Source organism: Micromonospora marincola (genome assembly GCF_056150385.1).
Map to the genome: position 1 here is coordinate 168,483 of NZ_JAXCFT010000007.1, position 90,162 is coordinate 258,644.

At 73.9% G+C, this 90,162-nt stretch carries 60 protein-coding genes and 1 riboswitch (1 of these 61 cut by a window edge); of the genes, 31 read left to right on the top strand and 29 right to left on the bottom strand.

Features of this window, described 5'->3' with window-relative positions:
- Together SM450_RS18135 and SM450_RS18140 are read left to right on the top strand one after the other, a co-directional pair.
- Positions 1-671, top strand: partial view of a D-ribitol-5-phosphate cytidylyltransferase gene (locus tag SM450_RS18135; protein ID WP_474620917.1) — the 3' portion only. 832 nt of this gene lie to the left of the window's left edge; only the last 671 of its 1,503 coding nucleotides appear in the window; its start codon lies off the left edge, out of view; the stop codon is at positions 669-671.
- 19 nt (positions 672-690) lie between these two features.
- Positions 691-2,364 carry a CDP-glycerol glycerophosphotransferase family protein gene (locus tag SM450_RS18140; protein ID WP_474620918.1) on the top strand — a complete coding sequence of 558 codons (1,674 nt, stop codon included), beginning with the start codon at positions 691-693 and terminating at the stop codon, positions 2,362-2,364.
- 58 nt (positions 2,365-2,422) lie between these two features.
- Here SM450_RS18140 and SM450_RS18145 read toward each other — a convergent pair whose 3' ends face one another.
- Positions 2,423-3,325: an alpha/beta fold hydrolase gene (locus tag SM450_RS18145; RefSeq protein ID WP_474620919.1), complete on the bottom strand. Its 903-nt coding sequence runs from the start codon at positions 3,323-3,325 to the stop codon at positions 2,423-2,425.
- A 700-nt stretch (positions 3,326-4,025) separates the two neighbouring features.
- Here SM450_RS18145 and SM450_RS18150 point away from each other — a divergent pair.
- The gene (locus SM450_RS18150) at positions 4,026-4,574 is read left to right on the top strand and encodes a hypothetical protein (RefSeq protein WP_474620920.1); all 549 of its coding nucleotides are present in this window, start codon (positions 4,026-4,028) and stop codon (positions 4,572-4,574) included.
- A 67-nt stretch (positions 4,575-4,641) separates the two neighbouring features.
- On the opposite strand, the gene SM450_RS18155 is transcribed toward SM450_RS18150, so the two are convergent.
- The 4 genes from SM450_RS18155 to SM450_RS18170 form a co-directional block, all read right to left on the bottom strand.
- Entirely contained in the window at positions 4,642-5,538 is an 897-nt protein-coding gene (locus SM450_RS18155; RefSeq protein WP_474620921.1) for a C39 family peptidase, read from the bottom strand.
- Positions 5,539-5,729: 191 nt separating this feature from the next.
- A riboswitch (cyclic di-AMP (ydaO/yuaA leader) is annotated at positions 5,730-5,873 on the bottom strand.
- Between the two features lie 296 nt (positions 5,874-6,169).
- Complete coding sequence (locus SM450_RS18160; RefSeq protein ID WP_474620922.1) at positions 6,170-6,934, bottom strand: hypothetical protein; 765 nt, start codon at positions 6,932-6,934, stop codon at positions 6,170-6,172.
- 147 nt (positions 6,935-7,081) lie between these two features.
- Positions 7,082-7,456, bottom strand: coding sequence for a hypothetical protein (locus SM450_RS18165; RefSeq protein ID WP_474620923.1), 375 nt, complete (start codon positions 7,454-7,456; stop codon positions 7,082-7,084).
- Between the two features lie 78 nt (positions 7,457-7,534).
- Positions 7,535-8,704, bottom strand: coding sequence for an acyltransferase family protein (locus tag SM450_RS18170; RefSeq protein WP_474620924.1), 1,170 nt, complete (start codon positions 8,702-8,704; stop codon positions 7,535-7,537).
- A 146-nt stretch (positions 8,705-8,850) separates the two neighbouring features.
- Here SM450_RS18170 and SM450_RS18175 point away from each other — a divergent pair, with 146 nt between their 5' ends.
- The 3 genes from SM450_RS18175 to SM450_RS18185 all read left to right on the top strand — a co-directional run bounded on the left by SM450_RS18175 (position 8,851) and on the right by SM450_RS18185 (position 12,237).
- Positions 8,851-10,176: a polysaccharide pyruvyl transferase family protein gene (locus SM450_RS18175; protein ID WP_474620925.1), complete on the top strand. Its 1,326-nt coding sequence runs from the start codon at positions 8,851-8,853 to the stop codon at positions 10,174-10,176.
- A gap of 40 nt (positions 10,177-10,216) precedes the next feature.
- The gene (locus tag SM450_RS18180) at positions 10,217-10,855 is read left to right on the top strand and encodes an alpha-ketoglutarate-dependent dioxygenase AlkB (RefSeq protein ID WP_474620926.1); all 639 of its coding nucleotides are present in this window, start codon (positions 10,217-10,219) and stop codon (positions 10,853-10,855) included.
- A 62-nt stretch (positions 10,856-10,917) separates the two neighbouring features.
- A complete protein-coding gene (locus SM450_RS18185) occupies positions 10,918-12,237 on the top strand; it encodes a uracil-xanthine permease family protein (protein ID WP_474620927.1) in 1,320 nt (439 codons plus the stop codon).
- 85 nt (positions 12,238-12,322) lie between these two features.
- On the opposite strand, the gene SM450_RS18190 is transcribed toward SM450_RS18185, so the two are convergent.
- Both SM450_RS18190 and SM450_RS18195 read right to left on the bottom strand, forming a co-directional pair.
- Positions 12,323-14,812, bottom strand: a complete 2,490-nt coding sequence (locus SM450_RS18190; protein WP_474620928.1) for a DNA gyrase/topoisomerase IV subunit A — start codon at positions 14,810-14,812, stop codon at positions 12,323-12,325.
- A gap of 32 nt (positions 14,813-14,844) precedes the next feature.
- Positions 14,845-16,902: a DNA gyrase/topoisomerase IV subunit B gene (locus SM450_RS18195; RefSeq protein WP_474620929.1), complete on the bottom strand. Its 2,058-nt coding sequence runs from the start codon at positions 16,900-16,902 to the stop codon at positions 14,845-14,847.
- A gap of 331 nt (positions 16,903-17,233) precedes the next feature.
- Here SM450_RS18195 and SM450_RS18200 point away from each other — a divergent pair, with 331 nt between their 5' ends.
- Positions 17,234-18,490, top strand: coding sequence for an SGNH/GDSL hydrolase family protein (locus tag SM450_RS18200; RefSeq protein WP_474620930.1), 1,257 nt, complete (start codon positions 17,234-17,236; stop codon positions 18,488-18,490).
- A gap of 51 nt (positions 18,491-18,541) precedes the next feature.
- Here the strand turns inward: SM450_RS18200 and SM450_RS18205 are convergent, their stop codons facing one another.
- Both SM450_RS18205 and SM450_RS18210 read right to left on the bottom strand, forming a co-directional pair.
- Positions 18,542-19,177, bottom strand: a complete 636-nt coding sequence (locus tag SM450_RS18205; RefSeq protein WP_474620931.1) for a class I SAM-dependent methyltransferase — start codon at positions 19,175-19,177, stop codon at positions 18,542-18,544.
- Positions 19,177-19,614, bottom strand: a complete 438-nt coding sequence (locus SM450_RS18210; protein ID WP_474620932.1) for an RrF2 family transcriptional regulator — start codon at positions 19,612-19,614, stop codon at positions 19,177-19,179. Before SM450_RS18210 ends, SM450_RS18205 begins: the two co-directional genes overlap by 1 nt.
- A 102-nt stretch (positions 19,615-19,716) precedes the next feature.
- Between SM450_RS18210 and SM450_RS18215 the strand changes: the two genes are divergently transcribed.
- Together SM450_RS18215 and SM450_RS18220 are read left to right on the top strand one after the other, a co-directional pair.
- Positions 19,717-20,586: an alpha/beta hydrolase family protein gene (locus SM450_RS18215; RefSeq protein WP_474620933.1), complete on the top strand. Its 870-nt coding sequence runs from the start codon at positions 19,717-19,719 to the stop codon at positions 20,584-20,586.
- Between the two features lie 53 nt (positions 20,587-20,639).
- Positions 20,640-21,269 (top strand): hypothetical protein, encoded by a 630-nt coding sequence (locus tag SM450_RS18220; RefSeq protein WP_474620934.1) that lies wholly within the window; start codon positions 20,640-20,642, stop codon positions 21,267-21,269.
- Positions 21,270-21,348: 79 nt separating this feature from the next.
- On the opposite strand, the gene SM450_RS18225 is transcribed toward SM450_RS18220, so the two are convergent.
- On the bottom strand, positions 21,349-22,239 hold the full coding sequence (locus SM450_RS18225; protein WP_474620935.1) for a DUF72 domain-containing protein: 891 nt from the start codon (positions 22,237-22,239) through the stop codon (positions 21,349-21,351).
- Positions 22,240-22,359: 120 nt separating this feature from the next.
- On the opposite strand from SM450_RS18225, the gene SM450_RS18230 reads away from it, so the two are divergent.
- Together SM450_RS18230 and SM450_RS18235 are read left to right on the top strand one after the other, a co-directional pair.
- On the top strand, positions 22,360-23,223 hold the full coding sequence (locus SM450_RS18230) for a hypothetical protein (protein WP_474620936.1): 864 nt from the start codon (positions 22,360-22,362) through the stop codon (positions 23,221-23,223).
- Complete coding sequence (locus SM450_RS18235) at positions 23,220-23,915, top strand: Pr6Pr family membrane protein (RefSeq protein ID WP_474620937.1); 696 nt, start codon at positions 23,220-23,222, stop codon at positions 23,913-23,915. Before SM450_RS18230 ends, SM450_RS18235 begins: the two co-directional genes overlap by 4 nt.
- Before the next feature lie 10 nt (positions 23,916-23,925).
- Here SM450_RS18235 and SM450_RS18240 read toward each other — a convergent pair whose 3' ends face one another.
- From SM450_RS18240 to SM450_RS18250, 3 genes are all read right to left on the bottom strand, one after another.
- Complete coding sequence (locus tag SM450_RS18240; protein WP_474620938.1) at positions 23,926-26,007, bottom strand: amylo-alpha-1,6-glucosidase; 2,082 nt, start codon at positions 26,005-26,007, stop codon at positions 23,926-23,928.
- A complete protein-coding gene (locus SM450_RS18245) occupies positions 26,004-26,387 on the bottom strand; it encodes an SCP2 sterol-binding domain-containing protein (RefSeq protein WP_474620939.1) in 384 nt (127 codons plus the stop codon). Before SM450_RS18245 ends, SM450_RS18240 begins: the two co-directional genes overlap by 4 nt.
- A 106-nt stretch (positions 26,388-26,493) precedes the next feature.
- Positions 26,494-27,003: a mycothiol transferase gene (locus SM450_RS18250; RefSeq protein WP_474620940.1), complete on the bottom strand. Its 510-nt coding sequence runs from the start codon at positions 27,001-27,003 to the stop codon at positions 26,494-26,496.
- A gap of 189 nt (positions 27,004-27,192) precedes the next feature.
- On the opposite strand from SM450_RS18250, the gene SM450_RS18255 reads away from it, so the two are divergent.
- The 3 genes from SM450_RS18255 to SM450_RS18265 are packed head-to-tail and all read left to right on the top strand — an operon-like array spanning position 27,193 to position 29,791.
- Positions 27,193-27,993, top strand: coding sequence for a hypothetical protein (locus SM450_RS18255; protein WP_474620941.1), 801 nt, complete (start codon positions 27,193-27,195; stop codon positions 27,991-27,993).
- Positions 27,994-28,025: 32 nt separating this feature from the next.
- Positions 28,026-28,832: an MEDS domain-containing protein gene (locus tag SM450_RS18260; protein ID WP_474620942.1), complete on the top strand. Its 807-nt coding sequence runs from the start codon at positions 28,026-28,028 to the stop codon at positions 28,830-28,832.
- A complete protein-coding gene (locus SM450_RS18265; RefSeq protein ID WP_474620943.1) occupies positions 28,829-29,791 on the top strand; it encodes an anti-sigma factor RsbA family regulatory protein in 963 nt (320 codons plus the stop codon). The genes SM450_RS18260 and SM450_RS18265 overlap by 4 nt, the downstream gene beginning before the upstream one ends.
- A 71-nt stretch (positions 29,792-29,862) precedes the next feature.
- Here the strand turns inward: SM450_RS18265 and SM450_RS18270 are convergent, their stop codons facing one another.
- Complete coding sequence (locus SM450_RS18270) at positions 29,863-31,029, bottom strand: hypothetical protein (RefSeq protein ID WP_474620944.1); 1,167 nt, start codon at positions 31,027-31,029, stop codon at positions 29,863-29,865.
- 481 nt (positions 31,030-31,510) lie between these two features.
- Here SM450_RS18270 and SM450_RS18275 point away from each other — a divergent pair, with 481 nt between their 5' ends.
- The 6 genes from SM450_RS18275 to SM450_RS18300 all read left to right on the top strand — a co-directional run bounded on the left by SM450_RS18275 (position 31,511) and on the right by SM450_RS18300 (position 38,291).
- A complete protein-coding gene (locus SM450_RS18275; RefSeq protein WP_474620945.1) occupies positions 31,511-31,885 on the top strand; it encodes a hypothetical protein in 375 nt (124 codons plus the stop codon).
- A gap of 42 nt (positions 31,886-31,927) precedes the next feature.
- Complete coding sequence (gene pip / locus SM450_RS18280) at positions 31,928-32,884, top strand: prolyl aminopeptidase (RefSeq protein ID WP_474620946.1); 957 nt, start codon at positions 31,928-31,930, stop codon at positions 32,882-32,884.
- 50 nt (positions 32,885-32,934) lie between these two features.
- Positions 32,935-33,768 (top strand): metallophosphoesterase family protein, encoded by an 834-nt coding sequence (locus SM450_RS18285; protein WP_474620947.1) that lies wholly within the window; start codon positions 32,935-32,937, stop codon positions 33,766-33,768.
- Positions 33,765-34,439 (top strand): 4'-phosphopantetheinyl transferase family protein, encoded by a 675-nt coding sequence (locus SM450_RS18290; RefSeq protein ID WP_474620948.1) that lies wholly within the window; start codon positions 33,765-33,767, stop codon positions 34,437-34,439. Before SM450_RS18285 ends, SM450_RS18290 begins: the two co-directional genes overlap by 4 nt.
- A 75-nt stretch (positions 34,440-34,514) precedes the next feature.
- Entirely contained in the window at positions 34,515-36,776 is a 2,262-nt protein-coding gene (locus SM450_RS18295) for a catalase (RefSeq protein WP_474620949.1), read from the top strand.
- 147 nt (positions 36,777-36,923) lie between these two features.
- Positions 36,924-38,291 carry a glycosyl hydrolase family 18 protein gene (locus SM450_RS18300; RefSeq protein WP_474620950.1) on the top strand — a complete coding sequence of 456 codons (1,368 nt, stop codon included), beginning with the start codon at positions 36,924-36,926 and terminating at the stop codon, positions 38,289-38,291.
- A gap of 56 nt (positions 38,292-38,347) precedes the next feature.
- Here the strand turns inward: SM450_RS18300 and SM450_RS18305 are convergent, their stop codons facing one another.
- Entirely contained in the window at positions 38,348-39,106 is a 759-nt protein-coding gene (locus tag SM450_RS18305; protein ID WP_474620951.1) for a peptidylprolyl isomerase, read from the bottom strand.
- A 176-nt stretch (positions 39,107-39,282) separates the two neighbouring features.
- Here SM450_RS18305 and SM450_RS18310 point away from each other — a divergent pair, with 176 nt between their 5' ends.
- The 3 genes from SM450_RS18310 (at position 39,283) to SM450_RS18320 (ending at position 42,262) form a co-directional block, all read left to right on the top strand.
- Complete coding sequence (locus SM450_RS18310; protein WP_474620952.1) at positions 39,283-40,401, top strand: RNA ligase RtcB family protein; 1,119 nt, start codon at positions 39,283-39,285, stop codon at positions 40,399-40,401.
- Positions 40,398-41,003, top strand: a complete 606-nt coding sequence (prfH, locus tag SM450_RS18315) for a peptide chain release factor H (RefSeq protein WP_474620953.1) — start codon at positions 40,398-40,400, stop codon at positions 41,001-41,003. Before SM450_RS18310 ends, prfH begins: the two co-directional genes overlap by 4 nt.
- A gap of 443 nt (positions 41,004-41,446) precedes the next feature.
- Complete coding sequence (locus SM450_RS18320; protein ID WP_474620976.1) at positions 41,447-42,262, top strand: DUF72 domain-containing protein; 816 nt, start codon at positions 41,447-41,449, stop codon at positions 42,260-42,262.
- Positions 42,263-42,318: 56 nt separating this feature from the next.
- Here SM450_RS18320 and SM450_RS18325 read toward each other — a convergent pair whose 3' ends face one another.
- Positions 42,319-43,737, bottom strand: a complete 1,419-nt coding sequence (locus SM450_RS18325) for an ATP-binding protein (protein ID WP_474620954.1) — start codon at positions 43,735-43,737, stop codon at positions 42,319-42,321.
- A complete protein-coding gene (locus SM450_RS18330; protein WP_474620955.1) occupies positions 43,734-45,392 on the bottom strand; it encodes an NAD(P)/FAD-dependent oxidoreductase in 1,659 nt (552 codons plus the stop codon). The genes SM450_RS18325 and SM450_RS18330 overlap by 4 nt, the downstream gene beginning before the upstream one ends.
- Positions 45,393-45,491: 99 nt before the next feature.
- On the opposite strand from SM450_RS18330, the gene SM450_RS18335 reads away from it, so the two are divergent.
- A complete protein-coding gene (locus tag SM450_RS18335) occupies positions 45,492-45,968 on the top strand; it encodes a DUF5709 domain-containing protein (protein ID WP_474620956.1) in 477 nt (158 codons plus the stop codon).
- A 19-nt stretch (positions 45,969-45,987) separates the two neighbouring features.
- Here SM450_RS18335 and SM450_RS18340 read toward each other — a convergent pair whose 3' ends face one another.
- From SM450_RS18340 to SM450_RS18390, 11 genes are all read right to left on the bottom strand, one after another.
- Positions 45,988-46,803, bottom strand: coding sequence for a class I SAM-dependent methyltransferase (locus tag SM450_RS18340; RefSeq protein WP_474620957.1), 816 nt, complete (start codon positions 46,801-46,803; stop codon positions 45,988-45,990).
- Positions 46,804-46,809: 6 nt separating this feature from the next.
- A complete protein-coding gene (locus SM450_RS18345) occupies positions 46,810-47,607 on the bottom strand; it encodes an ABC transporter ATP-binding protein (protein ID WP_474620958.1) in 798 nt (265 codons plus the stop codon).
- Positions 47,607-48,350, bottom strand: coding sequence for an ABC transporter ATP-binding protein (locus tag SM450_RS18350; RefSeq protein WP_474620959.1), 744 nt, complete (start codon positions 48,348-48,350; stop codon positions 47,607-47,609). Before SM450_RS18350 ends, SM450_RS18345 begins: the two co-directional genes overlap by 1 nt.
- Entirely contained in the window at positions 48,347-49,393 is a 1,047-nt protein-coding gene (locus tag SM450_RS18355) for a branched-chain amino acid ABC transporter permease (RefSeq protein ID WP_474620960.1), read from the bottom strand. The genes SM450_RS18350 and SM450_RS18355 overlap by 4 nt, the downstream gene beginning before the upstream one ends.
- Entirely contained in the window at positions 49,390-50,262 is an 873-nt protein-coding gene (locus tag SM450_RS18360) for a branched-chain amino acid ABC transporter permease (protein ID WP_474620961.1), read from the bottom strand. The genes SM450_RS18355 and SM450_RS18360 overlap by 4 nt, the downstream gene beginning before the upstream one ends.
- A 5-nt stretch (positions 50,263-50,267) precedes the next feature.
- Positions 50,268-51,461 (bottom strand): ABC transporter substrate-binding protein, encoded by a 1,194-nt coding sequence (locus SM450_RS18365; protein WP_474620962.1) that lies wholly within the window; start codon positions 51,459-51,461, stop codon positions 50,268-50,270.
- Between the two features lie 48 nt (positions 51,462-51,509).
- Complete coding sequence (locus SM450_RS18370) at positions 51,510-51,914, bottom strand: roadblock/LC7 domain-containing protein (RefSeq protein WP_181567524.1); 405 nt, start codon at positions 51,912-51,914, stop codon at positions 51,510-51,512.
- 18 nt (positions 51,915-51,932) lie between these two features.
- A complete protein-coding gene (locus SM450_RS18375) occupies positions 51,933-54,401 on the bottom strand; it encodes a sensor histidine kinase (protein WP_474620963.1) in 2,469 nt (822 codons plus the stop codon).
- Positions 54,402-54,579: 178 nt separating this feature from the next.
- Positions 54,580-55,017 carry a helix-turn-helix transcriptional regulator gene (locus SM450_RS18380; protein ID WP_474620964.1) on the bottom strand — a complete coding sequence of 146 codons (438 nt, stop codon included), beginning with the start codon at positions 55,015-55,017 and terminating at the stop codon, positions 54,580-54,582.
- Between the two features lie 167 nt (positions 55,018-55,184).
- Entirely contained in the window at positions 55,185-56,453 is a 1,269-nt protein-coding gene (locus tag SM450_RS18385) for a cytochrome P450 (protein ID WP_474620965.1), read from the bottom strand.
- 227 nt (positions 56,454-56,680) lie between these two features.
- Complete coding sequence (locus SM450_RS18390; RefSeq protein ID WP_474620966.1) at positions 56,681-59,896, bottom strand: phage tail protein; 3,216 nt, start codon at positions 59,894-59,896, stop codon at positions 56,681-56,683.
- Between the two features lie 746 nt (positions 59,897-60,642).
- Here SM450_RS18390 and SM450_RS18395 point away from each other — a divergent pair.
- The 6 genes from SM450_RS18395 to SM450_RS18420 are packed head-to-tail and all read left to right on the top strand — an operon-like array spanning position 60,643 to position 84,295.
- Complete coding sequence (locus SM450_RS18395) at positions 60,643-72,438, top strand: amino acid adenylation domain-containing protein (RefSeq protein WP_474620967.1); 11,796 nt, start codon at positions 60,643-60,645, stop codon at positions 72,436-72,438.
- Complete coding sequence (locus tag SM450_RS18400; protein ID WP_474620968.1) at positions 72,435-75,740, top strand: amino acid adenylation domain-containing protein; 3,306 nt, start codon at positions 72,435-72,437, stop codon at positions 75,738-75,740. Before SM450_RS18395 ends, SM450_RS18400 begins: the two co-directional genes overlap by 4 nt.
- Complete coding sequence (locus tag SM450_RS18405; RefSeq protein ID WP_474620969.1) at positions 75,737-76,780, top strand: TauD/TfdA family dioxygenase; 1,044 nt, start codon at positions 75,737-75,739, stop codon at positions 76,778-76,780. The genes SM450_RS18400 and SM450_RS18405 overlap by 4 nt, the downstream gene beginning before the upstream one ends.
- Positions 76,777-77,796, top strand: coding sequence for a TauD/TfdA family dioxygenase (locus SM450_RS18410; RefSeq protein ID WP_474620970.1), 1,020 nt, complete (start codon positions 76,777-76,779; stop codon positions 77,794-77,796). The genes SM450_RS18405 and SM450_RS18410 overlap by 4 nt, the downstream gene beginning before the upstream one ends.
- Positions 77,793-83,126: an amino acid adenylation domain-containing protein gene (locus SM450_RS18415; RefSeq protein WP_474620971.1), complete on the top strand. Its 5,334-nt coding sequence runs from the start codon at positions 77,793-77,795 to the stop codon at positions 83,124-83,126. Before SM450_RS18410 ends, SM450_RS18415 begins: the two co-directional genes overlap by 4 nt.
- Entirely contained in the window at positions 83,123-84,295 is a 1,173-nt protein-coding gene (locus SM450_RS18420; RefSeq protein ID WP_474620972.1) for a trans-sulfuration enzyme family protein, read from the top strand. Before SM450_RS18415 ends, SM450_RS18420 begins: the two co-directional genes overlap by 4 nt.
- A gap of 31 nt (positions 84,296-84,326) precedes the next feature.
- Here SM450_RS18420 and SM450_RS18425 read toward each other — a convergent pair whose 3' ends face one another.
- The gene (locus SM450_RS18425; RefSeq protein WP_474620973.1) at positions 84,327-84,902 is read right to left on the bottom strand and encodes a winged helix-turn-helix domain-containing protein; all 576 of its coding nucleotides are present in this window, start codon (positions 84,900-84,902) and stop codon (positions 84,327-84,329) included.
- 256 nt (positions 84,903-85,158) lie between these two features.
- On the opposite strand from SM450_RS18425, the gene SM450_RS18430 reads away from it, so the two are divergent.
- Positions 85,159-89,559 (top strand): S8 family serine peptidase, encoded by a 4,401-nt coding sequence (locus tag SM450_RS18430; protein ID WP_474620974.1) that lies wholly within the window; start codon positions 85,159-85,161, stop codon positions 89,557-89,559.
- The last annotated feature ends 603 nt before the right edge of the window (positions 89,560-90,162 follow it).

Consider the following 90,162-nt stretch of genomic DNA (forward strand, 5'->3'; position numbering starts at 1 on the left):
GCAGCTACGGCATCGGCCACGACCTCACCGAACTGGCCCGCCGCTACGGCGCCCAGGTCTTCCCGTTCAGCCGCTCCACCACCGGCACCCACGTCGAACGCGCCGAGGACGTGGCCGCCGCGCTGACGACCGCGTTCGAGGCCACCGGCCGGATCGACCACGTGGTCGTCACCGCCGGGATCCTGGAGAAGGGCGCGCTCGCCGAGATGGACGACGAGACGATGGACCGTCTCCTGCACGTCAACTTCGTCGGGCCGGTCACCATCGCCCGGCAGTCGCTGCCCTACCTTCAGCAGACCAAGGGGCAGCTGCTGCTCTACACGTCCAGCTCCTACACCCGGGGCCGGGCACGCTACGCGCTCTACTCGGCCACCAAGGCCGCGCTCGTCAACCTGACCCAGGCGCTCGCCGACGAGTGGGCGGAGTTCGGCGTACGGGTCAACTGCGTCAACCCGGAACGCACGGCCACCCCGATGCGCAGCAGGGCGTTCGGCGAGGAGCCGGAGCACACGCTGCTCGCCTCCGAGGCGGTCGCCCAGGCGTCCCTGGACGTGCTGATCTCCGAGCTGACCGGCCAGGTGGTCGACGTGCGGCGGGCCCCCGGCGAGCCGGTGGCCGCGGTGCCCACCCAACCCGGCCCGCACCGGTCCGAGCTGACCACCGGCGCCTGAGACCGACGGGACGAACCAGATGCGTGGGGACCTGGTCCGGAAACTGCTCGCCCGGGTGCTTACCAGCGGGCTGGCGGTGCTGGCGTTCCTCCTGCTGGCGCTCACCGGTGCCACCGCCGCCGGGCTGGCCGTGGCGGTCGCCGCGCTGGCCGCCACCGCCTGGGAACGGCGGGTCCGGCCCAGCGCCGACGGCCTCGTCGAGACGGTGCTGGTGGCCGCCGGCATCCTGGTCGGCTATGCCCGCCGGGCCGACGACGGATTCGACCCGGCGCTTGCCGTGACCGCGCTGGTCCTGCTCGGCCTGGTGCTGCTCGTCGGCCCGCTGCGCCAGGCCGCCGCGCTGGAGATCCGGGCGGCCAACCTGCCGGTCCGCTCCTGGGCACCACCTGTCGCCGCCCGGCTCGGCGACGCCCTGCTGGTGCTGCTCGCGCTTGTGGCGCTCGCCGCCGCGCTCGCCCTGCCGGCCTGGCTCCCGCTCGTCGCCACGCTGCTCGTCGGCGCCGGCTGCGCCGTGGTCGCGCTCGACCTGGCCCGGCGCCGGTTCCGGCCGCCGGCCGGCGGTGGCCCGATCGGCCGGGCGCTGCGCCGGCACCAGCCGGAGTTCCTGCTGCACTTCTCCGCCCCGCCCGGCTCCGAATACCAGGTGACCATGTGGCTGCCGTACCTGGAACGGATCGGCCGGCCGTTCCTGGTGGTACTGCGCGAGCCGGAGTTCCTGCCGACCGTGGCCGCCGCGACCCGCGCCCCGGTGGTCCTCTGCCCCACGCTGAAGGCGCTGGACGAGGCCCTGGTGCCCAGCCTGCGGGCGGCGTTCTACGTCAACCACGGCGCGAAGAACGCCCACTGCATCCGGTTCCACCAGCTCACCCACGTGCAACTGCACCACGGCGACAGCGACAAGGCACCGAGTGCCAACCCGGTCTCCGCGATCTTCGACAGGATCTTCGTGGCCGGGCAGGCGGCCATCGACAGGTACGCCCGGGCCGGCGTGGAGATCCCCGCCGAGAAGTTCGTCGTGGTCGGCCGCCCCCAAGTCGAGGACATCGAGGTACGCCGGGAGCACGCGCCCGCGTCGGCACACCCGACCGTCCTCTACACCCCGACCTGGACCGGCCACCACGCCGACGCCAACTACTGCTCGCTTCCGGTCGCCGAAACGCTTATCCGCCGGCTGCTGGACCGCGGGGCGGCGGTGATCCTGCGCGCCCACCCGTACACCGACCGGAACCCGGCCTCGGCCCGGCAGCTCGCCCGACTCACCGAACTGCTCGCCGCCGACCGGGCGAAGACCGGCCGGCCACACCTGTGGGGTGCCGCAGCGGCCCGGGAGCTGACGCTCACCGAGTGCGTCAACCGCGCCGACGCGCTTGTCTCCGACGTCTCCGGGGTCATCTCCGACTGGCTCTACTCCGGCAAGCCGTACGCGGTCACCGACACCGGCGCGGACGGCGCACACTTCGTCGAGCGGTTTCCCCTGGCCGGCACCGGCTACGTGCTGCGCCGCGACATGTCCAACGTCGACGACGTACTCACCGCGCTGCTTGACACCGACCCGAAGGCGGCCGACCGATGGGCCGCCCGGACCCGCTACCTGGGCGACTTCCCCACCGACGGCTACGCCGAGGCGTTCCTCGGCGCCGCCCGCCGCGAGTTGGAGCCGGACTTCGCCGTTCCGGCGCCGCGCACGCCGTAGGGCCGGTTCCCCAAGGGCGGTCGAGCCGAGGCGGCCGGCCAGCCCTGCGAAACCGGCCCTAGAGGTACGGGTCGAGCAGCGCGAGCACCGCCGCGGGATCCTCGACGTGCGCGTTGTGGCCCAGCCCCGGCAGCGTGGCCACCGGAACACCCAGTTCCTTGAGCTGCGCGTCGGTCACCATCGGGTCCAACTCGCCACAGGCCAGCAGCACCGGCACGTCGACGGCGGCGAGCAGGGCCGGCAGCCGGGGCGCCCCCACCGCGAACGCGGCCGGATCCATGGCCAACCGCCAGCGGCCGTCGCCCCGGCGTAGTCCCGCGTCGACCACCGGATGGTCCGGCGCGAACAGCCCGGCGAGTCCGGACACCCGCAGGTAACGACGGGCCGCCTCGTCACGGGTGGCGAACCAGGTCACCGGCCGGGCGGCCAACTCCTCCGCCTTCGCCAGCTCGGCCGGCGACCAGGCCACCTTGATGCCGAGCCCGACCACCGCGTCCACCGGCAGGCCCCACTGCCGCGCGGCAAGCGCCAGCGCCACCACGCCACCGAGCGAGTGCCCGAGCAGCACCAGCCGGTCGTCCGGGCCGAGCCGGACCGCGCCGAGCCCGTCCACGACGCGCTGAGCCAGGGCCGCGAAGGAGTACCCGGTCGCGGTAGCACCCTCGCCGGCGTCTCCCGGCACGGCGTCGGCCTCTGACGCAATGGCAGCCTCTGACGCGGTGGCAGCCTCTGGCGCGGCGTCGGCACCAGGCGCAGTGACAGCCCCTGGCGCGGCGGCGGCTCCGTCTGCGGCGGCCCTCGGGGGCAGTGGCGGCGACCAGCCGTGGCCAGCCAGGTCGGGGGCGAGCCAGCGTCCTGGCCAGCGGCGTTCCAGCAGCGGCGCCCACGGCAACCACACCTCGCCGGTGGCCCCCATGCCGTGTAGGAGCACCAGGTGACGGGTCCCCCTCGCATCGCCCATACGGCGCAGTCTGCCACCGGACGGACACGCTGCGCGAGAGCGGACACCTCTCCGACGCCCCTGACACACCCATACCGTTCCAGTCGTCGCCCGTGCCTAGCACGAGTGGAACGTCATGGGTGTCTTCGGCGCGTTGATGCACCCATACCGTTCCAGTCACGGCCCGGGCGGAGCACGAGTGGAACGCCACGGGTGTCTCCGACGACCTGACACACCCATACCGTTCCAGCCATGGCCGGCCGAAGCACGAGTGGAACGTCATGGGTGTCTGGGGCGCGTTGATGCACCCATGGTGTTCCAGTCGTGAGCTTCAGGGGAGCGCGGGTGGAATGTGAGGGGTGTCTGACCGGCGTGCGGAATCCCGGTCGCCGTGTGCCGCCGTGTGTTCCGGGTGGGTGGGGTGTCCGGTTCGATGGTGGTGGGCGGCACTCTGACGGTGGAATCGGCCCGGGGGTGGGGGCGTTGTAACCGGGTGAACGACCGAGGAAGGCCAGCGCCGTTCACTGCGCGGCCGAGCACGTGCCCCCGGGAATGGCGGTGGGCAGCCGGTCGTTACACAGTCTCCCGGCCCCGTGGTGTGGCCCTGCCCCGCGGAGCAGCCGGCATCCCCCGCAAATCCTGAGTGCCTGACGGTGCTTGCGCGCGTGCCGAACATCCCCCGTGCGGTGCGCGTCGTCGACCCCCGAATGGAGCCCCCACCATGAACACGATCCTGCGTAAGAGCGTTCTGGGTGTTGCTGGTCTCGCGTTTACCGGTGGTGTGTTCGCCGGTCCGATCGCCGCCCACGCCGACACCCCCACCCACACCACCAAGCCGGTCGCGGCCGTGCAGGCCGAGGGCAAGCAGTCCACCATCACCCTCAACGACGAGCAGACCGCCAACGCCAAGGCGATCATCGCGGCGACGAAGAAGGCCGGCCTGCCCGAACGGGCCGCGGTCATCTCCATCGCCACCAGCCTCCAGGAGTCGAAACTGGAGAACCTGGGCCACCTCGGCGACACCAACGACCACGACTCGCTGGGCCTGTTCCAGCAGCGCCCCTCCTCCGGCTGGGGCAGCCCGGAACAGATCACCGACCCCGAGTACTCGACCCTGGCGTTCCTGAAGGGTTTGAAGCAGGTCGACGGCTGGCAGGACATGCCGCTGACCAAGGCCGCCCAGACCGTCCAGGTGTCGGCCTACCCGGACGCCTACGCCCAGTGGGAGAACCAGGCCACCGACCTCGTCACCACGCACTGGACCAAGTAACAGACACGCAGAAGGCCGGCACCCCGCAACAACGGGATGCCGGCCTTCACGCGTGTACCCGCAATGGTCAGGCGGAGTAACCGCGCGTGGCCATCCAGTTCGCCAGGTCTACCGTGGCGACCCAGTACGACGGCAGCGACGGGTCGGCCGAGTCGGCGATCCGTACCGTCCGGCCGTCGTTTTTGTAGCCGATCACGGCGACGTAGTGGCCGCCCGGGAACGAGTGCCAGCCGCCGTTGGTGTCGGTGGCGTCGCCGACGATGTTCGAGACTACGGCCCGGCCGTTGCTGACCGCGTTGACGACGTCGGCCTGGAGCCGGTCGACCTGACCCGGGGTGGCCGCGCCGGGGATCATGCGGGTCCGGTACGGGGTGCCCTTGACCTGCTGGTTGAGCACCCGGGTGGTGTCCTCGGCCGAGTTGGTGCCCATCTCGGTGGTGCCGAGGGCGGCGGCCAGCGTGTCCTGGCTGCGCTCGATGCCGGTGGCGCTGAGCGCGTTCCGCACGGCGGCCGGACCGCAGTAGTAGTAGGTGGTCTGCGCCTGGTAGTCGTAGTCGAGCACCTTGCTCGACGGTGGCTTCGGCTTGGCCTTCGGCGTGGTGTCCGGGTCGGCGGCCTTGGCCGCGACCTTCGCCGCGACCTTCGCCGCGACCTTCGCCGCGGGCGAGGCCGTGGGAGAGGCACTGGGCGACGCGCTCGGCGAGGCGCTGGGTGAGGCGCTCGGCGACGGGACGGCGCCCCGCGCCTCGCTCCGGCTGGCGGTGTCGCCGAGGCGGGAGCCGAGTTCCGCCACGGCGGTGGTGTTGTTCCGCTGAGCCGGGGCCTCGGCGGTGGTGGTCAGGGCGGCGCCGGCACCGCCGGCCAGCACGAGGGCCGCCGCCGAACCGGCGATGATCTGGTACGGGCGCTCGGTCGCGAGCCGCCGCAGCTGACGCTTCAGGTGGTGCTTCACGGATTCCTCCACGGGGGTGGGCGGCACACGCCGGCCCGGCACGCGGAGGTGGTCAAGCGCGCTGGCGGGCTGGGCGTCCGCGGGTGGTGGCCCGATATGACGGGCGGATCGGGGGGTCGGCTACGCGTCGCCTCAGGCGCGCGCCGGCCCCCGTAGGCCGTGGAGGCGGGGGGACGATCGGGGGGTGGTTGGCACGAGGAGGTAACTCCTTCCGTGGCCGCCGACCGGGTTAGCTGACGGATTCGGGCGGGAAGTACGCCCTACCGCGGGCCGTGGGCTCCGCGGATTCACCCCGGTGTTGCTGTGGGTCCCCGGTTCGTGTGTGCACGATTAGGCGGGTCGGCGCGGCGACGCCATCGGCGATCGACAACCGCACCGGACGCGCCGACACTACCGATGGGTACGGCGCATGCCAAGCGCTCCTACCTGCGGAAACGTGCCCGGCGACTACGGATTCGGCACAGTCGGTCACCGACGTGACTCAATGGGACACGGGTCCTCGACGGCGCCGGCTGGCGGAAACAGGACGTCCGGCGGGTGGAGAACCGGACGCCCGGAGCGGCAGGGGACACCGGCCTCGACGGCGAACCGGGCCGGTGACCCGGCTCACCGCGTTCGGTAACGATTCGGCCGAGGCCGCCGCTCAGCCGACGCGGGCCGGCCGCCAGAGGGCGTTGCGCACAGGAGCCGGCACCGGTACGCGAGTCGCGGCCGGGGCCCGGAACGCCGGCGCGGGCCACAGCGCCGTCGCGGCGGCGTACGCCTCGGCGGCGAGCGTCCGGGCGGACTCGGCGGCCAGTTCGGCGTCCCGCCACGCCAGCCGCTCCCGCTCGTCGACCGCCTCCCAGACGGCTCGGCGTCCGTCCCGAACCGTCCGGGCCAGCACGATCTCCTGCGCCGCCGGGTGACGGCAGGGGTCCCACCCGTTCCGGCCGGCCAGCACGTCGGCGAGCTGGCGGGCGGTCAGGTCGCCCCGCCAGTGCGCCGTCATCGCGGCGTGACGCAGCCAGCGCTCGCGCGCCGCGTACTCGGCCGGGGTGCGGGGTGTGTGCGGTTCGGGCAGTGCGGCGGCGCCGGTCAGGCGGCGGGCGGCCGAGTCCGCCTCGTCGTACGCCGCCCAGGCGCGCTCCGCCTCGCCCTGGGCGGCCAGCCACCGCTCGCGGCGACGCCGGGCGGTCTGGGCGGCTCCGGCGGCGGCCACCGCCACCTCGTCGGCGTACCGGGTCAGGTCGGCCCGGTGCAGCGCCTCGACGTCGGCCGGGTCGGGTTCGGCCTCGGTCACGCCGTCGCGTTCGGGGCGGGCGACAAGCACGGTGAGCAGGACGAGGGCGAGCACGGTGAGGGCCGACCAGATGGCGGCGGCCTCGGGGACCGCGGTGAGGAAGTTGAGGAGAACGGTCTGCGACATGGGCGGGCACCTCACGGGAGACGGTGACGGGTAGTTCCGCACGGCCGGTCGGGGGCGGGGCGCTACCGGGATCCGGGCGCCGCCGGGCCGCCGAGGGGGCGGGTGCGGGTGAGGTTCGGATGGGCGACGGGACGGACCCGTGGCGGGTCAGCGGCCGGGCGGGGCCCGCGGGCCGGCCGGCGCCGTCGGTTGACCGGCCGGGACCGGGTGCCGGCCGGTTGGGCGTACGACGGCGCCCTCCGGCTCGGGCTCCGGGACGCCGGTGGAGGCGGTCCGCCGCTCGGTGGCGGCGTCGTGCTCCGCCCGCGAGCCGGCATCGGCGCGGAACGTCGATCCGGCATCGGCGCGGAACGTCGACCCGGCGACCGGGCCGACCAAGCCGACCGGCGCCGGCGACGAGGCGGCAGCCGGCAACGAGGCGGCGCCGAACGAGAAGGCGACGACCACGGCCAGGCTGGCGAGCATGCGTGCGGCCCAGCGCGCCACCCACCACACGGGACAGGTGAGCGCGATCGGAAGCACGGGTACAAACTACCCGCGATCCCACCGCGACGCACCGTCACCCGGCGTGTCGCAACGCCACCGACCAGGGTGGACGGGTCAGTCCGGCCGGCGCGACTCGGCGTACTCGATCGGGCGGTCGGCGTCGTCGGCGGCCGGCCGGGGTGCGGGCACGGCCGGCGCGGTGGCGGCGCGGGCCCGGCGCGGCGGGCCGAGGAGGCGCATCATCGGCACCTCCACCCAGCGGTGCAGGGCGGCGGCGAGCGCCAGGGTGAGCAGCAGGAAGCCGAGCACCGCGAGCGGGCCCCGCCAGCCGGGCAGCCCGGTGCCCCAGTCGCCGGTGAGCCGCAGGACGGTCACCATGACCAGCACGTGGACGAGGTAGAACGCGAACGAGACCTCGCCGAGCCAGATCATCGGGCGGGACCGCCACGGGGTCCGCCGGCCCCGCACGTCGGCGTCCGCCGCGGCGGTGATGACAAGCAGGTACGCCACGGCGAGCAGCGCCGCCCAGAACTCGGCCCGGATCCACAGCGCGGCGACCACCCAGGTGGCCACGAAGAGCGCGCTCGCCACGGTCAGATTGGGGCCGCGCCAGCGGTGGCGGCGCATCAGCTCGGCGGCGGCGGCTCCCATCCAGAACTCGAAGGAGCGGGTGACCGGGAAGATCTGGGTGAACCACCACCGCTGCTCCTCGGGCACCAGGTGCTGGCCCGGCCAGAGCGCCAGGATGAGCAGCGGCGCGGCGACGAGCACGGCCGCCAGCACACCGGTACGCGCCCGGCGCAGCCACGGCACCACAAGCGGCAGGCACAGGTAGAAGGCCAGTTCGCAGGAGAGCGACCAGCTCACGTTGTTGACGCTGTAGAAGTAGCCGTTGAGCGGGATCCACGCCTGGACCAGGAAGAGGTTGCCGATCGCGGCCCACGGCAGGACCGGGTCGGCGAACCAGGCCGCCACGGCCAGCGCCGCCACGAACGTCACCACGTGGTTCGGATAGATCTTGGCGAACCGGCGCCGCAGGAACGTCCGGCCGCGCTCGCCGTCGCGATACGACCAGACAAGCACGAATCCACTGAGGATGAAGAAGAACTCGACGCCGGAGAGTCCGAGGCTGAAGGCGCGGTCCACCACCGCCTTCAGGTCCGGCTCGGCGATGATCCGCATGGTGCCGGCGTGGAAGCCGAACACCAGCAGGGCGGCGATCCACCGGAGCCCGGTCAGCGACGGCAGCCGCGGAGCGCGGGTGGTGGTCGGCGCACTTGTCATCCCGGGCACCCTACCCGGGGCGGCCGGCCGGCCTCGCGCGGCGGCGTCCCGGCCGGAACCCGGCGAACGCCGGATAGGCTTTCCGTTCCCGCACGTGCGGGGCCGGTCCTGGCCTCGCCGGGCCCGTACGGAAGGTGAGCGACCGGATGCACCAGCGGATCCTGCTCCGCGCCCGCAAGGGCCCGTTCGACGTCCTGACACCGGAGGAGACCTTCGCCGGCAACTGGATCGGCGACAACAGCGGCAACCTGGTGTTCAGCCACGCCGCGCACAAGCTGCTTGCCACCTCCACGGCGCAGATCACCCCGAACCGGGCACCGGCCGACCCGCGCGACGCCGACGAGATCAACGAGCGGTACGACGTCTTCGTGGTCCCGCTCGCCAACGCCTTCCGCCGCAGCTTCGTGCACCGCCTCAACCCGCTCACCCGGCTGATCGAGCGCCTGAAGATCCCGGTGGTGGTCCTCGGCGTCGGCGTGCAGACGGACGTCGACGGGGACCGGGAATACCTGCGCCAGATCGACGAACCGGTAAGCGCGTTCTGCCGGGCCGTGCTCGACCGCTCGCACCGTATCGGGGTGCGCGGCGAGATCACCGAGAGCTACCTGCGTACCCTCGGTTTCTCCGCGGTGGAGCAGATCGGCTGTCCGTCGATGTTCCTGCACGGCGACGAGTTCCCGCTGGAGAAGAAGCGCCCGGAGCTGACCACCGACGACCGGATCGCGTTGACCATCTCCCCGTACGTCGCCTCCATGGCCAAGGTCGTCCGCCACCACCGGGAGCGCTACCCGAACCTGTGCTACGTCCCGCAGGATCTGCGGACCCTCGGCACCCTGCTCTACGGCGACGCGCCCGAGCACCGGGGCAAACGCAGCGAGATGCCGCTGCACACCTCGCATCCGCTCTTCGTCGAGGACAAGGTGCGGATGTTCGTCGACCCGTGGACCTGGATGTCGCACCTGTCCGACTTCGACTTCAACTTCGGCACGCGGATCCACGGCACCATCACGGCGCTGCTCGCCGGCACCCCCGGCTACCTCTTCGCCCACGACTCGCGCACCCTGGAACTGGTCCGCTACTTCGACATCCCGCACCGGATCATGCGGGACGTGCCGGCCGACGTCGACGCCGCGGACCTCTACGCCGAGGCCGACTACACCGCGCTGACCGCCGGTCACAAGGCCCGCTTCGACACGATCACCGCGTTCCTGGCCAGGCACGACCTCGGCACCTCGTTCGCCGACGGCGACAGCGCCGCCCGGTTCGACAAGCAGGTCCGCGAGACGGAGTTCCCGCCCGCCGTCGGGCCGGTCGCCGCCGCCCCGCCGACCGAGCTGCTGGCCCGCATCCAGCGGCTCCGCGACGAGAACCGCACGCTCGCCGACACGATCGACGGGCTCCGCGCGCAGGGGTTGCGCCAGCGGATCAAGCAGGCCGTCCCGGACCCGGTCCGCCGCATGCTGGGGCGCTGACGCTCGTACGCCTGTTCGATCGCGGGGTACGATCGCGGGCGTGTCAGACGTCGCGTACCAGCCCTCGATGCTCGACCTCGCCGCCGACGGCCCGACCCTGGGTCCGCTCGCCGGCCGGTTGCGCCGCCACGAGTTGAGCCGGGGCGCCTGGGTCGACCATCTGCCCGGCTGGGTGCGCGGGTCCGACGCGGTGCTCGACACGCTGCGCCGCGACGTGCCGTGGCGGGCCGAACGCCGCACCATGTACGACACCGAGGTCGACGTGCCCCGCCTGCTCTGCTGGTATGCCGCCGGCCGCCCGCTGCCGCACCCGGTGCTCACCACCGCCCGCGACACGCTCACCCGGCACTACGCGCCCGAACTGGGCGAGCCGTTCGTCACCGCCGGCCTGTGCCTCTACCGCGACGGGCGGGACAGCGTGGCCTGGCACGGCGACACCCAGGGCCGTTCCGCGCACACCGACACCATGGTCGCCATCGTCTCGTTCGGCTCGCCCCGCCCACTGCTGCTGCGCCCGCGCGGCGGTGGCGGCCCCGGCCTGCGCTTCCCGCTCGGTCACGGCGACCTGGTGGTGATGGGCGGCTCCTGCCAGCGCACCTGGGAACACGCGGTGCCGAAGACCGCCCGACCGGTGGGTCCCCGGGTCAGCGTCCAGTTCCGCCCCGCCGGGGTGGCCTGACCCCGACCCGGAGCCCGTGCTAGAAACAACCACCCCGCACCGGAGATGTGAAGGGCGAGGCGATGACCCAGTTCCCCACGTGGACGGTGCACGGCGACGGCCGTTCGGTACGCCCCGGCGACGTGGTCCACCCCGGTGAACGGCTCTCCTGGCCGCGTACCGTCGGGGTGGGCGTGCAGCACGTGGTCGCCATGTTCGGCGCCACCTTCACCGTCCCGCTGATCACCGGCTTCCCGCCGGCCACCACGCTCTTCTTCTCCGGCCTGGGCACGTTGCTGTTCCTGCTGATCACCGGCAACCGGCTGCCGTCGTACCTCGGGTCGTCGTTCGCGTTCATCGCCCCGGTGATCGCCGCGAAGACCGACGGCGGCATCGGGGCGGCCCTCGGCGGCATCGTGGTCGCCGGCGCCGCGCTGGCGCTTGTCGGCGTCGTGGTGCACCTCGCCGGCGCGCGTTGGATCGACGCCCTGATGCCCCCGGTGGTCACCGGCGCGATCGTGACGCTGATCGGGCTCAATCTCGCGCCGGTGGCGTGGGACGGTGCCGGCGCCGGCACCGGCGTCAAGGCGCAGCCGCTCATCGCCGTGATCACCCTGGTCGCGATCCTGGTCACCACGGTGCTCTTCCGTGGCTTCCTGGCCCGGCTGTCGATCCTGGTCGGCGTGGCGGTCGGCTGGCTGGTCGCCGCGCTGGCCGGCCAACTCGACCAGCAGGCGGTCACCGGGCTGCGGCGGGCCGCCTGGGTCGGGCTGCCGGAGTTCCACACGCCAAGCTTCAGCCTGCGCGCGGTCGTGCTCGTCATCCCGGTGATCCTGGTGCTGATCGCGGAGAACGCCGGGCACGTCAAGGCGGTCGCCGCGATGACCGGCCGGAACCTCGACCGGCAGATGGGTCGGGCGTTCCTCGGCGACGGCCTCGCCACCGTGCTGGCCGGCTCCGGCGGCGGCTCCGGCACCACCACGTACGCGGAGAACATCGGCGTGATGGCGGCGACCCGCGTCTATTCCACTGCCGCGTACTGGGTGGCCGGCGGCGCGGCGATCCTGCTCGGGCTCTGCCCGAAGTTCGGCGCGCTGATCCTCACCGTGCCGGCAGGCGTGCTCGGCGGCGCCACCACCGCGCTCTACGGGCTGATCGCCGTCCTGGGCGCCCGGATCTGGATCGAGAACCGGGTCGACTTCCACGACCCGGTCAACCTGTTCACCGCCGCGGTCGCGGTGATCGTGGGCGCCGCCAACTACACGCTGACGGCCGGCGACCTGTCCTTCAACGGCATCGCCCTGGGCACCGCCGCCGCCCTGGTGATCTACCACGGCATGCGCCTGACAGCCCGCCTCCGAAACACCACCCCACCCCCGCCCCCACCCAGCCCGGGGGCCTGATTCACGGAAAGCGTGGCTGTCCGGGGCGGGACAGCCGCGCTTTCCGTGAATCAGCGCGCGGGGGTTTGAGGGTTGAGGGGCTGGGTCAGTCGCGGTCGATGTGGTGGCCCACCACGGTGGGGCCGAGCATCACGGCGAAACCGGAGCCGTCGCGGCGCGGATCCGCCGGCGGCAGGTCCACCGGGTCGCCGTTCGCCGTCGCGGCCACCGGCCGAGGGCCGATCCAGGCCACCGACAGGTCCAGCTCACCCTTGAGGAGCCGCTGCGCGCGCACGCCGCCGGTCGCCCGCCCCTTCGCCGGGTACGCCTTGAGCGGCGTCACCTTGACCGTGGCGCCCGTCGACGTGACCACCATCGGCTCGCCGTGCCGCGGATCGTCGGTGCGAACCGCGCCGAAGAAGACCACCCGCGCACCGGCCGGCAGGTTGATGCCGGCCATCCCGCCGCCCTTCGGACCCTGTGGGCGGACCAGGGACGCCGCGAAGCGCAGCAGCGACGCCTCCGAGGAGACGAACGCCAGCGCCTCGGCGCCGTCGGCCAACCAGGCTGCGCCCACCACCTCGTCCCCGTCCCGCAACGAGATCACCTCGAACTCGTCCGAACGGACCGGCCAGTCGGGCGCGCACACCTTCACCACGCCGTGCCGGGTGCCGAGCGCCAGGCCGGGCGACCCCTCGGCGGACGGCCCCAGCGGCGCCAGCCCGACCACCGTCTCCCCCGGCGCCAACGGCGCCAACTCCGCGGCCGACATGCCGCCCCGCAGCGACACCGTGCCGGACTGCTCCGGCAGCACCGGCAACGGCAACACGTCGATCTTGAACGCCCGGCCGGCGCTCGTCACGAGCAGCACCCGGCCCCGGGCGGTGGAGTGCACCACCGCGCGTACCGCGTCGTGCTTGACCCGGCCGCTGCGCCGGCGCGCCTCGGCGGCCTCCTCCGACTCGGCCGCGGTCCGCGCGACCAGCCCGGTGGCGGACAGGATCACCTGGCACGGGTCGTCGGCGACCTCCAGCGGACCGGCCGGCACGGAGGCCGCCAGCACCTCCTTCAGGTCGCCGTCGACGAGCGTGGTGCGCCGCTCGGCGCCGAACTGCTTCACCACCGAGGCCAGCTCGTCGGAGACCAGCTTCCGCAGCACCTTCGGATCGTCGAGGATGTTCGACAACTCGGCGATCTCGCCGCGCAGCTTCTCCTGCTCGGCCTCCAGCTCCAGCCGGTCGTACTTCGTCAGCCGGCGCAGCGGAGTGTCCAGGATGTAGGTGGCCTGGATCTCGGAGAGCTTGAACCTCTGCATCAGGCCGTCCTTGGCCGCCTGGGCGTCCTCGCTGGCCCGGATCAGCTTGACCACCCGGTCGATGTCGAGCAGGGCGATCAGCAGGCCGTCGACCAGGTGCAGCCGCTCCTCCCGCTTGCGCCTGCGGTAGGAGCTGCGCCGGGTCACCACCTCGTAGCGGTGCGACAGGAACACCTCGAGCAGTTCCTTGAGCCCGAGCGTACGCGGCTGGCCGTTCACGAGCACCAGGTTGTTCACGCCGAAGGACTGCTCCAGCGGGGTGAGCCGGTAGAGGTCGGCGAGCAACGCCTGCGGGTTGACCCCGACCTTGCACTCGACCACCAGGCGGGTGCCGTTCTCCCGGTCGGTGAGGTCCTTCACGTCGGCGATGCCGGTCAGCCGCTTGGTCTTGTTGACCTCGTTGGTGATCGCCGCGATGACCTTCTCGGCGCCGACGCCGTACGGCAGCTCGACGACCGTGATGGCCTGCCGGCCGCGGCTGCCCTCAAGCGGCCCGATCTCCACCCGGCCGCGCATCCGCACCACGCCGCGCCCGGTCTCGTAGGCCCGGCGCACCTCGTCCAGGCCGAGCAGCAGCCCACCGGTGGGCAGGTCGGGTCCGGGCACGAACTCCATCAGCCGGTCGAGGGTGGCGTCCGGGTGGTTGATCAGCCAGCGGGCGGCCTGGACCACCTCGCCGAGGTTGTGCGGGATCATGTTCGTCGCCATCCCGACCGCGATCCCGGACGCGCCGTTGACAAGCAGGTTGGGGAAGGCGGCCGGGAGCACGGTGGGCTGGGTCAGCGAGCCGTCGTAGTTGGGCTCGACGTCGACGGTGTCCTCGCCCAACTCCCCGACGAGCAGCATCGCGGGCCGGGAAATCCGACACTCGGTGTATCTCGCCGCCGCCGGTCCATCGTCTGGACTACCAAAGTTTCCATGTCCGTCGATGAGTGGCGTGTTGAGCGAGAAGTCCTGGGCGAGCCGGACCAGTGCGTCGTAGATCGCGGTGTCGCCGTGTGGGTGGTAGCGACCCATCACGTCACCGACCACGCGGGCCGACTTGACGTGTGACCGGTCCGGCCGGAATCCCGACTCGTGCATCGACCAGAGGATGCGCCGGTGCACGGGCTTGAGCCCGTCCCGGGCGTCCGGCAGAGCGCGGGAGTGGATGACCGAGAACGCGTACTCCAGGTAGGAGTCGGAAACCTCGGTGACAAGCGGGTTGTCGAAGACCCGGGCGCCTGCCTGGTCGAAGGCGGAGAGGTCCGCCTTGGCGCGGTCGTCCTTGCGGCGTGCCATGGTGCAGCTTCCTTCCGAAACGAACGCGATGGTCAGGCGTCGATGGCGTCGCGGTCGACGCGGTCGGCGGAGTCGATGAGCCAGTTGCGGCGGGGCTCGACCTTCTCCCCCATGAGCAGTTCGAGGATCCGCTCGGCGGCCTCGACGTCGTCGAGCGTGATCCGGCGGACCGCCCGGGTGGCCGGGTTCATTGTGGTCTCCCACAGTTCGTCGGCGTCCATCTCGCCCAGGCCCTTGAACCGCGGGATCGGGGTGACGATCTGCTTGCCGGCCTTCTCGAACCTGCGGACCGTCGCCTCCATCTCGGCCTGGGTGTAGGTGTAGACGGTCTGCGCGTTGCGCCCCTTAGTAGTGATCTTGTGCAGGGGCGGCATGGCCGCGTAGAGCCGGCCGGCCTCGATCAGCGGGCGCATGTAGCGGGCGAAGAGCGTGATCAGCAGCGTGCGGATGTGCGCGCCGTCGACGTCCGCGTCGGCCATGATGAGCACCCGGCCGTAGCGCATGGTGGACAGGTCGAAGGTGCGACCGGAGCCGGCGCCCAGCACCTGCACGATCGCGGCGCACTCGGCATTGTCGAGCACCTGCTGGAGGTTGGCCTTCTGCACGTTGAGGATCTTGCCGCGAATCGGAAGAAGCGCCTGATATTCGGCGGATCGGGCAAGTCGCCCTGTCCCGAGGGCGCTGTCCCCCTCCACGATGAACAGCTCACTTCTGTCGATGCCGCCCGCGCGGCAGTCGACAAGCTTGGCCGGCATGGCCGCGCCCTCCAGCGCGGTCTTACGGCGGGCGGCGTCCTTCTGCTGCTTCTGGGTGAGCCGGACCCGGGCCGCGTCGACGATCTTCTGGAGCACGGTGCGGGCCTCGGCCTTGGTGCGGCGGTCGTCCAGCCAGCTCTTCAGGTGCGCCTCGACCAGGCCCTGGAGGACCTTGGTGATGCCGGCGGTGGAGAGCTCGTCCTTGGTCTGCGAGGTGAACTGCGGCTCCGGGATACGGACGTGCACGACCGCGGTCATGCCCTCCAGGACGTCGTCCAGGGTGGGCGCGTCCTCCTTGGGCTTGAGCAGGCCACGCGCGCTGCGGGCGGCCTCGGCGAGGGTGCGGGCCAGGGCCCGCTCGAAGCCCTTGCGGTGGGTGCCGCCGTGGGCGTTGCGGATGGTGTTGGTGAAGCACTCGACGGTGCGGTCGTAGCCGGTGCCCCAGCGGAACGCGATCTCCACCTCGGCGCGGCGCTGCACGTTCGACTGCATGACGCCGTTGGCGTCGGCGGCGTTCTCGCGGTAGGTGCCCTCGCCGGTGACCAGCAGCGTGCCGGAGACCGGGCGGTCGCCGGCCGGGGCGAGGAACTCCACCATGTCGGTCAGGCCGTCGGGGAAGTGGAAGCGTTCCTCGGCGGCCTCCTCGCCGGTCTCGTCGCGCAGCCGGTAGGCCACGCCGGGGACGAGGAAGGCGGTGTTACGCAGCTTGAGCCGGACCGCGTCGACGTCGAGCGCGGCGCCGGTCTCGAAGTAGCGGGGGTCGTGCCACCAGCGGATCGAGGTGCCGGTGCGCTGGCCGCGCTTCATCGCGCCGACGATCTGGAGGCCGGGGCCGGGGGTGAACGGCGCGTCGGGGCCGTCGCCGTCGAAGATCCCGGGCACGCCGTGGCGGAACGACATGGCGTGGACCTTGCCGGCGCGGCGGACCGTGACGTCGAAGCGGCGGGACAGGGCGTTGACCGCGGAGGCGCCGACGCCGTGCAGGCCGCCGGAGGTCTTGTAGCCCGAGCCGCCGAACTTGCCGCCGGCGTGCAGGCGGGTCAGCACCAGCTCGACCCCGGAGATGCCGGACTTGGCGTGCACGTCGGTGGGGATGCCCCGGCCGTCGTCGTCGACCTGCACCGAGCCGTCGGCGCGCAGGATCACGTCGACCTTGGTGGCGTGGCCCGCGACACCCTCGTCGGTGGAGTTGTCGAGGATCTCGTTGACGAGGTGACCCACGCCACGGCTGTCGGTCGAGCCGATGTACATGCCGGGGCGCTTGCGGACGGCGTCGAGGCCCTCCAGGTGGGTCAGGTCGTCGGCTCCGTAGAGCGTCTCAGGCTGTGCGGTCAACTGGTCGTACTCCCAGGTCTCGGCGGTGTGGTGCCGTTCACCGTGCGATGTCCCCACGGCGATCGCCGGGCGCGGCGCGCCGCAGCGAGCCTAGCCCGGCGCTCTGACAGGTCCGATGCACCCGGTGGGGTGCGTGTCCGGTTACCCGCGGACCGGCCGCGACGCCCACGGAGCGGGGAGGCGTCCGTGCGGGACAACGACGTGACCCGCCGGTTGTCTTCCCGGGCCGGGTCGGGCCCGTGTCCGGCCATTGACGCTCGTCACACGCGCGTGATCTGATCGCCCCTTCGAAGAATCTTTCATGTTTCGATAAGTGAGGGTGAGGTCGGGCATGACCGTGTTCCGTCGTTCCGTGCTCGCGGCGGCGCTGGCGCTCGCCACGGTGGGGCTGCCGGCCGCCGTGGCGCCCGCCGCGCCCGCCGCCGCGGCGCTGCCCACCGCCGCGGTGGCGTTGGGTGACAGCTTCATCAGCGGCGAGGGCACCGGCGCGTACGCCCCGGTGGTCGACGTCAACGGCGTGGCGCAGGGCTTCCCCGGCTGGTCGGCGGCGAACGCCAACGCCTACTTCTGCCACCGCTCGCCGAACGCCTCCCTGTTCCAGGCCGACCTGCCGGGGATTACCGCGCGCTTCAACCTGGCCTGCTCCGGCGGGCAGCCGTACGACATCGCCAACGCCTCGGCCACCCGGGCCAAGGGGCGACAGGTGGCCGCCCAGCTCGACCAGCTCCGGTCGGTGGCGCGCACCCACGACATCGACCTGGTGCTTGTCGGCCTGGGCTCGAACAACAGCTCGTTCACCTTCGGCAGCGTGGCGGAGAAGTGCGCCAACCGGTTCATCGCCGACGCCTGGACCGGCTGGTGGGAGTTCTGGGCCTACCTGGGCGGGCCGGTGGAGCAGAAGCCGTGCACCGACGCCGACCTGGGCACCGCCGCGCAGTTCTCCGCCGCCACCGCGGAGACCACGGCGGCGCTGCGCCGGCTGCTCACCACACTCGACGAGGTCGACGCGGACGGCCAGCACCGGATCGTGTTCCAGGACTACACCAACCCGCTGCCGGCCGAGCTGGAGCAGAGTTACTGGAGTGAGGACAGCCGGGACGACACCCGGGACAAGTTCCGCGCGCTCGGCGCCGAGCGGTACGCGGCCGGCTGTCCGATCCACCGGGCCAGCCTGGCGCCCGGGCAGCGCTTCTCCCAGGGGCTCGGTTCGCTTGTCAGCTCCGTGCGCGGCACGCTTGCCGCCGAGTTCCCGGCCGACGACCTGGTCTACCTGAACGTGCAGCGGGCGTTCGACGGCGCCCGGCTCTGCGAGTCGGCGGGCAGCCCGGCCAACGCGCTTGCTACCCCGATCCGGCTGATGGACGGCCCGAGCGGGGTCTTCGTGACAAGCCTCTCCGGCAAGGACAAGCTCGACATCCAGCGGATCGCGAACGCCTGCGGGACCTACTTCCAGACCTGCCAGGAGTCGTGGCACCCGAGCGCCGCCGGCCACCAGGTGCTCGGCTGGTGCCTGGCCGGGGCGGCGGCGACGGGCGCCCGCGCCGTGGCGTGCGTCCGCGCCGCGGACGGCACGATCACGGTGCGCTGAGGCCGTGGGCCGGCGTGCCCGCACCGGGTACGCCGGCCCGCGCCGGGGCGGTCAGCTTCGGAGCGCGGTGCCGAGCACGTGCGGTGAGCCGGGCGTCGGGATCCCCCGCTCGGGGAAGCGGAACCGGTCCAGCTCGGTCACGGTGAAGCCGGCGGCCCCGATCGCGGCCACCGTGTCGCGGGCGGTGTGGCAGCCGGCGCAGAGCAGCGGCCAGAGCGTCCCGTCGGCGAGGCGCTGGGCCCGGCGCAGCCCCCGCGTCGGCGCGACCACGTGCTCGTAGAAGCGCAGCTCACCGCCGGGCCGGAGGACCCGGTGCGCCTCCCGTAGCGCGACCGCCTGGTCGGGCACGGAGCAGAGCACGAGCGAGAACACCACCGCGTCGGCGGCGCCGTCGGCGACCGGCAGCGACTGGGCCAGGCCGGCGGCGACGGTCACCGGCGCCGTGGCGGCGGCTGCGGCGGCGCGGGCGAGCGCACGCAGCAGGGGTTCCGGCTCGACGGCGAGCACCCGGGTCACGGCGGCCGGCGAGTAGTGCGACAGGTTGCGCCCGTTGCCGGCGCCGACCTCGACCACCCGGCCCCGCAGCCCGGCCACCAGGCGGCGCCGGTGCGCGGCGACGCCGGCGGCGTCCATGGCGACGCTGGCGCGCGCGAACTGCCGGGCGAAGATCGGGTGGGAGAAGCCCATCAGCGGGCCGCCGGTGGGGCGCCGAGGCTGAGCAGGAGCGGGCCGGACGCGCCGTCGACCAGGTCGCCGAGGCGGGTCCCGTCGAGCACGGCGAGGAAGGCGGCCTGGGCGCGGCGCAGCTCGCCGCGCAGCCGGCAGCCGGTGACCAGCGGGCAGGCGGGTTCGTTGCAGTTGACCACCTCGTCGTCGCCCTCGAACGCCCGGACCACCTGCCCGACGGTCAGCTCGCCGGCGTGCTCGGCGAACGCCACCCCGCCGGACCGGCCGCGGATGGTCACCAGCACGCCGAGCCGCTGGAGCCGCTGCACCACCTTGGCGACGTGGCTGCGGGGCAGCGCGAGTCGGGTGGCGAGCTCGTCGACCGTGGCGCGGACCGGGGACGCGGCGGTCAGCATGGCGATCCGCAACGCCATGTCGGTCGATCTGTTGAGCCTCACGCACCGACCCTAGCCACTCGACGCCGAATGCGACACGGGCCGATTCCGGTGACCCACGCCATGCCCGCGCCGGCGCTACCCGCCGGTAGCTACGCTGGACCGGTGAGTGTCGAGTACGCGCAGGAGCACGTGGACGTCGACGGCGCCCGGATCGGGGTGCAGGTCTACCCGGAGCCGGACGGTCCGCCCGGCGCGCCGGTGGTGGTGATCTGGCCGGCCATGGGCGTCCGGGCCCGCTACTACCGGCCCTTCGCCGCCGCGCTACGCGAGGCCGGGCTCGCGGTGATCGTGGCGGACCTGCGCGGCACCGGCGAGAGCACCCCCACGCCGGCCCGCACCTGCCGGTACGGCTACGCCGAGCTGGCCGGCGACGTCGGCGCGGTGCTCGACGCGCTCAAGCCCCGGCTGGACGGCCGGGTCCGGGTGCTGCTCGGGCACTCCCTCGGCGGGCAGGTCGCCGTGCTGCACCAGGCGCTGCACGACGCCGGCCGGGTGGACGGTCTGTCGCTCGTGGCGGTGGGCCTGCCGTGGTGGCGGCGGTATCCCGGGCGGCGCGGCTGGGGTGTGCTGCCGTACACCCAGGGCATCGCGGCGGCGGCCCGGCTGCTCGGCGTTTGGCCCGGCTGGGGCTTCGGCGGCCGGCAGGCGCGCGGCGTGATCCGCGACTGGGCGTACACCGCCCGCACCGGGCGCTTCCCGGCGCTCGACGGCGTCGACGCGGAGGCCGCCGTGCGGCGGATCCGCACGCCTGTGCTCGCGGTCAGCGTCGACGACGACCAGTACACGCCGCACGAGACGCTCGACCACCTCTGCGACAAGCTGGCCGGCGCGCCCGTCACCCGGCACCGCTACACCGTCGCCGAGGCGGGCGCCCCGCTTGACCACTTCACCTGGGTCCGGGCGGCGGCGCCGCTCGCCGCCCGGGTGGCCGCGTTCGCCGGCGCGCTGCCGACCCGCGTCCCGGGGGCGTGAGCCGGACCAGGACGGGTATGCCGCACCGCCACAACACGGCGGAGGGGGATCAGATGTCCGAACGGCACACCACGCTGCGCTCGATGCACGACCTGGGCCTGGCAGCCTGGTTCGGCGGCTCGCTCATGGGAGCGCTCGGCGTCAACGGCGCAGCGGCACGAATCGACGACACGACCCAGCGACTGCCGGTCGCCTCGGCCGGCTGGTCACGCTGGACCCCGGTGAACGCGGCGGCCATCGGCGCGCACCTGGCCGGCGCGGTCGGCGAGCTGGTCACCGAGAGCCCGCGGATGGCCCGGCAGGCCGGCGTGGGCAAGGCGAGCACGGTGAAGACGGCGCTCACCGTCGGCGCGCTTGCGGTGACCGGGTACAGCAAGTTGGTCGGCATGCGCCTGGAGCGGGCGGGCGGGCCACCCGTCAACGGGACCACCGAGCCGAACCACCACACCCCGGCGACCGTCGCCGCCAGCCAGCGGCAGATGAAGCTGCTCCAGTGGGCGATCCCGGCGCTCACCGGCGCGCTTGTCGTGGTGACGGCGTACATGAGCGAGCAGCAGAAGCCGACCCAGGTGCTCCGCGGCATGCTCGATCGCGCCGGCGGGCTGATGTCCGCGCCGAAGACGGTCGGCAAGGTGGCCGCGATGGGCGCGGCCAAGCGTCACCTGGCCGGGGCCGGCCGCTGACCACCGCGTGGCCGGCGGCCCACATCGGGGTGGGTCGCCGGCCACGCGGTGCCCGTGCCGCGCTCGGTGCCCGGGAACCTCAGGCGCGGGCGGTGGCGGGTACGACGCCCAGCAGGTCGGCGAGGCGGGCGGCGTCCCGCTGGGCCTGGTCGCCGCAACAGTTGTTCATCAGCACGTGCAGTTCGGCGCACTTCTCGGCCAGCTCGCGCAGGAGCACCGACCAGTGCCGCAGCTCCCGCTCGCCGTAGGCGTAACGGAACCGCTCCTGCTTGTCCCCGCTCTCCCACGCCTCGCTGTGCCCGTGGAACCGGACCACCGCGAGGTCGGTGGTGGCGACCAGGATCGGCGGCACCGAGGAGGCATGCCCCTGCGGCATGTCCACACAGCCGTAGCCGAGCCCGTTCTCGCGCAGGAACGTCACGGTGTCCACCATGGCGTCCTCGGTGAACCAGGAGGAGTGTCGAAGCTCGACGGTGACCGGGAAGGGCCGGCACCGCCGCGCGGCGGCCAGGATCCGCCGCCGGGCCGCGTCGCCGCGGGCCAGCCAGGGCGGGAACTGCAGCAGCACCGCGCCGAGCCGGTCGGCCGCCGCGAGCGGCGCCAGCGCCGCGTGGAACCGGTCCCACAACTCGTCGTACGCCCCGGCGGACAGGTCCCGCCAGCGGATCCTGCTCGGGCCACCCGCCGGTCGCAGGTCCTTCGGCAGCGCCTCGACCGGGGTGTGGTGGCCGGTGAAGAGCCGGAACGCCTTGACGTCGAAGGTGAAGCCCGGCGGGGTCGCGTCCGCCCAGCCCGCGGTGGTCTCCGGCGCCGGCACGGCATAGTACGAGGTGTCCACCTCGACCAGTCCGAAGTGCTCGGCATACCAGCCGAGCCGGCCGGCCGGGGTGTTGGTCCCGCGCGGATACCAGCCGGAGCGGACCAGCATCTGGTCGGCCCATGAGGACGTGCCCACCTTGATGACACCCATGTCATTCAGTTCACCCCGAACCGGACGTACCGGCAACCGGAGCGCGGTGACCGGGTTCACGCCGGTTGCTGAGCGCCTGCGTGTGACGCCCGGGCAGGTGGCGGCGCTGAGGGTCACGAGATGGACGCACCCCGCCTGGATCAGGAAACCGTCGAGCGGTTGCTCGCCGGCGCCTCCATCGACTCCCGGTCGGCGACGCCCCGGGCGCTCGTCCGGCTCCTCGACACCGTGCGGGCCGCACCCGCGTCCGGCGAACTCGACGGCGAGGCGACCGCTCTCGCGGCCTACCGGGCGGCGCGGGCGACGATCCCGACCGCCGGGCCGGCCTCCGTCGCCGGGCCGGTGGGCGGCTCCGCCATCCGGACGCAGGTGGGCGGCTCCGCCGGGCGGGCGCACGTGGCGCGACGGCGTAAACCGGACGGGCATCCGGTCCGACGGTTCGCCGCCGGACTGCTCGGTGTCAAACTCGCCGTCGCCGTCCTGGCCGCGACGCTCACCGGCGGCGTCGCGCTGGCCGCCGTGACCGGGAACCTGCCCGGGGACATCGGGGTCGACGGGCCACCGGCGCCGCCCAGCACAGGCGCCGCGCCCACCGCGCCCACCGCGGGCACCGCGTCCACGGCCGGCGCCACGCCCACCGCGGGCGCCGGACCCACCGCCGGCATCATGCCCACCGGGTATCCGAGTCACCCCGCCGGCACCAGCCCCTCCGCCGGAGCGACCGGCACGTCCTCACCGGCCGGCCTCTGCGTCGCGTACCGGGCCGTCGCCGAGGATGCGCGGGGTCGGGCCCTGGACACTCCGGCCTTCGCCGGTCTGGTCACCGCCGCCGGCGGCCCGGACCGGGTGCCGGGCTACTGCGCCGGTCTGCTCGACGGCCCCGGTTCGTCCGGCCCGGCCGGCCCGCCGTCGGGTGCGGGTCCGACCGGCCGGTCCACCGGCCGCGGGCCGGTGGACGAACCGGCTGGTAACTTGCCCCGGTGACCCCCCGGCGTCGCCGACCGGCGATCCTCCTCCGCCTGGCCGTGGTGCTCGCGGTGCTGGCCGGCATCGTGCTCACCGCACTCGGCCCGGCCACCGTGACCGGCCTGCTGCCGTACTTCACCATCCAGAGCAATGTGGCGGTCGGTGTCCTCGCCGGCTACGCCGCCTGGTGCGCGGCGCGCGACCGGCCGGAGCCGCCGAGCGCGCTGAAGGGCGCGGTGACGCTCTACATCACCATCACCGGCACGGTCTACCACCTGCTGCTGGCCAACCCGGCCAGCCCGTTCGCCATGGTCCAGCCGCAGCGTGCGCCGGGCGAGTGGTGGGGCAACCAGCTCCTGCACACCGTGGTTCCGCTGCTCGCGATCGCCGACTGGGCGCTGTTCGACAGACGCGGCCGGCTGCGCCCCCGGTACGCCGCCTGGTGGCTGGCGTTCCCGCTTGCCTACCTCGGGTTCGCGCTGGTACGCGGACTCGTCGTGCACCGCTACCCGTATCCGTTCCTGGACGCCGGGCAGCTCGGCTACCACGGTGTCGGGCTCAGCGCGCTCGGGTTCGCCGCCGTGTTCTGGCTGCTGGGCCTGCTCTTCGTGGGCGTCGACAGGCTGCTCGCCCGGGCGTCCCGGCCCGCCCCGGCGCCGGAACCCGAGCCGACCGGACCGGCGGCCCGGGAGCCCAGCGGCTCCGGCTGAGCGGGGCCGGTCAGGCGGCGCGCCGGGTGCCCACCTCGCCGGCGCGGAGTCGCCGGCCACTTTCACGTTCCCGGCCGTACGAGTCGGCCCGGCCCCACCGGCCCGGCACGTCGAGCAGCTCGATCCGTCCGTAGCCACTGGGGATCGCCGGGTTCACCAGCAGGTTGTCCCCGCACGGGCGCAGTCCCAGCATGGTGGCGAGCAACATCAACAGGCCGCCGGAGGCCCACGACTGCGGTCGCCCGGCCGCCGGAAGCTGGACCGGGTACCTGGTGAGCCGACGCTGGTAACCGGCGATCACCTCCGGCACCGACCCGCCGAGCGTCTCCGCCACGGCGAGCACGCCGGCGGCGACCTGGGCGGCCTCGTCGTGGTAGCCGTAGCGGCGCAGGCCGGCCGCGACGAGCGCGTTGTCCGAGGGCCACACCGCGCCGAGGTGCGCGCCGACCGGGTTGTACGGTCGTTGCCCCTCCGCGTAGGTGCGCACTCCCCAGCCGGAGAAGAGGTCCGGCCCGCACAGGTGGGCGGCGAGCGAGTCGGCCCGCTCGGGTTCGACGATGCCGCTCCAGAGCAGGTGCCCGAGCGCGGAGGTAAGCGCGTCGACCGGCTCCCCGTCGGGGGTGATGGCAAGCGCGTAGTAGCCGCGTTGCGGCAGCCAGAAGTCGCGGTCGAACCGCTCGCGCAGCCGCGCCGCGTCGGCCTCCAACCGCTGCGCGTACTCCGGGTCGCCCCAGAACTCCCGGGCCAGCCGGGCGCCCCGGATCCGCGCGTCGTACGCGTACCCCTGGAGTTCGCAGGTGGCCCGTGGGAACGGCGGTACGACGCCGTGCCGATCGACGATCGCCTCCGGCGAGTTGCGCCAGGTCTGGTTGGCCACCCCGTTCGTCGTGTTGCGCGGCTGGTAGCGCAGGTAGCCGTCGCCGTACGGGTCGCCGTACTCGGTCAGCCAGTCCAGTGCCATCCGGGCCGGGTGGCGCAGTTGCCGGACCAGGTCGGCGTCGCCGGTCCAGCGTTCGTACTCGTCGAGCAGGACGACGAAGAGCGGGGTGGTGTCCGCCGCGCCGTAGTAGAGGGCTGTGGGTTTCTCGTCGAACGCGGCCGTCTCGCCGTACCGCAGCTCGCCGAGGATCTTGCCGGGTTCCTCGTCGTGGTAGTCGTCGAGCTGGCCGCCCTGCGCCAGCGCGAGCATGCGCAGCGTCGCCGGCGTCAGCTCGGGCGTGAACGGCAGCGTCTCCAGGCAGGTGACAAGCGCGTCCCGGCCGTACAGGGTCATCGCCCAGGGCAGCCCGCCGACCGGCACCCGCTCGGCGTACGCCAAGGGGGTGTAGCGCAGCGCGGCCAGGTCGGCCAGTGCCTGCCGGTAGGCGGCGACCAGGGGCGCGCGGTCGGCGACCAGCTTCGGCGCCTGGTCGAACCAGTGGGCCAGCTCGTCGGCCATGCTCTGCCGGACCTGTCGGCGGTGGGCCTCGATGTCGGTGCGCAGGTCCCGTTCGCCGGCGCCCTGAATGACCATGGTGACGTGCAGGTCGGTGTGCCAGGCGCCGTTCGGCTCGATCCGGAGCCGGAAGGTCATCCCCCGGGAGTCGACCTCGACCGGGGCGGAGCTGGAGACCATCGTCTCCCGGGTGAACCGCCCGCGCTGGTGGCGGATCCGCAGCTCCCGGTGCTCCGGGTCGGCGGTGGCGGCGGGACGATGCGGGCCGGGGTGATGGATCTCGGCGGTGTCGGCGAAGTCGCTGCCGATCTCCATCCGCACCGTGAACTCGGCGGGCTCGGCCGAGTGGTTCAGCACCGTGAGCTCCTCGTGGAACGCCTCACCTATGGAACGGTGCCGGATCACCGAGACATCGGCGTCCACGTAGTGACTGGCGGCGCCGGGCACCAGCACGAAGCGGGTCTCGAAGTAGCTCAGGTCGTCCCGGGACAACGCCTGCAACCGCTCGCCGTCGATCGTGAGGACCCAGCGGGACAGAAACCGGGTGTCGAAGGAGAACAGGCCGATCGGCGCGCACGGCTCGGCCTCCATGTCGCCCTGCGCGTCGCCCATGGCGAAGGCGTTGCCGGCGAGGACGGAGACGAGTTCCTGTTTCATCGCGCCGCCAACCGGTGCGGGGAACCGGCGACGTCCCGGGGGTGCCGGGCACCCGGCGGGCCGGGGAAGATACGACGCAACATCGTCAGCAGTCGCAGGTTGCCCTGACCGCTGATGTCGTTGCGCAGGATCGCCGCGGCCAGGTGCAGGCGGCCCGCGGCGATCCGGTCGAACACCTCCCGGTCGGCCCGAACCACCAGGTCCGCCTCCTCGGCCGAACGGGCCACCGCGACCTCCTGGTGGTCGATGGTCAGATACCAGTGTTCGGTCCGGCCGCCCTCTGCCAGGTCCAGGCGGATCGTGCCGGATGTGGTTTCCGGCAGCTCGGGGTGATGGCCGGCCGCTCCCCGGGCCAGGTGCTCCGCGGCGGAGGCGCTCATCGGTCCCTCCCTCGTCCGTCGTGGCGGCGGCCGACGCGCGGCTCCGCCCGTGGCCTGGGTTCCCGCCGCCCGGGTGGGTCCAACTCACCCGCTCCGGGTGAGACGGTCAGTCCCGCCGGATGAGCCCCCGCACGTACGCCGCCTGTCCGGCGTGCTGAAGGTCGTCGTCGAGCACGCTGACCAGCCGTACGCCGAGCGTGACCGGCGGGTCCCAGTTCTCGTCCACCACCCGGTCCAGATCAGCCGGACTCAGCCCGCGCAGGTACGCCAAGCTCCGCTCCACCACCGCCCGGTGGTAGTCGAGCAGCACGCCGCCGTCGTCCGGCCGCACCGCGGCGATCTGTTCGGGGCCGTGTCCGTAGCCGGTGTCGTCCGGGTCGGGGCGCAGGCCGCACCGCGCCGCCCAGTCGCCGGTGGCCCAGAGCTGCTTCTCGCCGAGCAGGTCCGCCACATGATGGTCCTGGATCCGGGTCAGGTGCCACACCAGCCAGCCCACCGGGTTCGCCCCGTCGGCCGGGGCCTGCCGCAACTGCTCCGGGTCGAGCCCGTCGAGCGCCCCGGCGACCAGGTCCGGCAGCCGCCCGTACGCCTCGGTCAGCAGGTCGTTCACGTCCACGTGAGCCTCACTTCCCCACCGTCTCGTACCGTCCCGGACGCGGTACGCCTCGGGTTTCGCGCCATCTGCGACCCCCCGTGGCGGTCCGCACCAAATCGGTGCAAGCTAGTAAAAACGCAGGTCAGAGCCTATCTGGTCACCCGAAGGCGTGCGGCTGGAGCGCATAGGCGCACGCCGAAGGAGATCGCCATGGCCACACCCGTGACCCGTTCCGACACCGCCGACCAGACCGTGCCGCTGCTCGTCGGCATGTCCGCCGAGAAGGGGGCGCGGACGAGGCGGATCGTCGCCGACTACCCGGGCATCCGCTACATGCGTGACTACGGCACCGACGGTCCGGATGCGGACGCCCTGCCGGAGCTGCCCGCGCTGAACGCCGGGAAGTTCGTCGACGCCCCGTCGGCGATCATGCACGTGTCCTGGAAGGACGACGTCGAGCAACTGGCGGGCTGGCTCGACGACGTGCGCCGGCCGATCTACCTGACCTGGTACCACGAGCCGATGGGCGACGTGACGCCGGCGAGATACCGGGCCACGGCCGGCCGGGTGACCCGGATCGTGGCCGCGCACCCCAACCGGCGGTGGGTGCTCGGGCACGGCCCGATCGTCACCCGTTACTGGCTGGACGAGGGGCGCGGCAACCCGGCCGACTGGGTCTACCCGGGCATGACGCACTACGGGGTGGACTGCTACTCGCCGGACACCGCCGCGTACTGGCCCGCCGCCCGGATGTTCGGGGTGGCGTTCGGCAAGGTGCGCGCCGCCGTCCCGGGCATCCGGCTGCTGGTGCCCGAGTACGGGCTGGGCCGGACCACGGCCGACACCACAGGCGCGGGCCGGGCCCAGACGCTCCGGGACCACCTCACCTGGCTGCGCCAGCAGAACGACGTCGACGCGATCGCGTACTGGAACAATTCGACTGGTGTGCCGTTGGGCGACCCGCCGTTGGAGTCGACCGCCTGGCGCGATCTCCAGCTCGGCTGGGCTTAGGATGGCCCGATGGGGCGGAGCCGGTGACGAGCGTGGCCGCGACGGGCCACGGTCACGCCTGCCTCGCCTATGACGACCCGGCCACGTTGCACGCCCGCACGGCCGAGCAGGTCGCCATCGGGCTCGCCGCCGACGAACAGGTCTGGTTGGTCGGCCCGGAGGAGCCCGGCGCCGTGGCCCGACGGCTGGGCTCCGTCCCCGGGTTCGACGCCGCGCTGCGTCGCGGCACGGTGCGGCTGTTCGCGACCGGCGAGGCATACCGGCACGACCGGGCCGTCGACCCGCAGCGGCAGGTCCGGGCGTACGCGCGGGCCACCGCCGAGGCGCTTGCCGCCGGCCACACCGGCCTGCGGGTGGTGGCCGACGCGACCGCACTGGTCCGCGACGCCGCCCAGCGCGACGCGTTCGCCCGCTACGAGCACCGCATCGACCGCTGGATGCGGCACCGGCCGATGTCGGCGGTGTGCGCGTACGACCGCCGGGCACTCGGCGACGCGGCGATCGCCGAGCTGGCCTGCCTGCATCCGGAGAGCAACGCCGACGTGCCGTTCCGCCTGCGGGCCGGCGACGGTGACGCGGCGGTGACGCTCAGCGGCGAGTTGGACCACGACGCGCTCTTCGCCGCCGCGCTGGAGCGGGCCGACCCGCGACCGGTCGCCGGGCGGCTCGTGGTCGACGCTGGCGACCTGCGCTTCGTCGACCACCGCGCCCTTCTGCGCCTGCGCGACCACGCCCGCCGGCACCGCGCCGTCGTGGTGCTGCGCACCCGCCGCCCGGCCCCGGCCCGGCTGGTCGAGCTGCTGGGCCTGACCGAGATGCGGGTGGAGGTGCTCCAATGAGGACCGGTGCGGCGGCCGGGCAGGTGGGCTACTTCCACGAGGCGATCCTCTACGACTCCGACGAGCACCTGCTGGCTGTGGTGCTGCCGTTCCTGACCGGCGGCGTCGAGGCCGGCGAGCCCACGGTGGTGGGTTTCGGCGCGCGAAACGCCGACCTGGTGCGTCGCGCGTTGCCGGCCGGCGCCGGGGTCACCTTCCTGCCCGGTGGGGATGTCTACGCCCGACCCACCGCGGCGATCCGCGCCTACCGGGAACTGCTCGCCGCGCACGTGGCGGCGGGCGCGACCCAGATCCGGATCGTCGGCGAGCTGCCGTCTGTGGTGTTCGGCGCGACCTGGGACTGGTGGGCCCGCTACGAGTCGGCGATAAACCACGCCTACGACGACTTCCCGCTCTGGAGCATGTGCGCGTACGACAGGCGGGTAACGCCGCCGCACGTGCTTGCCGACGTGGCTCGCACCCATCCCCGGATCGCCGGGCCGGACGGCGCCCACGAGCCGACAGGCGTCTACACCGAACCGGTGAGCTACCTGGCCGAGCACCGGCCGGCACCGCTCGACCCGCTCCAGCACACCACGCCTGTGGTCGACCTGACCGATCCGACGCCGTCCCGCGCCCGGGAGGCGGTACGCGCCGCCGACCACGGCCTGCTCCCGCCCGACGGCGTCGACGACCTGGTGATGGCCGTCAGCGAGGTGGTGTGCAACGCGCTGCGGCACGGGACCACACCGGTGCGCCTGCGGGTGTGGTGCGCGGCGGACCGGATGGTGGTGGCCGTGCACGACCGGGGTCCCGGCCCCAAGGACCCGTACGTCGGCCTGCTGCCGGCGGGCGACGGCAGCGAGGGCGGCCTGGGGCTCTGGATCACCCACCAGAGTTGCGACCACGTGACCTCGCACCGCGACGCCGACGGTTTCACCATCCGACTGACGGCGGGGAATGCCCACTTCCCGGTCTGACCGACCGACCAACCGGCGGTCCTGGGGCGGGGCGGGGCCAACGGCGCGCGCGGACACGGTACCGTTGCGCCTCATCGTGCCCCGCGGCCTGGCGCTGGCGAACCGACGGAGGATGGCGCATGTCCAACGGTGAGGAACCGTTCGCACCCCACGACGACGTATCCGCGCGGCCACGGTTCGACCCGGCCCTGCGCGGCTACGACAAACGTCAGGTCGACAGGTACGTCGAGCAGATGGACGGCGAGGTCAGCTCGTTGACCGCCGCCCGGGACCGGGCGTACGCGCAGGTCCGCGAGCTGACCGGGCAGATGCAGCGGGTGCAGGCCGAGGCGGTCGAGCTGCGCGACCGCCCGACTGCGGTCGACCGGGCGTCCTTCCGGGACCTCGGCCCGATGGTCGACCAGATCCTCGACCTGGCCGAGAAGCAGGCCGGCCAGATCACCGAGATGGCGGCCAAGCGCGCCGACGACGTCCAGGCGCAGGCGGAGAAGGTGCTGGCCGCGGCCCAGGAGCAGGCCGCCCGGGACCGGCGCGCGCTGGACGAGGAGTTGTCCACCCGCCGGGCCGAGCAGGAGCGGGTGGACGAGGAGCAGCGGGCCGTCGCGCAGGCGGAGCTGACCGCCGCGCGGGAGCTGGCGGAGAAGCTGCGCACCGAGGGTCAGGCCGTACACGACCGGGCCCAGCAGGAGGCCAAGCGGATCTCCGAGCAGACCACCCAGCAGGTCGAGCAGGCCCGGTCGGCGTCGGAGGCGCTGGTGAAGGCCGCGCGCACCCAGATCCAGCAGGAGGTGCAGGCCAACCGGAGCAAGGCGCAGCAGGAGCTGGCCCAGTGGCAGGCCACCATGGCCCGCGAGCTGGACGAGCGACGGGCCGCGGCCGAGCAGGAACTGGCCGACCGGGCCACCGCCGCCGAGCGGGACATAGCCGCGCTTGTCGCCGAGGCCCAGCAGTACGCGACCGAGGTGCGTGAGCGGGCCGACGAGGAGAACGCCGCGCACCAGGAGCAACTCGGGGTCGTGCAGCGGGAGGTCCAGCAGCGGCAGGAGACGCTTGCCCAGCTCAAGGCCGAACTGGAGACCGTCGGCCAGCAGCTGGAGGAGACCCGCGGGGAGATCACCGAGATCGAGCAGGCCGGCGCCGAGCTGGAGGAGCGGCTGGTCGGCGTACGCCGCGATCTGGTCGCCGAGACCAGGCGGTTGGACGAGGCGCGGCGGGCGGCGGACCTGGCGGAGCAGCACGCCAAGGAGACCCGGGCCCGGGTGCAGCGGGAGGCCAAGCGGGTGGCCGACCTGGCCGCGGCGGCGGTGATGGCAGCCGCCGCGGGCGGCGGCGAGACCGCCGAGTACCCGCAGGTGTTCGCGCGCCAGGCCGCCGCCGCGCCGGCAACCGGCGAACGGGCCGACGCCGAGCGGACCGACACCGGACGGACCGACACCGACCGGGCCGAATCCGAGCGGGCTGACGCCGATCGGCGCGAAGTCGACCGGAGCGAATCCGAACGGCCGACCGCCGAGCCGTTCATCGAGCGGCTGGACGGGCCGAGCTTCGACGCGTTCGCGGTGCGCACACCCGCCCCGCGCCCCGTGCCCGACGCGGAGACCACAGGCGAGGACACGGACGTCCGCACCCCCTCCTTACCGATCCGGCGCGCTTGCCACCTGCCTTTGCCATATGCAAATATGTGGATCAATGACGGCACGAACTCGGGGGTTGATGAGCATGCGCAAAGCGTCCTCGATCGGCGCGGCGGTCGTCCTGACCGTCGCCGCGGCGGGTGTCGCGGTGGTGGGCGCGGGCGCACCGGCGAGCGCGAGCTGCAGCCACTCCCACTCCAACGTGGACAACAAGTTCGGCCAGCTCTTCAACGCCTCGAACGTCAACATCCGCACCGGTCCGCACACCACGTGCGGGTCAGTGGGCCAGGGCCAGCTCTCGCACAGCGTCGACTTCCACTGCTTCGCCAGCGGCGACCGGGTCAGCGCCAACGGGCACACCACCTACACCTGGACCTACCTGAAGGACACCACGACCGGCGTGTCCGGTTGGGTCGCCGACGCGCTGCTCGACAACCTCGGCGGAAACATCGCCTGCTGACCGGGCCACCCGGCGGACGCCGGGCGGGCAGAATCACCTGGCATGACCGGAGCCGTCCTCCACCCGCCCGTCGAGCCGTACGCCACCCACCGCATCCCGGTCGGCGACGGTCACGTCCTGCACGTGGAGGAGGTGGGGCGGCCGGACGGCGTACCCGTGGTGTTCCTGCACGGCGGGCCCGGCGGCGGCCTGGTGCCGGCGGCGCGGCGGTTCTTCGATCCCCGGCGCTACCGGGCGGTGCTGTTCGACCAGCGCGGCGCGGGCCGCAGCACCCCGTTCGGCGAGCTACGGGCCAACACCACCTGGCACCTGGTGGCCGACCTGGAGACGATCCGGCAGCGCCTGGGCATCGAGTCGTGGCTGGTCTTCGGCGGGTCGTGGGGGGTCACCCTCGGCCTGGCGTACGCGCAGACCCACCCGGACCGGGTGACCGGCCTGGTCCTGCGCGGCGTGCTGCTGCTGCGGCGCAGCGAGCGGGACTGGTTCTACCAGGGCGGCCTGCGTCACCTCCAGCCCGACGAGTGGGAGCGGTTCGTCGCCCCGATCCCGCCGGCCGAGCGCGGTGACGTGCTGGCCGCCTACCACAGGCGGTTGCACGGCGCGGACGTCGACGAGGCCCGGGCGTGCGCCCGCGCCTGGGGGCGGTGGGAGGCGGTGAACTCGTCGCTGCGGCCCGACCCGGACGTGCTCGCCCACTTCACCGGCGACGAGCAGGCGCTGCCGATCGCCCGGATCCTGTCGCACTACGCGGTGCACGGCGGTTTCCTCACCGAGGGCCAACTGCTCGACGGGGTAAACCGGATCCGGCACCTGCCCGCCGTGATCGTCAACGGCCGGTACGACCTGTGCTGCCCGCCGGTGTCCGCGTACGACCTGGCCCGCCGGTGGCCGGAGGCGGAGCTGCGGATCGTGCCGGACGCCGGCCACTCGGCGGCCGAGCCGGGCATCGCCGGGGAGTTGCTGCGCGCCGTCGACCGGGTCGCCGATCTGACCGGTTGACCGCGCTCCACGCCTGGCCTTCCGGGAGCGCCACTGGCAAGATCGGCCGGGTGACGGCTGGGCTGTACGCGGTGAGCGACCTCCACGTGTCGTACGCGGAGAACCGCGCGGTGGTGGACGGGCTGCGGCCGGAGACGGCCGACGACTGGCTGATCGTGGCGGGTGACGTCGGCGAGGCCTTCGCCGACATCGAACGCACGCTGCGCGACCTGCGCGACAGGTTCGCCCGGGTGATCTGGGCGCCCGGCAACCACGAGTTGTGGACGCACCCGGCCGACCCGGTGACGCTGCGGGGGGTGGCGCGCTACGAGGCGCTTGTCGCCATGTGCCGAGACCTGGACGTGCTCACCCCGGAGGACGACTACCAGGTGTGGCGGGGCGCGGGCGGGCCGGTCACCGTGGCGCCGCTGTTCCTGCTCTACGACTACTCCTTCCGGGCGCCCGGCACGGCGACGAAGGAGGAGTCGCTGCGCGTGGCGTACGCCTCCGGGGTGGTGTGCACCGACGAGATGCTGCTGCACCCCGACCCGTACCAGGATCGGGAGTCGTGGTGCTGGGCGCGGCTGGCCGCGACCGAGCAGCGGCTGGCCGCCGCGGACCCGGCGTTGCCCACGGTGCTTGTCAGTCACTGGCCGCTGGTCCGCCAGCCCACCGACGTGCTCTGGTATCCGGAGTTCGCCCAGTGGTGCGGCACCGACCGCACCGCCGACTGGCACGTGCGGCACCGGGCCGCCGTCGCGGTCTACGGGCACCTGCACATCCCGCGCACCACCCACTACGACGGGGTGCGGTTCGAGGAGGTGTCGCTCGGCTACCCGCGCGAGTGGGGTCGCCGGGGCGGCTCCCCCCGGCCGATGCGGCGGATCCTCGGCGGTGCCGGGTGATCGAGGCGCTGCTGCCGGCGGCGGCGGTGGCCGTCGAGGCGTTCACCGACGTGCCCGGCGAGACGCCGTACCCCGGGGAGGAGGACCTGGTCGCCCGCGCCGTCGACGGTCGCCGCCGGGAGTTCGTCACCGCCCGCCGCTGCGCCCGGGAGGCGCTGGGCCGGCTCGGGTACGCGCCGGCGCCGATCCGCCCGGGCCCGCGCCGCGAGCCGATCTGGCCGTCCGGGGTGGTGGGCAGCATCACCCACTGCGCCGGCTACCGGGCGGCGGTGGTGGCGCCGGCCGCCGCGCTGGCCGGGTTGGGCGTCGACGCCGAGCCGCACGGGCCGCTGCCCGACGGCGTGGCCGAGGCGGTCACCACCGCCGGGGAGCCGGCGTACCTGGCCGGGCTGCGCGCCGCCGCCCCCGCGACGCACTGGGACCGGCTGCTGTTCAGCGCCAAGGAGTCCGTCTACAAGGCGTGGTACCCGTTGACCGGCCGCTGGCTCGGATTCGAGGACGCGGAGTTGACCATCGCCCCGGCCGGCCGGTTCACCGCCCGGATCCTTGTCGACGGCGCCCGGACCGACGGCGGGCCGCCGCTGCGCGTGCTCGACGGTCGATGGCTGGTAGCCGGCGGGCTTGTGGTGACCGCCGTGGTCGTGCCGCACCCCGGCAACCCGTCCGGGTGATCCGCGTTTGTCCTCCCCCGCCCCGGGTAGGGCCCTGAGGGCTTGGTAAATCCCCGCAGGGAGGACAAAAGCCTGATGGAATCCAGCAAGCCCGCCCAGGTCGTGAAGGATGTCGTCGAGGCCGCCGTGGAGAAGGTCGGCGACGCGCTGACGCCGGATGTGCCGGGCGCGCCGGGCAGCGCGCCACCCTCGCGGGAGGAGCCGACCGCGCCGCACGGCCCGCTGCCGCCCTCCGACGAGCAGGGCGCGCCTGACACCCGTACCCCGACCGGCGCGGAGACCGGCGTGCCGAAGATCGCCAAGGGGCAGCAGGGGGCGTACCTCACCACCGCCAACGGCGCGCGGCTGCGCGACACCGACCACTCGCTCAAGGCCGGCCCGCGCGGCCCGGTGCTGCTCCAGGACCACCACCTGCGCGAGAAGATCATGCACTTCGACCACGAGCGGATCCCGGAGCGCGTGGTGCACGCCCGGGGCGCCGGCGCGCACGGCGTCTTCGTCGCCAACGGCGCCGCCGAGAAGGTCACCCGCGCCGGTTTCCTGAAGAAGGGACGCGAGACGCCGGTCTTCGTCCGCTTCTCCACCGTGCTCGGTTCGCGCGGGTCGGCGGACACGGTCCGCGACACCCGGGGCTTCGCCACCAAGTTCTACACCGACGAGGGCACGTTCGACCTGGTCGGCAACAACATGCCGGTCTTCTTCATCCAGGACGCGATCAAGTTCCCGGACATCATCCACGCCGCGAAGCCGCACCCGGACCGGGAGATCCCGCAGGCGCAGAGCGCGCACGACACGTTCTGGGACTTCGTCTCCCTGCACACCGAGGCGCAGCACCACACCATCTGGAACATGTCCGACCGGGGCATCCCGCGGTCCTACCGGACCATGGAGGGCTTCGGCGTGCACACCTTCCGCCTGGTCGACGAGGCCGGGGCGACGGTGCTCGTCAAGTTCCACTGGAAGCCGAAGCTCGGGGTGCACTCGCTGGAGTGGGAGGAGGCACAGCTGATCAACGGCATCGACCCGGACTTCCACCGCCGCGACCTCTACGACGCCATCGAGGCCGGCGCGTTCCCGGAGTGGGAGCTGGGCATCCAGGTCTTCCCGGACACGCCGGAGGAGACGTTCGCCGGGATCGACCTGCTCGACCCGACGAAGATCGTGCCGGAGGAGCTGGCGCCGGTGCAGCCGATCGGCACGCTGACGCTCAACCGGACGCCGCGCAACTTCTTCGCCGAGACCGAGCAGGTGGCGTTCCACCTCGGGCACCTTCCGCCGGGCATCGACGTCACGAACGACCCGCTGTTCCAGGGCCGCCTCTTCTCCTACCTCGACACGCAGCTCACCCGGTTGGGCGGGCCGAACTTCGCCCAGATCCCGATCAACCGGCCGCACGCCGACGTCAACGACATGTTGCGGGACGGCTTCCACCAGCACGCGGTGCACGCCGGGGTGGCCCCCTACCGGCCGAACTCGCTCGACGGCGGCAACCCGTTCCCGGCCGGTGACCGGGAGCACGCGTTCGTCGACGTGCCGGTGACGGTGGCGGAGGCGCCTAAGGTCCGGGCCGCCCCGGCCTCCTTCGACGACCACTACAGCCAGGTCCGGCTCTTCTGGGCGAGCATGTCGCCGGTGGAGAAGGAGCACATCATCCGGGCGTACACGTTCGAGCTGGGCAAGTGCTACCACCAGGCGATCAAGGAGCGGCAGCTCCAGTGCCTGGCCAACATCGACCCGGTGCTCTGCGAGCAGGTCGCCACCGGCCTGGGCCTGCCCGCGCCGCAGCCCACCGTCCCGCTGGCCGAGGTGCAGCCCAGCCCGGCGCTGTCCCAGGTCGGCCGGGAGTGGCCGGCCGACGGCCGGACGGTCGGCATTGTCGTCGACGCGGACAGCGACCTGGACGACGTCGGGCAGGTCCAGCGGGCGGTGTTCGCCGCCGGCATGGTGCCGCTGCTGATCGCCGCGCACGGCGGCACGGTCGGCGGGCTGCCCGTGCAGCGCACGTTCGCCACCGCGCGCTCGGTCGAGTTCGACGCGGTCCTGCTGGCCGGGGCCCCGGCGCCGGCGCCGGACGCGCTGCCGGCCCGGGACGCCAAGGCCGGCGCGACCGGCTCCGCCACGGTCGACCCCCGGGTTCTGCTGCTGGTCGAGGAGGCGTGGCGGCACGCCAAGGCGATCGGCGCATGGGGCGCCGGCGCCGAGGTGCTGCGGCAGGCCGGGGTGGCCGGCTCGCCGGGCGTGGTCACCGGCGGCTCCGGCGCGGAGGCGCTCGACGCCGTGCAGGGGCTGATGGCGGCACACCGGGTCTGGGAGCGGTTCCCGGCCTCGGTCGCCTGACCGACGCACCATCGAGGGGCGGTCCGCCACGGCGGGCCGCCCCCCTTTATCGACCGACATGCATTGACGGCTTAGTTAATACTCTTTAATATTCTGGCCACCTCGAGGAACACCCCATCCAACCCCCGTCCCCCGGGAAGGCCCTCGATGCCCAGACCCCACCTCCGGCGTCGCCTCGCCGCCGGTGCGCTCGCGCTCGCCGCCACGCTCACCTTCGCCCCGTCCGCCGCCGAGGCGGTGGTGCTGCCCGACAACTTCAAGAGCGTCGGCTACATGCCGTCCTGGAGCGGCAGCGTCAACAGCATCCAGTACGGCAAGCTCACCCACATCAACTACGCGTTCGTGCTGCCCAACGGCGACGGCAGCCTGCGCGCGGTGGAGAACCCGAGCAAGCTCTCCTCGCTTGTGTCGCTCGGCCACGCCAACAACGTCAAGGTCGCCATCGCCATCGGCGGCTGGAACGACGGCGACGACTCCGCGTTCGAGGCGCTCGCCGCCAACTCCGGCGCCCGCGGCGCGTTCGTCAACAGCGTGGTCAACTTCGTCAACCAGTACAACCTCGACGGCGTCGACATCGACTGGGAATATCCCGACCCGGGCGCATCGGCGAACAACTACACGCTCCTGATGCAGCAGCTCGGCAGCGCCCTGCACAGCCGGGGCAAACTGCTCACCGCCGCCGTGGTCGCCGAGGGCTACTACGTCAACGGGGTGCCCACAGCGGTCTTCGGCTCCGTCGACTGGCTCAACATCATGGCGTACGACGGCGGCAGCCCGCACGCCAACTACGACTGGGCGATCGCCAGCGTCAACGGATGGAAGGCGCGTGGCCTGCCCGCCGCCAAGGCGGTGCTCGGCGTGCCCTTCTACAGCCGGCCCGGCTACTACACGTACGCCGCGCTCGTCGGCATGGACCCGGCGAACGCCAACCGGGACTGCACCACGGCCGGCGGCGTCCAGCAGTGCTACAACGGCCTGCCCACGGTCAAGCGCAAGACGCAGTGGGCCAAGGCGAACGCCGGCGGGATGATGAACTGGGAGCTGTCCCAGGACACCACCGGGGCGACGTCGCTTGTCACCGCGATCTATGACGCGGCCACCGGTGGCGGCACCACCCCGCCGCCGTCCGGGCGCACCGGGCCGGTCACCGGCATCGGCGGCAAGTGCGTCGACGTCGCCGCCGCCAGCAGCGCCAACGGCACCGCGGTCCAGCTCTACGCGTGCAACGGCACCGCCGCGCAGAGTTGGACCGTCGGCAGCGACGGCGCCCTGCGGGCGCTGGGCAAGTGCCTCGACGTGACGAGCGCCGGCACCGCGAACGGCACCAAGATCCAGATCTGGGACTGCAACGGCACCGGCGCCCAGGTGTGGCAGGCCCAGAGCAACGGCACCCTGCGCAACCCGGTGTCGAACCGGTGCCTGGACGCCACCGACAACAGCTCCGCCGACGGCACCCGGCTCCAGATCTGGGACTGCTTCGCCGGCGCCAACCAGGTATGGCGGCTGCCCGCCTGACCCGCACCACCGGCCCGGCGGGGCGGCCACGAGGCCGTCCCGCCGGGCCGCCGGTGTCAGCGGCCCTGCCTGGCCCGGCAGATCTGCACCGGGTGGGCCGGCGCGCCGTCGACAGGCGCCGGGTCCTCCGGCGTGGCCGCAATGCCGCCGGCCGCGATCCGGTCCAGGGTGGCCAGCCCGGCCGCGTCGACCCGGCCGAAGACGGTGTAGTTGGGCCGCAGCGCCGAATCGGCCTGGACCAGGAAGAACTGACTGCCGTTGGTGTCCGGCCCGGCGTTCGCCATGGCAAGCGTGCCGCGGGCGTAGAGGCGGCGCACGCCGGTCGGGTCGGTAGGCGCGGGCGGCAGGTCGGTGGGAAGCTCGTCGCGGTACCGGTAACCCGGGCCGCCCTCACCGGTGCCGGACGGGTCGCCGCACTGGAGCACCGTCAGCGTCGGGTACGCGGTGAGCCGGTGGCACGGCGTCCGGTCGTAGAACCGGTGCCGGGTCAGGTGCAGGAAGCTCTGCACGGTGCAGGGCGCCTGCTCGCGGTCGAGGACCAGCCCGATCGGCCCCTGGTTGGTGCGCAGCGTGACCCGCACCGTCCCCCGGTCCGGCGTGCGACGCGGGTCCGGCGGCAGCGGCACCGGCCGGGTCGCCGGCTCGTCCGGCGTCGGCGTGTACGCACACGGCCCCTTCGTGGGCGCGGGCTCGGCGGCCGGCGCCGCGCTCGCGGCGACACCGCCGGCGGCCACAAGCGCGGCGGCGGCCACCGTCACCCCGGCGAGGCGGGCCAGCAGCGGAAAGGCGGCGTACGGTCGGGTTTCGATCGACACGTGGGTCCTCCCTGGACTCGTGGTACCAGAACGACCGGAGTCTATGGAGCCGGTGATCCGATGTCGACGAAAGTCGGTTGCCGGGCGCGGCGACGTCCGGGAAGGTGTCGGTCATGACGTTCTGACGGACCGCACCCCGCCGCTTCCCGCACCCCTCTCGAAAGAAACGAGCGTCCGTGCCCGCCACCGTCTCCGTCTTCTCCTCGCCAGGCAGTTGGATCGAGTCCGCCGCGCTCGACCAGTGCCACCAGGTCGCCGCGCTCGACGGCATGGCGCACGTCGCCGCCATGCCGGACCTGCACCCCGGCAAGGGCGCGCCGATCGGCGCCGCCATGGCGTCCACCGTGCTCTACCCGTTCCTCGTCGGCTCCGACATCGGCTGCGGCATCGCGGTGTTCCCGATCGCGCTGCGCCGGGCCGTACCGGAACGGCTCGCGGCCCGCTTCCCCGACCTGGACCGCGCCCTGCACCCGGAGCGGGACGCCGACGACCCGGCCTGGTCGGTGCACACCGGCGACGTGCCGGCCGGGCATTTCGACGGCCTCGGCACGGTCGGGCGCGGCAACCACTTCGTCGAGCTGGCCCGCGTCGGCGCGATCGAGGCGCCGCAGCACACCGACCGGCTCGGGCTGGCCACGGGCGACCTGGTGCTGGTGGTGCACTCCGGGTCACGAGGGCTGGGCGAGCGGATCCTGCGCGAGCACACCGAGACGCACGGCGCCGGCCCCGCACCCGACCCGGACGCCTACCTCGCCCGGCACGACGCGGCCGTGCGGTGGGGCTCGCTCAACCGGCGGCTGCTGGCCGCCCGGGTCGCGTACGCGCTGGGCGCCGAGCCCACCGAACCGGTCGTCGACCAGTGCCACAACCTGGTGGAGGTCCGCGACGGGCACTACCTGCACCGCAAGGGCGCGGCCCCGGGCGACGGGCGGGACGTGCTTGTCGCCGGCACCCGGGGCACCCCGTCCTATCTGGTGGCGGCGCACGCCGGCGCGGACGCCAACCACTCGGTGGCGCACGGCGCCGGCCGGAAGATGTCCCGCGCCGACGCGCTGCGCCGTGGCCGGGCCAAGCACACCGTCGACGAGCTGCGCCGTACGCCGGTCGGCTCGCTCGTGGTGTGCGGCGACCGCCAGTTGCTGTTCGAGGAGGCACCGACCGCCTACAAACGCATCGAGCAGGTGATCGGCGACCTGGTGGCGCACGAGCTGGCCACCCCGGTCACCACGACGGTGCCGCTTGTCACCTACAAGACGCCTGATGTCGCGCCGGATCGCCGCCGGGGACGGAGGTGACCGACCTCCTCCTGTCCGCCGGGCGCGGCCCGGCGGAGTGCGCCTGGGCGCTGGCCCGGCTGCTGGCCCGCCTGGAGGCGGACGCCGCGCGGCATCGCCTGGACACGGCCCGGGTCGAGAGCGTGCCCGGTGACCGGCCGGGCACCTGGCGGTCGGTGCTGCTCCGGATCACCGGCGTCGGGGCGGAGGCGTTCGCCGCCGGCTGGACCGGCACGCTCTGCTGGCAGGCGCCCAGCCCCTACCGGCCGGGCCACGGCCGGAAGAACTGGTACGTCAGCGCCCGGCCGCACCGGGCCGACCCGGTGGCCACGCCGTTCCACGAGGCCGACGTGGAGTTCGTGCCGTGCCGCACCGGCGGGCCGGGCGGCCAGCACCGGAACAAGGCCAGCACCGCCGTCCGAGCGACCCACCGCCCGTCCGGCCGGACCGTGGTGGTGGACACCGAGCGGCAGTTGCACCTCAACCGGCGGATCGCGGTCGAGCTGCTGCGCCGGCGGGCCGCCGAGGACGACGAGGCGACCCGCCGCGCCGACGCGGTAACCCGTTGGCGGATCCACGACGAGCTGATCCGCGGCACCCCCACCCGCGTGGAACACCCCTAACACCCTCCCACCCCCGCACCCACCCCGCCCCAAGGCCATGATCATGAGGTTGACGGCGATGTTGATCTCGGCTGATGCCGCCAACCTCATGATCACCCGCTTGGCTGCCGGACGGGCTGGCGGGGTTGGGTTGGTCGCTTCGTCGATCTTGGACTTGCGGTGCCACAATATGTCGGTTTCGGGCGGGTATCGAAGGTGCCACATGTCCAAGATCGACATTATTTGCGCGAGATCTCGGAGGGCGATGGCCTCGGGACGGGGTGCATTCCTTCAAGAACCGGCTCACGGTGTGCGAGAGGGATGTCCGGCAGGTCGGAGGAGTGTGGTGGATGGCCGGTCGTTGTGCCTAAGCGGCGGGTGGGGCACGAACGGCGGTGGGAGGGGGTCCGATACGGTGGGCGCGGCCAGGAGGGAGCCGGATGCGACTGCACGTCGGGTGTGCCATGTGGACACATCGAGCCTGGCCGGGGCGGCTCCTGCCGGCCCACGAGCGGCTTCGGGTGTACGCCGGCTGGTGCGACGCGGTGGAGGGCAACACCACGTTCTACGCCACGCCGGCCCGGGAGACGGTGGCGTCCTGGGCCGAGCAGACCGACCCGGACTTCGTCTTCCTGCCGAAGCTGCCGAAGGCTGTCACCCACGAACGCCGGCTCACCGGCGGCGAGGCGGAGCTGCGGGCGTTCCTGGACGCGATGGAACCGCTCGGGCCGAGGGCACACACGCTGTGGGTGCAACTGCCCGGCTCGTTCGGCCCCGGCGACATGCCCGACCTGGACCGGTTCCTGCGTGCCCTGCCCGCCACCCACCGGTACGCGGTCGAGGTCCGCCACCCCGCCTTCTTCACCGATGCCGGCGCGGCAGGCGCGCTGACGGAGACGCTGCGTCGGGCCGGCGCGGAGTGGATCCCGTTCGACACCACCGCGTTCTTCCGGACGCCGCCGACGAGCGACGCGGAACGGGAGGCGTGGACGCGCAAGCCCCGCCTGCCGTCGCGTACCGAGGCGCTCACCGACCGGCCGGTGGTGCGCTACCTGGGCCGGGACGACCCGGCCGCGACGGTCGAGGGCTGGCAGCCGTGGCTGGACGTGGTCACCGGCTGGCTGCGCGAGGGCCGCTCGCCGACCGTGTTCGTGCACACGCCCGACAACGCGGACGCCCCCGACCTGGCCCGCCGGTTCCACGACCAGGTCCGCGCCCGCCTGCCCGAGCTGGCGCCGCTGCCCGAGCCGACGCCGGTCGGCCCGGCCACACTCTTCTGACGCCGGCCGCGCGGGACCCAGACACGCAGCGCCGGACCCAGACACGCAGCGCCGGTTCAAGCCGAGGCGAGCGGCAGCAGCACCATGAACCGGGTGTCGCCGGGCTCGGACTGCACCCGGATGTCACCGTGGTGCTTGTTGACCACGATCCGGTACGAGATGTCCAGCCCGAGACCGGTGCCCTCGCCGACCGCCTTGGTGGTGAAGAACGGCTCGAAGATGCGCGGCCGGACCTCCGGCGGGATGCCCGGGCCGGTGTCGCGGATCTCGACGGTCAACCGGTCGTCGGTCCGCCCGGTCCGCACCGTCAGCGTGCCGTCGCCGGCCATCGCGGCGAGCGCGTTGTCGATCAGGTTGGTCCAGACCTGGTTGAGTTCGGCCGCGTACGCCGCGATGGTGGGCAGGTTCCGGTCGTACTCCCGAACCACCCGGACGCCGGCCGGGATCTTCGCCTGGAGCATGACGAGCGTGGCGTCGAGCAGGTCGTGCACGTCCACCGTCTGGTAGGGCGCCCGGTCGAGCTGGGAATACTGTTTCGCGGCGCCGACCAGCCCGGAGACCCGGGTGACCGCGTCGTCGATCTCGCCCATCAGCAGCTCGGTGTCGATGGTGTAGGTGATCCAGTGCACGGCCGACTCCAGGTCGTCGCCGCCGACCGCGGCGTCGACCTGGGCGAGCCAGCCGGTGTCGAGGCCGCCGGCCACGAGCGTCGGCGCCAGTTCCCACGCCCCGCGTACGCCGTGGTCGTCGAGCCAGTCGGCCAGTTCGTCCTCGGCGTCGCTCGCGGCCAGCGGCGACAGCGCGGGCGCGGCGGCGGCCCGCTTCACCGCTTCCTCCTGCAACGATACGAGGTCGTGCAGGCGCCGCCCGTCCAGCCGGCCGTCGGCGATCATGGCGAGTTTGTGCCGCATCTTCGCCACCCGGCCGCGCAGCGCCGAGGTGGCCCGGACGGCCGCCGCCGCCGGGTTGTTCAGCTCGTGGGTGAGCCCGGCCGACAGGGCACCCAGGGCCAGCAGCCGTTCCCGCTCCCCCACGATGGTCTGCGTGTTGCGCATCCCGACGAACAGCCCTTCCAGCAGATGGGTGGCCATCGGGAACCAGCCGCGCATGGCGTCCGCGATGATCACGGCGGGCAGGGCGAACACCGCGCAGTCGGTGACCGCGCGCAGGCTGTTGCGGTAGCGCTGCTCGGCCGGGTCGCCCACGTACGCCTGCATGGCGCCGCCGTAGACGCCGCGGTCGCTGGTGCGGCTCACCTCCACCTCGTCGCCCTGCACCCGCTGGTGCATCGCCACGGTGCCGTCGAGTAGCACGTAGAAGCAGCTCGCCGGCTCGCCCTCGACGTAGACGGCCTCACCGGCGCGACGCCGCTCCACCCGGCCGTGCTCGGCCAGGTGGGCGAGCTGGTCCGGGGTGAGCGACTCGAACAGGAAGAGCTGCCGCAGCTCTTCCGGGGTGAGCCGGTCGGTGGTCATTGCGCCTCCAGGTATCGGTGCACGAGGGAGACCGCCATCGCGCCCTCACCCACGGCGGAGGCGACGCGCTTGACCGATTCGGCCCGCACGTCACCGGCGGCGAACACGCCAGGCATGCTGGACTCCAGGTGGTAGGGGTCGCGCGGCAGCGACCAGCCGGCCGGCCGGTGGCCGCCGCGGGTCAGGTCCGGCCCGGTCAGCACGAAGCCCCGGCCGTCCCGGACCACCGCGCCGTCGAGCCAGTCGGTGTGCGGCTCCGCGCCGATGAACACGAACAGCCACGACGTGTCCACCTCCCGGGTCTCGCCGGTGCGCATGTCCCGCAGCGTCACCCGCTCCAGGTGCTCCTCACCGGCGCCGCCGACCACCTCGGTGCACGGGTGGACCTCGATGGTGTCGATTCGGGCGATCTGGTCGATCAGGTAACTGGACATGGACCGGGTCAGGTCGTCGCCGCGGATGAGCAGGTGCACCCGGCGGGCGTACCGGGAGAAGTGGACGGCGGCCTGACCGGCGGAGTTCGCCCCGCCGACGATGTAGACGTCCGCCCCGGAGCAGCTCGGCGCCTCGCTCGCCACCGAGCCGTAGAAGCAGCCACGACCGGTCAGCTCGGCCAGCCCCGGCGCCGGCAGCATCCGGTAAGAGACGCCTGTGGCGAGCACCACGGTGTGCGCGGCGACGCTGCTGCCGTCGTTGAACCGCAGCACCCGCGCCCCGCCGGCGTCCTCAAGCGACACCACCTCGCGGGCGCTGAGCAGTTCCGCGCCGAAGCGCAGCGCCTGCCGGCGGGCGCGGTCGGTGAGCTGGGCGCCGGACACGCCGTCCGGGAAGCCGAGGTAGTTCTCGATCCGGCTGCTCTGCCCGGCCTGCCCGCCGGTGGCCCGCCGCTCGATCAGCACCGTCCGCAGCCCCTCGGAGGCGCCGTAGACGGCCGCGCCGAGCCCGGCCGGGCCGGCGCCGACCACCACCAGGTCGTAGAAGTCGGCGGCCGGCGTGGTGGCGAGGCCGACCTGCGCGGCCAGGTCGGCCGGCGACGGCTGCACGAGCGACTTGCCGTCCGCGGTCACCACAAGTGGTACGTCGTTCGCGGTCACGCCCGCGGCGGTGAGCAGCTCGGCGCCCTCCGGCTCGTCGGCGAGCACCCAGCGGAACGGCACCAGGTTGCGGGCCAGGAAGTCGCGCGCCGTGAACGACGGCGCGGACCAGCGGTGCCCGACCACCCGCAGCTCCGGCGCGGCAGTGGTCCCGCCCGCGGCCCACGCCTCCAGGAGCTGGTCCAGCACCGGGTAGAGCTTCTCCTCCGGCGGGTGCCACGGCTTGAGCAGGTAGTGGTCGAGGTCGACCACGTTTATCGCGTTGATCGCGGCGTCGGTGTCGGCGTAGGCGGTGAGCAGGACCCGGCGGGCGGCGGGGAACAGGTCCATCGCCGCTTCGAGGAACTCGATGCCGTTCATCTGCGGCATCCGGTAGTCGGCGATCAGCACCGCCACCTGCTCGCCGCGCAGCTTCAGCTCGCGCAGCGCATCGAGGGCCGCCTCGGCGGAGTCGGCCCGCACCACCCGGTAGCGGTCGCCGTAGCGGCGCCGGATGTCGCGGGCGACCGCCCGGGAGACGGCCGGGTCGTCGTCGACGGTGAGGATCGCGGGGTTGGGCATGGCGTCCAGTGAAGCACCCCCGGTTGCCCATCCGCACCACCGGCGGCCACGGGGCCCTTCCGCCGACGGGATTTCTGCGCTGAGATGGCGGAGCGGGACATGACCGGGAAGGGGTCCACGATGAGCCAGGCCGAGCAGATCGGTGACGAATGGAACGTCGCCGAGGACGACGGCGTGCTTGACGCCTCGGACACCCTCGACGACGACCGGGTCGGTGATCCCCTGGACACCGGGATCGCCGCCGCCGACCACTGGACGGCGGCGAACCGGTTCGGCACCACGGCCGCCGAGGAGCGGGCCGGCGACTCGCTCGCGCACCTGCTCGCCCAGGAGGAGCCGGACGTCGACCCGTACGCCGAGCCGGCCGACGACGAGGACGAGCTGACTCGTCGGGGCTACGAGCGGGAGGCGCGGACGGGCCGCCTGGTCGCCGACGACGAGGGTTTCGGCGAGGACGAGCAGGCCGACTCGGTGGCCTGGGACGTCGGCATCGACGGCGGCGGGGCCAGCGCCGAGGAGGCCGCGGTGCACGTCGTCGACGATCCGTTCGGCCCGGGCGACGGCCCGCTGCGCTGATCGCCGGCCCGCCGGGTCGTCACCGCCGTTGCGGGCCCGGCCGCCGGCCCCGGGTCGACACGAACTGGTACGACATCGCCGCGAACGCCGGATCGCGCAGCAGCCGGCGGAAGGCGTCCAACTGGCCTGGTGACAGCCCGGCGTCGAGCAGCTCCGGTTCGAGCTGCCGGGAGTTCGTGCCGTAGAGCGAGATGCCGAGCGAGCCGCCCGGCCAGCTCCGCGCGTGGCTGACGCTGTCCACCTCGACCAGGCCGGCCGCGGTCAGCTCAGCGTGCACGTCCTGCGCCCAGGCCAGGTCCGCGCCGTGGCTCTGGAGGATGCCGAGCATCGCGTCCGTCACCTGGGCGAAGAGCTTCGCCGCGTCGTCGCTCGGCGCGGTCAGCACCCGCAGTGGCGCGGTGCAGTCGAACTCCTCCACGACCAGCCACCCGCCCGGGGCCAGCGCGCCGGCCAGGGTACGCAGGACCCGGCGCCGCTCCGGCAGGTGCAGCAGCACCAGCCGGGCGTGGATCAGGTCGAAGTCGCCCCCGGGCGGCGGCTCGTGGCGCACGTCGTGCCGCCGTACGTCGAGGTTGCCCGCCGGACGCAGGTGCGTCAGGTCGAGGTCGGTGGCGAGCACCCGGCCGGCCGGGCCGACCGCGGCGGCCATCGTCCGGGCGACCGAGCCACCGCCGGCGCCGACCTCCCAGCACCGGGCGCCCGGGGCGAGCAGCGGCCCGGCGATCCGGCCGGTGGTGATCGGGTCCAGGAACGATTCGAGCGCGTGCAGTTGGGGCACCGCGTCGGCGGCGCCGGTGTCGAAGGCGTAGTCGGTCTGGGGGGCATCGGTGGGCATCGCTCCTCATTCCTGTCGCGGTCGGTCGGTTCGCGCGCCCGGAGCTGTCGCCAGCCCGGGCCGGGGCCGGGGAGCCGGTGGCTCCGCGACCGCGGCGACGCTCAGGAGCGCCGCCACCGCGCCGGGGTCGGCCCGGGCGTCGTCGGCCGGACGGTCGTAGACCACCCGGCCGTACTCCAGCACGGCGATCCGGTCGGCGACCTCGATCGCGTACCGGATCTGCTGCTCGACCAGGAGCACGGTCATGCCGGCCCGGGCCAGCGAGCCGACCAGGTCGCGTACCCGGACGGCCAGGTCGGGCGCGAGCCCCTCGCACGGCTCGTCGAGCAGCAGGACGCGGGGCTGGCCGAGCAGGGCGCGGGCGATCGCCAGCATCTGCTGCTCGCCGCCGGAGAGCTGGTCGCCGCGGTGCCGCAGCCGTGCGGAGAGCCGGGGCAGCAGCTCCAGCACCCGGGCGACGGTCCAGCCCTCGCCGCCCGGGGTGGCCGCCCGCCACGGCGCGGCGGCCAGGACGAGGTGCTCGGCCACCGTCAGCCGGGAGAAGACGCGCCGGCCCTGCGGCACCAGCCCGACCCCGGCGCGGGCGATCCGGTGCGGCTGCCGGCCGGCGACCGGCACGCCGCCGATCTCGATCCGCCCGGCCTGCGGCCGGACCAGGCCAGCCACGCAGTGCACGAGCGTGCTCTTGCCGGCGCCGTTGCGGCCCACCACCGCCTGCACGGCGCCGGGCCGCACGTCGAGATCCACCTCGTGCAGCACCGTGCCACCGGCGTAGCCGGCGCGGAGCGCTTCGATGCGCAGCATTACGTCACCCCCTCCGCGTACGCCTGAAGCACCGGGCCGGACGCGCGGATCTCGGCGGGCGACCCGGTGGCGAGCGTCCGGCCGTCACGCAGCACGGTGACCGTGTCGCAGAGCGCGTAGACCAGGTCCAGCCGGTGCTCGACAAGCAGGACCGCGACCGCGCGGGGCAGCCCGCGCAGGAACTCCACCAACCGTCCGGCCTCCACCGTGGACAGCCCGGCGGCCGGCTCGTCGAGCAGCAGCAGCCGCGGTCGGCCGGCGAGCGCCACGGCGATCTCCAGTTGCCGACGCTGCCCGTGGGCGAGCTGGCCGGCGGGCGTCGCGGCGAGGTCGCCGAGGCCCACCCGGTCCAGCAGCGCGTCCGCGGTGCGCCCGGCCGCCCGCCGCCGGGCCGTCGGGTGCCACCGTCCGGGCCGCTCGGCCCGGGGCAGCGCGGCGACAAGCACGTTCTCCCGGGCGGTAAGCGAACCCCAGACGGCGGGACGCTGGTGGATCCGGCCGACGCCGCGCCGGGCTCGGGCGGCCGGGCCGAGCTTTGTGACGTCCCGCCCGCCCAGCCGGATCCGACCGGCGGTCGGCCTGGTGGCGCCGGCCACCACGTCGAGCAGCGTGGTCTTGCCCGCGCCGTTCGGCCCGATGAGCGCGTGTCGCTGGCCGGGCGGGATCCGCAGGTCGACCGCGTCCAGCGCGACGAGCGACCCGTAGCGCACGGTGACCGCCTCGGCGGTGAGCAGGGGCGTCATGCGCGTACCCCGGTCGTGGCGGGCTGCCGACGCGCCTCGGCGGGGTGCGCCTGCGGGGTGGCCGGCCGGCCGCGCCGGGCCGCCGGCCGGGCGGACCGGGCGGTGGGCAACAGGTGCGCGGCCACGACGAAGGCCAGCCCGAGCACCAGCGGCCCCTGGCCGGGCAGCGCGCCGAACAGCCAGTCCCGGGCGGCGACGACGAGCACCGCGCCGACGAGCGCGCCGCCGACCGAGCTGGTGCCGCCGACGACCACGCCGAGCAGCAGCAGCGCGGAGGTGTCGAAGCCGAAGTCGGCAGGCGAGACGTACTGCTGGGCGGTGACCAGCAGGGAGCCGGCCGCCCCGGCGATCGCGCCGGCGGCGACGTGGACGCCCGCCACGTGCGCCGGCACGCGGTGCCCGCTGGCCCGCAGCCGCGCCTCGTCGTCGCGGCCGGCGCGCAGCAGCAACCCGACCCGGGTCCGCAGCACCAGCAGCACCAGGCCGGCGAGCGCCGCGACTGCCACGAGCGTGTAGAGGTAGCGGGCCCGGTCGGTGGCCAGCACCGGCAGCCCCCACCACGGGCGCGTCGGGGCGATGCCGGCCAGCCCGTCGGTGCCGCCGGTCACCGAGGTCCACCGCCCGGCGAGGACCACCGCCAGCTCACCGATCGCCAGCGTGATCATCAGGAGCACCACCCCCCGGGCCGGGAGCACGAGCGGCAACGCGACCACGGCCAGCGCCGCGCCCGCCGCCGCCGCGACGAGCAGGTGCGCCGGCCCGACGTCGGAGAACTGGCCGCCGGCCACCACGCCGGCGTACGCGCCGGCCGCGTACGGCGCGGTCTGCCCGAGCGTGGGCAGCCCGGCGACGCCGGTAAGCAGCGCGACGCTCACCGCGACCAGGCCCAACGCCAGCGTGCGGGCCAGCAGCGCCACGGTGTAGTCGTCCACCGCCCAGGGAGCGGCGACCAGCCCGGCAAGCACCGCCGCGGTGACGACCAGCCGCAGCGCCCGCACCGCCCGCTCCCCGCCGGCGACAAGCCGCAGCGCCCACTCCCTCATGTCGCCCTCCGCGCGGCGACCAGACCGCGGGCCCGGACCGCGAGGACGACCGCCATGGCGGCGAAGAGCAGGAACGGGGCGGCCGACGGGACGAGCGCCACGCCGAGCGTCTGGATCTGGCCGACCGCAAGCGCCGCAAGCAGCGTGCCGGTCATCGAGCCGAGGCCGCCGAGAACCACCACGACCAGGGAGAGGAGCAGCACCGCGTCGGCGGTGCCGGGCCCCGGGCGGATGATCGGCGCGCCGAGCACGCCGGCGGCCCCGGCCAGCGCGCCGGCCGCGGCCAGCACGCCGACCCGGACCACCGCCGGGCTCACCCCGAGCGTGGCGACCATCTCGGCGTCGTCGACCGCCGCGCGCACCAGCATGCCGGCCCGGGTGCGGCGCACCGCCAGGTGCAGCAGGCTGGCGAGCAACCCGGCCACCACGATGAAGACCAGCCGGTACGCCGCGTAGCGGTGACCCGCGAGCGCCACCGACCCGTCGAGCGCCGCCGGTACCCGTACCGGCGGGTCGTCCGGGCCGAACGCGGCCACGAGCAGGCTGCCGCCGGCCAGCGCGACGCCGAAGGTGAGCAGCGCCTGGGTGAGGTGCCCGGCCGTCGCGACCCGGGTGAGCAGCACCGCGACGAGCGCGCCGGCGGCGGTGGCGGCGGCCACGCCGACCGCCAGCGCCAGCGCCAGGCTGGGCCAACCGCCGTCCAGCAGCGCGGCGGCGGTGTAGCCGCCGATCGCGAAGAGCGTGCCGTGGGCGAGGTTGAGGATGCCGGCCACACCGAAGCAGAGCACCAGCCCGGCCGCGGCGACGAACACCAGCAGCCCGTAGGCGACCCCGTCCAGGGCCGGGACGACGTACGGGTCGATCGGCACGCCGGTCAGCCCCCCACGGTGGCCAGGTCGCCGACCACCGTGTTCGACAGCGCCCGCCCGTCCTGGCGGACCTGGCGCAGATACCACTTCTGCACCGGCGCGTGGGTGGTCGGCGAGAACTGCCAGGTGCCGCGCGGGCTGGCGATCTGCCCGAGCTGCCCGATGGCGGCGTTGATCTTCTCCGGGGTGGCGTCGTCGCCGGCCGCCGCGACCGCCCGGTCCAACACCGCCGCCGCGTCGTAGGAGGCCATCGCGTAGGTCGTCGGGGAGCCGTCGTGCTCGGCCTTCCAGGCGGCCACGAACGCCCGGTTCTCCGCGTTGTCGAGGTCGGGCGAGTAGTTCAACACCGAGTAGATGTCCCGCGCGGCGTCGCCCTGCGCGTCGAGCACCCCGCCCTCGGTCAGGAAGCCGGCGGCGTAGAGCGGCACGTCCTTGATCTCCGACTGGGCGTACTGCTTGACGAAGTCGATCGCCGCGCTGCCGGCGTAGAACGTGTAGACCGCGTCCGCGCCGGACGCCTTGATCCGGGCGAAGTACGGGGTGAAGTTGGTGGTCGCCGGGAACGGCGTGAACGTGGTCTTGCCGTCGGGGTTGGCGAGCTTGCCGCCGGCGGCGGCGAACGCCTCGGTGAAGCCGCGCAGCTCGTCCCAGCCGCCCTGGTAGTCCGGGCCGATGGCGTAGACGCTGCCCGTGACGTCCTCGCGCACGTGCCCCGCGATCGCCTGGCCGGGCTCGTCGGAGAGGTAGGAGGTGTGCCACACCCGGGACACGTCCTTGATCTCCGGCCGTCCGTTGGAACCGACGAACGGCACCTTCGTCTCGTTGAGCAGCGGATAGACCGCGGCCACCGAGCCGCCGCCGACGATGCCGGTCAGCGCCACCACCCGGTCCTGTTTGAGCAGCTTGGTGGCGGCGGGCACGGCGGTCGCCGCGCCGTTGCCCTCGTCCGCGACGACAAGCTCGACCTTCCGGCCGCCGAGCTTGCCGTCGTGGCCGGACAGGTAGAGCTGGAAGCCGTCGCGGATGTCCTTGCCGACCGACTGGTAGGTGCCGGAGAGCGACGCGAGCAGGCCGATCTTGACGGGGCCGCCGGAGCCGGCGGCCGGCCCGTCGTCGGCGCAGGCGGACGCCGCGAGCAGGACGAGGGCGAGCAGCGCCGCGGTGCGGGCACGGCTGCGCCGGGGCAGGGTCAGGGACATGGTGTCTCTCCTGTGTTCAGGGGTGCGGATCCGGCGGGTCGCCGGCGGTCAGCGGCTGCGGCTCAGGGCCGCCCGGGCCGCGGGGGTGAGCGCGTCACCGATGCGGTTCGCCAGCTCGGTCATCTCGTAGGAGACCTTGCCGACGTCGCACCGCGGGTCGGCCAGCACGAGCAGTGAGGCGCCGTCGTTGAAGGCCATGGAGAACATGAAGCCGCCCTCCAACTGGGTCACGTTGGAGATCACCGCGCCGGCGTCGAAGAACGCAGCCGCGCCGCGCAGCAGGCTGACCAACCCGCTGCCGGTCGCCGCGAGCTGGTCGGCCCGGTCGGGCGGGAGGCCACGGGTGGCGGCCACCATCAGCCCGTCGCTGGAGATGGCGATCGCGTGGGTGACCTCGGTGGCGCGCTCGGCGAAGGCGTCCAGCAGCCAGCCGAGATCCTGGTGATCGGTCACGTGCGCTCCCTTGTCGGGTCAGTGGGTGATCAGGTTGGGCCGGCGGCCGGCGACACCGCGGGCGTACGCGGCCATCGCGGTGGCCACCCGGGCCGGGTCGCGGTGCTCGTTGGCCGGCCGGGGCGCCGGGACGCCGCCCGGCACCAGGTGCTCCTGCGGCTGCCGCCGGGGCAGCCCGGACGTGGTGGTGCCGACGGCCCGGGGCTCGTCGGCGCGGGCCGCCGTGTGCCAGGCGTCGTCGGCGGGGCCGGCCCAGGACGTGCCGTCGCCGTCCGGCCGGTCCGCCTGGAACCAGTGGTTGACCTGGTGGAAGATGACCAGCTCCTCGGTGGGCGCGTCGCCGGCGGCGGCCGTCACCGGCTGGAAGACCGGGGCGACCGGGAGCGGCCGGTCGGCGGCCGGTCCGCCGGCCCACGGCTGCGGGGCGGGCCGTGGGCCGGCGGACACGACGGGGGCCCGCCCGGCCGGGGAGGCGACCGTGCTGCGGGCCGCCCGGCGGGATGGCCGTTCGGGGGTGAGCAGGAACTCCTCGGGGGGCAACGACCGGATCAACCCGGCCGGGAGCGCCACCTCGGCGATGGTGCCGCGACGCGGCCCGGACCGGAGCTGGACGGCGGCGCCCAGCCGCGTGGCGAGCTGCCCCACCACGACCAGGCCCATCGCCCGGACGGTGGCCACGTCGATGGCGGGCGGCTGGGCGAGCAGGTCGTTGAGCTGTTGCCGCCGGTGCGGGGGCAGCCCGACGCCCTCGTCGCTGATCTGCACGATCACCCGGTCGCCGAGGCTGCGGCCGGTCACCCACGCCTCGGTCGCCGGCGGCGAGTAGCCGGTGGCGTTCTCCATCAGCTCGGCGAGCAGGTGCACCACCTCGTCGACCGACTCGGCGGCCACCGCCACGTCGCCGTCCACCAGGCCGAGGCGGATGCGGGCGTAGTGCTCGATCTGGCTCTGCGCGGCCTGGAGCACCTGCGGCAGCGGCACGTCGTGGTGGCGGACCCGCCCGACGCCCACCCCGCCGAGCACGAGCAGGCTGGCGTTGATCCGGCCCATCCGGGTGGCGAGGTTGTCGAGCGCGTAGAGCCGGTGCAGCCGGTCCGGATCGGTCTCGTCCCGCTCGACCAGGTCCACCTGGGCCAGTACGGCGTCGACCAGCCGCTGCTCCCGCCGGCTCAGGTGGATGAAGATCTCCTGGGTGTTGGCCCGCATCACGGCCTGCTCCGCCGCGGTCCGCACAGCGGCCCGGTGCACCGCGTCGAACGCCTGCCCGACCTCGCCGATCTCGTCGTCGCCGGAGACCTCGAGCGTGTCGACGGCCTGCCTGCGGGCCAGCTCGTCCGGGTCCACCGAGGCGCTGTCCCGCTCCTGCAACCGGGCCACCACCTGGGGCAGCCGCTCGTACGCGACCGCGTTCGCCGCGTCCCGCAGTCGCCGCAGCCGGCGGGTGATCTGGCGGGCCACCGCCCAGGTGACGAGCGCGGTCAGCAGCAGGGCCAGCACGGCCGCCGCCGCCTCCACGACGGTGCGCCGGCGTTGGTCGGCGTGGGCGGCGCGGATGTCGTCGAGCACCGCGCCGTCGACCCGCAGGCGCAGCTCGGCCAGGCGTACCGCCCACTGCTGGGTGGCGGTGAGCCAGGTGTCCAGGTCCAGTTCGAGGCGGCCACCGGCGGCCGTCCGGGCCACCTGGTCGAGGATTCGTTGCAGCCGCAGGGCGCTCTCGCCGCTGCCGGCCTGCTCCCACCAGCCCTGCCAGGCGGGCCGGGCGAGGGACAGGAAGGCGAGCGACGCCTCGGTGAAGCCGGTCCGGGCGGCGGTGATGTCCTGCTGCAACGCGGGCGTGACCTGGCCGGCGGTGACCGCGCGCAGCACTGCCACCTGTTGCTGGCCGACCGTCTCGGACACCTTGGACAGCGCGGCGGAGGCCCGGATGCCGTCCGCGATCCGCGGGTTGACCACGCCGAGGGTGGCGCTTTCCCGCAGGGCGAGCAGGTCGGCGATGACGATCCGGTAGCTGAAGGTCATCGCCGAGACCGAGGCGCGCTCGGCGGTGCGTACCTGCGCGCGCAGCGGGGCGAGGCCGGCCAGCGCCGCGTCGATGCGCGGCAGGACGGCCCGTTCGGCGGCGGCCCCCGCGGGCACCCGGGCGCGCTGTCGGCGGTATCCGGCGACCGCGGTGTCGGTGGCGGCGGTGGCGGCGGCGAACGCGTCCTGTTGCTCCGGAGCGCCCCGGGTCAGCAGGTCGGCGGCGACGATCCGCTCGTGCTGGAGGCGGTGGGCCAGGCCGCCCGCCTCGGCGCCGAGCTGGGCGAGTTGGCCGAGAGCGCTGGCGCGGGCGGTCTGCCTGGCGCTCTCGGTGAGCGCCAGGCCGGCGAAGCCCATCACGGCGACGAGCGGGGCGGCCACGATGAGGCGCATCCGGCCGCCGATGCGCCACCGGCGGCGGCGGGTCGGGTACGCTCGGGCCGCGTGGGACCTCGTGCTCGACGCCACTGCTGACTCCCCGCACTGATCGGCAAAGTTCTATCTGCATTTGCGGATTGCACGTCTCATTGCGCCGGAAGCCATGCGTCGAGACCAGACCCGGCCGTGGTACAAACAGGCCGTACCAGCATCTGTACCCAGAGTTGACGACACCGACGGCACCCCGAGGCGTTGGGCGCCGGGCCGGTCAGCCCCGGCCGACCGCCGACGGCGGCGGGCCCTCGGGTTCGGGCTGGGCGAGCACCTGGCCGATCAGCTCCCGCAGCTCGTCGATCGCCGCGACCACCGCCTGCGGATCGTGCGGATCGCGTCGTACGGCCGGAAGTCCGACCGGTTCCGGCTCGCCGGACCGGGGCCCGCGCCGCCCGTCCGCCGCCAACTGTGCCGCCGCCACAAGCGGCCACAGCTCCGCCAGCCGGCCGCCGGTGGCGAGCACCTCGTCGCAGCGGACGGCGAACTCCTGGCTGCCGAACCGCCGGCCGGACTCGACCGCGGCGACCGTCTCCCGGCTGAACCGCACCCGCTCGGCGAGCGCCCGCTGGGTCAGGCCGCGCCGGGTCCGCCAGCGGCGCAGCTCGGCACGGAACTGGTGGCTGGCGGCGGAGGGAGCGGGCGTGCGATCCATGTGCTCACCTTCGCGACGCCGGGCCGGCATCGGCAGCAGATCGAGGGTGGGTGGTGACTGGACAGTCGCAGGGGGTCATTCTTAACCCACCGGCACGTGGGTGTGAAGACGTGAACGCCCTGCGTGTCCGCTCCCGCCGGTCGGTCGACACCCGCATCGGGACGCGGTCACGCCGCCGGTCGGGCGGCCGGTCGCCGACCCGCCGGCGCCGCCGCGTCGACAGTCACCGGCAGCGCGCGGTGCGCGCGGAACGCCAGATTGGGCCGGAAGACCCGGTGGTGCCCGGGCGCCGGGCGCAGATCCGGCAGGGCCGCGGCGAGACGGGTGAGCGCGGTGCCCGCCTCCAGCCGGGCCAGCGCCGCGCCGATGCAGAAGTGCGGCCCGTGCCCGAAGGAGAGATGGTCGTGCGCGTCCGTCCGGTCCGGATCGAACCGGTGCGGGTGGCCGAACACCGCCGGATCCCGGTTGGCCGCGCCGATCAGCAGCAGGCAGCGTGCCCCGGCGGGAATGGCGACGCCGCCGAGCGTGACCGGCCGGTTGGTCACCCGCAGCCAGCCGTCGATCGCGGGCGCGTACCGCAGCGTCTCGGTGAGGAACGCCGGCACCCGCTCCGGCCGGTTCGCGAGCGACCGCCACCGGCCCGGCTCGGACAGCGCCCGGTCCACCGCGTGGGCGAGCAGCCCGGCGGTGGTCTCGTGGCCGGCGACAAGCAGGTTGAACACGATGCTGGCGGCCTCGGCGGTGGTCAGGACCTCGTCGTCGCCGCCCCGGTACGCCAGCAGCTCGGTCACGTAGTCGTCACCGCCGCCGTCCAGCCGACGCCGGACGAGGTCCTGGCAGTAGCGCCAGAACTCCAACAGCCCGCCGGCCAGCCGGACCTGCTCGGCCGGGTCCGGGCTCCCCCAGACCAGGGCGATCTGGCCGTCGGCCCAGGCCCGGATCCGCGGCACGTCGCGCGCCGGCACGCCGAGGATGTCCAGCAGGACCAGCAGCGGCAGCTCGGCGGTGAACTCCGGCACGAGGTCGACCTCGGCCCCGGCCCGGGCGACCAGGCGTGCCACCAGCTCGTCCACCCGGCGACGGACGATCCGGCCGTAGCGCTGCTCGACCCGTTCCGGGGTGTTGGCGAACGTCACCCGCAGCGCCCGCCGGGTCCGTGGATGCACGGGCGGGTCGGCGGCGGCGGTGGTGGGTGGCGCGTCGATCTGGGCGACCAGGGCCAGCGCCTCCGGGCAGATGTCGTACACCGGGGCGAGGGTGAGCGCGTTGCCGAACGACTGAGCGTCGGCAAGCGCCCGCCGCACGTCGGCATGCCGGGTGACGAGCCACAACCCGAGTTCCTCGTCGTGGTGCACCCCGCCGTCGCGGTCCAGCAGCCGGGCCCAGACGCCGGCCGGATCGGTGAGATACGCTCCCGCGAACGGATTCAACCGCATGACCGCCTCCTGCGCTACCGGCCGCTCTCCTTACCGTGCGCTGCCGGCAGAACACGAGTCAAGATGTGCCGGCATCAATCTGTTTCTGCCGCTTTCCCGCACCTTGCGCCCTGCGCCTTGCCATCCGGATGACCGTGCTCACGGGATTGCCGTCCGCCCCTGACGGCCGCGGGCCGGCCCGGCACCGAGAGATTCGACGCCGGACCGGCCCACGGAGCGACGACGGCTCAGTCGGTGACGGTCACCGAGACGGTACGGGGCGGCTGCTGGTACTGCCCGTAGTTGTCAAGCCCGCGGATCGTCACCGTGTACGTGCCGGCCGGGACGACCGGAGACGTGTAGGCAAAGTTCGACCCCGGGGAACCCGGGCTGGTGAGGAACGCCGCGATCCACGTGCCCGCCCGGCCGAACGTGCCGGCCGCGTTCATCCCCTGCCCGGCGCTGTTGGTGATCTGGAGCTCCACCTTCTGCATGCCGACGTCGTCGACGGCCCGGCCGGTCACCACGATCCGGCCACCGGAGTAGACCTCGCCCTCAACCGGCGTGATGCTCGGCTCCAGCCTCGGGTCGAGGTCGCCGGGGTAGACCAGGTACTTCGCGGTGGCGCCGGAGGTGTTCCCGTCCTGTTGGCCGACCGTGTCCACGGCCCACGCCTCGACGCTGTAGGTGCCCTTCGTGGGCAGGTCGATCGAGAGCGTGAACGCGGTGCTCGTCGCGTCCGGGTCGACGAGTGTCGCGTCGACCGTGGCGAACGCGGCGGCCATCGTGCCGTTGGGCTGCACGTACCGGCCGGTGTCCAGGTCGCGCAGCGCCACCCGGACCGCCCGGACGCCCTTGTCGTCGGTGGCCGTGCCGCTCAGGTCGAGGTGTAGCTGGTCGATGTTCTGGTCGGTGCCGGTGAAGTTGAGCCGCCCGTTCGGGAAGGCGTCGCCTGGCGTCTGCGCGGTGACGGTGAGCCGGCCCAGGTTGGAGTTGGACGTGGTCAGGCCGAGATTGTCGGTCGCGCGTACCCGGAAGTCGTACACCCCGGGGGTCAGCGGCACGGTGGTGAAGGACCAGTCGAACGTCGGGGCGTTCAGGTTGGTCGGTGAGATCCGGTGGTACGCGGCGACCGAGTCGGCGCCCCAGGTGCCGTCGGCGGCGAGCGCCTCACGTGTGGTGTTGTTGCGCAGGTAGATCTCGACCGACTTCAGCGCGTCCTCGTCGGCGGCGGTGCCGGCGAACGTGACAGTCGCCCCGGGCGCCACGGTCAGCGGCGCGGCGGAGGTCGGCGGCGTCATCGCCACCGGCGCGGTGATCGCCACCGTCGGCGGGACGCCGGTGGCCGAGACGGTCCAGTCCCGGGTGTCGCCGCGCAGGTCGCTCTGCCCGACCGTGTCGACGGCCGTGGCGGTCATCCGCCACTGCCCCTCGATCGGCAACGTCACCTCGTACTGCCAGGTGGCGGACTTCGCGCCGATCACGTCCGGCTCGCCGCGGAACGTGTTGTAGACCGCCGCGACGCTGCCGTCGTCCTGGAGGTAGCGGTTGTCCGGGGTGCGGAACGAATAGATCATCGAGCTGACGCCCTGGTCGTCGGTGGCGGTGCCGCTGGCCACGAAGCTCTTCGTGGCGAGCAGTCCGGCGGCCGGCGCGCTGATCCGGGTCGACGGCGGGAGATCGTCGAAGCGGAACGCCTCGATCTTCTTGATCGCCTTCGTGGTGTCGCCGGTCCCGTCGCGGGCGAACGTCTTGGCCTGGATCTGGTAGGTGCCGGCGGGCAGCGACACCGGCAGCGTCCACGTGGTGGACGTGGCGTTCGGCGCGGCGACCGTGGCGTTGATGCCCTTGAACGCGCCCCAGGTGGTCATGTCGGCCTGGAGGTACTTACCGCTGGTGCGGTCCATGATCTCGACCTGGACCTTCGACACGCCGGCCGGGGCGAGCGCCTGCCCGCCGAGGTCGAACGACTCGCCGGCCTGCTTCACCGCGCCCTCGATCGGGGTGGTGATCGTGGTGTCCAGCGGCGACGGCGCGGGCTCGGCGGACAGGTCGAAGAAGGCCACCCGGCCGGTCGTCTTGCCGCCCTTGACGTTGCCGTCGCCGCCGACGAGCAGGCCACGCGACGTGGCGAGCATCGCCTTCTCCCCCTCGTACGAGTTGGAGCCGGGGTTCCACTCCAGCGCGGTGCCGGTGACCGGGTCCAGCGCGCCGAGGTGGTCGCGGCGGACCACCTGGTCGCCGAGGCCGTAGCCGCTCAGGCCCTGGCCGGTGCCGTAGCCGACGTTGTCCAGGCCGGGCCAGGGCACGTTCGAGGTGGGCGACTCCTGCCAGCTGAAGTGGCCGCCGACGTAGACGGCGGTGTCGGTGATCGCGACCGAGTAGATGCTGTCGAAGTGCCGGGAGACCCAGAGCGGCTCGACGTGGTCGTTTCCGGTCAGCGAGTACGCGATGGCGGTGTCGTTGATCGGCGGGCGGTCGCCGCCGGAGCCGCTTGTGACGACGAAGTACGAGTCGTCCGGCGCGATGTCGCCGGCGAAGACGCGCTGGATGCCGCCGACGAAGGAGAGGTTGTCCTCCCACAGTCGGGTCCGCCACGGCAGCAACGACTTGCTTGCCGTGGCGATCAGCGCCACCCCGTAGCGGTCCTGGCCGGCGATCTGCCGGCCGGTGTGCACGACGAGAAGCTTGCTGCGGTCGTGGGTGAGCTTGAGTTGCTGCACGGTGAGCATGCCGCCGACACCGATCCCGCCGGTGAGCGGCAGGTTGAACGCGGTGTCGACCGCGCCGGTGGTGGGGTTGACGGCGGCGAGGCCGCTGCGGGCGACCCCGTTCACGGTGGCGAACTGGCCGCCGACGTAGACCGCGGTGGGGCTCACCGCCAGCGCGGTGGCCCGCGCGTTCGCGGTCGCGGTGAACGCGGCGACCGGCGCGCCGGTGGTCGGGTTGAGCCGGGCGACCTTGCGCTTGGTGACCCCGTTGATCGTGTTGAACGAGCCCGCGATGTAGAGCGACGCCCCGTCCGGCGACGCCTCGACGGCCGCCACCGCGCCGTCGATGGTCGGCTTGAAGCCGGTGTCCACCTTGCCGGTGTCGAGGTTGTACGACGCGAGCGACTTCTGCGCGATCGCCGTGCCGCCGACGTTGGTGATCGAGGTGAAGGTGCCGGCGATGAAGACCCGGTTGCCGATCACCTCGATGTCGGTGATCTCACCGTTGTTGATCCGCGGCGTGTCGGCGCGGGGCGTGGTCGGCATCAGCCGGGTGTCCCCCGGCGTGACCTGTGCCCTGGTGGCGACCGTACGGGCGGCGCCGAGCGCGGCCCGGCCACCCATCGCCTGGGCGCCGGTCTGCCCGGCGGCGCCCGCGTCGGTGACGGTGACGGCGGCGGCGAGCGCCGGCACTCCCGCCACCACGACCGCGCCCGCGGCGAGCACCGCGACGGCGCGACTCCAAACTCGCATCGAGTCAACTCTCCCTGTCCGCGCGGACGGCGCCCTCGGGTGGCTCCCGACTCCCTCCGTCCGCGTGCCGGAGGTCACCGTAGGGAGGCAAGGAGTTCTCGCGATACGCCGCCGCGCCGGTTATCGACCGCTCGGCATCAATTTCGGCCACACCGGCGGGTCGCGTCCACCGATCGGGTGGCCCCCACCCACCACCTCGGCGAAGGGTGTCGACCAAGCCCGGTCTGACAACTGGGCGACTGCCCCCACGGGAAATGTCGACAGAATGCGGGAAGTGTGCCGAGGATCGATTCCGACACGGCGGGCAGCATGCCGACGCAATTGTCGAATCAATGACGAGGCAGGCGCGATCCAGCCCGGACGAACACGTCGACGGTCACTCCCGGTGGCCCACGCGATGATTGATCGTGACGGTAATCGATCAAGATCGCTCTGTCAACGACGCCCCGGAAAAATGCCGTGAGCTGGGAATACTCCCGCCTGGACGACGACACCGGGACCGGGATGCCGCAATCGCATTTCTTGCCGGCGCTCGGGAATTGGCCGAACGTGTTGCCTCAGGCACCGAACGCATCAGCCGCCGACACGATCCGGGGATCGGCGGCCGAAGATCGCCGGTGCCATGATGGGCGAGGTTCCCCATCGAGGAATTCTGATCTTTTCCATCACCCCGGTCGATCCGGGCGCGGCTGTCCGCGCCCGGACGGCGCCCACCCGGCGGCCGGGAAATGACGAAGGCGGAGGCGATGACCGACGTCCTGCGGACCCGGCGACCGGCCCTACCGGAGCGGCCCGAGTCCGACCGCTCCGCGCCGGCCACCGCCGCTCAGCGCCAGATGTGGCAACTGGACCGGCTCGACCCGGGATCGGCCGGCTACCTGGTGCCGTTGGCCTACCGGCTGCACGGCCCGCTCGACGTGCCGGCGCTGTCCGCGACGCTCGACGATCTGGTGGCCCGGCACGCCGCGCTGCGCACCACGCTCGCGCCCGAACCGGGCGGCGACGGGGCCGGCCTGGTCCAGGTGGTTCACGAGCCGAGCCCGGGGCTGCTGCGGGTGCACGACCTCAGTGGCCTGCCGAGCTGGCAGCGCGACCGGGAGGTGCGGGCACGGCTGCGCGCCGCCGCCCGCGACCCGCTCGACCTGCGACACGGGCCGGTGCTCCGGGCCGACCTGCTGCGGTGCTCGCCGGAGGAGCACATGCTCCTGCTGACGATCCACCACGTCGCGATCGACGAGTGGTCGCTGGGCATCCTCACCGGGGAGTGGGAACGGCTCTACGCGGCCCACCGCGCGGGGCGGCCGGCCACGCTCGATCCGGTGGCCGGTGACTGCCGCGACCACGCGATCCGGCAACGGCACTGGCTCGCCGGTGCCGAGGCCGCAGCCCAGCTCGACTACTGGCGGGAACAGCTCGCGGGCGCGCCGGCAGCGCTCGACCTGCCCACCCGGGGGCCACGCCCGGCGGTGCCGTCCGCCGCAGGCGCCACCCTCGCGGTGCCGCTGGAGGTGCCCGCCGAGGAGCTGGCCGCGTTCTGCCGGCGGGCGCGGGTGTCGCCGTACATGGTGCTGCTGGCGGCGTTGCACGTGCTGCTGGCCCGGTGGACCGGCGGGCGTGACGTCGTGGTGGGCACGCCGGTGGCCGGCCGGCGCGGTCCGGAGACTCGGCACCTCGTCGGCCTGCTGCTCAACACCGTCGCGATCCGGGCCCGACTTGACGACGACCCGTCCTTCGACATGCTGCTGGACCGGGTGCGCGGCGCCGTGCTCGATGCCCTGAGCCGGGAGGAGCTTCCCTTCTCGACCGTGCTGGAGACGGTGCGCCCGGCCCGGCGCGCCGGCTTCAGCCCGCTGTTCCAGGTGATGTTCGTGTACGGCCGCGAGGCCGCCCCGCCCCGCCTGGACGGCCTCCAGGTCAGCGTCGTGGAGGCGCCGCTCGACACCGCCAAGTTCGACCTCACGGTCGCCGTGCGGGAGAACGACAGTGGGCTCCGAGCCGTGTTGGAATACCGCACCGACCTGTTCGACGCCGACACGATGACCCGCCTCGCCGGGCACTTCCAACGGCTGCTGGCGTCGCTGCTGACCGATCCGGGCGCGCCGGTGGGCTCGGCCGCGATGCTCACCGCCGCCGAGCACCGGCGGCTGGTCGTCGAGTGGAACCGGACCGCCACGCCGGCCGAGCCGGACGACCTGGTCCACGTGCTGATCGAGGAGCAGGCCCGGCGTACCCCCGACGGGGTGGCGGTGACCGACGACGTGGCCGCGCTGAGCTACCGGGAGCTGCACGCCCGGGCCGAGGCGCTGGCGGGGACGCTGCGCGCGCAGGGCGTCAGCGTCGGCGCCCTGGTCGGGGTGCTGCTGCCCCGCACGGTCGAATTCACCGTGGCGGTGCTGGCGGTGCTGCGGGCCGGCGCGGCCTACGTCCCGATGGACCCGGCGAACCCGCCGGCCCGGCTGCGGCACCTGATCGACGACACCGCCGCCCGGGTCGTGCTCACCCGCGCCGAGCTGGCGCACCTGGTGCCCGGGGACGCGGCGCTGCTGGTGCCGGACAGTCCGGCGACGGCGGTGGAGCCGGCGCGCGGCGGCGGGCCACGACGACGGCCGCGCCGCCGGCCCGCGCCCACCGCTGACGACCTGGCATACGTCATCCACACGTCCGGGTCGACCGGCCGCCCGAAGGGCGTGATGGTCACCCACCGGGGGGTGGCCAACTACGTGCGGTGGGCCACCCAGTCCTACCGCCTGCACGCCGGTGACGTGGTCCCGCTGCACTCGTCGGTCGGGTTCGACCTGACCGTGACGAGTCTGCTGGTGCCGCTGGCCGCCGGCGCGACCGTCCGGATGCTCGGCGAGCACCTCGGCCCGGCCGCGCTTGGCGAGGCGCTACGCGACACCGCCACCCCGTTCGGCCTCGTCAAGATCACCCCGGCACAGTTGGAGCTGGTCACACACCAGCTCCGCCCGGACGAGCTGGCCGGGCGGACCCGGTGCTTCGTCATCGGCGGCGAGAATCTGCGCGCCGACCAGGTCGCGCCGTGGCGGGCCCACGCGCCGGAGACCGCGCTCGTCAACGAGTACGGCCCGACCGAGACCGTGGTCGGCTGCGCCGCGTACGAGGTGGATTCGGACACCCCGGCCGACGGTTCGGTGCCGATCGGCCGGCCGATCGCCAACACCGCGCTGTACCTGCTCGACACGTGGGGCAACCCGGTGCCGGTGGGCGTGGTCGGCGAGCTGCACGTCGGCGGCGCCGGGGTGGCGCGGGGCTACCTGGGGCAGCCGGACCGCACCGCCGAGCGGTTCCGGCCCGACCCGTTCGCCGGCGCGCCAGGCGCGCGCCTGTACCGGACCGGCGACCTGGCGCGTCGCCGCCCGGACGGGGTCCTGGAATATCTGGGCCGCACCGACCGGCAGGTCAAGGTGCGCGGCTACCGGATCGAGTGCGGCGAGATCGAGGCGGCGATCCGACGGCACCGGCCGAGGGCCGACGTGACCGTCCACCTGCGCCACGACGACCCGGCCGACCCGCGCCTGGTGGCCTACCTGGCCGGCGATGGGGCGGACCCGGCGGAGCTGTCCGCCGCGCTCGCCGCCGAACTGCCGTCCTGGCTGGTGCCGGCCGCGTTCGTGCGGCTCGACGCGCTGCCGCTGACCGGCAACGGCAAGCTCGACCCGGACGCGCTGCCCGCGCCGGGGCCGGCGGACGTCCGCCACGTCGCCACCCCGGACGTGCCGGCGACCACCGCCCGGACCGGGCCCGGGACCGCCGGGACAGGGCCGGACCGGTGGGACGCCGACCGGGTACGCCTCCAGCGGCTCGTCGCCGACGTGTGGCGCGAGGTGCTCGGCGTCGACCAGGTCGGCCCCCGGGACAGCTTCTTCGACCTCGGCGGGCACTCGATGCGGCTGCTGGCCGTGCTCGACCGGCTGCGCGCCCGCCTCGGTGACGTGCTGACCGCCACCGACCTGTTCCGCCACCCCACGCCCGAGTCGCTCGCCGCGTACCTCGTCGGAGTCACGACGACAGGCGCGGACCCGCAGCCGGCGGTGGCCGCGCCGCCCGTCACGCCGCCGACCGCGACCGCCGGCCCGGCCGACGGCCTGGTCGCCGTGGTGGGCCTGGCCTGCCGGTTCCCGGGCGCCCGCACGGTGGACGAGTTCTGGGCGAACATCCGCGACGGGGTGGAGTCGGTGGGTGAGTTCACCGTCGAGGAGATGCTCGCCGACGGCGCCGACCCGGCCCGCGTCGACGACCCGGCGTACGTGCGCGCCGGCACGTACCTGCCCGGCATCGACGAGTTCGACGCCGCCTTCTTCGGCTTCACCCCGCGCGAGGCGGAGACGCTTGACCCGCAGCACCGGCTGCTGCTGGAGTGCGCCTGGCACGCGCTTGAGCACGCCGGTCACGACCCGTCCCGCCATCGGGGCCGGGTCGGCCTGTTCGCCGGCTCGGGCCGCAGCTCCTACCTGCTCGACCACCTCAACGGCCACCCGGAGCTGACCGGCGGGCTCAGCGAGCATCAGATCTCGCTCGGCAACGACAAGGACTTCCTGCTCAGCCGCGTCGCCTACCAGCTCGACCTGACCGGGCCCGCGGTCACCGTGGCCACCGCCTGTTCGACCTCGCTCGTGGCCGTGCACCTCGGCCGGCAGAGCCTGCTCAGCGGCGAGTCCGACGTGGTGTTGGCCGGCGGCGTCAGCGTCTTCCCCGCCCAGCGGCGCGGATACCTCTGGCACGACGGCGGCATCTACTCCCCCGACGGGCACTGCCGGCCGTTCAGCGCCGACGCGCGCGGCAGCATCGAGTCCAGCGGCGTGGGCGTGGTCGTGCTCAAGCGGCTTGCCGACGCGCTCGCCGACGGCGACACGGTCTACGCGGTGATCCGCGGCTCGGCGATCAACAACGACGGGGCGCGTCGCACCGGCTACACCGCGCCTGGTGTCGCCGGGCAGGTCGAGGTGATCAGTCGGGCGCTGGCCGCGGCGGGGGTGAGCCCCCGCTCACTGGGCTACGTGGAGGCGCACGGCACCGGCACCAGCCTCGGCGACCCGATCGAGGTGGCCGCGCTGACCGAGGCGTTCCGGCGCGGCACCGACGCGCGGGGCTTCTGCGCGCTCGGCTCGGTCAAGGCCAACATCGGGCACACCGACGCGGCGGCAGGCGTGGCCGGTCTGATCAAGACCGTGATGGCGTTGTGGACGCGCACCCTGCCGCCGACCATCAACGTGGACCGGCCGCACCCGGCGATCGACGTCACGACCGGCCCGTTCCGGCTCGACCGCGCCGGTGGCCCGTGGGTGGCCGACGGTCCACGCCGGGCCGGGGTCAGCTCCTTCGGTATGGGCGGCACGAACGCCCACGTCGTGCTGGAGGAGCCGCCGGCGACGCCGGCACCGCAGCCGACCGCGCCGGGGCCACGGCTGCTCGTGGTGTCGGCGCGTACCCCGGACGCGCTGGAGCGCGCCACCGGGCAGCTCCGCGACCACCTCGACGCCCACCCGGAGGTGGCGCTCGCGGACGTCGCGACGGCGCTGGGCCGCCGGCAGCCGATGACCCACAGGCGGTACGTGGTGGCGGCCGACCGCGCCGACGCGGTGTCCGCCCTGGACACCCCGGCGCGCCGGTTCACCGGCAGCCACCCGGGCGGCCGGCGGACGCTCGTGTTCGCCTTCCCCGGGCACGGCGCCCAGCACGTGGCGATGGGCGCCGGGCTCCACCGCTCCGAGCCGACCTACCGGGCCGTGGTGGACGAGTGCGCCGATCTGCTCGGCGCCGACCTGGGCCGGGACCTGCGCGCCGTGCTCGACCCGCCGCCGGGCGGGCACCCGGCGGCGGAACGGCTGCTCGACCGACCCGCCCTGGTGCAGCCCGCGCTCTTCGTCACCGAGTACGCGCTGGCCCGCACGCTGCTGGCCCGGGGCGTCACCCCGGACCTGATGGTCGGCCACAGCCTCGGCGAGTACGTGGCCGCCTGCCTGGCCGGCGTCTTCTCCCTCGCCGACGCGCTGCGCCTGGTCCGGGTGCGCGGCGAGCTGGTGGAGCGGACGCCGGCCGGGGCGATGCTCGCGGTGGCGCTGCCCGAGACGGCGGTGACCGGGCTGCTCGACGACGGGCTGTCACTGGCCGCGGTGAACGCCCCGGAGCTGTGCGTGGTTTCCGGCGACCCGGCGGCGGTCGGGCGGTTGCGGGACCGGCTGGCCACCGACGGCGTCGACTGCCGGCCACTGCGGGTGGCCCGTGGCTACCACTCCGCGCTGCTCGACGAGATCCTGGACGAGTTCGCGGCGCACGCCGCCGAGGTCGACTACGCCGAACCCGAGCGCCCCTACCTGAGCAACCTGACCGGCGGCCCGGTCACCCCGGGCCTGGTCACCGATCCGGCGTACTGGGTACGGCACCTGCGGGAGCCGGTCCGGTTCGCCGAGTCCACAGCGCTCCTCGCCGAGCAGGAGACGGCCCTGGTCGAGCTGGGTCCCGGGCACGCGCTCGGCGGCCTGGCCCGGCTCGCCGGGATGCGCCCGGCCCACGCGGTGGCGGCGATGCGGCATCCCCGCGCCGACGCCGACGACCTGACGACGCTGCTCGACGCCGTGGGCCGGCTCTGGCTGGCCGGCGTCCCGGTCGACGTGGACCGCTTCCACAGCGACGGCACCCACCGCCTGCCGCTCCCCGGCTACCCCTTCGCCCGACACCGCCACTGGATCACCCCCGCCCCGCGCACCGGGGCCTCTTTCCCGGAAAGCGTGGCTGTTCCGGGCGAGATGGCCACGCTTTCCGTGAATCAGCGCCCGGAGGGTGGGGGGAATCGGCCGGCGTTGGGGAGCGGTTTTGTGGCGCCGGCGGGGGCGGCGGAGGAGGTCGTGGCGGAGGTCTGGGGGGAACTGCTCGGGATCCGGCCGATCGGGGCGCACGACGACTTCTTCGAACTGGGCGGGCACTCGCTGCTCGCCACCCAGGTGGTGGTGCGGCTGCGCGCCCGCCTCGGCGTGGCGGTGCCGATGGAGACCGTCTTCGCCCGGCCCACCGTCGCGGCGCTTGCGGCGGCGCTGCCCGCACCCGTCGACGTCGAGCCGGCCACGCCGCTCGCGGCGGACCCGTCCGCCGGGGAGCGCATCCGCCGCGCCGCGCCGGACGCCGGCCCGGCGCCGCTCTCCTCCGGCCAGCACCGCCTGTGGTTCCTCGACCAGGCGTACGCGCAGAACGCCTACACCGTCGGCACCACGCTGCTGCTCGACGGCGCCCTCGACCTGGACGCGCTGCGCGCCGCACTGGCCGGGCTGGTCCGGCGGCACGAGACGCTGCGTACCGTGTTCGCGGTCGGCCCGGACGGCGACCCGGTCCAACTGGTGCTCCCGGACGGGCCGGTGGAGCTGCCGGTCCGGACCGCCCCGGCGGAGCCCGACCCGGACGCGCCCCCGAGCATCGTCGAGCCGGCGGTGGCCGGTGCGCTCCCCGGATGGGTACACGCCGCCCTCGCCGCCGACGTGCGACGCCCGTTCGACCTGGCCGCCGGGCCGCTGTTCCGGGCCGTGCTGCTGCGCGTCGCCGACGACCGGCACGTGCTGTCGCTGACCATGCACCACGCCGTCTCCGACGGCTGGTCGCTCGGCGTGGTGGCCCGCGAGGTGGCCACGCTCTACGCCGCCGCGCGGGAGGGGCGCGCCGACCCGCTGCCCGAACTGGCCGTCCAGTACGGCGACTACGCGCGCTGGCAGCGCGGCCGGCTGGCCGACCCGGACCACCCGGACCTGGCGTACTGGCGGGCGCAGCTCGCCGGGGTGCCGGCCGCCCTGGAGCTGCCCACCGACCGGCCGCGCCCGCCGGTGCAGACGTTCGACGGGGCGGTCCGCACGCTGGTCCTGCCCCGACCGGCCGCCGACGCGGTACGCCGGTTCGGTCAGGAGCACGGCGCCACGCTGGCGATGACGTTGCTGGCCGCGTGGCAGACGGTGCTCTTCCGCTGGACCGGCCAGCGGGACTTCTGCGTCGGCACCCCGGTCGCCGGCCGGGTCCGCGCCGAACTGGAGCCGATGGTCGGCTTCTTCGTCACCATGCTGCCGATACGGACCGTCCTGGACGGGGACTTGACGTTCACCGAGCTGCTCGGTCGGGTCCGGCGCACCGCGCTTGATGCGTACGAGCATCAGGAGGTGCCGTTCGAGCGGCTGGTGGACCTGGTCGACGCGCCCCGCGACCTGAGCCGCAACCCGCTGTTCCAAGTGATGTTCAACCTGCTCAACGTGCCCGAGCAGCAGGACGTGGACGCGGCCGGGGTGCGGATGACCCCGTTCGCGGTCGAGCCGGGCATCGCCCAGCAGGACCTGGCGCTGTACGCGTACGAGGTGGCCGAGGGGCTGCGGTTCCGGCTGGAGTACAACACCGCGCTGTTCGACGCGGCGACCGCCGAGCGGATGGTCGGTCACCTGGAGACCCTGCTCGCCGCCGCGATCACCGACCCGGATGTCCGGCTGGCGGCGCTGCCGCTGCTCACCGCCGCCGAGCGCGCCCGGCTCGCCGAGTGGAACGACACCGGCACGCCGGCCGGCTGGGACACCCCGCCCGGCCGGACGCCGACGCTCGTCGACCTCTTCGCCCACCAGGTGGCGGCGAACCCCGACCGGCCCGCCGTCACGTTCGGCCCGACCACTCTCGACTACGCCACGTTGGACGCCCAGGCCAACCGGCTCGCGCACCGGCTGCGCCGGGCCGGCGTCGGGCCGGACGTGCCGGTCGCGGTCTGCCTGCCCCGCTCGCCCGAGCTGCCGGTCGCGCTGCTCGGCGTGCTGAAGGCCGGTGGCGCGTACGTGCCGGTGGACCCGGAGTACCCGATGGAGCGGCAGCGCTACGTGCTTGCGCACAGCGGCGCCCCGGTGCTGGTCACCGATCCGGGCCTGGCCGGGAGGTTCACCGGCTTCGACGGCACGGTGCTGGCGCCGGACGCGGCCGGGGAGCCGGACACCGCGCCCCCGCCGCCGGTCGGGCCGGAGCACCTGGCGTACCTGATCTACACCTCCGGCTCGACCGGCCGCCCCAAGGGCGTCCGGGTCACCCACGGCGCGGTGGTCAACACGCTCGCCGCGATGCGGGAACGCCCCGGCCTGACCCGCGACGGCACCATGCTGGCGATGGCCAGCTTCGCGTTCGACATGTCCGTGCCGGAGCTGTTCCTACCGCTCGTGGTCGGCGCCCGGATGCTGCTTGTGGACCGCGACGTCGCCTACGACGCGCCCCGGCTGGCCGCGCTGCTCGCCGCCGAGCGGGTCACGCTGGCCCAGGGCACGCCGACGACCTGGCGGCTGCTGATCGAGTCCGGCTGGACCGGCACGCCCGGGCTGACCGCGGTCTGCGGCGGCGAGGCGGTGCCCGCGCCGCTGGCCCGGCAACTGGCCGACCGGGTCGACGCGCTGTGGAACCTCTACGGCCCGACCGAGGCCGCGGTCTGGGCCACCATGGACCGGATCCTCCCGGCGGAGACCCGGCCCACGATCGGCCGGCCGATCGGCAACATGCGGGCGCACGTGCTCGACGCGACCTCGCACCCGGTCCCGGTCGGCGTGCCAGGTGAGATCCACCTGGGCGGGCCGGGGCTGGCCCGGGACTACCACGGCGACCCGGCGCTGACCGCCGCGCGTTTCGTGCCCGACCCGGACGGCGGCGGTCGGCTCTACCGCACCGGCGACCTCGGCCGTCGCCTCGCCGACGGCCGGATCGAGTTCCTCGGGCGAGGCGACTCGCAGGTGAAGGTACGCGGGTTCCGGATCGAGCTGGGCGAGATCGAGTCGGTGCTGCGCCGGCACGACGCGGTCCGCGACGCCGCCGTGGTGGTCCGCGAGGACGCGGGCGAGAAGACCGTGGTGGCCTACCTGACCCTGGCCGGCAGGCCCGAGCCCGACGCCGGGAGCGAGCTGACCGCCGACTTCGCCGCCGATCCGGGGCCGTGGCGGGCGTACGTCCGCACCTGGTTGCCGGACTACATGGTGCCGTCGGCGTTCGTGCCGCTTTCCCGGATGCCGCTCAACGCCAACGGCAAGGTCGACCGGGCGGCCCTGCCCGCGCCCCGCCGTGACCGCGCCGCGGCCGGAGCCGGCGAGCCGGACACCCCGCTGCGGGCGGAGCTGGCCCGACGCTGGGCGGAGGTGCTCGGCTACGACCGGGTCGGCATCGACGACGACTTCTTCGACCTGGGCGGCGACTCGTTCCGGGCGATCAAGGCGCTGGCCGGCAGCGACCCGGCGATCAGCGTGCTCGACCTGTTCCGCCACCCGACCATCCGGGCGCTGACCGAGCACGTGGACGCCACCGGCGGCGCCGCCGGCCGGCTGCTGCACGAGCTGACCCCGGCCCGGCCGGGCACACCGACCACGCTGACGCTGCTCTGCGTACCGTTCGGCGGCGGCTCCGCGATCACCTTCCAGCCGCTCGCGGACGCCCTGCCGGCCGGGGTGTCGCTCTACGCCCTGGAACGACCTGGGCACGACCTGAACCGTCCGGACGAGCCGATGCTCGACCTGGACGAGCTGGTGGACCGGTGCGTGGCCGAGGTGGTCGGGCAGATCACCGGCCCGGTGGCCGTGTACGGGCACTGCGTGGGCGGCGCCGAGGCGGTGGAGCTGGCCCGCCGGCTGGAGGTGGCCGGCGTCGACGTCACCGGCGTGGTGATCGGCGCGCACTTCCCCGCGCCCCGGCTGCCCGGCCGGGTGTTCGGCTGGCTGCGCCGGTGGTTCCCGGTGGAGCGCTGGGCGTCGAAGCGGCGGACGCTGGAGTCGCTGCGCGCGATGGGCTTCTTCACCGAGGTCTTCGACGCGGCCGAGAAGGACTTCGTGATGCGCGTGGTCCTGGCCGACGCGGCCCGGGGCGAGGACTACTACACCGACGTCTACGCGCAGGGGCTGCCCCGGAAGCTGTCCGCGCCGCTTGTGTGCGTGGTCGGGAGCGGCGACCGGGCCACCGAGCTGTACCAGGAGCGCTACCTGGAGTGGGAGTTCTTCGCCGACCGGGTGTCGCTTGAGGTCATCGACGGCGCCGGCCACTACTTCGCCAAGCACCAGCCGGCCGAGCTGGCCGGAATCATCCTGGCGCGCTGCGCCGCCGCGCCCGCCGACGTAGCCGGGACGGCGCGGCCGGCCGGGGCGGCCCGGACCGCCCAGTCCGCAGCGACCGCCGCGGACGTCGCGGCGCGGCGCCCGGCGGCACCGAGCCTGGCGGTGTTCTACCTGGTCGCGATCGGTCAACTGGTCTCGCTGATCGGCAGCGGGCTGACCGCGTTCGGCATGGGGCTGTGGGTCTACCAGCGCACCGGATCGGTGTCGCTGTTCGCCACCGCCACCGTGCTGGCGCTGCTGCCGGCCGTGGTGCTGTCGCCGATCGCCGGCGCGCTCGCCGACAGGTGGGACCGCCGCCGGATCATGGTGCTCGCCGACTGCCTGGCCGCCACCGGCACGGTGAGCCTGGCGTTGCTGCTCTGGCTCGGTCAACTCCACCTGTGGCACATCCTCACCGCGATCACCGTCACGGCCGTGGCCACCGCGTTCCAGCAACCCGCCTACCAGGCGGCGGTCACCCAGCTCGTGCCGAAGCGCTACTACGGGCGGGCCAACGGCATCGTCTCGCTCGGCACCGCCACCAGCACCGTGCTGGCCCCGCTTGTCGGCGGCGCGCTGGTGCTCGCGGTCGGGCTGCGCGGGATCGTGGTGATCGACCTGGTCACGTTCGCGGTCGCGGTCACCGTGACGCTGTCGGTCCGCTTCCCGGACACGCTGTTCGTACGCCGGGAGGAGCCGTTCCGGCGCGAGGTGCTTGGCGGCTGGCGGTTCATCGTCCGTCGGCACGGGCTGGTCGCCCTCGTCGTCCTGGTCGCGTCGCTCAACTACTTCTTCGCCATGGTCGAGGTGCTCGTCACCCCGCTCACGCTCTCCTTCGGCGACCCGGCGGTGCTCGGCCGGGTGCTCGCCGCCAGCGGCGTCGGCATGGTCGTCGGGTCGGTGCTGATGGGCGTCTGGGGCGGCACCGCCCGGCGGACCACAGGCATCCTGGTCGGCGTCGTGCTGCTCGGCGTCTCGCTGCTCACCGTCGGGCTGCGGCCGGACCCGCTGTTCCCGGCGCTCGGCCTGTTCGGCATGGGCCTGGCCACCGCGCTCGTGAACACGCACTGGCTGGCCATCGTGCAGGCCAAGGTGGGGCTGGAACTCCAGGGCCGGGTCCTCGCCATGGCGCAGATGCTGTCCTGGCTGATGGTGCCGGCCGGTTTCCTCAGCGCCGGCCCGCTCGCCGAGCACGTGCTCGCCCCGCTGGCCCGGCCCGACGGCCCGCTCGCCCGACTGGTCGGCACCGGGCCGGGGCGCGGGATGGCGCTCGCCGCGATCCTGGCCGGGCTCTGCGCGCTGGCGCTCGCCGCCGTCGGCATCGCGTACCGGCGGATCCGGCGGCTGGAGGACGAGCTGCCGGACAACGACCCGGGCCGCGTCGTCCTGACCGACAAGGACCGCATCCAGGAAGAGGCGGACCGCCGCCTCGCGGCCGTGGCCGGTCCCCGGTGAGCACGCCCGCCGGCCCGACCCGCCGCGCCACCGCCCGCCGGGTCGACGCGCCTCCGGCCACCGTGGACTGCCTGCACCGGATGGTCGCCGCACAGGCCGCCCGGACCCCGGACGCGGAGGCGGTCCGGCACGGCGACACCGCGCTCTCCTACCGGGACCTCGACGCGGCGGCGAACCGGCTCGCCCGGGTGCTGCTGGCGCGCGGCGTCACGCGCGCCGACCGGGTCGGCGTCTGCCTGCCGCGTACGCCCGACCTGGTGGTCGCGCTGCTCGCCGTGCTCAAGGCCGGCGCCGCGTACGTGCCGCTCGACCCCGCGTACCCGGCGGCCCGGGTCGCGTTCATGACCGCCGACTCGGGGGCCCGGCTGGTGCTGACCACCGCCGGCCTCGCCGACCGGTTCACCTGCCCGACCGTGCTCGTGGACCGGCTCGACCCGGGCGGGGACGACACCGACCCGGCCGCGCCGGCCACCCCGGACGACCTGGCGTACGTCATCTACACCTCCGGCTCCACCGGGCGTCCCAAGGGCGTGGCCATCGAGCACCGCTCGACGTCGGTGCTGCTGCGCTGGGTCCGGCAGACGTTCGACGACACCGAGTTGGGCGGGATGCTCGCGGCCACCTCGGTCTGCTTCGACCTGTCCGTCTTCGAGATCTTCGGTCCGCTCGCCTGGGGCGGGCGGGTGCTGCTCGTCGACGACGTGCTGGCGTTGGCCGCGCCGGGCGCGGAGTGGCTGCCGGTCACGCTCGTCAACACCGTGCCGGCCGCGATGGGCGAGTTGCTCACCGCCGGGGCGCTGCCACCGGGCGTCCGCACCGTCTGCCTGGCCGGTGAGCCGCTCACCGCCGCGCTGGCCGCCCGGGTGTGGTCGCGTCCGCACGTGCGCCGGCTGTGCAACCTGTACGGGCCGTCCGAGGACACCACGTACTCGACCTGGGCCGAGGTGCCGCCGGACGGCGATGACCCGCCGATCGGCCGGCCGCTGCCGGGCACCCGGGCGTACGTGCTCGACCCGGACGGCCACCCGTTGCCGCCGGGCGAATCAGGCGAGCTGTACCTGGCCGGCGCCGGGCTGGCCCGCGGCTACCTGGACCGGCCGGCGGAGACGCGGGCCCGCTTCCGGCCGGACCCGTTCCGTCCCGGCGAGCGCATGTACCGCACCGGCGACCGGGTCCGGCTACGCCCGGACGGGCAACTGGCCTACCTGGGCCGGCTGGACGACCAGGTGAAGCTGCGCGGCTACCGGATCGAGCTGGGCGAGGTGGCCGCCCGGCTCGCCGCCCTGCCCGGCGTACGGGAGGCGACCGCCGCCGTCCGGCCCGGCCCGAGCGGGGATCCGCTGCTTGTCGGCTACCTGGTCGGGGAACGACGCCACGACGTCCGGGCCCGGCTGGCCGAGGTGCTGCCGGCGCCACTGGTCCCGGCGGCCGTGGTGTGGCTGGACCGGCTGCCCACGCTTCCGAACGGCAAGGTGGACCGCGCGGCCCTGCCGGCGGCGGCGTTCGGCGGCAGCCCGCGCGACGGTTCCGGCACCGGCCCGAACGGCACCAGCCCGAACGGCGACGGTCCGGACGGCGGCACCAGCCTGGACGGCGACGGTCCGGACGGCACATCGCTCGGCGCGACCGGCGCCCTGGTGGCGGCGGTGTGGCGGGAGCTGCTCGGTGTGCCGGTCACCGGGCCGGACGACGACTTCCTCACGCTCGGCGGCGACTCGCTGCTCGCCGTGCGCTGCGCCACCCGGCTGACCGCCGCCACCGGCCGCCGGGTCCACCCCGGCGACCTGTTCACCCACCCGACGGTCGCCGCGCTCGCCGCCCACCTCGACGCGCCGTCCACACCGGTCGGCCCGGGCAGCACCGGGCCATCACCTGTCGACACCGGACCGGAAACGGCCGACACCGAACCATCACCGGTCGACACCGGGCCGAAGGCGGCCGACACCGGACCGGAAGCGACAGGCGACCGGCCGGCGCCGCTCTCCGCGGCGCAGCGGCGGTTCTGGTTCCTGCACCGGCTCGACCCGGCCGACACGTCCTACCTGCTGGCGTTCGCGGTCCGCTTCGCCGCGCCGGTGGAGGCGGCCCGGCTGACCCGGGCACTGCACCTGGTGGTGGGCAGACATCCCGCGCTACGCACCGTCTTCCCCACCGGCCCGGAGGGGCCGGTGCAGGTGGTCCGGCCCGACGCCCGGCCGCGCCTCGTCGTCGCGCCGGGCGAGCCGGGCATCCCGCTCGACACCCGGCTCACCCGGCTGACCGCCGAGGCCACCGCTACCCCGATGGACCTGGCGACCGGGCCGCTGCTGCGCGCGTACCTGCTGCCCGACGACGCCGGCCGGGCGGAGGCGCTGCTGCTGGTGGTGCACCACGCCGTCGCCGACGACTGGTCGTTCGGGGTGCTGGTGCGGGACCTCGCGGAAGCCTACGACGCGCCGGACGCGCCACCCGGCGCTCCAGCGCCCGGCCCGGCCGTCTTCGCCGCCGCCCAGCGCGCCTGGCTCGCCGGCGCCGCCGGCCAGCGCGCGGCAGCCGAGCTGCTGCGCGAGCTGCACGGCGCCCCCCACCTCCTGGAGGTAAGGAGGGGCCCCCGCTTAACGCATTTGGTAGAGGAAGGGGCCCCTCCTAACACCGGGGCCGCGCTGCGGACCACCGTGGACCCGGAGACCGCGAGGGCGGTACGGGAACTCGCCCGCGCCCGCCGGGTCAGCCTGCACATGGTCGGACTGGCCGCGTTCGCCGTGCTGCTCGGCGCCGCCGCCGGCCGGGACGACCTGCTCGTCGGCGTCGCCTTCGCCGGGCGCACAAGCGTGGCGGCCGAACGCAGCGTCGGCTGCCACGTCAACACGCTGCCGCTGCGGCTGCGCCCGGCCCCGGACCGGACGTTCGCCGACCTGCTCGACGAGGCGCGGCGGGTCACCCTGTTCGCCGCCGCCCGCCAGGACGTCCCGTTCGACCTGCTCGTGGAGCGGCTACGCCCGGTCCGCAGGCCGGACCGCAACCCGCTCGTCCAGGTCGCGTTCGGGGTGCAGAACGCCCCACCGGCCCGGCATCTCAGCGTCGCCGGTGGCGAGTTCACAGGCGTCGAGCTGACCCCGGACGCGGCCCGCCTCGACCTGACGCTCTGGCTGGACGACAGGCGGCACGCGCTCGACGCGCTCTGGACCTACCGCACCGACCTGTTCGACCACCACACGGTGGTGGAGTGGCACCGCCGCCTCACCGCGCTGCTGCGCACCACCGCCGCCGATCCCCGGCGCAGTCTCGCCGACTGCGTCGACACCGCTGGGAGTGAGAGATGACCGATCAGATCCGGGTCGCGCGGCCCGTCCCCCGCCGCGGCCGGGAACGGAACCTGGTGGACGTACGACCGGACTGGCCTGGCGGCCCGCTGCCGGCCCTTGTGCGCGCCACCGTGCCCGACGTGGACCTGGCCGGCTGGCTCGCCGGGCACCGCGACGAGATGGACGAGCTGGCCCGCCGCGCCGGCGCGGTGCTGTTCCGCGGCTTCGCGGTGGCCGGCGCGGACGACTTCCGCACCGTGATGGCGGCGCTCTCCGGCGACGTGCTGTCCTACGGCGAGCGGTCCTCGCCGCGCAGCCGGGTCGCCGAGGGCGTGTACACCTCCACCGAGCACCCGGCCGACCAGCCGATCGTGCTGCACAACGAGCAGTCGTACACGGTCAACTGGCCGCTGCGCATCGTGTTCCACTGCGAGGTCGCGCCGGCCGCCGGTGGCCGTACGCCGCTCGCGGACAGCCGTCGGGTGCTGGCCCGGCTGCGCCCGGAGACGGTCGACGGGTTCGAGCGGCGGGGCGTGCTCTACCGGCGCAACTACCTGCCCGGCATCAGCCTGTCCTGGCAGACCGCGTTCCAGACCGACTCCCGCGCCGAGGTGGAGGCGTACTGCGAGCGCGCGATGATCGACGTGGAGTGGGTGGGCGAGACTCAGCTACGCACCCGGCAGGTCCGCCCGGCGGTGCGGCGGCACCCGGTAACCGGGGAACGCACCTGGTTCAACCACGCGTTGTTCTTCCACGTAACCTCCCTGCCGGCGGACGTCAGCGCGGGGCTGCGGGCCGCGCTGGCCGAGGACGACCTGCCCTACCAGACCGCGTACGGCGACGGCACGCCCATCCCGGACGAGGTGCTGGCCGAGCTGCGCGCCGCGTACGCCGCGGAGACCCGCTCGTTCGACTGGCGCGAGGGGGACGTGCTGCTCGTGGAGAACATGCTCGCCGCGCACGCCCGCGAGCCGTTCACCCCGCCCCGGCGGATCCTCACCGCGATGGCCGACCCGGTCGCCGCCCCCGAGCTGCACACCCAGGACGGTGCGTCATGAGCGCCCCCGGACCGCGTCGCCGTGCCGCTGGCGGCGCCGCCACCGAGCCGGTGACCCGCCGCACGCTCGGCCCAGACGGCTTCGTGCTGCTTGTCGAGGCCGCCGTGCCCGACCTCGACCTGGCCGGCTGGCTCACCGGGCGGCGGCCGGAGCTGCTGGCCGACCTGGACCGGCACGCCGCGGTCTTCTTCCGCGGCTTCGACGTGCGCAGCGCCGACGACTTCGGCCGGGCGGCCCGGACGGTCGGTCCGGAGCTGCTCGGCTACCTGGAGCGGGCCGCGCCCCGGCACGAGGTGGCCGACCGGGTCTTCACCTCCACCGAGTTCAACGCCGCCCAGTGGATCCCGCTGCACCACGAGATGTCGTACTCGCACAACTGGCCGACCCACCTCTTCTTCCACTGCGCGCGGCCGGCCACCGGCAGCGGCGGCGCGACACCGCTCGCCGCCGAGCGGGTGATCACCCCGCTGATCCCGGCGGAGGTGCGGGAACGGTTCGGTCGCGACGGGGTGCGCTACGTGCGCAACTACGGCCCGCACCTGGACCTGCCCTGGCAGGAGGCGTTCCAGACCACCGACCGGGCGGAGGTGGAGGCATACTGCGCCGCCTCGGCGACCGAGTTCACCTGGTTGGGGGACGACGGGCTGCGGACCGTGGCCCGGCGGCAGGCGACGGCCACCCATCCGCGTACCGGGGAGACGGTGTGGTTCAACCACGCCCACCTGTTCCACGTGTCGAACATGCCGCCCGAGGTGGCCGCCGCGCTGCTGCGCGAGTACGGCCCGGAGGGGCTGCCCCGCAACGCGTACCACGGCGACGGTGAGCCGATCCCCGACGAGGTGGTCGGCGGCATCCGTGAGCTGTACCGGCAGCACGCCCTCTCCGTGCCCTGGCGGCGCGGCGACGTGCTGGTGGTGGACAACTTCCTGGCGACCCACGGCCGGGAACCCTTCACCGGCGACCGGCAGATCCTGGTCGCCATGTCCGACCTCTACGTCAACCGGAGTGTGTGGTGAACGGATACCGTCTGTCCCCGGTCCAGCGGCTGGCCTGGGCCGGCAAGCAGGACCTGGTCCGGGCCCGGGTGCGGCTGGACCGGCCGCTCGACCGGGCCCGGTTGCAGGCCGCCGTCGACGCGGTGGTCACCCGGCACGAGGCGCTGCGGCTGACCCTTGTGCACCATCCCGGCCTGCGGGTGCCGTTGCAGGACGTGGACGACGACCGTGCCGTCACCGTCGGCGCGCAGGGCGAGCTGTCGGTGACGCTCACCGACGACGCGCTGGAGCTGGCCGCCACCCCGCTGATCGCCGACCCGGCCAGCCTGCGCCTGGTCCTGGCCGACCTGGCCCGGGCGTACGCGGACGACCTGCCGCCGGCCGACGAGGAGGCGTTGCAGTTCCTCGACGTCACCGAGTGGCAGGTGGAGGAGCGGGAGCAGGCCCCGGCGCCCACGCCTGTCACGCCGGCCGCCCGGCTGGTCGAGCCGCACGGCGACGACCCGGGCGCGGTGGTCACCGCCGCGCTGCCCGCCGCCGACCTGGCCGCGATCGCCGAGGCCGCCGGCTGCGACACCGGAACCGTGCTGCTGGCCGCCTGGGCGCTCGCGGTCGCCCGCCGGGCCGAGGCGCCCGACGGGGTCGAGGACGCGGATCTGGTGCTGGCCCGCTGGCACGACGGCAGGCGGGCCGAGGGCACCGCCGCCGTGGTCGGCCCGCTCGGCGGCTACGGCCCGCTCCGGCTGGCCCTGCCGCTGCCGGCCGGACCGGCCGAGCTGCTGGCCGCGGTACGCGCCGCCGAGGCCACCGCCGACGAGACGTTCCACCTGGTCGACCCGGTCGACGAGGCGACCGGCGCGGTTGCTGGCTTCGCGGTGCAGCCGGCGGTCGCCCCGGCCACCGTTTCCAGCCTTGGCGGTACGGCCGCGGAGGTGCCCGTTCCGCCGCCGCCGACCGGCCCCCGGCTCACCGTGCTGACCGGCACCGGCACCGGCACCGGCACCGGCGACGGCGACGGCGACGGCGAGGTCACGCTCCGGGTCAGCGGCGGGCGGTGGCTGCTCGACTCGCTTCTGGCGGTGCTGCGCAGCCTGCCGGCCGCGCTCGCCGGGGGCGCTCCGCTGGCGGTGCTCGGCGCAGGGGAGGCCGGCTGGCTGTCCGAGGCCGGCGGATCGGCGTCCAGCGCGCCGACGCGTACCCTCGTCGACCTGCTGGACGCGGGCCTGGCCGGGATGGGTCGGGACGTGGCCGCCGTGGTGGCGGCCGACGGCGCGTACTCCGTCGAGGAACTGGACCGACGGGCCGCGCGGGTGGCCGCGGCGCTTGCCGCGCGCGGCCTGGCCGGCGCGCCGGTAGGCGTGCTCGCGGCCCGTTCCCGGGACACCGTGGTGGCGTTCCTCGGCGTGCTGCGGGCCGGCGCGGTGTTCGTGCCGCTCGACCCGGACGCCCCGGCGCCGCGCGTGGCCGCGCAGCTCCGCGTGATCGGCGCGGACTGCGTGGTAGGCGTCGGCGGGCCGGCCACCGTGTCCGTCGATGATCTGGTCGCGGCCGGCGGCCCGCCGCCGGCGTCGCCGACCCCGACCGACCCGGCGTACGTCATCTTCACCTCGGGCTCCACCGGCGCGCCCCGGCCGGTGCGGGTGTCGCACGCCGCCGCCGCGCACCTGGCCGGTGCGCTGGAGGCAACCGTGTACGTGGGCCGCCCGGCCGGCCTGCGGGTGGCCGTGAACGCGCCGCTGACGTTCGACGCCTCGGTGAAGCAACTCGTGCAGCTCGCCCACGGGCGCAGCCTCTTCCTGGTGCCGGAGGACGCCCGCCGGGACGGTGCCGCGCTCACCGCCACGCTCGCCGCGCATCGGGTGGACGTGCTCGACCTGACCCCGTCGCAGGCGCGCATCCTGCTCGCCGGGGCGGGCGACGCCCGGCTGCCCGGGTTGCTGCTGCTCGGCGGCGAGGCCGTCGGCGACGACCTGTGGACCGAGGTGGCGGCGCTGCCGGGCGTGCGCGCGGTGAACCTGTACGGCCCGACCGAGTGCACGGTGGACACCACCGTCGCGGAGATCCGCGCCGGGGACCCGCCGACGATCGGCCGGCCGCTGCCGGGCGTCGCGGTGCGGGTGCTCGACGAGCGGCTGCGCCAGGTGCCGCCGGGTGTGGCCGGGGAGCTGTGCGTGGCCGGCCCGCAGCTCGCCGACGGCTACCCGGGCGACCCGGAGGCGACCGCCCGCCGGTTCGTGGAACTGCCGCTGCCCGACGGCGGCGTCGAGCGGGTCTACCGCACCGGTGACCGGGTCCGCTTCGACGCCGGGCGGCGGTTGCGCTACCTGGGCCGCCTCGACGACCAGGTGAAGATCCACGGGTTCCGGGTGGAGCCGGGCGAGGTCGCCGCCGTGCTGCGCGGCCACCCGGAGGTGGCCGACGCCGCCGTGGTCGCCCGCGACGACGACGGGTACGGCGACCGGCTGGTGGCCTACGTCCGACCCCGCGCCGGCGCGTCGCTGGACCTGACCCGGGTGTCCGGGATCAACCCGCACGAGACCCGCTACCTCTACGACGAGATCTTCGGGCAGCGGGTCTACCTGCGCGACGGGATCGTGCTGCGCCCCGGCGCGACAGTGTTTGACGTGGGCGCGAACATCGGCATGTTCTCGCTCTTCGTGCACCAGGTCTGCCCGGACGCCACGATCCACGCGTTCGAGCCGGTGCCGGCCGTGGTGGAGGCGCTGCGCCGCAACGTCGCCGAGTTCGGCGTGCCGGCCACGGTGCACGCGCACGGGCTGTCCCGGGAGCCCGGCGAGGTCTCCTTCACCTACTACCCGGGCTACTCGATGATGTCCGGCCACGCCGCGTACGCCGACCCGGATGCCGAGATCGGGGTGATCAAGCGGTATCTGGCGAACGAGCGGGACGCCGCCGACGCCGCCGACGCTGATGCCGATGCCCGGGACGTGCTGCTCGACCGGGCCGACGAGCTGCTCGCCGAGCGGTTCGCCGGCCGGGAGCTGACCGTGCCGGTCCGGCCGCTGTCGGCCGTGCTGGACGAGCTGGCGCCGGCCCGGATCGACCTGCTCAAGATCGACGTGCAGCGGGCCGAGGCGGACGTGCTGGCCGGGCTGGACGACCGGCACTGGCCACTTGTCGCGCAGGTCGCCATGGAGGTGCACGACGCCCCCGGCACCGCCACCGCCGGCCGCCTGGCCGAGCTGGCGGCGTTGCTGACGGCACGCGGCTTCACCGTGGTCACCCGCCAGGACGACCTGCTTGCCGGCACCGACAGGCACACCCTGCACGCGGTCCGCCCCGAGTACGCCGCCCCGCCCGGTGAGGTGATTGGCGGGGGCCCCGCCACAGCAGAATCCGATAACGCGGGCCCCCGCCTAACACTTCGGGAGTGGCTCGCCGAGCGGCTGCCGGCGCACCTGGTGCCGGCCGCGGTGGTGGTCCTCGACGAGCTGCCGCTGACCCGCAACGGCAAGCTCGACCGGGCGGCGCTGCCCGCGCCACGTCCGGAGCGACCGGCCGGCGACCCGGCGGTGACGCCCGCCAACCGGGCCGAGGAGATCCTGGTCGAGGCGTGGCGCGAGGTGCTCGGCGTGGCCGCGTTCGGTGTGACGGACAGCTTCTTCGCGCTCGGCGGCGACTCCATCCGCAGCATCCAGATGCAGGTCGCGGCGCAGAAGCGGGGCCTGTCGTTCCAGCTCAACGACATCTTCACCCACCAGACCATCCGCGACCTGGTGGCACACGGCCGGATCACACTTGACGGCGTCACGCCCGAGCCGGCCGCGCACGACGGACGGTTCGGCCTGGTCGACGCCGCCGACCGGGAGCTGCTTCCGGACGGGCTCGTCGACGCGTACCCGATGACCGCGCTCCAGCTCGGCATGGTCTACCACGGCGAGCTGACCGGCGACCCGGCCGTCTACCACAACGTCACCGCGCACGAGGTGGCCGCGCCGCTCGACGCGGCGGCGCTGCGCCGTGCGCTTGCCGCCCTGGTGGACGCACACCCGGTGCTGCGGACCGGCTTCGCGCTCGGCGCGTACGCCGAACCGATGCAGCTCGTCCACGCCCGGGTGCCGGTGGACCTGCCGGTGACGGACCTGACCGGCCTCGACGCCCCGGCCCGCCGGGCCCGGATCGACGCGCTTGTCGCCGAGGAGCGCCACCGCCCGTTCGACTGGGCCCGGCCGCCGCTGCTGCGCCTGCACGCGGCCCGCACCGGCGGGGACGGGTTCACGCTGCTGGTCGCCGAGCACCACGCCGTCCTCGACGGCTGGAGCCTGCACCTGTTCCTCGCCGACCTGCTGGCCGGGTACGACCGGGAGCGGGCCGGCACGTCCGCGGACGCCGACGCCGGGCTGCCGTTCCGGGAGTACGTGGCGGCCGAGCGGGCGGCGCTCGCCGACCCGGCCACCCGGCGGTTCTGGCTGGACGGCCCCGGCGGCGCGCCACCGCTGCTTGTCGGCGGCGCGCAGCCGAGGACCACCACCACCCAGCGGGTACCGCTACGGGCCGGCACCACCGAACGGGTGTCCGAGGTCGCCCGCGACGCCGGCGTGCCGGTCAAGTCCTGGCTGTTCGCCGTGCACCTGCGGCTGATCGGCGAGCTGGCCGGGCGGGACGACGTGGTCAGCGGTCTGGTGGTCGGCGGCCGGCCGGAGGGCGAGGGCAGCGCCGCCACCCTCGGGCTGTTCCTCAACACGCTGCCGGTGCGGGTCGCGCTGGGCAGCCGGTCGGTGGCCGAGCTGGCCGCCGAGGCGTGGCGGGCCGAGCGGGAGCTGATGGGACGCCACCGCTTCCCGCTCGCCGAGATCGTCCGGGCGGGCGGCGCGGGTCCGCGCTTCGACCACTTCTTCAACTGGACCCACTTCCCGCCGCGCCCGGCCGGCGACGGCACCCGAATCGTGGACAGCCGGGGCGTCACCGTGGACGTGGCGTTCAGCCTCGCCGTCGACGCCGAGCTGGACGCCGGGCGGCTCGGGCTGATGGTCCAGTACGACCACCGGCACGTCCCGGCCGACCGGGTGGACGCGCTTACCGACGGCTTCCGCCGGTTGCTGGCGGCCGACCCGGACGCGCCACTGCCGCCTGTGGTCTCCTCGCCGCCGGCGGTCGCCGGGGACGCCCGGCAACAGTGGGCGGACCGGGTGGCGGCGGCCTGGCAGGAGGTGCTGGGCACGGCGCCGCGTGACCCGGCGATCGGCTTCCTCGCCGCCGGCGGTGACTCGCTGCGCGCGCTGCGGCTGGTCACCGTGCTGCGCCAGCGTCACGGCAGCGACCTGACGCTTCCGGAGTTCACCGCGCTCGGCAGCTACCGGGCGCTCGTCGACCGGGTGGCCCGCGGATGACCGGGTTCGGCACCGCCGCGGTGCACGGCGACGACGGCCTGGTCCCCGGCGGGGCGGTCGCGCCGCCGATCGTGCAGAGCGCCACGTTCAGCGCCGAGTCCGACGAGCGGTTCACCGAGATCGCCACCGAGGCGCGGGGCAGCGCGTTCTACACCAGGTACGGCAATCCGAACCACGCGCAGGTGGCCGCCGTGGTCGCCGCGCTGGAGGGCGCGGAGACCGGGCTGGTCACCGCGTCCGGGATGGGCGCGATCAGCACGGTCGCGCTGGCCCTGCTCGCCGCCGGCGACCACGTGGTGGCGCAGCGCAGCACGTACGGCGGCACCACCTCGCTGGCCACCGGGCTGCTGCCGCGCTTCGGTGTCGCCTGCACCCAGGTCGACCAGACCGACGATGACGCGTTCACCCGGGCGCTGCGGCCGGAGACCCGGCTGGTGCTTGTGGAGACGCCGAGCAACCCGCTGCTGGAGCTGACCGACCTGGCCGCCGTCGTCGAGACGGCGCACGCGGCCGGCGCGCTCGTGGTGGTGGACAACACGTTCGCCACGCCGATCAACCAGCGCCCGCTGGCCGCCGGCGCGGATCTGGTGTGGCACAGCGGCACGAAGTTCCTCGGCGGGCACTCCGACGTGTCCGCCGGGGTGGTGGTCGGCGGCGCGGAGCTTGTCGAACGGGTGTGGCGGACGGCGATCGTCACCGGCGCCACGCTCGGCCCGGTGGACGCCTGGCTGCTGCTGCGCGGCCTGCGGACGCTGTCGCTGCGGGTGGAGCGGCACAACGCCAACGCGCTCGCCCTGGCGGAGGCGTTGGAGGATCACCCGGCGGTGGCCCGGGTCCGCTATCCCGGGTTGCCCTCGCACCCGCAGCACGCGCTGGCCCGCCGGCAGATGACCGGGTTCGGTGGGGTCCTCGGCGTCGAGCTGGCCGCCGGCCGGGACGGCGCGGCGGCGTTGCTGGCCGGGCTGCGCCTGGCCAAGCGGGCGGCCAGCCTCGGCAGCGTCAGCACGCTTGTGGTCCACCCGCGCTCGATGTGGGCCGGGATCGTGGACGCCGGGCAGCTCGCCGCGACCGGGATCGGCGAGGGCCTGGTGCGCGTCTCGACAGGTATCGAGGACACCGCCGACCTGGTGGCCGACTTCCTGACCGCGTTGGAGGGGACGCCTGCCTGACCGATCGCACGCCCCGCTTCCGGACGTGGCGTCAGCCGCCGCGCACCAGCGGGCGGCGGTGGTCGGTGAGCCGCAGCCCGACGCCGCGCACCGCGACGATCGTGACTCCGGTGCCCAGCTCGTCGAGCTTCCGGCGCAGCCGCTTGACCAGGGACTGCACGTCGGCGCGGCGCTGGGTCGGCGCGTCGTGCCATACCACCCGGCGCAGCTCGGCATAGCTCCACACCCGCACCGGCTCGACGGTCAGGCAGGTCAGCAGGTCGCGCTCCAGGCGGGTGAGGGCGACCTGCCGGTCGCCCCAGCGGGCGGTGGACCGGCCCGCGTCGATCACCAGCACGCCGTCGGCCGGAGGCCCGGAGGTGTTAGGCGGGGGCCCCGCCACCTCCGAATGCGTTAACGGGGGCCCCCGCCTAACATCCTCCGCGGGGGCGATCAGCTCGCGCAGCTCGTCCAGGTCGGCGACGAGCAGCAGCGGCGCCACGCCGTCCAGCAGCTCGGTGAGCCGCAGCCGCTCGGCCGGGGACGGCGTCACGCCTATGACAAGCGAGAAGGGCCGCTCCGCCGGGTCGGTGCCGGCGGGCGTCGCGTTCGTGTCGTCAGGTGTCACCGCGCCCCCACCGTGACAATGACTGTCAACCGGGCCACCGTCCAGGGGGCCTGTTGGTGACAAGTTGCTCACGTACGGTCATTGATCGCCTCTGGTGTCGATCATAGTGTCCACACAGGTGACCGGCGTAGACCCGCACGGCGCCTAGGGGGCCTGGGGGGTTCGTTTCAAACCGGTGTGACCAGTCGGGAGCGTGGTCTCCTGGCCCTTCTGTCATGGCTCGACCATCCGCGGGTCATCGGAGGAGGCAGCACCGATGCTGAGACGTCCACACAGAAGGGGTCCGGCCGGGCGGCTGGTGAGCGCGGGCGCCGCACTGGTCCTCGCCGCGACCGCGCTGGCCGCCACCGGCTCCCCCGCGCAGGCGCAGGCCGGCGCGGGCGCCGGCGCGACGGCCGGCGACAAGATCCGCCCCGAACTCGCCCGCCAGCTCGAGGGCAAGAGCGAGGGTGACTTCTGGATCCACTTCGCCGGTCGGGCCGACCTGGGCAAGGCAGCCTCGGTCAAGGACTGGAACCAACGCGGCACGGCGGTCGCCGCGGCGCTGAAGAAGACCGCCGCCGACAGCCAGGCGAAGATCCGCGCCGAACTGGACCGCGCGGGCACCAAATACCAGACGTTCTGGGCCACCAACGCCATCAAGGTCAGCGGCGGCTCCCTCACCATGGCGCAGAACTTCGCCGCCCACGCCGAGGTGGACGGCATCTACGCCCCGGTCGACTACCAGCTTCCGAAGACCACGCCGGGCGCCGACGAGAAGTCGACGAACGCCCTGGAGTGGGGCATCGCCAACATCAACGCCGACGACGTCTGGAACCAGTACGGCGTCAAGGGCGCCGGCATCACCGTCGCGAGCATCGACAGCGGGGTCCAGTTCGACCACCCGGCGCTCGTGAACGCCTACCGGGGCAACAACGGCGACGGCACCTTCGACCACAACTACAACTGGTACGACGCGGCCGGCGAGTGCGACGACGGGCCGTGCGACTCCGACGGGCACGGCACCCACACCATGGGCACCATGGCCGGCTCGGACGGCGCCAACCAGATCGGCGTCGCCCCCGACGTCAAGTGGATCGCCGCGAACGGGTGCTGCCCGACCGACGCCGCGCTGATCTCCTCCGGGGAGTGGATGCTCGAACCCACCGACCTGGCCGGGGAGAACCCGGACGCCAGCAAGCGGCCGAACATCATCAACAACTCGTGGGGCACCACCCAGCCGTCGAACGAGCCGTTCATGGAGGACGTCACCGACGCCTGGACCGCCTCCGGCATCTTCGGCGTCTGGTCCAACGGCAACAACGGGCCGTCCTGTCAGACAAGCGGCTCACCGGGCAGCCTGGCCAGCAACTACTCGGCCGGCGCGTACGACGTCAACAACAACATCGCCAGCTTCTCGTCCCGGGGCACCGGGCAGAGCGGCGAGATCAAGCCGAACATCTCGGCGCCCGGCGTCAACATCCGCTCCAGCGTGCCGAACAACTCGTACGCGAGCATCAGCGGCACCTCGATGGCGGCGCCGCACCTGGCCGGCGCGATCGCGCTGCTCTGGTCCGCGGCGCCCACCCTGGTCGGTGACGTCGAGGCGACCCGCGCGTTGCTCAACGACACCGCGGTCGACAAGGCCGACACCCAGTGCGGCGGCACCGCGGACGACAACAACGTCTACGGCGAGGGCCGCCTCGACGCGCTCGCGCTGCTCGCCGCCGCCCCGATCGGGGACAACGGCACGCTTTCCGGCAAGGTCACCGACGCGGCCGGCGCCCCGATCGCCGGCGCCACGGTCACCCTGACCGGCGCGGCGGACCGGACGCTCGTCACCGGCGCCGACGGGACGTACTCCTCGCTGCTGCCGGCCGGCGACTACCAGGTGGTGGTCGCGGCGTTCGGCTACGCGAGCCGCACGCTGACGGCGACGGTCACCACGAACACGACCACCACGCTGAACGTCACGCTCACCGCGGTACCGAGCGTCACGGTCGGCGGTCAGGTCACCGACGGGTCCGGGCACGGCTGGCCGCTCTACGCCAAGGTGAGCGTCGAGGGCACACCGATCTCCGACTACACCACGCCCGCCAACGGCCGGTACAGTCTCAAGGTGCCCGCCGGGTCGACGTACCGGCTGAGGGTCGAGCCGCAGTACGCCGGCTACCTGACCGTCACCAAGGAGGTCACGGTCGGCTCGGGCAACCTCACCGCGAACATCGCGGTGCCGGCGAACCCGGAGGCGTGCACCACCGCCCCCGGCTACACCGTCAGCTCCGACGGCGTGTACGAGACGTTCGACGGCACGAGCGTGCCGGACGGCTGGTCCGTGGTGGACAACGCCGCCTCAGGCCAGGTCTGGAAGTTCACCGACGCCGGCAAGCGGGGCAACCTCACCGGCGGCAGCGGCAACTTCGCCATCATCGACAGTGACAACTACGGCAGCGGCGGCAAGCAGGACACCTCACTTGTCAGCCCGGTGGTCGACCTGACCGGGGTGAGCGCGCCGGTGATCCGGTTCAACCAGGACTACAACTGGCTGAACAGCGACCGCGCGGACGTCGACCTGAGTCTCGACGGCGGCGCCACCTGGAGCAACGTGCTCCGGCAGGCGGCCGACGTGCGCACCAAGCTGACCGAGGTGCCGATCCCGCAGGCGGCCAACCAGTCGCAGGTGCGGGTGCGCTTCCACTACTACGACGCAAGCTGGGAATGGTGGTGGGAGGTCGACAACGTGCTGATCGGCAGCGGGCTCATCTGCAAGCCGGTCGACGGCGGCCTCGTGCTCGGTCACGTCCGCGACGCCAACGACGACGGGTACGTCAACGGCGCCACCGTGACTAGCACGGACCGCCCGGCGGAGAAGACCACCACGGTCGCCACCCCGGACGACACCGAGTTGCCGGACGGCTTCTACTGGATGTTCTCGTCGCTGACCGGCACGCACCCGTTCACGGCCACCGCCGGCAACTACGTGAGTCAGACCAAGCAGGTGGACGTCGAGACCGACTGGGCCACCTCGGCCAGCTTCAGTCTCGCCGCCGGCCGGCTGTCGGTGCAGCCGACGTCGCTGACCGGCACGGCCCGGATGCCCAGCGGCAAGGTCAGCAAGACGTTCACGGTGAAGAACACCGGCGGGGCGCCGGTGAACGTCGAGTTCTCCGAGCGGGACGGCGGGTTCGTGCTGCAGCGCGCGGACGGCACCCAACTCTCCGAGCAGGCGTTGCTCGGCTCGACCGGCGCGCCGGCGCAGCGGCTGACCGCGTCCACGTCGTTCGCCGCCCGCCCCTCCGGCAAGTCGGCCACCTCGGCCGCCGCGCCGGCCGCCCCGCAGGCGGATCCCTGGACCGCCATCCCGGGCTACCCGGCCAACGTGATGGACAACCGGGTCGTCACCGTCGACGGCAAGATCTACTCCATCGGTGGCGGTGACGGCACCACGTCCAGCACCAAGAACTACCGCTACGACTCGGTCGCCCAGACCTGGTCCGCCATCGCCGACCTGCCCGGCGCCCGGACCGCGATGACTGTCGGCGTGATCGACGGCAAGATCGTCGCCAGCGGCGGCTGGGGCGCCTCCGGCCCGGACGGCACCACCTGGTCGTACGACCCGGCGGCGAACGCCTGGACCGCCAGGGCGAGCAACCCGGCGCCACGGTCGGCGGCTGGCCAGGCCGTCGCGGGCGGCAAGTTGTACGCGGTCGGCGGCTGCACCACGGCCAGTTGCCTGCCGATGTCCAACACGGTGGTCAGGTACGACCCGGGCGCGAACACCTGGGAGACCCTGCCGGCCTATCCGAAGTCGGTGGCGTTCCTGTCCTGCGGCGGGATCGACGGCACCGTCTACTGCACCGGCGGCAACGACGGGACGGTGTCACAGAAGGCCGGTTACGCCTTCGACCCGGCCGCCAACGCCTGGACCGCCATCCCGGACGCGCCGGCCGACAACTGGGCCTCGTCGTATGCGGTGGCGAACGGCAAGCTTCTGGTCGTCGGCGGGTCGCAGGGCGGCGCCATCACCAACGCCGGATTCGCGTACGACCCGGTGACCAACTCGTGGGCCAACCTGCCCAACGCCAACACCCCCCGCTACCGGGGCGGCGCGGCCTGCGGGTTCTACAAGATCGGCGGTTCGTCGGGCAGCTTCACGGCCACCAAGGACAGCGAGGTCCTGCCCGGCTTCTCCGAGTGCTCCGAGACCGCGGCGGACGTCAGTTGGCTGACCGTGGACAAGTCCAAGGTCACTCTGGCGCCCGGCGCGAAGGTCACGGTCACGGTCGGCATGACCGCGAACGTCGACCAGCCGGGTACGTACTCGGCGTCCGTCGCGATCAAGGAGGACACCCCGTACACGGTGGCGCCGGTGGCGGTCACCATGGTGGCGCAGCCGCCGACCACCTGGGCGAAGCTGTCCGGCACGGTCTCCGGCAGGAGCTGCCAGGGCGGCACCGCGCCGCTGCCGGGCGCGACCGTCCAGGTCGACTCCTGGGCAAGCTCCTACACGTTCACCACGGACGCCGAGGGCAAGTACGCCTACTGGATGGACCGGCGCAACAACCCGCTCACGTTGATCGTCGCCAAGGACGGCTGGAAGCCTCAGACGCGCCAAACGAAGATCAATTCCGCCACGCCCACAGTGGAGGACTTCACCCTCGCCCCCACCCGCTGCTGACACGTAGCGGCCGACAGGTGCTGGCCCGCCCGGTGTCCCCCCACCGGGCGGGCCGCTCCACGTCACCCCCTCCCCCACCCCCTGTTTCGTCGATCATGGAGTTGAGGCAGTCGACAAAAACCGCAAAAGCCGCATTCAAGGAACCACAACTCCATGATCGACGAGAACCGCGGGAAGCAGCCCGGCGATCATGAGGTTGACTGGCCGCAGCGTCCGAAATGTCGCCGCCAACTTCATGATCGCCGGCCCGGGCGACAGGCCCGGGGCAGGAAGCGGCGAGGAGGCGGCAGCGGGGCGGGGGCGGGGTTAGTCCTTGTCGCCTCTGGCGAGGTGGCCCGTTCCGGGCTGAAAATCGTGTCGGTCGCTCGCTGACGTCGTTGCTCCTTGGTCCGTGTGAGGTCGTGGGTTAGTCGGACGCTGGTAGCCGCGTTATGGGCCCTTCACTGTTGCTGCGAGCACGCGAGTTAGGTTCACCCGTTCTGTGGCTGCCGCGGGCGACCGCTTTTGATGTTCGTGCTGGTGGGGAGGGTTTCGGTTGCTGGAACAAGCCCAGGATGAAGAGCAGATCATCACGCGTGTGGCGGGGTTGGACATCGGCAAGGC

Excerpts from the sequence above, each read along its gene's own strand:
- SM450_RS18300 (WP_474620950.1), top strand. The coding sequence starts at position 36,924 with ATGCCCAGACCCCACCTCCGGCGTCGCCTCGCCGCCGGTGCGCTCGCG.
- SM450_RS18160 (WP_474620922.1), bottom strand. The coding sequence starts at position 6,934 with ATGTCGCAGACCGTTCTCCTCAACTTCCTCACCGCGGTCCCCGAGGCC.
- SM450_RS18200 (WP_474620930.1), top strand. The coding sequence starts at position 17,234 with ATGACCGTGTTCCGTCGTTCCGTGCTCGCGGCGGCGCTGGCGCTCGCC.
- pip (WP_474620946.1), top strand. The coding sequence starts at position 31,928 with ATGACCGGAGCCGTCCTCCACCCGCCCGTCGAGCCGTACGCCACCCAC.
- SM450_RS18265 (WP_474620943.1), top strand. The coding sequence starts at position 28,829 with ATGAGGACCGGTGCGGCGGCCGGGCAGGTGGGCTACTTCCACGAGGCG.
- SM450_RS18340 (WP_474620957.1), bottom strand. The coding sequence starts at position 46,803 with ATGCCCACCGATGCCCCCCAGACCGACTACGCCTTCGACACCGGCGCC.
- SM450_RS18175 (WP_474620925.1), top strand. The coding sequence starts at position 8,851 with ATGCACCAGCGGATCCTGCTCCGCGCCCGCAAGGGCCCGTTCGACGTC.
- SM450_RS18255 (WP_474620941.1), top strand. The coding sequence starts at position 27,193 with ATGGCCACACCCGTGACCCGTTCCGACACCGCCGACCAGACCGTGCCG.
- SM450_RS18405 (WP_474620969.1), top strand. The coding sequence starts at position 75,737 with ATGACCGATCAGATCCGGGTCGCGCGGCCCGTCCCCCGCCGCGGCCGG.
- SM450_RS18355 (WP_474620960.1), bottom strand. The coding sequence starts at position 49,393 with ATGAGGGAGTGGGCGCTGCGGCTTGTCGCCGGCGGGGAGCGGGCGGTG.
- SM450_RS18380 (WP_474620964.1), bottom strand. The coding sequence starts at position 55,017 with ATGGATCGCACGCCCGCTCCCTCCGCCGCCAGCCACCAGTTCCGTGCC.
- SM450_RS18345 (WP_474620958.1), bottom strand. The coding sequence starts at position 47,607 with ATGCTGCGCATCGAAGCGCTCCGCGCCGGCTACGCCGGTGGCACGGTG.
- SM450_RS18350 (WP_474620959.1), bottom strand. The coding sequence starts at position 48,350 with ATGACGCCCCTGCTCACCGCCGAGGCGGTCACCGTGCGCTACGGGTCG.
- SM450_RS18295 (WP_474620949.1), top strand. The coding sequence starts at position 34,515 with ATGGAATCCAGCAAGCCCGCCCAGGTCGTGAAGGATGTCGTCGAGGCC.
- SM450_RS18140 (WP_474620918.1), top strand. The coding sequence starts at position 691 with ATGCGTGGGGACCTGGTCCGGAAACTGCTCGCCCGGGTGCTTACCAGC.
- SM450_RS18220 (WP_474620934.1), top strand. The coding sequence starts at position 20,640 with ATGTCCGAACGGCACACCACGCTGCGCTCGATGCACGACCTGGGCCTG.
- SM450_RS18385 (WP_474620965.1), bottom strand. The coding sequence starts at position 56,453 with ATGCGGTTGAATCCGTTCGCGGGAGCGTATCTCACCGATCCGGCCGGC.
- SM450_RS18395 (WP_474620967.1), top strand. The coding sequence starts at position 60,643 with ATGACCGACGTCCTGCGGACCCGGCGACCGGCCCTACCGGAGCGGCCC.
- SM450_RS18325 (WP_474620954.1), bottom strand. The coding sequence starts at position 43,737 with ATGACCACCGACCGGCTCACCCCGGAAGAGCTGCGGCAGCTCTTCCTG.
- SM450_RS18420 (WP_474620972.1), top strand. The coding sequence starts at position 83,123 with ATGACCGGGTTCGGCACCGCCGCGGTGCACGGCGACGACGGCCTGGTC.
- SM450_RS18335 (WP_474620956.1), top strand. The coding sequence starts at position 45,492 with ATGACCGGGAAGGGGTCCACGATGAGCCAGGCCGAGCAGATCGGTGAC.
- SM450_RS18190 (WP_474620928.1), bottom strand. The coding sequence starts at position 14,812 with ATGGCACGCCGCAAGGACGACCGCGCCAAGGCGGACCTCTCCGCCTTC.
- SM450_RS18225 (WP_474620935.1), bottom strand. The coding sequence starts at position 22,239 with ATGGGTGTCATCAAGGTGGGCACGTCCTCATGGGCCGACCAGATGCTG.
- SM450_RS18145 (WP_474620919.1), bottom strand. The coding sequence starts at position 3,325 with ATGGGCGATGCGAGGGGGACCCGTCACCTGGTGCTCCTACACGGCATG.
- SM450_RS18185 (WP_474620927.1), top strand. The coding sequence starts at position 10,918 with ATGACCCAGTTCCCCACGTGGACGGTGCACGGCGACGGCCGTTCGGTA.
- SM450_RS18390 (WP_474620966.1), bottom strand. The coding sequence starts at position 59,896 with ATGCGAGTTTGGAGTCGCGCCGTCGCGGTGCTCGCCGCGGGCGCGGTC.
- SM450_RS18330 (WP_474620955.1), bottom strand. The coding sequence starts at position 45,392 with ATGCCCAACCCCGCGATCCTCACCGTCGACGACGACCCGGCCGTCTCC.
- SM450_RS18430 (WP_474620974.1), top strand. The coding sequence starts at position 85,159 with ATGCTGAGACGTCCACACAGAAGGGGTCCGGCCGGGCGGCTGGTGAGC.
- SM450_RS18245 (WP_474620939.1), bottom strand. The coding sequence starts at position 26,387 with ATGAGCGCCTCCGCCGCGGAGCACCTGGCCCGGGGAGCGGCCGGCCAT.
- SM450_RS18170 (WP_474620924.1), bottom strand. The coding sequence starts at position 8,704 with ATGACAAGTGCGCCGACCACCACCCGCGCTCCGCGGCTGCCGTCGCTG.
- SM450_RS18365 (WP_474620962.1), bottom strand. The coding sequence starts at position 51,461 with ATGTCCCTGACCCTGCCCCGGCGCAGCCGTGCCCGCACCGCGGCGCTG.
- SM450_RS18320 (WP_474620976.1), top strand. The coding sequence starts at position 41,447 with ATGTGGACACATCGAGCCTGGCCGGGGCGGCTCCTGCCGGCCCACGAG.
- SM450_RS18205 (WP_474620931.1), bottom strand. The coding sequence starts at position 19,177 with ATGGGCTTCTCCCACCCGATCTTCGCCCGGCAGTTCGCGCGCGCCAGC.
- SM450_RS18275 (WP_474620945.1), top strand. The coding sequence starts at position 31,511 with ATGCGCAAAGCGTCCTCGATCGGCGCGGCGGTCGTCCTGACCGTCGCC.
- SM450_RS18150 (WP_474620920.1), top strand. The coding sequence starts at position 4,026 with ATGAACACGATCCTGCGTAAGAGCGTTCTGGGTGTTGCTGGTCTCGCG.
- SM450_RS18230 (WP_474620936.1), top strand. The coding sequence starts at position 22,360 with ATGGACGCACCCCGCCTGGATCAGGAAACCGTCGAGCGGTTGCTCGCC.
- SM450_RS18240 (WP_474620938.1), bottom strand. The coding sequence starts at position 26,007 with ATGAAACAGGAACTCGTCTCCGTCCTCGCCGGCAACGCCTTCGCCATG.
- SM450_RS18410 (WP_474620970.1), top strand. The coding sequence starts at position 76,777 with ATGAGCGCCCCCGGACCGCGTCGCCGTGCCGCTGGCGGCGCCGCCACC.